This is a genomic window from Jannaschia sp. L-14R (assembly GCF_056857695.1).
The window spans coordinates 166552-277585 of record NZ_JBSXNP010000008.1; the positions used below are offsets into that span (position 1 = coordinate 166552).

The 111034-nt window shown below is 63.0% G+C and carries 111 protein-coding genes, 2 tRNA genes and 5 pseudogenes (2 of these 118 running past the window's edge); 67 read left to right on the forward strand and 51 right to left on the reverse strand.

Annotated elements, in window-relative coordinates:
* The 6 genes from AC13C2_RS03665 to AC13C2_RS03690 form a co-directional block, all read left to right on the forward strand.
* Positions 1–696 carry the 3' portion of an ArsJ-associated glyceraldehyde-3-phosphate dehydrogenase gene (locus AC13C2_RS03665; protein ID WP_482885964.1) on the forward strand. Its footprint begins 297 nt before the window's first position, so the window shows 696 of its 993 coding nt (coding positions 298–993); the start codon falls outside the window, past its left edge; its stop codon occupies positions 694–696.
* Complete coding sequence (gene arsJ, locus AC13C2_RS03670) at positions 693–1889, forward strand: organoarsenical effux MFS transporter ArsJ (protein ID WP_424338056.1); 1197 nt, start codon at positions 693–695, stop codon at positions 1887–1889. Before AC13C2_RS03665 ends, arsJ begins: the two co-directional genes overlap by 4 nt.
* A 92-nt stretch (positions 1890–1981) precedes the next feature.
* Positions 1982–2584, forward strand: a complete 603-nt coding sequence (locus AC13C2_RS03675; RefSeq protein ID WP_424338055.1) for a CDP-alcohol phosphatidyltransferase family protein — start codon at positions 1982–1984, stop codon at positions 2582–2584.
* Positions 2585–2593: 9 nt separating this feature from the next.
* A complete protein-coding gene (locus AC13C2_RS03680) occupies positions 2594–3805 on the forward strand; it encodes an ABC transporter substrate-binding protein (RefSeq protein WP_482885965.1) in 1212 nt (403 codons plus the stop codon).
* 9 nt (positions 3806–3814) lie between these two features.
* The gene (locus tag AC13C2_RS03685) at positions 3815–5470 is read left to right on the forward strand and encodes an ABC transporter permease (protein ID WP_092763290.1); all 1656 of its coding nucleotides are present in this window, start codon (positions 3815–3817) and stop codon (positions 5468–5470) included.
* The gene (locus AC13C2_RS03690; protein ID WP_092763288.1) at positions 5467–6096 is read left to right on the forward strand and encodes an ATP-binding cassette domain-containing protein; all 630 of its coding nucleotides are present in this window, start codon (positions 5467–5469) and stop codon (positions 6094–6096) included. The genes AC13C2_RS03685 and AC13C2_RS03690 overlap by 4 nt, the downstream gene beginning before the upstream one ends.
* 60 nt (positions 6097–6156) lie before the next feature.
* Here AC13C2_RS03690 and AC13C2_RS03695 read toward each other — a convergent pair whose 3' ends face one another.
* The 4 genes from AC13C2_RS03695 to AC13C2_RS03710 are packed head-to-tail and all read right to left on the reverse strand — an operon-like array spanning position 6157 to position 10340.
* Positions 6157–8133, reverse strand: coding sequence for an ASKHA domain-containing protein (locus AC13C2_RS03695; protein WP_482885966.1), 1977 nt, complete (start codon positions 8131–8133; stop codon positions 6157–6159).
* A 28-nt stretch (positions 8134–8161) separates the two neighbouring features.
* Positions 8162–9148, reverse strand: coding sequence for a methyltetrahydrofolate cobalamin methyltransferase (locus tag AC13C2_RS03700; RefSeq protein ID WP_482885967.1), 987 nt, complete (start codon positions 9146–9148; stop codon positions 8162–8164).
* A complete protein-coding gene (locus AC13C2_RS03705) occupies positions 9145–10044 on the reverse strand; it encodes a methylenetetrahydrofolate reductase (protein ID WP_482885968.1) in 900 nt (299 codons plus the stop codon). The genes AC13C2_RS03700 and AC13C2_RS03705 overlap by 4 nt, the downstream gene beginning before the upstream one ends.
* On the reverse strand, positions 10041–10340 hold the full coding sequence (locus AC13C2_RS03710) for a virulence factor (RefSeq protein WP_339640252.1): 300 nt from the start codon (positions 10338–10340) through the stop codon (positions 10041–10043). Before AC13C2_RS03710 ends, AC13C2_RS03705 begins: the two co-directional genes overlap by 4 nt.
* A 244-nt stretch (positions 10341–10584) precedes the next feature.
* Here AC13C2_RS03710 and AC13C2_RS03715 point away from each other — a divergent pair, with 244 nt between their 5' ends.
* Both AC13C2_RS03715 and AC13C2_RS03720 read left to right on the forward strand, forming a co-directional pair.
* Positions 10585–11751, forward strand: a complete 1167-nt coding sequence (locus AC13C2_RS03715) for a Ppx/GppA phosphatase family protein (RefSeq protein ID WP_474522208.1) — start codon at positions 10585–10587, stop codon at positions 11749–11751.
* Positions 11752–11852: 101 nt separating this feature from the next.
* Positions 11853–12614, forward strand: coding sequence for an RlmE family RNA methyltransferase (locus tag AC13C2_RS03720; protein ID WP_482885969.1), 762 nt, complete (start codon positions 11853–11855; stop codon positions 12612–12614).
* Here the strand turns inward: AC13C2_RS03720 and AC13C2_RS03725 are convergent.
* Entirely contained in the window at positions 12611–12814 is a 204-nt protein-coding gene (locus AC13C2_RS03725) for a hypothetical protein (RefSeq protein WP_092763276.1), read from the reverse strand. The two genes, AC13C2_RS03720 and AC13C2_RS03725, sit on opposite strands and share 4 nt — an antisense overlap.
* 173 nt (positions 12815–12987) lie before the next feature.
* The gene (locus tag AC13C2_RS03730) at positions 12988–13728 is read right to left on the reverse strand and encodes an ArsR/SmtB family transcription factor (RefSeq protein ID WP_092763274.1); all 741 of its coding nucleotides are present in this window, start codon (positions 13726–13728) and stop codon (positions 12988–12990) included.
* Between the two features lie 116 nt (positions 13729–13844).
* On the opposite strand from AC13C2_RS03730, the gene AC13C2_RS03735 reads away from it, so the two are divergent.
* The 3 genes from AC13C2_RS03735 (at position 13845) to AC13C2_RS03745 (ending at position 17171) form a co-directional block, all read left to right on the forward strand.
* Positions 13845–14588 (forward strand): alpha/beta hydrolase, encoded by a 744-nt coding sequence (locus tag AC13C2_RS03735; protein WP_482885970.1) that lies wholly within the window; start codon positions 13845–13847, stop codon positions 14586–14588.
* Between the two features lie 272 nt (positions 14589–14860).
* The gene (gene hisD / locus AC13C2_RS03740) at positions 14861–16186 is read left to right on the forward strand and encodes a histidinol dehydrogenase (RefSeq protein WP_482885971.1); all 1326 of its coding nucleotides are present in this window, start codon (positions 14861–14863) and stop codon (positions 16184–16186) included.
* Positions 16187–16226: 40 nt separating this feature from the next.
* Entirely contained in the window at positions 16227–17171 is a 945-nt protein-coding gene (locus AC13C2_RS03745) for an ester cyclase (RefSeq protein ID WP_482885972.1), read from the forward strand.
* Here AC13C2_RS03745 and AC13C2_RS03750 read toward each other — a convergent pair.
* Positions 17168–17740: an exopolysaccharide biosynthesis protein gene (locus tag AC13C2_RS03750; protein WP_245737590.1), complete on the reverse strand. Its 573-nt coding sequence runs from the start codon at positions 17738–17740 to the stop codon at positions 17168–17170. The genes AC13C2_RS03745 and AC13C2_RS03750 overlap by 4 nt on opposite strands.
* Positions 17741–17876: 136 nt before the next feature.
* On the opposite strand from AC13C2_RS03750, the gene AC13C2_RS03755 reads away from it, so the two are divergent.
* Genes AC13C2_RS03755 through AC13C2_RS03780 form a run of 6 tightly spaced genes read left to right on the forward strand, consistent with a single transcriptional unit; the run spans position 17877 to position 23021 of the window.
* The gene (locus AC13C2_RS03755; RefSeq protein ID WP_482885973.1) at positions 17877–18632 is read left to right on the forward strand and encodes an SDR family NAD(P)-dependent oxidoreductase; all 756 of its coding nucleotides are present in this window, start codon (positions 17877–17879) and stop codon (positions 18630–18632) included.
* Positions 18629–19651 carry a LacI family DNA-binding transcriptional regulator gene (locus AC13C2_RS03760; RefSeq protein ID WP_482885974.1) on the forward strand — a complete coding sequence of 341 codons (1023 nt, stop codon included), beginning with the start codon at positions 18629–18631 and terminating at the stop codon, positions 19649–19651. Before AC13C2_RS03755 ends, AC13C2_RS03760 begins: the two co-directional genes overlap by 4 nt.
* Positions 19648–20634 (forward strand): nuclear transport factor 2 family protein, encoded by a 987-nt coding sequence (locus AC13C2_RS03765; RefSeq protein WP_482885975.1) that lies wholly within the window; start codon positions 19648–19650, stop codon positions 20632–20634. The genes AC13C2_RS03760 and AC13C2_RS03765 overlap by 4 nt, the downstream gene beginning before the upstream one ends.
* The gene (locus tag AC13C2_RS03770; protein ID WP_474521527.1) at positions 20631–20834 is read left to right on the forward strand and encodes a hypothetical protein; all 204 of its coding nucleotides are present in this window, start codon (positions 20631–20633) and stop codon (positions 20832–20834) included. The genes AC13C2_RS03765 and AC13C2_RS03770 overlap by 4 nt, the downstream gene beginning before the upstream one ends.
* Positions 20835–20881: 47 nt before the next feature.
* Positions 20882–21847 carry a cupin domain-containing protein gene (locus tag AC13C2_RS03775; protein ID WP_482885976.1) on the forward strand — a complete coding sequence of 322 codons (966 nt, stop codon included), beginning with the start codon at positions 20882–20884 and terminating at the stop codon, positions 21845–21847.
* 31 nt (positions 21848–21878) lie between these two features.
* Positions 21879–23021: a cobalamin-independent methionine synthase II family protein gene (locus tag AC13C2_RS03780; RefSeq protein ID WP_482885977.1), complete on the forward strand. Its 1143-nt coding sequence runs from the start codon at positions 21879–21881 to the stop codon at positions 23019–23021.
* Here the strand turns inward: AC13C2_RS03780 and AC13C2_RS03785 are convergent.
* On the reverse strand, positions 23018–23467 hold the full coding sequence (locus AC13C2_RS03785) for a hypothetical protein (protein ID WP_482885978.1): 450 nt from the start codon (positions 23465–23467) through the stop codon (positions 23018–23020). The genes AC13C2_RS03780 and AC13C2_RS03785 overlap by 4 nt on opposite strands.
* Before the next feature lie 127 nt (positions 23468–23594).
* Here AC13C2_RS03785 and AC13C2_RS03790 point away from each other — a divergent pair, with 127 nt between their 5' ends.
* Positions 23595–24020: a SufE family protein gene (locus AC13C2_RS03790; RefSeq protein WP_482885979.1), complete on the forward strand. Its 426-nt coding sequence runs from the start codon at positions 23595–23597 to the stop codon at positions 24018–24020.
* Positions 24021–24190: 170 nt separating this feature from the next.
* Here AC13C2_RS03790 and AC13C2_RS03795 read toward each other — a convergent pair whose 3' ends face one another.
* Positions 24191–25096: a LysR family transcriptional regulator gene (locus AC13C2_RS03795; RefSeq protein WP_482885980.1), complete on the reverse strand. Its 906-nt coding sequence runs from the start codon at positions 25094–25096 to the stop codon at positions 24191–24193.
* A gap of 130 nt (positions 25097–25226) precedes the next feature.
* Here AC13C2_RS03795 and AC13C2_RS03800 point away from each other — a divergent pair, with 130 nt between their 5' ends.
* The gene (locus tag AC13C2_RS03800) at positions 25227–28631 is read left to right on the forward strand and encodes an indolepyruvate ferredoxin oxidoreductase family protein (protein WP_482885981.1); all 3405 of its coding nucleotides are present in this window, start codon (positions 25227–25229) and stop codon (positions 28629–28631) included.
* Between the two features lie 52 nt (positions 28632–28683).
* Here AC13C2_RS03800 and AC13C2_RS03805 read toward each other — a convergent pair whose 3' ends face one another.
* The gene (locus AC13C2_RS03805; protein ID WP_482885982.1) at positions 28684–28905 is read right to left on the reverse strand and encodes a sulfurtransferase TusA family protein; all 222 of its coding nucleotides are present in this window, start codon (positions 28903–28905) and stop codon (positions 28684–28686) included.
* A gap of 69 nt (positions 28906–28974) precedes the next feature.
* Here AC13C2_RS03805 and AC13C2_RS03810 point away from each other — a divergent pair, with 69 nt between their 5' ends.
* Together AC13C2_RS03810 and AC13C2_RS03815 are read left to right on the forward strand one after the other, a co-directional pair.
* A complete protein-coding gene (locus AC13C2_RS03810; RefSeq protein WP_482885983.1) occupies positions 28975–30237 on the forward strand; it encodes a hypothetical protein in 1263 nt (420 codons plus the stop codon).
* Positions 30234–31577, forward strand: coding sequence for a cytochrome P450 (locus AC13C2_RS03815; RefSeq protein ID WP_482885984.1), 1344 nt, complete (start codon positions 30234–30236; stop codon positions 31575–31577). The genes AC13C2_RS03810 and AC13C2_RS03815 overlap by 4 nt, the downstream gene beginning before the upstream one ends.
* Before the next feature lie 78 nt (positions 31578–31655).
* On the opposite strand, the gene gpt is transcribed toward AC13C2_RS03815, so the two are convergent.
* Genes gpt through fabI form a run of 3 tightly spaced genes read right to left on the reverse strand, consistent with a single transcriptional unit; the run spans position 31656 to position 33607 of the window.
* Complete coding sequence (gene gpt / locus AC13C2_RS03820; RefSeq protein WP_482885985.1) at positions 31656–32162, reverse strand: xanthine phosphoribosyltransferase; 507 nt, start codon at positions 32160–32162, stop codon at positions 31656–31658.
* Between the two features lie 16 nt (positions 32163–32178).
* Positions 32179–32787 carry a LysE family translocator gene (locus AC13C2_RS03825; protein ID WP_482885986.1) on the reverse strand — a complete coding sequence of 203 codons (609 nt, stop codon included), beginning with the start codon at positions 32785–32787 and terminating at the stop codon, positions 32179–32181.
* Between the two features lie 4 nt (positions 32788–32791).
* Complete coding sequence (gene fabI, locus AC13C2_RS03830; RefSeq protein ID WP_424337700.1) at positions 32792–33607, reverse strand: enoyl-ACP reductase FabI; 816 nt, start codon at positions 33605–33607, stop codon at positions 32792–32794.
* 79 nt (positions 33608–33686) lie between these two features.
* Here fabI and pdxH point away from each other — a divergent pair, with 79 nt between their 5' ends.
* The 7 genes from pdxH to AC13C2_RS03865 all read left to right on the forward strand — a co-directional run bounded on the left by pdxH (position 33687) and on the right by AC13C2_RS03865 (position 41419).
* On the forward strand, positions 33687–34301 hold the full coding sequence (pdxH, locus tag AC13C2_RS03835) for a pyridoxamine 5'-phosphate oxidase (protein WP_482885987.1): 615 nt from the start codon (positions 33687–33689) through the stop codon (positions 34299–34301).
* Between the two features lie 188 nt (positions 34302–34489).
* Complete coding sequence (locus AC13C2_RS03840; protein WP_482885988.1) at positions 34490–35014, forward strand: cold-shock protein; 525 nt, start codon at positions 34490–34492, stop codon at positions 35012–35014.
* Positions 34993–35511, forward strand: a complete 519-nt coding sequence (locus tag AC13C2_RS03845) for a DUF192 domain-containing protein (protein WP_482885989.1) — start codon at positions 34993–34995, stop codon at positions 35509–35511. The genes AC13C2_RS03840 and AC13C2_RS03845 overlap by 22 nt, the downstream gene beginning before the upstream one ends.
* 48 nt (positions 35512–35559) lie before the next feature.
* Positions 35560–35636, forward strand: a tRNA-Pro gene (locus tag AC13C2_RS03850).
* A gap of 563 nt (positions 35637–36199) precedes the next feature.
* Positions 36200–39886, forward strand: a complete 3687-nt coding sequence (locus AC13C2_RS03855; protein ID WP_482885990.1) for a vitamin B12-dependent ribonucleotide reductase — start codon at positions 36200–36202, stop codon at positions 39884–39886.
* 308 nt (positions 39887–40194) lie between these two features.
* Positions 40195–40941, forward strand: a complete 747-nt coding sequence (locus tag AC13C2_RS03860; RefSeq protein ID WP_482885991.1) for an SDR family NAD(P)-dependent oxidoreductase — start codon at positions 40195–40197, stop codon at positions 40939–40941.
* A gap of 25 nt (positions 40942–40966) precedes the next feature.
* Positions 40967–41419 carry a YtoQ family protein gene (locus tag AC13C2_RS03865; protein WP_339641262.1) on the forward strand — a complete coding sequence of 151 codons (453 nt, stop codon included), beginning with the start codon at positions 40967–40969 and terminating at the stop codon, positions 41417–41419.
* Here AC13C2_RS03865 and AC13C2_RS03870 read toward each other — a convergent pair.
* Positions 41416–42372 (reverse strand): glutaminase, encoded by a 957-nt coding sequence (locus AC13C2_RS03870; RefSeq protein ID WP_482885992.1) that lies wholly within the window; start codon positions 42370–42372, stop codon positions 41416–41418. The genes AC13C2_RS03865 and AC13C2_RS03870 overlap by 4 nt on opposite strands.
* Positions 42373–42509: 137 nt before the next feature.
* On the opposite strand from AC13C2_RS03870, the gene AC13C2_RS03875 reads away from it, so the two are divergent.
* Complete coding sequence (locus AC13C2_RS03875; RefSeq protein WP_482885993.1) at positions 42510–43421, forward strand: sugar kinase; 912 nt, start codon at positions 42510–42512, stop codon at positions 43419–43421.
* Here AC13C2_RS03875 and AC13C2_RS03880 read toward each other — a convergent pair.
* Together AC13C2_RS03880 and AC13C2_RS03885 are read right to left on the reverse strand one after the other, a co-directional pair.
* The gene (locus tag AC13C2_RS03880) at positions 43399–44055 is read right to left on the reverse strand and encodes an NAD(P)H-binding protein (protein WP_482885994.1); all 657 of its coding nucleotides are present in this window, start codon (positions 44053–44055) and stop codon (positions 43399–43401) included. The genes AC13C2_RS03875 and AC13C2_RS03880 overlap by 23 nt on opposite strands.
* Positions 44055–45737, reverse strand: a complete 1683-nt coding sequence (locus tag AC13C2_RS03885; protein ID WP_482885995.1) for a chloride channel protein — start codon at positions 45735–45737, stop codon at positions 44055–44057. The genes AC13C2_RS03880 and AC13C2_RS03885 overlap by 1 nt, the downstream gene beginning before the upstream one ends.
* Before the next feature lie 63 nt (positions 45738–45800).
* On the opposite strand from AC13C2_RS03885, the gene AC13C2_RS03890 reads away from it, so the two are divergent.
* A complete protein-coding gene (locus AC13C2_RS03890) occupies positions 45801–47174 on the forward strand; it encodes an FAD-binding oxidoreductase (protein ID WP_482885996.1) in 1374 nt (457 codons plus the stop codon).
* 295 nt (positions 47175–47469) lie between these two features.
* Positions 47470–48498: a lysylphosphatidylglycerol synthase transmembrane domain-containing protein gene (locus tag AC13C2_RS03895; RefSeq protein WP_092763213.1), complete on the forward strand. Its 1029-nt coding sequence runs from the start codon at positions 47470–47472 to the stop codon at positions 48496–48498.
* A 179-nt stretch (positions 48499–48677) separates the two neighbouring features.
* On the opposite strand, the gene AC13C2_RS03900 is transcribed toward AC13C2_RS03895, so the two are convergent.
* The 4 genes from AC13C2_RS03900 to cobS all read right to left on the reverse strand — a co-directional run bounded on the left by AC13C2_RS03900 (position 48678) and on the right by cobS (position 53969).
* Complete coding sequence (locus AC13C2_RS03900) at positions 48678–49019, reverse strand: DUF427 domain-containing protein (RefSeq protein WP_092763211.1); 342 nt, start codon at positions 49017–49019, stop codon at positions 48678–48680.
* 53 nt (positions 49020–49072) lie between these two features.
* On the reverse strand, positions 49073–50851 hold the full coding sequence (locus tag AC13C2_RS03905; protein ID WP_482885997.1) for an aminopeptidase P family protein: 1779 nt from the start codon (positions 50849–50851) through the stop codon (positions 49073–49075).
* Positions 50852–51004: 153 nt separating this feature from the next.
* Entirely contained in the window at positions 51005–52876 is a 1872-nt protein-coding gene (cobT, locus tag AC13C2_RS03910) for a cobaltochelatase subunit CobT (RefSeq protein ID WP_482885998.1), read from the reverse strand.
* Positions 52877–52982: 106 nt separating this feature from the next.
* The gene (gene cobS / locus AC13C2_RS03915) at positions 52983–53969 is read right to left on the reverse strand and encodes a cobaltochelatase subunit CobS (protein WP_092763202.1); all 987 of its coding nucleotides are present in this window, start codon (positions 53967–53969) and stop codon (positions 52983–52985) included.
* A 116-nt stretch (positions 53970–54085) separates the two neighbouring features.
* On the opposite strand from cobS, the gene AC13C2_RS03920 reads away from it, so the two are divergent.
* The 4 genes from AC13C2_RS03920 (at position 54086) to AC13C2_RS03935 (ending at position 57318) form a co-directional block, all read left to right on the forward strand.
* The gene (locus AC13C2_RS03920) at positions 54086–54634 is read left to right on the forward strand and encodes a sigma-70 family RNA polymerase sigma factor (protein ID WP_092763200.1); all 549 of its coding nucleotides are present in this window, start codon (positions 54086–54088) and stop codon (positions 54632–54634) included.
* Entirely contained in the window at positions 54631–55302 is a 672-nt protein-coding gene (locus AC13C2_RS03925) for an anti-sigma factor (protein WP_482885999.1), read from the forward strand. Before AC13C2_RS03920 ends, AC13C2_RS03925 begins: the two co-directional genes overlap by 4 nt.
* Before the next feature lie 102 nt (positions 55303–55404).
* A complete protein-coding gene (locus tag AC13C2_RS03930; protein ID WP_482886000.1) occupies positions 55405–55965 on the forward strand; it encodes a fasciclin domain-containing protein in 561 nt (186 codons plus the stop codon).
* A 183-nt stretch (positions 55966–56148) separates the two neighbouring features.
* Positions 56149–57318, forward strand: a complete 1170-nt coding sequence (locus AC13C2_RS03935; RefSeq protein ID WP_482886001.1) for a phospholipase effector Tle1 domain-containing protein — start codon at positions 56149–56151, stop codon at positions 57316–57318.
* 24 nt (positions 57319–57342) lie between these two features.
* On the opposite strand, the gene AC13C2_RS03940 is transcribed toward AC13C2_RS03935, so the two are convergent.
* A complete protein-coding gene (locus AC13C2_RS03940; RefSeq protein WP_482886002.1) occupies positions 57343–57957 on the reverse strand; it encodes a DnaJ domain-containing protein in 615 nt (204 codons plus the stop codon).
* A gap of 92 nt (positions 57958–58049) precedes the next feature.
* Here AC13C2_RS03940 and AC13C2_RS03945 point away from each other — a divergent pair, with 92 nt between their 5' ends.
* Positions 58050–58310: a BolA family protein gene (locus AC13C2_RS03945; protein WP_482886003.1), complete on the forward strand. Its 261-nt coding sequence runs from the start codon at positions 58050–58052 to the stop codon at positions 58308–58310.
* Between the two features lie 197 nt (positions 58311–58507).
* Here the strand turns inward: AC13C2_RS03945 and AC13C2_RS03950 are convergent, their stop codons facing one another.
* The 4 genes from AC13C2_RS03950 to gatB form a co-directional block, all read right to left on the reverse strand.
* Complete coding sequence (locus tag AC13C2_RS03950; RefSeq protein ID WP_482886004.1) at positions 58508–59491, reverse strand: DNA methyltransferase; 984 nt, start codon at positions 59489–59491, stop codon at positions 58508–58510.
* A gap of 20 nt (positions 59492–59511) precedes the next feature.
* Positions 59512–60132 (reverse strand): DNA methyltransferase, encoded by a 621-nt coding sequence (locus tag AC13C2_RS03955; protein WP_482886005.1) that lies wholly within the window; start codon positions 60130–60132, stop codon positions 59512–59514.
* A gap of 95 nt (positions 60133–60227) precedes the next feature.
* Entirely contained in the window at positions 60228–60551 is a 324-nt protein-coding gene (locus AC13C2_RS03960; RefSeq protein ID WP_092763186.1) for a DUF4177 domain-containing protein, read from the reverse strand.
* A gap of 175 nt (positions 60552–60726) precedes the next feature.
* Complete coding sequence (gene gatB / locus AC13C2_RS03965; protein WP_482886006.1) at positions 60727–62256, reverse strand: Asp-tRNA(Asn)/Glu-tRNA(Gln) amidotransferase subunit GatB; 1530 nt, start codon at positions 62254–62256, stop codon at positions 60727–60729.
* A gap of 355 nt (positions 62257–62611) precedes the next feature.
* Here gatB and AC13C2_RS03970 point away from each other — a divergent pair, with 355 nt between their 5' ends.
* Positions 62612–63433, forward strand: coding sequence for a transglycosylase SLT domain-containing protein (locus tag AC13C2_RS03970; RefSeq protein ID WP_482886007.1), 822 nt, complete (start codon positions 62612–62614; stop codon positions 63431–63433).
* A 124-nt stretch (positions 63434–63557) separates the two neighbouring features.
* Here the strand turns inward: AC13C2_RS03970 and AC13C2_RS03975 are convergent, their stop codons facing one another.
* From AC13C2_RS03975 to AC13C2_RS03990, 4 genes are all read right to left on the reverse strand, one after another.
* A complete protein-coding gene (locus AC13C2_RS03975; protein WP_424338241.1) occupies positions 63558–63983 on the reverse strand; it encodes a lipocalin-like domain-containing protein in 426 nt (141 codons plus the stop codon).
* 137 nt (positions 63984–64120) lie between these two features.
* Positions 64121–65047 (reverse strand): AEC family transporter, encoded by a 927-nt coding sequence (locus AC13C2_RS03980; RefSeq protein WP_092763180.1) that lies wholly within the window; start codon positions 65045–65047, stop codon positions 64121–64123.
* Between the two features lie 33 nt (positions 65048–65080).
* Positions 65081–65878, reverse strand: coding sequence for an MBL fold metallo-hydrolase (locus tag AC13C2_RS03985; protein WP_482886008.1), 798 nt, complete (start codon positions 65876–65878; stop codon positions 65081–65083).
* Between the two features lie 87 nt (positions 65879–65965).
* Positions 65966–67750 (reverse strand): SLC13 family permease, encoded by a 1785-nt coding sequence (locus AC13C2_RS03990; protein WP_482886009.1) that lies wholly within the window; start codon positions 67748–67750, stop codon positions 65966–65968.
* A 166-nt stretch (positions 67751–67916) separates the two neighbouring features.
* Between AC13C2_RS03990 and AC13C2_RS03995 the strand changes: the two genes are divergently transcribed.
* The 5 genes from AC13C2_RS03995 (at position 67917) to AC13C2_RS04015 (ending at position 71772) form a co-directional block, all read left to right on the forward strand.
* Complete coding sequence (locus AC13C2_RS03995) at positions 67917–68660, forward strand: YebC/PmpR family DNA-binding transcriptional regulator (RefSeq protein WP_092763173.1); 744 nt, start codon at positions 67917–67919, stop codon at positions 68658–68660.
* Between the two features lie 74 nt (positions 68661–68734).
* Positions 68735–69385: a DUF998 domain-containing protein gene (locus tag AC13C2_RS04000; protein WP_482886010.1), complete on the forward strand. Its 651-nt coding sequence runs from the start codon at positions 68735–68737 to the stop codon at positions 69383–69385.
* A 130-nt stretch (positions 69386–69515) separates the two neighbouring features.
* Entirely contained in the window at positions 69516–70109 is a 594-nt protein-coding gene (locus AC13C2_RS04005) for a LysE/ArgO family amino acid transporter (protein ID WP_482886011.1), read from the forward strand.
* 40 nt (positions 70110–70149) lie between these two features.
* Positions 70150–71046 carry a DMT family transporter gene (locus AC13C2_RS04010; protein WP_092763167.1) on the forward strand — a complete coding sequence of 299 codons (897 nt, stop codon included), beginning with the start codon at positions 70150–70152 and terminating at the stop codon, positions 71044–71046.
* Positions 71047–71115: 69 nt separating this feature from the next.
* Positions 71116–71772 (forward strand): thermonuclease family protein, encoded by a 657-nt coding sequence (locus tag AC13C2_RS04015; RefSeq protein WP_482886012.1) that lies wholly within the window; start codon positions 71116–71118, stop codon positions 71770–71772.
* 51 nt (positions 71773–71823) lie between these two features.
* Here the strand turns inward: AC13C2_RS04015 and AC13C2_RS04020 are convergent, their stop codons facing one another.
* A complete protein-coding gene (locus AC13C2_RS04020; RefSeq protein WP_092763163.1) occupies positions 71824–72282 on the reverse strand; it encodes an SRPBCC family protein in 459 nt (152 codons plus the stop codon).
* 403 nt (positions 72283–72685) lie between these two features.
* The gene (locus AC13C2_RS04025; protein ID WP_092763161.1) at positions 72686–73900 is read right to left on the reverse strand and encodes a multidrug effflux MFS transporter; all 1215 of its coding nucleotides are present in this window, start codon (positions 73898–73900) and stop codon (positions 72686–72688) included.
* Positions 73901–74132: 232 nt separating this feature from the next.
* Here AC13C2_RS04025 and AC13C2_RS04030 point away from each other — a divergent pair, with 232 nt between their 5' ends.
* The 11 genes from AC13C2_RS04030 (at position 74133) to AC13C2_RS04080 (ending at position 82374) form a co-directional block, all read left to right on the forward strand.
* Positions 74133–75665 (forward strand): acyl-CoA carboxylase subunit beta, encoded by a 1533-nt coding sequence (locus AC13C2_RS04030; RefSeq protein WP_482886013.1) that lies wholly within the window; start codon positions 74133–74135, stop codon positions 75663–75665.
* Positions 75662–76021, forward strand: coding sequence for a hypothetical protein (locus AC13C2_RS04035; RefSeq protein WP_245737587.1), 360 nt, complete (start codon positions 75662–75664; stop codon positions 76019–76021). The genes AC13C2_RS04030 and AC13C2_RS04035 overlap by 4 nt, the downstream gene beginning before the upstream one ends.
* 13 nt (positions 76022–76034) lie before the next feature.
* A complete protein-coding gene (locus AC13C2_RS04040; protein ID WP_092763159.1) occupies positions 76035–76805 on the forward strand; it encodes a hypothetical protein in 771 nt (256 codons plus the stop codon).
* 57 nt (positions 76806–76862) lie between these two features.
* Complete coding sequence (locus AC13C2_RS04045; RefSeq protein ID WP_092763157.1) at positions 76863–77126, forward strand: DUF7218 family protein; 264 nt, start codon at positions 76863–76865, stop codon at positions 77124–77126.
* 22 nt (positions 77127–77148) lie between these two features.
* On the forward strand, positions 77149–77535 hold the full coding sequence (locus tag AC13C2_RS04050) for a DUF6497 family protein (protein ID WP_092763155.1): 387 nt from the start codon (positions 77149–77151) through the stop codon (positions 77533–77535).
* Between the two features lie 118 nt (positions 77536–77653).
* Positions 77654–77785, forward strand: a complete 132-nt coding sequence (locus AC13C2_RS04055) for a hypothetical protein (protein WP_281243220.1) — start codon at positions 77654–77656, stop codon at positions 77783–77785.
* A gap of 363 nt (positions 77786–78148) precedes the next feature.
* Positions 78149–78286, forward strand: coding sequence for a hypothetical protein (locus AC13C2_RS04060; protein ID WP_175495866.1), 138 nt, complete (start codon positions 78149–78151; stop codon positions 78284–78286).
* An 81-nt stretch (positions 78287–78367) separates the two neighbouring features.
* Entirely contained in the window at positions 78368–78769 is a 402-nt protein-coding gene (locus tag AC13C2_RS04065; protein WP_482886014.1) for a hypothetical protein, read from the forward strand.
* A 499-nt stretch (positions 78770–79268) separates the two neighbouring features.
* Entirely contained in the window at positions 79269–79463 is a 195-nt protein-coding gene (locus AC13C2_RS04070) for a hypothetical protein (protein WP_092763151.1), read from the forward strand.
* Positions 79464–79571: 108 nt separating this feature from the next.
* Positions 79572–81569, forward strand: a complete 1998-nt coding sequence (locus AC13C2_RS04075) for an acetyl-CoA carboxylase biotin carboxylase subunit (protein WP_482886015.1) — start codon at positions 79572–79574, stop codon at positions 81567–81569.
* A 4-nt stretch (positions 81570–81573) separates the two neighbouring features.
* Entirely contained in the window at positions 81574–82374 is an 801-nt protein-coding gene (locus AC13C2_RS04080; RefSeq protein WP_175495865.1) for a hypothetical protein, read from the forward strand.
* 97 nt (positions 82375–82471) lie between these two features.
* Here AC13C2_RS04080 and AC13C2_RS04085 read toward each other — a convergent pair whose 3' ends face one another.
* Complete coding sequence (locus AC13C2_RS04085; protein ID WP_092763147.1) at positions 82472–82948, reverse strand: DUF4174 domain-containing protein; 477 nt, start codon at positions 82946–82948, stop codon at positions 82472–82474.
* Positions 82949–83113: 165 nt separating this feature from the next.
* Here AC13C2_RS04085 and AC13C2_RS04090 point away from each other — a divergent pair, with 165 nt between their 5' ends.
* From AC13C2_RS04090 to AC13C2_RS04100, 3 genes are all read left to right on the forward strand, one after another.
* On the forward strand, positions 83114–84064 hold the full coding sequence (locus AC13C2_RS04090; RefSeq protein WP_482886016.1) for a hypothetical protein: 951 nt from the start codon (positions 83114–83116) through the stop codon (positions 84062–84064).
* Positions 84009–86156 carry a methylmalonyl-CoA mutase gene (gene scpA / locus AC13C2_RS04095; protein ID WP_482886017.1) on the forward strand — a complete coding sequence of 716 codons (2148 nt, stop codon included), beginning with the start codon at positions 84009–84011 and terminating at the stop codon, positions 86154–86156. Before AC13C2_RS04090 ends, scpA begins: the two co-directional genes overlap by 56 nt.
* A 71-nt stretch (positions 86157–86227) precedes the next feature.
* Positions 86228–86302: transfer RNA gene (locus AC13C2_RS04100), tRNA-Gln, on the forward strand.
* Here the strand turns inward: AC13C2_RS04100 and AC13C2_RS04105 are convergent.
* Positions 86288–86950: a recombinase zinc ribbon domain-containing protein gene (locus AC13C2_RS04105; RefSeq protein ID WP_482886018.1), complete on the reverse strand. Its 663-nt coding sequence runs from the start codon at positions 86948–86950 to the stop codon at positions 86288–86290. The genes AC13C2_RS04100 and AC13C2_RS04105 overlap by 15 nt on opposite strands.
* Between AC13C2_RS04105 and AC13C2_RS04110 the strand changes: the two genes are divergently transcribed.
* The gene (locus tag AC13C2_RS04110; RefSeq protein WP_482886019.1) at positions 86919–87476 is read left to right on the forward strand and encodes a hypothetical protein; all 558 of its coding nucleotides are present in this window, start codon (positions 86919–86921) and stop codon (positions 87474–87476) included. The two genes, AC13C2_RS04105 and AC13C2_RS04110, sit on opposite strands and share 32 nt — an antisense overlap.
* Here AC13C2_RS04110 and AC13C2_RS04115 read toward each other — a convergent pair.
* The 7 genes from AC13C2_RS04115 to AC13C2_RS04145 are packed head-to-tail and all read right to left on the reverse strand — an operon-like array spanning position 87425 to position 95893.
* Complete coding sequence (locus AC13C2_RS04115) at positions 87425–88612, reverse strand: phospholipase D family protein (RefSeq protein ID WP_482886020.1); 1188 nt, start codon at positions 88610–88612, stop codon at positions 87425–87427. The genes AC13C2_RS04110 and AC13C2_RS04115 overlap by 52 nt on opposite strands.
* A gap of 28 nt (positions 88613–88640) precedes the next feature.
* Entirely contained in the window at positions 88641–89585 is a 945-nt protein-coding gene (locus AC13C2_RS04120) for a hypothetical protein (RefSeq protein ID WP_482886021.1), read from the reverse strand.
* A complete protein-coding gene (locus AC13C2_RS04125) occupies positions 89582–91285 on the reverse strand; it encodes a restriction endonuclease subunit S (protein WP_482886022.1) in 1704 nt (567 codons plus the stop codon). The genes AC13C2_RS04120 and AC13C2_RS04125 overlap by 4 nt, the downstream gene beginning before the upstream one ends.
* Complete coding sequence (locus tag AC13C2_RS04130) at positions 91282–92739, reverse strand: type I restriction-modification system subunit M (protein WP_482886023.1); 1458 nt, start codon at positions 92737–92739, stop codon at positions 91282–91284. The genes AC13C2_RS04125 and AC13C2_RS04130 overlap by 4 nt, the downstream gene beginning before the upstream one ends.
* Positions 92740–92742: 3 nt before the next feature.
* The gene (gene hsdR / locus AC13C2_RS04135) at positions 92743–95202 is read right to left on the reverse strand and encodes an EcoAI/FtnUII family type I restriction enzme subunit R (protein WP_482886046.1); all 2460 of its coding nucleotides are present in this window, start codon (positions 95200–95202) and stop codon (positions 92743–92745) included.
* A gap of 5 nt (positions 95203–95207) precedes the next feature.
* On the reverse strand, positions 95208–95639 hold the full coding sequence (locus AC13C2_RS04140) for a type II toxin-antitoxin system VapC family toxin (protein WP_289594961.1): 432 nt from the start codon (positions 95637–95639) through the stop codon (positions 95208–95210).
* A gap of 11 nt (positions 95640–95650) precedes the next feature.
* A complete protein-coding gene (locus AC13C2_RS04145) occupies positions 95651–95893 on the reverse strand; it encodes a FitA-like ribbon-helix-helix domain-containing protein (protein WP_090201419.1) in 243 nt (80 codons plus the stop codon).
* A gap of 270 nt (positions 95894–96163) precedes the next feature.
* Between AC13C2_RS04145 and AC13C2_RS04150 the strand changes: the two are divergent.
* Positions 96164–96916 (forward strand): annotated as a pseudogene (locus tag AC13C2_RS04150) (IS110 family RNA-guided transposase); the annotation flags it as partial.
* A 16-nt stretch (positions 96917–96932) separates the two neighbouring features.
* Here AC13C2_RS04150 and AC13C2_RS04155 read toward each other — a convergent pair.
* The 3 genes and pseudogenes from AC13C2_RS04155 to AC13C2_RS04165 all read right to left on the reverse strand — a co-directional run.
* A complete protein-coding gene (locus AC13C2_RS04155) occupies positions 96933–98894 on the reverse strand; it encodes a hypothetical protein (RefSeq protein WP_482886024.1) in 1962 nt (653 codons plus the stop codon).
* Complete coding sequence (locus AC13C2_RS04160) at positions 98891–99241, reverse strand: toprim domain-containing protein (protein ID WP_482886047.1); 351 nt, start codon at positions 99239–99241, stop codon at positions 98891–98893. Before AC13C2_RS04160 ends, AC13C2_RS04155 begins: the two co-directional genes overlap by 4 nt.
* Positions 99215–99361, reverse strand: a pseudogene (locus AC13C2_RS04165) (DUF7146 domain-containing protein); the annotation flags it as partial. The pseudogene AC13C2_RS04165 and the gene AC13C2_RS04160, both read right to left, overlap by 27 nt.
* A gap of 2 nt (positions 99362–99363) precedes the next feature.
* Between AC13C2_RS04165 and AC13C2_RS04170 the strand changes: the two are divergent.
* The 4 genes from AC13C2_RS04170 to AC13C2_RS04185 all read left to right on the forward strand — a co-directional run bounded on the left by AC13C2_RS04170 (position 99364) and on the right by AC13C2_RS04185 (position 101298).
* Complete coding sequence (locus AC13C2_RS04170; RefSeq protein WP_482886048.1) at positions 99364–100134, forward strand: transporter substrate-binding protein; 771 nt, start codon at positions 99364–99366, stop codon at positions 100132–100134.
* A complete protein-coding gene (locus AC13C2_RS04175) occupies positions 100131–100880 on the forward strand; it encodes an ANTAR domain-containing response regulator (protein ID WP_482886025.1) in 750 nt (249 codons plus the stop codon). Before AC13C2_RS04170 ends, AC13C2_RS04175 begins: the two co-directional genes overlap by 4 nt.
* Positions 100881–100993: 113 nt before the next feature.
* Complete coding sequence (locus tag AC13C2_RS04180; RefSeq protein WP_175495861.1) at positions 100994–101161, forward strand: DUF421 domain-containing protein; 168 nt, start codon at positions 100994–100996, stop codon at positions 101159–101161.
* Positions 101158–101298 carry a YetF domain-containing protein gene (locus tag AC13C2_RS04185; protein WP_175495860.1) on the forward strand — a complete coding sequence of 47 codons (141 nt, stop codon included), beginning with the start codon at positions 101158–101160 and terminating at the stop codon, positions 101296–101298. The genes AC13C2_RS04180 and AC13C2_RS04185 overlap by 4 nt, the downstream gene beginning before the upstream one ends.
* Before the next feature lie 239 nt (positions 101299–101537).
* On the opposite strand, the gene ligD is transcribed toward AC13C2_RS04185, so the two are convergent.
* Positions 101538–103616, reverse strand: coding sequence for a DNA ligase D (ligD, locus tag AC13C2_RS04190; protein WP_482886026.1), 2079 nt, complete (start codon positions 103614–103616; stop codon positions 101538–101540).
* Between the two features lie 307 nt (positions 103617–103923).
* Between ligD and AC13C2_RS04195 the strand changes: the two are divergent.
* From AC13C2_RS04195 to AC13C2_RS04205, 3 pseudogenes are all read left to right on the forward strand, one after another.
* A pseudogene (locus AC13C2_RS04195) lies at positions 103924–104117 on the forward strand (transposase); the annotation flags it as partial.
* Positions 104112–104318 (forward strand): annotated as a pseudogene (locus AC13C2_RS04200) (MYG1 family protein); the annotation flags it as partial. The pseudogenes AC13C2_RS04195 and AC13C2_RS04200, both read left to right, overlap by 6 nt.
* Positions 104319–104536: 218 nt before the next feature.
* Positions 104537–104857 (forward strand): annotated as a pseudogene (locus tag AC13C2_RS04205) (transporter substrate-binding protein); the annotation flags it as partial.
* Here AC13C2_RS04205 and AC13C2_RS04210 read toward each other — a convergent pair.
* The 7 genes from AC13C2_RS04210 to AC13C2_RS04240 all read right to left on the reverse strand — a co-directional run bounded on the left by AC13C2_RS04210 (position 104760) and on the right by AC13C2_RS04240 (position 109352).
* Entirely contained in the window at positions 104760–105320 is a 561-nt protein-coding gene (locus AC13C2_RS04210) for a DUF7146 domain-containing protein (RefSeq protein ID WP_482886027.1), read from the reverse strand. The pseudogene AC13C2_RS04205 and the gene AC13C2_RS04210 overlap by 98 nt on opposite strands.
* Positions 105265–105510 carry a hypothetical protein gene (locus AC13C2_RS04215; RefSeq protein ID WP_482886028.1) on the reverse strand — a complete coding sequence of 82 codons (246 nt, stop codon included), beginning with the start codon at positions 105508–105510 and terminating at the stop codon, positions 105265–105267. Before AC13C2_RS04215 ends, AC13C2_RS04210 begins: the two co-directional genes overlap by 56 nt.
* Positions 105511–105634: 124 nt before the next feature.
* Complete coding sequence (locus tag AC13C2_RS04220; protein ID WP_482886029.1) at positions 105635–105856, reverse strand: hypothetical protein; 222 nt, start codon at positions 105854–105856, stop codon at positions 105635–105637.
* Complete coding sequence (locus AC13C2_RS04225) at positions 105849–106115, reverse strand: DUF5659 domain-containing protein (RefSeq protein WP_482886030.1); 267 nt, start codon at positions 106113–106115, stop codon at positions 105849–105851. The genes AC13C2_RS04220 and AC13C2_RS04225 overlap by 8 nt, the downstream gene beginning before the upstream one ends.
* A 25-nt stretch (positions 106116–106140) precedes the next feature.
* Entirely contained in the window at positions 106141–106911 is a 771-nt protein-coding gene (locus tag AC13C2_RS04230; RefSeq protein ID WP_482886031.1) for an ImmA/IrrE family metallo-endopeptidase, read from the reverse strand.
* Positions 106912–106954: 43 nt separating this feature from the next.
* Positions 106955–107308, reverse strand: a complete 354-nt coding sequence (locus AC13C2_RS04235; protein WP_482886032.1) for a helix-turn-helix domain-containing protein — start codon at positions 107306–107308, stop codon at positions 106955–106957.
* A 493-nt stretch (positions 107309–107801) separates the two neighbouring features.
* Positions 107802–109352, reverse strand: a complete 1551-nt coding sequence (locus AC13C2_RS04240) for a winged helix-turn-helix domain-containing tetratricopeptide repeat protein (RefSeq protein ID WP_482886033.1) — start codon at positions 109350–109352, stop codon at positions 107802–107804.
* Between the two features lie 184 nt (positions 109353–109536).
* Here AC13C2_RS04240 and AC13C2_RS04245 point away from each other — a divergent pair, with 184 nt between their 5' ends.
* Entirely contained in the window at positions 109537–110622 is a 1086-nt protein-coding gene (locus AC13C2_RS04245; protein ID WP_482886034.1) for a PLP-dependent cysteine synthase family protein, read from the forward strand.
* 38 nt (positions 110623–110660) lie between these two features.
* On the forward strand, positions 110661–111034 hold the 5' portion of the coding sequence (locus tag AC13C2_RS04250) for a hypothetical protein (protein WP_482886035.1). It continues 187 nt past the right edge of the window; 374 of the gene's 561 nt are visible here — the first part of the coding sequence; its start codon is at positions 110661–110663; its stop codon lies off the right edge, out of view.

Consider the following 111034-nt stretch of genomic DNA (forward strand, 5'->3'; position numbering starts at 1 on the left):
ACCCAAGCCACGATCCAGCCCTATTGGGACGCCGGGATCGCAAGCGTCCTGGTATCTGCCCCGGTCAAGGGCGATGGCGCGCTGAACCTTGTTTACGGGGTAAATCACGACCGCTACGACGGGTCGCAGCGGCTCGTGACGGGGGCCAGTTGCACCACCAACTGCCTCGCGCCGATTGTGGCCGTCCTGCGCGATGCCTTTGGCATCAGACACGGCAGCTTTACGACCATCCACGACGTGACCAATACGCAGACGATGGTTGACCGTGTTCACAAGGATCCGCGCCGCGCCCGTTCGGCCTTGACCAATCTGGTGCCGACGACGACCGGATCGGCCAAGGCGATCATGGATATCTTCCCCGATCTGGAAGGCCGCCTGACGGGCCATGCGGTCCGCGTGCCGCTCCTGAACGCTTCGCTGACCGACTGTGCCTTCGAGATGGCACGGAATGTCACGGCGGAGGAGGTAAACGATGCCTTCCGCGCAGCCGAAGCCGGGTCCATGGCAGGTATTCTGGGGTTGGAGGACCGTCCCCTGGTCAGTTCCGATTACCTGAACGACCGACGCTCCGTGGTGATCGACGGGCCATCGACGGTGGTGGTGCAGGGCACGCATCTGAAAATTTATGCGTGGTATGACAACGAATTCGGTTATGCCGTCCGCCTGTGCGACATTGCACGGATGATGGCCGCGTGACATCCCTTCGCGGCTACGCGGCAGTCACGGCGGCCTATTGGGCGTTTATGCTGACCGATGGCGCCTTGCGGATGCTGGTGCTGCTGCACTTCCACCGTCTGGGGTTTTCGCCGCTGACGCTGGCATGGCTGTTCGTATTGTATGAAGTCGCGGGCATCGTCACCAATCTAACGGCGGGCTGGCTGGCGGCACGTTTCGGTCTGGCCTCGACTCTGCTTGCCGGACTGGCGTTGCAGATCGTGGCGCTGGCGGCTTTGACGCAACTTGATGCGGGCTGGGCCATGGCCACGTCGGTCGTTTTCGTGATGCTGGTGCAGGGCGCGTCGGGGGTGGCCAAGGATCTGACCAAGACGGCGTCGAAATCTGCGGTCAAGCTGCTCGCACCGCCGGGGCAGGGGCTCTATGCCTGGGTCGCGGCGCTGACCGGGTCGAAGAACGCGGTCAAGGGCTTGGGCTTCTTTCTGGGCGCGGCACTGCTGGGCGGAGTCGGGTTCGTCCCCGCACTCTGGACTCTGGCGGGCAGTCTGACAGTCGTGCTGGTGGCTATCGTGACCTTCCTTCCGGGCGGGCTGACGGTGCGCGACAAAGGTGCGAAATTCACCCATGTCTTCAGTACTGACAGCCGCATCAACTGGCTTTCGCTGGCGCGCCTGTTCCTGTTCGGTGCGCGCGACGTCTGGTTCGTCGTCGCCCTTCCGATCTGGCTGACCGTCGCGCTGGCGCAGGATCGCGGCCCCGAGGAGGCGTTCTTCCTGACCGGCGGCTTCATGGCTTTCTGGATCATATTCTACGGTGCGATGCAGGCTACGGCCCCGCGTCTGGGGGCAGGGTCGGCACGTCGCGCCCTGTTCTGGGTCGGTGCGCTGGCCGTCGCGACGGGTGCATTGGCCGCACTGGTGGTCGCGGCTCCGAACGCAGTCTGGCCGGTGCTGGCCGGACTTGTGCTGTTTGGCGCAGTCTTTGCCGTGAACTCTGCAATGCATTCTTTTCTGATCCTGGACTTCGCCGGAGACAAGCGGGTCACGATGGACGTGGGGTTCTATTACATGGCGAACGCGGGCGGACGGCTGATCGGCACGGTACTGTCGGGGCTGACGTATCAGGCGGGCGGACTGGCGCTGTCACTGGCCTGTGCGGCCGTTATGGCACTGCTGTCGGGCATGGCGCTGACGCGCCTGACCTTGCAATCCTGACGCAGAAGCGCTTTGATCCTCACGGTCTTTTGCCTTGTCCGCCCCAGTCGGCGATGCAAGTGAATGCATTGGATTTGTCTGCCAGAGGCCCGATGCTCGACCGATTTGCCAGACCCCTCATCAATCCGCCTCTGAACCGGCTGGGTCGGACACTTGCACGGGCGGGCTGGACGGCGGATGGCGTGACGCTGACCGGTCTATCCCTGGGCCTTGTCAGCGCCGCCGTGATTGCTGCGGGCGCGCCGGGCTGGGCCTTGCTGCCCTTGCTGGCGTCACGACTGCTGGATGGGCTGGACGGTGCGGTTGCTCGGGCCACACAAACGACGGACTTCGGCGGCTACCTCGATATCTGGTGCGATTTCGTTTTCTACGGCGCTGTGCCCTTTGCATTCGCAGTGCTCGATCCGGCGAATGCGCTATCCGCTGCATTCCTGCTTCTGACGTTTTATGTGAACGGAAGCAGCTTTCTCGGCTACGCTATAGTCGCGGAAAAGCGCGGGCTGTCGACGTCAGCCCAGGGCGTCAAATCGCTCTATTATTCTGCGGGACTGCTGGAAGGAACCGAGACGATCGCTTTCCTCGTTCTGCTATGCCTTCTGCCGCAGTACTTCATTCCTATGGCCTGGATCTTTGGTTCACTTTGCTTGCTCACCGCCGTCGCCCGCGTCATCAATGCACGAAACTTGCTGAAATGAGAGATTGCCATGCGTTTTCCGACTTTTCTGACGGCCCCGCTGATCGCTGCACTGGCCTTCGCCTCTCCGGCTGCCATGGCCAACCCAGACGTGTCGGACTGGGACGCGGTTTCGCAGGCTGCGCAGGGACAGACCGTCTATTGGTACGCCTGGGGCGGATCGACCGCGACGAACGATTTCATCGCCTGGATCGGCGACCGGGCGGAGCAACAGGGTGTCAGGCTTGAACATGTCAAACTGTCCGACACCGCCGATGCCGTCGGTGCCGTTCTGACCGAATTGCAGGCCGGGCGTGAAACCGGCGGGTCGGTCGATCTGATCTGGATCAACGGGGCGAATTTCGCCTCGATGAAATCCGTTGGTCTGCTGTTTGGCCCTTTCGCCGAGCAATTGCCGAATTGGCAATACGTCGATGTGGACGGCAAGACCGTCACCCGTGACTTCACCGTCCCGACCGAAGGTTACGAGAGCCCGTGGGCAATGGCCCAACTGGTGTTCGTCTACGACAGCGCCCGCGTGCCTGAGCCGCCAAAAAATGCCGCCCGGCTGCTGCAGTGGGCACAGGAAAATCCGGGCCGTTTCACCTATCCGCAGCCGCCCGATTTTCTGGGCACGACGTTCCTGAAACAGATGCTTATCGAACTGGTGCCGGACCCCGCCGTGCTGCAAAATCCGGTGGACGAGGACTACGAAGATGTGACCGCGATCCTTTGGGACTATCTGGACCAGCTGACGCCGTATCTGTGGCGTCAGGGGCGCGCCTATCCCGAAACGGGTCCGCGCCAGTTGCAGCTGATCAACGACGGCGAAACCGACATCGCCTTCAGCTTTTCGCCCGGTGAGGCAACGACCGCCATCGCCAACTTCGATCTGCCGGAAACGGTTCGAACCTATGTTCTGGACGGTGGCACGCTGGGTAATGCCAGTTTCGTGGCGATCCCTTTCAATTCCTCCTCCAAGGAAGGCGCGATGGTCGTGGCCAACATCCTGCTGTCGCCCGAGGCGCAACTGCGGGCGCAGACGCCAGGCATTCTGGGCTATGGTACGGTTCTGGACATGGACAGGATACCCGAGGCCGATCGGGCCGCTTTCGAAGCGCTCGACCTTGGCATCGCCACCCTTTCGCCTGCAGAACTCGGCCAGGCCCTGCCGGAACCGCACCCAAGCTGGGCCACTCGGCTGGCCGACGATTGGGTCGCCCGCTATGGTGTTGCGGAGTAGTCGTCCCAGGTGCTACGCCCGCTGCCCCTTCTGACGGCACTCGTGCTGGCGGGACCGGTGCTATTCGGCCTGATCGGGACAATCCTGCCCGCCTTCGGTTATCTGGTGCCAGGGGCGGATCGCCCGATGACAATGGCACTGACCTGGCCGGGCCTGCCGCGAGCTCTGACCGTCTCGGTAACATCAGGCATATTGTCCACGCTGGGCGCGCTGTCGGTGGCGGCGCTAATCACGGCAGGCTGGCATGGTACGCGGGTCTTCGTCTGGCTGGAGCGGATGTTGTCGCCGCTTCTCGCCGTGCCGCATGCGGCGGCGGCGCTCGGGCTGGCGTTTCTTGTGTCGCCCTCGGGCTGGATCCTGCGAATACCGGCAAACGTGATGGGCTGGGAAGCCGCGCCTGACCTGCTGATCCTGAACGACCCCTGGGGTCTGTCCCTGACCGCCGGGCTGATCGCGAAAGAGATGCCGTTTCTGCTGCTGATGATGCTCGCCGCCCTGACGCAGGTGTCCGCCGGCCCGCGCCTCGCCGTGGCGCGGTCGTTGGGGCAGGGGCGGGTATCGGCATGGATGAAAGCGGTCTTTCCCGACGTCTATGCCCAGATGCGCCTGCCGGTTCTGGTCGTGCTGGTTTTCGGCATGACCAACGTTGATGTGGCCGTGATCCTGGGGCCGACGACGCCGACGACATTATCGGTGCAGGTGACCCGCTGGATGATGGACCCCGACCTGTCGGCCCGCGCGGTCGCGGCGGCAGGTGGGCTGATCCTGTTCGCGGCGACGCTGGTCGTGCTGGCCGTATGGCTGGTCGCGGAACGTCTGATGGCACGGATCGGCCGCGCCTGGGTCTGGTCGGGGCGCGGTGCGCCGGAGCGGCTGGCGCGGGGGTGCGGGCTGACGCTGGCCACCGGGTCCGCCGCCATGGTGCTGGCCGGTCTCGCGGCGCTGGCGATGTGGTCTGTCGCGGCGCGATGGGCCTATCCCGACTTGCTGCCCGAGGCGCTGACGCTGCGCAGCTGGTCGCGGTTCGGACCGGACATGGCGCGCACGGCATTCGGTACGCTGGCGCTGGCCGGGGCCGCGACGATAATCTCCCTGACCCTCGTGGTCGGCTGTCTGGAGGCCGAACATCGCTTTGGTTTGACGCTGGGTCAACGTGCGCTCTGGCTACTGTATCTGCCGCTGCTGATCCCACAGGTTGCTTTCTTGCCCGGCTTGCAGCTTCTGCCGCTGACGCTGGGGTTCGGGCCCTCCGTCTGGCTGGTGCTGGCGGGGCATGTCGTCTTTGTGCTGCCCTATGTATTCCTGTCGCTGTCCGGGCCGTTCCGCGCGTGGGACGCCCGACTGGCCCGCATCGGAGCGGGGCTGGGGGCCAGTCCGAACCGCACACTCTGGCGTCTGCGGCTGCCGATGCTGACCGGTCCTGTGCTGACTGCCGTGGCAGTAGGCGTGGCAGTGTCCGTCGGACAGTATCTTGCCACGCTGCTTCTGGGCGGGGGCCGGGTAACGACATTGGTGACCGAGGCGGTGGCCCTGTCGTCGGGCGGCGACCGCCGCGCGATCGGCGTCTGGGGTCTGGGGCAGGCGTTGGCGGCCTTGCTGCCCTTCGCGATGGCACTGACCGTTCCTGCGATCGTTTTTCGACATCGCCGGGGACTGCACCGATGACCGACGGTCTGACGATCCAAAACATTGAGATCTGCCGGAACGGTCTGCCGCTTCTGGCGGTCGATGCGCATGTGCGGCCGGGCGATGTACTCACCCTGATGGGACCATCCGGGTCGGGCAAGTCCACGCTGCTCAGTGCCATAATGGGCGATCTTGCCCCCGCATTCCGAGCCACGGGGCATGTCCTGCTGGATGGTCGCGATCTGACTGACATGCCGCCCGAAGCCCGGCATATCGGCATCCTCTATCAGGACCCGCTGTTGTTTCCGCATCTCGATGTCGCCGCGAACCTTGCTTTCGGATTACCGCGTGGCGGCACGCGCAAGGCCCGGCGCGATACCGTCACTGCTGCCCTGGCGGAGATCGGGTTGCAGGGTTACGGCCCCCGCGATCCGGCCACCCTGTCGGGCGGACAGGCGGCGCGCGTGGCATTAATGCGGACATTGCTGTCGAAGCCCTGCGCCCTGTTGCTGGACGAGCCGTTTTCGAAACTGGACGACGGCCTGCGCGACCAGATACGCAAACTGGTATTTGACCGTATCCGCGCGGTCGGCATCCCCGCGCTGCTGGTGACCCACGACAAGGCGGATGCGACGGCGGCGGGTGGGCAGGTCATCCGACTTTAGAATGTCGGGTCCAGCCCATTCGCGAATTCGCCGCCGGAATGTTTCAGAGCAAGGACAGACCTAGCGGCGACGCCTGCGCCCCTCCGACGCGGTGTTCCAGCTGACATCCGGCAGGGTCAGTTCCGCCATCAGATGCGGGAACGGGGCCGTCGCATGGGGGATCGCGTTGGCGGCCACGAAGTGTTCCTGAAAACGCGGAGCCACGGCGGTCTCGATCTTTTCGATGCGCCGTACCAGACCCTCGATGTGCGCGCGGGCCGCGCGATTGCACAGCGCGATGCGCGCCCCGTGCCCGGCGGCGTTGCCGGCGCTGGTCACGGCGGTCAGATCGGCGTCGGGGATCATGCCCAGAACCATTGCGTGCTTGGGCGAGATATGCGCCCCGAAGGCCCCGGCCAGCGTGATCTTGTCGACCGTATTCACACCGGCTTCGTCCATCAGCAGGCGCGCCCCGGCATAGAGCGCCGATTTCGCCAGCTGGATTGCACGGATATCGTTCTGCGTGACCTGAATGCGGCGGTCGTCGCCTTCCCACAGCAGATAGGAATGCGTGCGTCCGTCCAGTTCCAGACGCGACGACCCGACCTGCGCGGGCGAGCCGATCAAGCCCTTGGCATCGACGATGCCCGCCATCCGCATTTCGGCCACTGCCTCGATGATGCCCGACCCGCAGATGCCCGTGATACCGCTGGCCTTGGTCGCCTCGGCAAAGCCATCCTCGTCGGACCACAACTCGCTGCCGATCACGCGAAAGCGCGGCTCCTTGGTGACCGGGTCGATCTGCACACGCTCGATGGCACCCGGCGCCGCGCGTTGCCCGGCGCTGATCTGTGCCCCTTCGAACGCAGGCCCGGTGGGCGAGGAACAGGCCAGCAGTCGCTCGCGGTTGCCCAGAATGATTTCGGCATTGGTGCCGACGTCGACGATAAGGGTCAGCGGGTCGGCCTGATCGGGCGCTTCGGCCAGGGCGACGGCGGCCGCATCCGCCCCGACATGGCCCGCTATGCAAGGCAAGACATAGACGCGCGCGCCATCGGCAATCGAGGTCAGACCTATGTCCGAAGCCGCCAGTCGCAACGCGTCAGACGTGGCCAGCGCGAAGGGCGACTGGCCCAATTCCACAGGGTCCACGCCCAGCAGAAGGTGGTGCATGACCGGGTTGCAGACGATCACAGCCTCGACGATATCGCCGGAGGGAATACCGGCTTCGGTCGCCAGTTCGACGGCCAACGCATCCAGCGCCTGACGGACTGCGGCGGTCATCTCGAGGTCACCACCGGGGTTCATCATGGAATAGCTGACCCGGCTCATCAGGTCTTCGCCGAACCGGATCTGCGGGTTCATCATGCCGCCCGACGCGCGCACCTCGCCGGTCGACAGATCGCACAGATGCGCGGCAATCGTTGTCGAACCGAGGTCGATGGCCAGCCCCAGCAGGGGTGCTTCCCGCAAGCCGGGAAACAGGGCGGTGATCCGGTTCTCGTCATGGTTGACGGCCACAGTAACCTGCCAGTTTCCAGATCTCAGAACCGGCTGCACCTGACGCAGAAGGGGCAGGGCGATATCCAACCCATTCAGCCCCCATTGAGATTTCAATGCATCGCGCAGCCGTTCCAGATCGCCCGACGGAGCGTCCATGTCTGGTTCTTCGACGGTAACGAAATGCAGCCGCGTGGCCGGGTCCATGACGATCGCTTTGTCGCTGGCGGCCTTGCGCACGATCTGTCGGTGGACCTGGCTTTCCGGCGGCACGTCGATCACCACGTCGCCCTGCACCGTCGCCTGGCAGCCCAGGCGACGACCGGGTTTCAGTCCGCGCTTCTCATCATATCGGCGCTCGACCGCGTTGAATTCCGATAATGCGCCCGGCGATACGGTGACGCCCAGCTTCGAAAACGATCCTTCGCCCGGCTGGACCTGACATTTCGAACATATGCCCCGCCCGCCGCATACCGAATCCAGATCGACGCCCAACTGGCGCGCCGCCGTCAGCACGGGGGTGCCGGTGGGAAAGCGGCCCCGCTTTCCCGATGGCATGAAGATGACGTGGTGGTCCGTCATAGCATCAGGCGCGCCGCCGACCGCCGCGCCGCCCCCCGGACCTGGCGCCGGAAGCGGCGGCGGCCTGAGCGGCTTCGGCAAAGGTGGCACCCTCCTTCACCGCATCCAGCACACGGCTGAAGCCGATCCATTTGCCACCGTTGGGGTCGTGGTTCATCAACAGGTTGGCTGCGTTGATCGCCTCCATCTCCTGATGACGGATGGGATTCATGATCGCGCTTGTCATACCCGCCGCCATCGCCATCGGCAGGAAGGCCGCATTGACGCCGTGACGGTTGGGCAGACCGAAGCTGATGTTCGATGCGCCACAGGTGGTGTTCACGCCCAGTTCGTCGCGCAAACGACGGACGAGGGTGAAAACCTGATGTCCGGCGGTCGCCATCGCGCCGATTGGCATGACCAGCGGGTCGACCACGATATCATGCGCCGGAATGCCGAAATCAGCGGCACGTTCGACGATCTTCTTGGCCACGGCGAAACGCACGTCTGGATCTTCGGAAATGCCGGTGTCGTCGTTCGAGATCGCGACCACGGGCACGTTGTATTTCTTGACCAGCGGCAGAACCAGTTCCAGCCGCTCCTCCTCACCGGTGACGGAATTCAGCAGGGGACGACCTTCGGCGGCCATCAGACCGTTTTCCAGCGCGCCGGGGACCGAACTGTCGATGCAAAGCGGTACGTCGACCAGAGCCTGCACCCGCTCGATCAGCGCTTTCATCAATGTCGGTTCGACGAAGTTGTTGTCGGCATAACGCGGATCTTCGGCCATCTTGTTGGTGAAAACGGCGCCAGAATTGACATCGAGAACCATCGCCCCGCAGGCCACTTGTTCCAGCGCATCGCGCTCGACCGTCGAGAAGTCGTCCATCTCCAATTCGGCCGCCAGCTTCTTTCGGCCCGTCGGATTGATGCGTTCGCCGATAACGCAGAACGGTTCATCAAAGCCGATGACAACGGTCTTTGTTTTTGATTCCAGTACGGTACGCGTCATTCTTCATCCTTCGCATGAACCTTGAGCCAATCGGCCGAGGTCTTGATCCCGCCCAATGGGAAAATGTGGACCGCTGCAATGTTGAAGTCGGGGTTCGCGGCCTTGTGGCGCGCAAGATCGGTTGCAATTTCGGTGGGCTCATAAGGCAGCAGCAGCTTGGTCACGTCCATCGCGCGCTTCTGCAACACACGCAAGCTGGGACCGACGCCGCAGGCAATGGCGAACTTGATCAGGGTCTGCAACTTGGCAGGCCCGGCAAGGCCGATATGGACAGGCAGATCGATGCCAGCCGCCCGGATGCCGTTCGCCCATTCGATCACCGGCGCGGCCTCGAAGCAGAATTGCGTGGCGATGGCCATCTTCGCATCTGTGCGTTCGGAAAACTTCTGTTTCCAGACAAGCGCATCCGAGACGTTCTTGTCCCCGCCGTCGATATCGATATCCCGGTTGCCTTCGGGGTGGCCGGCGACATGCAGACGCTCGAACCCGTCGAACGCACCCGATTCCATCATCTGCATGGAGTTTTCAAACGCCCCGGCCGGTTCCGCTACGCCCCCGGCCAGCAAAAGGGCCTGCCGGACATCGGCCTCGCCCCGGTATCGGGCGATCCAGTCGGTCAGCATCGCCCGGTCCTTGATGATACGCGCCGGAAAGTGCGGCATCGGGGTCATACCGTCAGCACGCAGCCGCGCGGCGGTCGTGACCATGTCCTCGACGGGAGTGCCGTCGATGTGGGCAATGTAGACACGGGTGCCCTGCGGCAGGATTGCGGCGAAATCCTCGACCTTTTCGGCGGTGCGCGGCATCACCTCAATGGAAAAACCGTCCAGAAAGTCTGCCAGAACGCCGTTCTTCGGGGTTGGTGCCGGGGCCTTGCGGAAACCAAGAATGCTCATGTTTCGATTCCTCCGGCCAAGGCCACTGTTTTGAGACGCTCCGGCGTCCAGGCGGCTTCCAACGTGGCGGCGTGTGCTTCGGCGGCGGCATGATGATCGCCATCTGCTTCCCCATGGGGCACTTTGCGCCAGTCTGCGAGATAGGCGTCGGTTTCCGATGCGCCCGATTTCATGGCGGCCCGGTCGATGGCCTGTTCGAAGCGTTCGGACAATTGCACCTTGGCCGCGCGCCTGCCGCTTCCGCAGATGACCTGCGCCGGGATGTCCCGCCAATACACGACCGTGATCTGCGTCATGAGTGCCACCCTTGGGTTTTCGTGATTTCCGCTGATTTCCGGCGTGTATAGGGCCCCGGCTCCCCGCCGCCCGTCCCGATTTCGACGTGGTGCCGCCCGATGGCGACACCGATCAGATATGCGAACTTGCCGCCGGGGACGAGGGGCGGTGACCCCCGAATACTTCAAGTTCAAGATGAAGAATGCTTGTGTCATGGGACATCGGGCGGCTACGGTGCTCGCAACCATATATGCGGAGGCGGCGATGCCACCGGAAAACCCGGCCAAGGGCGCGGGATCTGATGCCGGTGCCCAGCGCATCGCCAGGTCCGGACCCGTAGTGCGGCCGACACCAGACACGCGGACGCCCGGCGACCGCCCCGACCCGGCAGAGCTTTACGCCGCGCTGGATCTTGGCACGAATTCGTGCCGGATGCTGATTGCTCAGCCAAAAGGCAACCAACTGCATGTCGTCGACAGTTTCTCCAAGTCCGTTCAGTTGGGCAACGGTCTGGAACAGTCGGGCCGTCTGAGCCGCGCGTCCATGGCGCGCACGATCGGCGCACTGAAAATCTGTCGCCGGAAACTGGAAACCCACGACGTCAAGCGGATGCGGCTGGTCGCGACCGAGGCCTGTCGCCGTGCCACCAACGCCAGCGAATTCATCGATCTGGTGTGTCGCGAGACCGAACTGCCGCTTGAAATCATCGAGCCGGAGGAGGAGGCGCGACTGGCCGTCGTGTCCTGCGCCCCGCTGGTCAGTGCCAAGACCGAACAATTGCTTGTCGTGGATATCGGTGGCGGGTCCACCGAACTGGTCTGGATCGACCTGACTCGTGTCCCACGGCACGACCGCTCACGGGCGATCATGCGCCTGCATGCGGGCTTCAAGGGCAGCGCAGACGACCCGTTCCCCCGTGCCAAGGTCGTCGACTGGATCAGCATCCCTCTGGGCGTTGCAACGCTCAAGGATCAGTTCCGCGATGTCACCGACGACGCGGCACGCTTTGCGCTGATGTCCTGGCATTTCGAGGAATGTCTGGCTGAATTCTCGCCCTACGCGGATGCCGAGGGCGACGCCGATCCCGGCTTCCAGATCGTCGGCACCAGCGGCACGGTCACGACCGTGGCGGCCACGCATCTGAACCTGCGTCGATACGATCGCAACAAGGTCGACGGGTTGCGGATGACGACCGGTCAGATCGACCGGGTGATCCGGGGCTATCTGGCCCAGGGCCCCGACGGGCGGCGCAACGACCCGCGTATCGGACGAGACCGGCATTCGCTGATCATGTCGGGTGCGGCGATCCTTCAGGCGCTGCTACGGGTCTGGCCCACCGACCGGCTTTCCGTGGCAGACAGGGGCCTGCGCGAAGGGTTGCTCTATGCGCAGATGTCGGCCGACGGGGTGCTGGACGACGGGCCGCTTTAAGCCCTTCAGGAACGGACTTTCAGAGGTTTCATTGAAGACTTCTGCAAAAAGGCTTCCGCGAAGGCTTACGATCCAGCGTTTTGCGCATTACGGGGTATGGCATGGCAAAGAAACCCACCAAAGGCGTCTCATCGGGCAATGCCTCCGGACGCGGCTATCGCGACCTTACCGTCAAGGTGAAGACGGCGCGCGGGCGCAAGATGTCGTCCAAGCTGTGGCTGGAGCGGCAACTCAACGACCCTTATGTCGCTCGTGCGCGGGCCGAAGGGTATCGTGGTCGCGCGGCGTTCAAGATCATGGAGTTGGACGATAAATACGGATTCCTGATCCCCGGTGCGCGGGTCATTGATCTGGGCTGTGCGCCCGGTGGCTGGTTGCAGGTGGCGGTGCCGCGGATCAATTCATTGGGCGAAAACCCCAAGAAGAAAATCGGCCGCCTTATCGGCCTTGACCTGCAGGAAGTGGACGATGTGCCTGGTGCCGAGATCCATGTCCTGGATTTCCTTGCCGAAGGCGCGGACGATACCATCAAAAGCTGGCTGGACGGTAAGGCGGATGTCGTCTTGTCGGATATGGCCGCCAGCAGTTCGGGTCATAAACAGACCGATCACCTGCGGATCATCGCGCTCTGTGAAGCGGCGGCGGAGCTTGCGTTCGACGTGCTGGCTCCCGGCGGCACCTTTGTCGCCAAGGTTCTGGCAGGCGGGGCCGAGGGCGACATGCAGAAGCTGCTGAAACAACGCTTCACCAAGGTCTCGAACGTCAAACCGGGGGCAAGCCGGTCCGACAGTTCCGAGAAGTTCGTGGTGGCGCAGGGCTTCAAGGGACGCCCCGAGCATAACGCTGTCGCCGACACGGATTAATCTTTCGGCGACTCGTTTCCGCGAATTGGTTTGTCGCGCTCCTCGTCGATGACGAAATCGTCCGCGGGATCGGACGGCTTGTCGTATTTTCCCTTTTCCTCCAAGGGCTTCTTTTCGACTTTGACCGGGCCATAGCTGTCCGATTTGGCCGGGCCGGGCGCGTTGGGACGCTCGGGAATGGGTTGCTGGTTGCGGCTCATGCGATGACTCCTGCGATTGTCATCACACATAACGCACCGGGGCCGCGCCGGTTCATCGAGGCGGACAAATTGCCGTCCCGCGCGGGGTTCAAGCCGTGTTCATGTCGGCGATGCAGAGTATCGAGAGTGGCGCGCCAGGGGCCCCGTTCAGGTCATCCACCATTACACTTCGGTCATGCCTCCGCGGCCGCGAACTTGGTCGCCTTGCCGTTTTCGAGGAACGTTTTCAGGCCTGAGGCGATCCGTTCCCAACCATCGGCATAGCCTTCGCCACCGGGCGGGATGTCGTAATGCTCCAACGTCAGGCGGCACTGGCCGTCGCCCGGCTCGATAATCCAGACGAAATGCGATTTGGGAACGTCCGGCGCCCATCGCGGCTCGAAGATCGATTCGATCCGGGTCTTGGGCTTCAGCTTGGTCTCGCGGCAAATCAGCATTTCGTTGCCATCGGGCGCGACATAGGTCAGCGCGGCGCCGTCGCGGGTGACATGACTGGCGTGGAAGTGGTATTTCGCCATCTGGTCCGCATCGGTCAGCGCGTCCCAGAGCGCATCCTGGGTACAGCGGATATAGGTCCGCATGACGTAATCGGGTCTCCGTTCCATGGTGTCCTCCATTTGAGCTTTCAGGTTCAGCACCCCCTGGACGGCGGGTGCTACGCGATAGGGCTCGATCCAGCGTCCCAGTGCTTCGGCCAGGGGCACGGCGTTCAGATAGTGATGCGTGAAACGTCCGCGTTTCACCCGTGTCACCAGCCCGGCTGTTTCAAGAACACCCAGATGTTTGGCTACACCAAACCGTGACAGGGGCAGCGCCGCCTCCAGTTGCGACAGCGTCTGACCGTCGGTCTGCCGCAAGGCATCCAGCAAATCGCGGCGCGACGGGTCGGCGAGGGCTTTGAAGATCGAATCCATGGCGGATTAATACGAGACCAAACGGTCACACGTCAAGACACGTGACTAATTGGTCACCTGTTTGCGCTGGATCGGCGTTCCGGTTAGGCCGGGGGCGACCGACGGCGGAGGCGACCATGCAGACCATCGAACGAGCCGGCAACACGCTGGCCTTCCACGCGACCCAAGGGCAGGGGCCGGGCATCGTGTTCCTGGGCGGCTTCAAATCCGACATGGAAGGCACCAAGGCCATCGCGCTGGAAGTCTGGGCCAGACAGCAGGGCCGTGCCTTTCTTCGTCTGGATTATTCGGGCCACGGTCAGTCGGAGGGCGCGTTTGCCGACGGCAGTATCGGCGATTGGACGGAAGATGCGCTGGCCGTGATCCGCGCGGCCACCACCGGGCCGCAGGTTCTGGTCGGCTCCTCCATGGGCGGTTGGATCGCCCTTCTGATCGCGCGGGATCATCCCGATTTGGTTGCGGGCCTCGTCACCATCGCAGCCGCCCCGGATTTTACCGAAGACGGCTATTGGGCCGCGTTCAATGCGGATCAACGCATGCAATTGGCCGAGATCGGGCACATCGCTGTCCCGTCGGACTACGGCGATCCCTACATCATCACGCACCGCCTTATCGAAGAAGGCCGCAGCCGTCTGGTCCTGCGATCCCCGCTGAACCTGCCGTTTCCCGTACGGATGATGCAGGGAACGGCCGATACTGCCGTGTCGACCGAAACCGCACTGCGCCTGCTCGACCGTGCCGAGGGTCCGGACATCCGCCTGACCCTGGTGCGGGGTGCGGATCACAGGTTTTCGGGCGATGACGATCTGGAACTGATCCGACATAACGTTCAGGATGTGCTGAGCCGTCTGCCCTCTTGAGGCGTGCGCCCCCGGCGAACCTGACCGCGGCAGGGGTATGTCGGTGCGTATGTTTTTCAGATGGATGGCATGGACGGGTGGAACACTGGCGGGTTGTGTTTTCATGTCATTGCGGGCGATATCCTCGGCCAGTCGGGCATGCCGTATGCAATTACTGCGATGACCCGCTGGAACGAAGGCCTTTGAAACGCAGCATTGCAAGCGTATGCAAAAACCGCTTCACTCTTGCGCGAGGTGACATGTACACCTGACGTCCGCGATCGGAGGCTGCCATGGCACAACATTTCAAGACATCGAAATCCGCCACCGACCGCGCTGCAGACGACGCCAAGGTCCGCACCGAAGTCGAAGAGATTCTTGCGGATATCGAACGTCGGGGCGACGCTGCGGTACGCGATCTGTCCGCGATGTTCGATAGCTATTCGCCAGAGAGCTTTCGCCTGACGCTGGACCAGATCGAAAATCTCATGGGTGAATTGTCGCAGCGCCAACTCGCCGACATCCGATTTGCGCAGGAACAAGTTCGCAACTTCGCGCAGGCACAACGCGACTCGATGCAGGATATCGAGGTCGAGACGATGCCAGGCGTTATCCTCGGCCATCGCAACATCCCCGTTCAGTCCGTCGGATGCTATGTTCCCGGCGGTAAGTTTCCAATGGTTGCCAGCGCGCATATGTCGGTCGCCACCGCGTCCGTTGCGGGTGTGCCGCGCATCGTCGCCTGCACGCCACCGTTCCGCGGGCGTCCCAACGCCGCCGTCATTGCGGCGATGCATCTGGGTGGGGCGCACGAGATTTATGTTCTGGGCGGCATCCAGGCCGTCGGTGCCATGGCCATCGGCACCAAAACCATCACCCCGGTCGATATGCTGGTGGGGCCGGGCAATGCCTATGTGGCCGAAGCCAAGCGGCAGCTTTACGGTCGCGTCGGCATCGACCTGTTCGCCGGGCCGACCGAGACCATGGTCATCGCCGACGACACCGTGGACGGAGAACTGGTCGCAACCGATCTGCTGGGGCAGGCGGAACACGGATACAATTCGCCCGCTGTCCTGTTGACGACCTCGCGGAAGCTGGCCGACGACACCCTGTCCGAAATCGACCGGCTGCTGACGATCCTGCCCACCGCCGAAACGGCGCGGGTCAGTTGGCAGGACTATGGCGAAATCATTCTATGCGAAGACCATGACGAGATGCTGACCTGCGCAAACGACATCGCATCCGAGCATGTGCAGGTCATGACCGACCGCGACGACTGGTATCTGGAGAACATGCACAGCTATGGCGCGCTGTTCCTTGGCGCGCGCACCAACGTGGCCAATGGCGACAAGGTGATCGGCACGAACCATACCCTGCCGACAAAAAAGGCCGGACGCTATACCGGAGGGCTATGGGTTGGGAAATTTCTGAAGACACACAGCTATCAGAAGATCACCACCGATGCCGCAGCCACCCTGATCGGGGAATACGGATCGCGGTTGTGCATGTTGGAAGGCTTCGTCGGCCATGCCGAGCAATGCAACGTCCGGGTCCGTCGATATGGCGGCGTAAACGTGCCCTATGGCGAGGGTGCGCCGTATCGTGACGACGCCGACTGAGGCACGTGCGGCGCACATGAATATTCAAGGAGCATAGACAATGGACCTGACGGCCCTGTCCGATTGTGATGCGGCCCGCATGGCAGAGGTGATCGAAAGTGGCATCACGCCAGATGCCGTTGTTCATCTGTGCCATCCTTTCGGGGACGTGACCGGGGGCGCAGGATTCGTCGATATCGCGCTTGGTCCTCTCTGGGCGGCGATGCCGGATGTGGAACGCCGTGTCGATATCTCCATGACAGGGGTTGATGGTCACGGACAGGCGTGGCTGGGGCAGGCGGGGCATTATGCCGGTGGGTTTGCCGCACCTTTCCTGGGTATCCCGCCAACAGGACGCCTGGCCCACCTGCGGTTTCACGAATTTTACCGTATTGTTAATAAGTTGGCCGTCGAAGTTCAGGCGATCTGGGACCTGCCCGATCTGATGTTGCAGGCCGGTGTCTGGCCGATGGGACCGCCTCTGGGGCATAGCGGACGGGTGCCCGGCCCGATGACACAGGACGGGTTGCGGATCGGTGGCAATGGCAGCCATGCTCTGCGCGTTGTGGGCGATATGCTGGACCGGCTGCACCTGTCGCCACAGGGCGAGGCGGCGATGGACCTGCCCGCCGCATGGCACCCGCGGTGCACGTGGTACGGCCCCGGCGGCATTGGCACCGCGCGGGGCATCCGGGGGTTTCGCGACCACCACCAGATCCCGTTCCTGAATGCCATGCCCGACCGGCGCGGACTGATCGAGCGGGGACACTTCTTCGCCCAGGGCGATTACGTCGCTTTTACTGCGTGGCCGGGGATGGAGATGCACGTTACCGGAGACGGATGGCTGGGAATTGCCCCATCCGGTCAGAAAATCACCATGCGCAGCCTCGATTTCTGGCGCGTAGAGGGTGATCTGATCCGCGAAAACTGGGTCTGCGTCGACCTTCTGGACGTCTGGCACCAGCTGGGTGTCGACGTGCTGGCCCGGATGCGGCAGCTGACCTAGGGCCAGAGTTTCCACACGGCCCACAGCGCGATTGCCGACGCCGCCCAGGCCAGCGCCATGACCCGGCCATCCCGCGTCACCAGAGCCAGACCGAACAGCACGATCACTCCCATGGGAATCGACGATGCGAAAGGCACCAGTTCCAGGGGCGGCACCAACGCGCAAAGCACGAGAATCGCCACGGCAACGATGCGTGGAGCAGGCTCGTCGGTCAGCAGATGCAGGTGTTTTCCAAGATGCCTGTCGGACCATTCGGCGGCGGGGCGCAATTTATCGACGGCATTCGTCAGCTTTGCGGCTGAGATGTTCCGCCGCTCCAGAAACCCTGGCAGCCACATATCCTCGCGACCGAATGCAATTTGCACGGCAAAGATTGCAACGATGAATGCCAGCGTCGAGGGTACGAGAGGGATGCCGCCGATGGGGGTGATTTCCAATGCGGCCGGAATCGCCAGAAGGGCACCTGTGCCACGATGCCCGATTTGGTCATTGACATGGCCCAATGTCACTTCGGACTGACCCTCGGCGGCATCATTCAATGCGGACAGGATTTCTGTGGCTTTGGTCATGGCGTCCATTTCTAGGCTTTTAGCTGGATCAATGCGGCAAGAACCGAAAAGGTTCATCGCTAAGCTCTTGCCTCGTGTAGCCAAGATGTGTCTGCATACCTATGCAAATAACACTGCCCCGTGTCGGAGCCGCCAGATGTCACTTCCCTGCACCCCATCCTTTCGACTGGATGGCCGTCGCGCCTTCGTCCCCGGAGGGTCTCGCGGGATCGGCCTTGCGAGCGCGGCCGCTCTGGCCGAAGCCGGGGCCCATGTCGTGATCGTCGCGCGCGGCCAGGCGGGTGTGAACGACGCTGTGGCCCGGATCAACGAAGCCGGGTTTTCCGCCGAAGGCACTGCGCTCGATGTCGCGAACCTGTCGAAGGTAGACGATTTTCTGTCCGGGCAGGCCCCTTTCGACATCCTGTGCAACTCTGCCGGGGTCGCCCGTCACAGCCCGGCGCTGGACACCACTCCAGAAGATTTTGACCTGGTCACCGGCCTGAATTTGCGCGCTGCGTATTTTTTGGCCCAGAGTGTCGCGCGCGGCATGTCGAACGGTGGCTGCATCCTTCAGATCAGCAGTCAGATGGGCCATGTCGGCGGGGTCGACCGCGCAGTCTATTGCGCCACGAAACATGGGGTCGAGGGCATGACCAAGGCCATGGCCATCGAATGGGGACCACGAAACATACGCGTAAACACGATTTGTCCGACCTTCATCCGGACGCCCCTGACCGAAGCCACGTTCAGCGACCCTGTTCGCCGCGCCTGGATCGACGACAAGATCAAGTTGCCCCGCGTCGGCGAGGTCGAGGATATCATGGGCGCGGTCCTGTTCCTCGCCTCCGATGCTTCGGCGATGGTCACCGGGACGTCACTGCTGGTCGACGGTGGCTGGACGGCGGATTGATGGCGCGCAAAGTCACTTCTCAGGATGTGGCCCGGAAAGCCGGGGTCAGCCAATCCGCAGTCAGCCGCGTTTTCACCAGGGGCGCGTCGGTCAGCCCCGACATGGCCGCGCGCGTGCGGTCCGCCGCTGACGAACTGGGCTATCGCCCCAACGCGCTGGCCCGTGGCCTTATCACCGGACGGTCGCGTATCATCGGGCTGGTCGTCGCATATCTGGACAATCCGTTCTATCCGGACGCCATCGAAAAGCTGTCGACCGTGTTGCAGGCGCAGGGCTATCACCTGTTGATTTTCACGACCGGAAAACACGGTATCGACACCGATCGCGTGATTTCCGAACTGCTGGATTATCAGGTCGACGGTATCATCACGGCATCGATCAACCTGTCGGGCGAGTTGTCCGAACGGTGCGCTGCGGCGGGCATCCCTGTCGTGTTGTTCAACCGGGCCATCCCCGGATCGGGTCTGTCGGCGGTCACCTCGGACAATCTGGCCGGAGGGCGCAAGGCAGCGGAGTTCCTGCTGGCGGGCGGGCATGTCCGCATTGCCCATATTTCCGGTTTCATGGACGCCTCGACCAGTCGTGACCGGCTGGCCGGTTTTCGCTCCGCTCTGGACAGGGCAGGCGCGCAGTTGCACGCGCTGGTCGATGGCCGCTACGACCGTGCCACGGCAGCCGAGGCGGCTCGCGACCTGATGGCGCGCCCCGATCCACCCGACGCGATCTTCGTGGCCAACGACCACATGGCCTTGGCGGTGATGGATATGCTGCGCTTCGATCTTGGCCTGAAGGTCCCGCAGGACGTCAGCATTCTGGGTTATGACGATGTGCCGATGGCCGGGTGGCCTGCCTATGACCTCACCACACTGCGCCAGCCGACGCGGCGCATGGTCGATGCCACGGTGGACGAGTTGATGGCCAAGCTTGACACCCCCAATCGCGCCGCCCGACGGATCGAGATCGACGGACCGCTCGTGGTTCGCACCTCGGCTCGCATACCCGAAGGATACACGCCATGACCTTCAACGACCGCTGGAAAGACCTGCCCGACTACATCCTGTCGATCACGAAGGAGATCTGGGAGGACAGGGGCATCGCGACCCTGCACCAGTATTACGCACCCGATATTGTCGTCCGCTCGCCCGCGTCTGTGGTCGTCGGCAACCAGAACGTCATCGGTGCTACGATGGCGACGCTGGCAGAATTTCCCGACCGCACCCTGCTGGGTGAAGACGTCATCTGGTCAGGCGACGATCCCCGGACAGGCATGCTCTCGTCGCACCGCCTGCTGTCCACCGCGACGCATCTGGGCGACGGCATCTATGGCCGCGCCACAGGCAAGACGCTGATCTATCGCATCATGGCCGATTGCCACGTTCGGGGCATCGCCATCGACGACGAATGGCTGATCCGCGATCAGGGTGCGATCGTCCGGCAATTGGGGTGGGAGCCATCGGCCTATGCCGCCGACCTGATCGAACGCGAGGGCGGCAAGGACGCCGCGATCCGCCCGCTGACGCCCGATACGGACAGACCCGGCCCGTACCAGGGGCGCGGCAACGACAACATTTGGGGCGCGCGGCTGGCCGAAACGCTGACCCGCATCATGTCAGCCGACATGCGTGTCATTCCGGACGTGTATGACCGCGCGGCGCAACTGGAATACCCCGGTGGTGTCACCGGCCACAGCCACGGCGATGCCGACCGCTTCTGGATGTCGCTGCGCGCCGCCTTCCCGGACGCCGAATTCACCATCGAACATGTCATCGGTCGCGACGATCCGATGATGCCGCCGCGTGCCGCCGTGCGCTGGTCGCTCTGGGGCAAACACTCCGGCTGGGGCGCCTTCGGGACACCGACCGGCGCGCAGGTCTATGTCATGGGCATCACTCACGTGGAATTCGGCCCCTTCGGCCCGGACGGCTGGAGCATAAGACGCGAATGGACCGTTTTCGACGAAACGGCGGTCTGGAAACAGATCCATCTGGGAGGCACGTCATGACCCGTCATTTCACCGTCACCTGTTCCCGCGATTTCAAACATTCGGCATCGAAAGTCTTTGCCACATGGCTCGACCCCGATGCCCGCGCCCGGTTCGAGACGCCCGCAAGCTCCGGCATGTCGCACGTGACTTACGCCACTGCGGAGGGCGACAATGGCGAGATCCTGATCGAATGCCCGACCGGTTCGCTGCCGTATTGAACGCCGCCTGACCGCCCCCCGACCACGACATGACAGGAGCTTCCGCCATGACCGCCCCCACAACTGTCCGCTACGGCGAATTGATCCCCTGCAAGACCGCTTTCATCGACGCCCATACACCCGGCAGCGACCAGAAAGAGAATTTCACCATCATCGGCGGCGGCGTCAGCGAATCCGCCGATCAGCATGTCCACATCACCACGCCCCACGGCTTCAACATCGGCGCGGCCGGCCAACCGCCGAAATGCCGGAACTCCCTGCACAGTCACCGGACGGCCGAAGTGTTCTTCGTCCTGTCGGGCCGCTGGCGGTTCTTCTGGGGCCGACATGGAACGGCCGGAGAAGTGGTGCTGGAAGAAGGCGACATTATCGACATCCCGACCGGCATCTTTCGCGGGTTCGAAAATATCGGCACCGACTACGGGATGATCATGGCCATCTTGGGTGGTGACGATGCGGGCGGCGGCGTGATCTGGGCGCCGCAGGTGATCGAGGATGCGCGGGATCACGGGCTGATCCTGGGCGAGAACGGCAAACTCTATGACAGCAAGGCAGGCCAGACCCCGCCCGAGGGCGTCCACCCGATGCCGACCCTGACCGACGCCGAATTGGCCGATTTTCCCGAACTGTCCCCGATGCAGGTCGTCGGATGGGGCGTGCGGCGCTATAACGACATGACGGCGCTGGCCCGGCACAGGCCCTGCAAAGTGATCGGTGCCACCGGCATCATCCGTGACAAGCCGGGGTTCGAGGTCGACCTGATCACCCGCACTTCGGCCACCGACACACCACATGCGCACGACCGCCCATCGGTTCTGATGCCGATGCGCGGCCATTGGCGTGTCACCTGGGGGCAGGGGGCCGACGCGGGCGTAGAAGTCCTTGCACCCGGCGATACCATGTCCGTCCCCGCCGGTCTTCCGCATGGGGCGGTTCCGTCGATGACGGGCGAGGCGAGCCTGTTCCATATTGTCTCGACCGACGATCCCGCGGGTCCGTCATGGCTGCAATGAAAACCGCAGAATACCTGCAAAGGAGCCTTTCATGGCGATAAAATCCACTCACGTCGGCTCTCTGCCGCGGACGCAGGCGACCGTCGACATGATTTTTGCCCGCGAAAACGGCATGCCCTACGATGCGGATGCCTTCGCCGCCCAGATGACCGCCGCTTGCGACGAGGTGGTGCGCCGTCAGGTCGAAGCGGGCATCGACATCGTGTCCGACGGCGAGACGTCGAAGATCAGCTATGCCACCTATGTCAAGGATCGCTACACCGGATTTTCCGGCGATTCCCCGCGCAATGCGCCCGCGGACCTGAAGCTCTTTCCCAGTTTTCTCAAGCGTCTGGCGGCGGATGGGGGCACGCCGAAATATGCCCGCCCGATGTGCACCGGCCCGGTCAAATCCAAGGGTCAGGACGACCTGCTGACCGATATCGCCAACCTGAAATCTGCGATGGACACGCACGGCGCGCGCGAAGGCTTCATGAACGCCGCCAGTCCTGGCGTCATTTCGCTGTTCCTGCAAAACGACTACTACGCCAGCCGCGATGAATACCTTGCTGCCCTGTCCGACGCGATGCGCGAGGAATACCGCACCATCGTCGACGCAGGACTTTTCCTGCAACTCGATTGTCCCGACCTTGCCCTGTCGCGGCACATGCTGTTTGCCGATCTGACCGATGCAGATTTCCTAAAGATCGCGCAAAGCCATGTTGAAGCCCTGAACGGTGCCTTGCAAGGCATTGATCCATCACGGGTTCGCGTGCACATATGTTGGGGGAATTACGAGGGGCCGCATGTCTGCGACATCCCGATGGACGCGGTATTCTCGACCTTCCTCGGGGTGAACGCCAGTCAGCTTCTTTTTGAAACATCGAACCCGCGCCACGCCCATGAGTGGCAGGTGTTCCGCGACAGGAAATCGGAAATTCCCGACGACAAGATCCTCGTGCCGGGCGTGGTCGACACCACATCGAACTTCGTCGAACACCCCGAAGTCGTGGCCGAGCGGCTGGGCCGGTTCGCCGATATCGTCGGCCCCGATCGCGTCATCGCCGGAAGCGATTGCGGCTTTGGCACATTCGCCGGTTTCGGTGCGGTCGATCCTGACATTGCATTCGCCAAGCTCGGGGCCCTGTCGGACGGGGCGGCCCTTGCAAATGCGCGGCTTTCGGACCGGGTCTAGCGGCTGACCGACCGGCGGTTCATTTCGCCCTGCACCACGATCGTTCGGATGCCTGCAAGGTCCTGCGTACTATAGGTCGTGCCGGCCAGCACTTCGCGCGACGGCTGCGTGCCCACCGGCTCGGGCGTGATCGGCGGCAGAATGCGGAAATCCAGCAGCAACACCGACGGATCGTCGGTCGGGACGCGGACCAGATCGGCTTCCCAGAAGCCCTGCGTCGGAGGCAGGCCCACGGCCGAGATGATCGCGCCGCTGCGCGTCTGCGCCACCTCCAGCGACACGACCTGTTGCACGACCGGTCGCGCGGTTGCGACGCGGGCGACTTCGATCCGCTCCTCGCGGTCGTTGCCGAACCAGTTGAACGGGTTCAGGCGCGTCTGCCCCAGCCCGCATCCGGCCAATGCCGTAACTGCCAGAACCGCCCCGATGCGCGCCGTCATTCCCATGTGAACCCCCGTCAATCCCTAGCCTTCGGCTTTGCAATACGGGCTAGCCCATCGGCGGGCCTTTGGGAAGCGGGCTGGACCTTTGGAACGCCCGCACCTACCTCACGGGGGTAAAACGGGGGTGAAAATGGCACAGGAACGGTTCGAGGATCTGGTCGAAACATTCGAGTTTCTGGACGACTGGGAGGACCGCTATCGACATGTCATCGAACTGGGCAAGGCGTTTCCGCCGCTTGACGATGCGCTCAAGGTTTCTGCCACCAAGGTCGACGGCTGCGCCAGCCAGGTCTGGTTGCATCCGCGTATCGAAGGACAGGGGCCGGATGCGACCTTCGATTTCGCGGGCGAATCCGACGCCATGATCGTGCGCGGACTGATCGCTATTTTGCACGACCTCTATGGCGGCATTCCCGTGGCACAGGTCGGTGCCATCGACGCCCCCGCCGAACTCGCCCGTCTTGGTCTGAACGATCACCTGTCGTCGCAACGGTCCAACGGGTTGCGGGCGATGGTCGAACGCATCCGCGCGGTGGCAGCGTCGGCAGCGGCGTAATCGCCACGAGCAAAAAAAAGGCCGAGCTAAAAGCTCGGCCGAAGTCCAACAGGGAGGTGAAGGGGCGCAGAAGCACCGTCCTTCGATAGCCTAAATATTGCGCGACATGCCGGGTAACAAGGCGGAACGGAACCAATCGGTGCAATCCCGCTATGCGTTTCGTGCATGCCTTACCGCGCCGCCGCGCCCTGCCGCGCCTTTCGATAGGCCACGACCTCCTCGACCACGAAGTCGCGGAACGCCTGAACCCGCTTCGATCCGCGCAACTCCTCGGGGAAGGCCAGAAACACCGGCACCTCGTTCGACTCGGTGCCCGGTAGGACGCGCACAAGCTGCGGAAAATCCTGGCTCAGATAGTCGGGCAGGACACCGATGCCCAGATCGCTCAGTACACTTTGCAGCACGCCGAAATAATTGTTCACCGTCAGCGACCGCCCGATGTCATAGGTCATCAATTCGCGCACCAGCATTGCGCCCGCGCTGACCTGCGTCACGCCCAGCGATTGGCTGATCAGCCGGTGCTTTGACAGATCGTGCAGCGAATTGGGTACGCCGTTCGCCTCCAGATAGGCGGGTGACGCGAAAAGCTGCATCCGGATATCCATCAGGCGCTTGCGCACCAGGTCGGCCTGACTCGGTTCTTTCATGCGAATGGCCACATCGGCCTCGCGCATGGGCAGGTCCAGCACCCGCTCCTCCAGCATCAGGTCAATGCTCAGGTCGGGATATTTCGCATAGAGCTTCGACAGTCGCGGCGCCAGCCAGATCGACCCGAAGCCGATGGTGGTCGTGACCCGCAGGTTGCCGAACACCTCCTCCTCCGAATCGCGGATCCTGGCGCTGGCGGTCTCCAGCCGCTTGGTCATCGCCTGCGTCGCGTCGAACAGCAATTCGCCCTGTTCCGTCAGGATCAGGCCGCGTGCGTGCCGGTGGAACAACGTCGTGCCCAGCATCTCCTCCAGCGCGCGAATCTGGCGGCTGACGGCGGATTGCGACAGGTGCAGCACGTCGCCCGCATGGGTCAGAGACCCCGCATCCGCAACGGCGTGAAAAATTCTCAGTTTATCCCAGTCCATCACATGCTCGCTTTTGACGGTCTCCTCCCGTCGCCTCTCCCTATAGGGAAGTGCTATAAGAATGTCTGAAGAAGATTTCGCTTTATGGGTCAGTAAAGTTGACCTATAATCCCGTCAGGAGGAGATTTTCATGCGCCACGACGTGTCCTTGTCCGATCGGTTCGATCTTGAAAAACGTGACGTCCTGTTGAACGGGACCCAGGCGCTGGTGCGTCTGATGCTGATGCAGAAGGAACGCGACCGCCGTGCCGGTTTGAACACGGCAGGGTTTTGCACCGGCTACCGAGGCTCGCCGTTGGGGGGTGTCGATCTGAACATGGAGAAGGCCCGCAAGGTTCTGGACGCCAATGACATTACCTTTCGCCCCGGTCTGAACGAAGACCTTGCCGCCACCGCCGTCTGGGGCAGCCAGCAGGCCGAATTGCGCGGCGAAGGCACGCATGACGGCGTTTTCGGCCTGTGGTATGGCAAAGGACCGGGCGTCGACCGGTCGGGCGATGTGATGCGCCACGCCAATATGGCCGGCACGTCCGAACACGGCGGCGTCCTGATGGCGATGGGTGACGACCACACGGGCGAGTCCTCCACCACCTGCCACCAGTCCGACTGGGCGCTGGTCGACGTCCACATGCCCGTCCTGTCGCCCGCCGGCGTGCAGGAGATCCTTGATTTCGGCCTCTATGGCTGGGCGCTGTCGCGCTACGCAGGCGTCTGGGTCGGACTGAAGACGATGAAGGACACCGTCGAAGTCACCTCTGTCGTTGACGGGCGCCCCGATCGTATGTCCTTCGTCACACCGGACTTCGACATGCCGCCGGGCGGGCTGAACATCCGTCTGAACGACCACTGGATTCCGCAGGAAGACCGTCTTCTGGGCTATAAGCGCTGGGCCGCCGAGGCTTTCAGCCATGCCAACAGGATGGACAAGCGGATGCACGGCAAGGCCGGGGCCAAGATCGGCTTCGTCGCGGCGGGCAAGAACTGGCTCGATCTGGTCCACGCCCTGTCGCTGCTGGGTCTGGACGACGCGGAATGCGAACGCCTCGGCATCACCACCTACAAGGTAGGGCAGACCTGGCCGCTCGATATGAAAGGCTTCCACGACTGGGCCGAAGGTCTCGACCTGATCGTTTGCGTCGAGGAAAAGCGCAAGCTGATCGAGGTTCAGGTCAAGGAGGCCATCTTCGACGACCGCCACGGTCGACGTGTCTACGGCTACCGCAAGCAGGCTGACGGCCCGATCCTGTTCCAGCAGGCCTATGCCCTGTCGCCCACCGATATCGCCGAAAAGATCGGCGGCATCCTCAAGGAGGAGGGGCGAACGACCCCCCGAATCGAGGCAGGTCTGGCCCGCGTGGCCGAGGCCAGGCGGGCCGACAATGCCCCCGATATCGCCAGGCGCACACCATGGTTCTGTTCGGGATGTCCGCACAACACCTCGACCAAAGTGCCTGACGGGTCGCGCGCGGGTGCGGGCATCGGCTGTCACGTCATGGCGCTCTGGATGGATCGCAACACCGAAGGCTACACCCACATGGGGGCCGAGGGCGCGAACTGGATCGGTGAATCGCTGTTTTCGACCCGCAAACATGTGTTCCAGAACCTGGGCGAAGGGACGTACAACCATTCCGGCATTCTTGCCATCCGCGCCGCCTTGGCCGCGAATACCACCATCACCTATAAAATTCTCTATAACGATGCCGTTGCAATGACGGGCGGGCAACACAACGAGGGCGATCTGTCGCCCGAACGGATTGCGCGCGAACTTCAGGCGATGGGCGTCACGACCATCGCGGTCGTCTACGATGAAAAGGAAGGCGTTGATAAATCGCGCTTCCCGGCGGGCCTTGACTGGCACGAACGCGAAGAGATGGAAATCGTGCAGAAGCGCATGGCCGCGATCGAAGGCGTCTCGGTCATTCTGTTTATCCAGACCTGCGCTGCCGAAAAGCGCCGCCGCCGCAAGCGGGGCCTCTATCCCGACCCGGACCGTCGCATCTTCATCAATACCGACGTTTGCGAAGGCTGCGGCGATTGCGGTGTGCAATCGAACTGCGTCTCGCTCGTGCCCGTCGAAACGGCCTTCGGCACCAAGCGCGCCATCGACCAGTCGTCCTGCAACAAGGATTATAGCTGCATCAAGGGGTTTTGCCCCAGTTTCGTGTCGATCCAGGGTGCGGAGCTGAAGAAAAGGGCCACGACGGATGTCGATATCGGCGATCTGCCCGAACCGGAATTGCCCCCGATCGACGGCACCTGGAACACCGTCATCACCGGCGTTGGCGGCACCGGCGTCGTGACCATCGGGGCCGTCATGGCCATGGCCGCACATCTGGACGGCAAGGGCGCCGGCCTGATGGAAATGGCCGGACTGGCGCAGAAGGGCGGCGCGGTCGCGTTGCACTGCCGGTTGTCGAATGCGCCTGCCGACATCAGCGCCATCCGCGTGGCACTGGGCGAGGCCGATGCCCTGATCGGCGGCGATCTGGTCGTCAGTGCCGACAACAAGATCCTGTCCCTTACGATGGCGGGCCGTACGGGGGCGGTGGTGAACAGCCACGAGATCGTCACCGGCGACTTTACCGGCAACCCTGACTTCAAGCTGCCTGCCGACCGGCTTGCCCTGTCGTTGCAGGCCCGGCTGCGCGATCGCCTGACCCTGTTCGATGCCTCGAAACTGGCCGAGAAACTGTTGGGCGACACGATCTTTTCTAACATGATGATCATGGGTGCTGCGTGGCAAAGAGGTCTGATCCCCCTGACCCGAGAGGCGATCCTGAAAGCGGTCGAGATGAACGGGACTGCTGTTGACCGCAATCAGCGCGCGTTCGATCTGGGCCGCTGGGCTGTTGTCCACCCTGACAGGGCCGGAGAATTGCTGGCCGACACTGTCACCCGCCTGCCGGACACGCCCGAAACGCGCATCGCGGCGCGGGTCGATCATCTGACCGCGTATCAATCGGCGCGCTATGCCCGTCGCTATACCGCGATGCTGGACCGGATCGCCGATCCTGTCGTGCGGGAGGCGGTGGCGAAGGGGTATCACAAGCTGCTCTCCTACAAGGACGAATACGAAGTTGCGCGCCTGCTTCGAACGACCCGCGCCAAGGCGGCGGAGACCTTCGACGGCGACCTGAAACTGACCTACCATCTGGCCCCTCCGGTGATATCGAAACAGGGCCCTGACGGGCGGCCCGTCAAGCGGGCTTTCGGCGAATGGATCGAACGGTTCTATCCTCTCCTTTCAAGGGGCAAGGTCCTGCGCGGCACATTCCTCGATCCCTTCGGTCGGACTTCGGAGCGTCGGATGGAGCGTGCGCTGATCGAGCAATACGAGGCAGATATTGAGGAAGTGTTACCGCAGCTGTCCGAGGCCACCCGCGACGCCGTGGTCGCCTTGGCCGAACTGCCGCTTGCGATCCGCGGCTTCGGCCCGGTGAAGGACGCGAACGCGCGGGCCGCCGCCAAGCGGCGCGAGGAGTTATTGGCCAGTATCCGTGCCGGGGGGCCGGACATGGCGCAGGCGGCGGAATAGGGGGGTACGAACGTAATACCCTGGTATGCATCGTCGTAATACGCCGGTATTCCTATGCTTTTTCGATGGTGAAGGTGTGCCCATCGACACCGACGAACCGGTGACCGGTTTCGGCGCAGAAGTGAGGCACATCGATCAGCGCAGCCGGATCATCCGCCAGAAGCCTGACGCAAGCCCCTGATTTCAAAGGCTGCATACGTTTTTTCAGGCGCAGCACAGGCAGAGGGCACAATAGTCCGAGCGCGTCGATTTCCAGATCCGGCTTACTGTCCATCACTTGTCCTTATTTCCGCCCGATGGTTGTGTCATCCTGTCCCGACCCGACGCAAGGCACGATCGCCAGATGACCCAGACCGTAGCCACCCGCCGCGTCCTCTACATCCCCGGTTTCGATCCGTTTCATCCGCGACGGTATCGCGAATTATATCGCAAGGAAGGCGCGCAACAAGCTGAATTATCAGGATATTCAATCAGCCAACAAAAGGGCGAAAACGCCTTTTCCTGGCAGGTCGAGGCACAGATCGACGGGGCACGGGTCACCACGGATATCGAGGTTCTGGTCTGGTCCGACATCGTGTCGTCCAGCATGGCCGCCTCCATCCCGGCGACCTATTGGCATCTTGCCCGCACGGCCTGGATCTATATCGCATCGGGGGCGTTGTTCCGTCTGATGCGCCTGCGGCAGGGGCCGGTCATCGCCGCGCTGTATCCTGTTGTATTCCTTATGTTGCAGCTTGCCGCTGCGATCGCTGTGGGCGGTCTGGTCGCCTGGGCGATCATATGGGCATCGGATCTGATCATGATCACGCCCGGCGCACGACGGCCTCAGATCCTGTCTTATGAGGTGCCACGCTATTTCGCGGCGATCCTGTTTGGTACAGGGGCAGGCTGGTTGGTCCTGCGATGGTTCAAGGCCAAGGATTCCAAGGTCTTCGCATATTACCTTATGTATGATTATGCATTCTCGGCCCGCTGGAACGGGGCCAATCCGCCGGAGCTGGAGGCCAGGATGGCCAGCTATGCGGACCGCATTGCGGAGGCTCTCGCTTCCAATGTCGACGAGGTTCTGATCGTCGGCCACTCCTCGGGTGCGCATCTTGCCGTCTCGGTTCTCGCAGACATGATCCGGGAGTCACGTATTCCCCCCGGAAGGTGCAGTTTCCTGAGTCTTGGGCAGGTCGTTCCAATGGTAAGTTTTTTGCCAGATGCCAAAAGGTTACGTGCCGACCTTCATGTTATGGGCGGACAGGACCTGATCCCTTGGGTCGACGTTACCGCGCCCGGCGACGGATGTGCCTTCGCGTTGTGCGATCCGGTGTCTGTCACCGGCGTCGCGCCACATCGGCAGACCGGGCCACTGATCCTGTCGGCGGCCTTTACCAAAACCCTGACACCCGAAACATGGCGCAAGCTGAAGCGGCGATACTTTCGCCTGCATTTTCAGTATCTTTGCGCCTTCGATGCGCTTCCGGGAAGCTCATCGGACTATGACTATTTCCGCATAACGGCCGGTCCGCATCGCTTGGGCGAGCGGTTTGCCGGTCGGGCGCCCAGCCCATCGACCAAGCGCACACCTGTCAACCGATACACCGCAATGGCCCCATGATTCCGCCCAAACCAACCTCACGCGACGGTCGCGTCGGCCTGTTTGGGTACATGCGCCGCTTTCGGGCCGATATTCTGAGTGCCCAGCCTGCGCGCCTGTATCGCGCCTGGATGGCCGAGTTTCGAACCCCGTTCTTCAGAAGCTACATGATGAACGACCCTCAACTTATTGATCTTGTGCTGAAAGAGTGCCCGGACGACTTTCCCAAATCGGACCGGGTGCGCGAGGGTCTTGCGCCGCTGTTGGGTCGGTCTGTCTTTGTCACCAATGGCGCGGAATGGAAGCGGCAGCGGCGGATCATTGATCCGGCGTTTGCGGGTGGCAGATTGCGCGACGCCTTTCCGGGAATGCTGGACGCTGCCCAGGCGATGATCGAACGTGCCACCGAAGGCGAGCACGAGATCGAGGAACTGGCCAGCTATGCCGCCGCCGATGTCATCTTCCGCACGCTGTTTTCCGTCCCGATCGAGGATGCCCTCGCCGCGCAGGTGTTCCGCGAGTTCCGCAACTATCAACGCACGCAGCCGCTTCTGAACATCGCCGCGCTGATTCCGATGCCGCGCTGGATGCCGCGTATTCACAGGCGCAGGACGCTGGCGGCGGCTCGTTCGATCCGGTCCGCCATCACCGCGCTGGTCGACCGCCGTGCTGTCCAGATCGAAGATGGGTCCGCGCCCGACGACCTTGCAACCAAGATCATGACATTTGCCGACCCGGACACGGGCCACCGGTTCTCGGTGCCGGAAATGGTCGATCAGGTCGCGATTTTCTTTCTGGCGGGGCACGAAACCAGTGCGTCCGCATTGGCATGGGCGCTCTATCTTCTTGCCACGCACGAGGAGGCACAGGACCGTGTCGCGGCCGAAGCCACACGAGATTGGCAAACATTCACGTTCAGTGATCTCAGCCGGTTGCCCTATACCCGCGACGTTTTCCGCGAAACGCTGCGTCTTTATCCACCGGTCCCGATGATGGTCCGCGAGACGACCCGGCCCGAGACATTTCGCAACCGGCAGGCCCCGACGGGCGCGCAGATCGTGCTGTCACCATGGCATCTGCATCGGCACGAACGGATGTGGGATAATCCTGACGGCTTCGACCCCGACCGCTGGCAGACAGGGGCCACGAGGGAGAGTGCGCGTCAGGCCTATATGCCGTTCAGCGCCGGGCCACGGGTCTGCACAGGCGCGGGGTTCGCGATGGCCGAGGGTGTGCTGCTGCTGGCGCGGCTGATCGGTGCATATCGCGTCGCGCCAATCGGCGATCCGCCGGTCCCGGTGGCGCACCTGACAGTGCGGTCGCGGGACGGGATCAGACTGCGGCTGACATTGCGCCAGTGATGATTCTGCGGCCCTGTCCGGACATCGCAAGATCGGAGCATTCCCGATGCGACGGATTCGGCTGGCGGCACCGCACTGTCAGTCCTTGCCGCGATACGGCTCGACGTATTGCAGCGCCATGTCCCAAGGGAAAAATATCCAGGTATCCTGACTGACGCCGGTGATGAAGGTATCGACCATGGGTTCGCCCTTGGGCTTGGCATAGACGGTGCCAAAATGCGCATTGGGATAGAGGGCGCGTACAACTTCCAGTGTTTTCCCTGAATCGACCAGATCGTCGATCACCAGAACGCCCGTCCCGTCGCCCATCATTTCGGGGTCGGGGCGCGACAGGACCTGCGCGTCGCCCTGGGCCTGGTGGTCGTAGGACTTGATGCTGATCGTATCGACCAGGCGGATGCCCAGCTCGCGCGCGGCGATCATTGCCGGAGCCATGCCGCCCCGGGTGATCGCGACGATGGCCTTCCATGCGCCACCATCGCCGGGGCCGCGTCCGTCCAGCCGCCAGGCCAGCGCACGGCTGTCGCGGTGGATCTGGTCCCAGCTGATGTGGAAGCCTTTTTCATGGGGCAGTTGGTTGGACATTGCGCAGACCTCCGGGTCAGGACGTGATTAAAAGACGCAACCCCAGCCCGCCAAGTACCAGGGCCATCGCCCGCGTCAGCGATGGTTTGAACGCCATATACCGGGCGCGAACGGTGTCACGTGACATCAGGGTGGCCAGAACGGAATAGACCACCGTTTCCAGGACAATCTGGTTGGCCGTAATCAGTGACATCTCGGTCGCAGAAAGACCGGGGGGGAAGATGACCAGCAGGACACCCGCTGAAAACAGGATGCTTTTCGGATTGCCGAGGTTCAGGAGGAGGCCGCGCAGGACCGCCCGTCGTGACGAGGCCGGGGGCGCGGTCACGATGGCCTTCGCTGCCCCGCGCCATGTCTGCACCGCGATGAAAATGACCAAGAGCGCGCCGCTGATTTTCATAACCGTGTAGGCATAGGGGAACAGGGTAAAAATCGTATCCAGCCCCAGAAGCGCCGCCAGCGTCCACAGTCCGGCCATCACCGCCAGCCCGAGGCCGGTCAGGATGCCTTCCTGCCGTCCCCCCTGTAAACTGGCCCGGACGCAGACCAGAAACGCCGGTCCGGGGGACGCGACCGCCAGCAACAGTGCCAGGTTGAAGGCCAGCAGATGCGCAACGCTCAGCACCTGGTCAGGTGGCCTTCTTGTCTAGCGTCATGTCGGGTGCATCGACGTTCTTCATACCGACGACATGGTAACCCGCATCGACATGATGGATCGTGCCGGTGACCGCCGACGACAGGTCCGACAACAGATACATCGCCGATTTCCCGACTTCGTCCTGAGTGACGGTACGGCGCAGGGGGGAATTGTATTCGTTCCACTTGAGAATATAGCGAAAGTCGCCGATGCCCGACGCGGCGAGCGTCTTGATCGTACCCGCCGAAATGGCATTCACGCGGATGCCGTCGCGGCCCAGATCTTCCGCCAGATACTGAACCGAACATTCCAGTGCGGCCTTCGCCAACCCCATCACGTTGTAATGCGGCATGACCTTTTCCGCACCGTAATACGACAGCGTCAGGGCCGACCCGCCTTCGGTCATCATCTTCTCGGCGCGCTGCATGACGGCGGTGAAGGAGTAGACCGAAATATTCATAGTCATCAGGAAGTTGTCGAGCGACGTTTCCAGATAGCGCCCGCGCAATTCGTTCTTGTCCGAAAAGCCGATGGCATGGACCAGGAAGTCCAGCTTGTCCCAGCGTTCCCCAAGGGCGGCGAACATCGCGTCGATCGACGCGCCGTCACCCACGTCGCAGGGCAGCACGATGTCGCTGCCGGTCTGCGCGGCCAGCGGATCGACCCGCTTCTTCAAGGCCTCGCCCTGATAGCTGAAGGCCAGTTCTGCCCCCTGATCGGCGCAGGCCTTCGCGATGCCCCATGCGATGGACTTGTCATTCGCCAGACCCATGATGAGTCCGCGCTTGCCTGCCATTAAGCCTGCCATATTCCCCTCCGACTTGCCTTGACGCAGGCTTAGGCGAAAGGTGTATGTGCAGCAAGGTTTACGGGGCAGGGGCGGTACGATGGCGGAACGCGACGGCATATTCGCAGGCGACGACCCGGTCGCCATCGCCGCCCGCTGGCTGGAGGAGGCCACGGCGTCCGAACCGGAAGACCCCAATGCAATCGCCCTTGCCACGGTCGACCCGGACGGCCTGCCGAACGTCCGCATGGTCCTGCTGAAAGAGATCGAGATCGGACAAGGGGCCTTTGTTTTCTATACGAATTTCGAAAGCAAGAAGGGGCGGGAACTGGCCGCCAACCCGCAGGCCGCCTTCGTGATGCACTGGAAAAGCCTGCGCCGTCAGGTCCGCGTACGCGGTCCGGTAGAGCGGGTGTCGGACGAGCAGGCGGATGTCTATTACGCGTCCCGGTCGCTGCAATCGCGGCTGGGGGCCTGGGCCTCGGCGCAATCCCGCCCTCTGGAAAGTCGGGGTGCCTTGATGGCCGAAGTGGCGAAGGTCACGGCAAGCAAGGGCGTGTCTCCCAGGCGCCCGCCGTTCTGGGGTGGATTTCGGATCCGGCCCGTAGAGATGGAACTCTGGGCCGACGGTGCGTTTCGCCTGCACGACCGGTTTCGATTCACCCGCGATACCCCGCAGACGGGGAATTGGGCGGTTGCAAGGCTCAACCCCTGATTGCAGCCGACCTGGCTGCGGTCTGCCTGATTGTCAGATCGACAGGCGGAGTTTCGCGGCTGACCCGGCGTCATCGCGGGATTGTCAGGCTTTTCCGGACATGCACCCTTGAATGCCAGCCCGGCTGGCCAATATCGATCTTTTCCATCAACTGGATGGGGGCACGATCTAGTGGTGTTTTGATGGGTATGAGCGAGACGGATTTCACAGAGCTGACGATTTCGGGAATCGTGAAATGGTTCGATCCGGTCCGCGGTTTTGGCTTCGTCGTGTCCGATGAAGCGGAGCAGGATATCCTGTTGCACGTCAATGTCCTGCGCAACTTCGGGCAGAGTTCCGTCCTCGACGGCAGTTTGATCCGGCTCACCTATCAAGTCAGCGACCGGGGCCTTCAGGCAGTTCGGATTCTGTCGATCGACCCGGTCGGATCCGATACTCCGTCCGAGGCTCTGACCTCCCCCGAATACCTGATGCCGATCCCTGATGATCTTCCGTATCTGCCGGCGCGGGTGAAATGGTTCGACCGGAGCAAGGGCTTCGGCTTCGTGAATATCTTCGGCGATACTGCTGACATCTTCGTTCATACCGAAGTTGTGCGCCGTTTCGGCCTTGCGGAATTGCTTCCGGGCGAGGCAATCTGCGTCCGCGTCATGGATGGCGCGCGAGGACAACTAGCGGTAGAGGTGCGCCGATGGGAATATTTCACCGACTGAACGACCGGCTGATGGGTGGTTTGCGTCTGGCCCTGATCCTGGCGGTTCCGGTTTTTGCCGCGACCGATGTTGCAGCTCTTTCATCGGGCGAATGTCAGGATGGCATGGTCGATGTGCGCGGGGATTTCGGACAAGTCCGTTTTCGCGTCGAACTGGCCCTGACCCCGGCAGAGCAGGCAAAAGGCCTGATGAATCGCGAGTCGTTGCCCCGCCTTTCAGGGATGCTGTTCGTCTATCCGCGCGAATCCGATGTCGCATTCTGGATGCGGAACACGCTGATCCCGCTCGACATGATATTCGCCGATGACGAAGGCCGCATCGTGCGGGTCCACGAGAATGCCGTGCCATTGGACGAAACGCCGATTCCCGCCGGCGCGCCGACATTGGCTGTGCTGGAGATCAATGGCGGCATGGCTCGGACGCTGGGCATCGACGCGGGTGACGAACTGCGCTCCATCGCTCTTCCACAGGATACTGCCGCCTGGCCCTGCGATTGAAGCATCAAGGCTTTTCCCCGTCGCAAAGCCCTGCTAAGCGGCACGTGTCGGGGCGTGGCGCAGCCTGGTAGCGCACCTGTTTTGGGTACAGGGGGTCGGAAGTTCGAATCTTCTCGCCCCGACCATGCGATACATCTGGTATCGCAAGTGGCAACATAAGCCACACTGCAGATATCCTGGATATCTGTCCCGCCGGGGTGACGGTGATCAAACTTCATGAACGCGTGACATGCCGGGTGATTCCCGGATCTAACATCCTGTGGACAACTTTGTATGACAGCAGGCGTTGCAGCCGTGCCACGGTTTCCGTTTCGCCCCCCGACCGCACGGCGACCGCATCCGTTTTGCAGGTTTCCAAGGCACTTCGCATCGTTACCCGACCCAGGTGAATGTGAGTCGTGGCTGTCCTGAATTCGTTAACCTGCGGTCAAGAATTTTCTTTGCGAGTTATCCCCGTTATCCACATTGACCGCCCCCGAAAACCGCAGCTATTGGTGTCTTGGCAAAGAGAGGCCACCAAATGTAGTGGCTCAATGCGACAAGACCGGGCAGCAGCTCAGACATTCCATTTCCCCCGTGTCCGACCGGACGCGACGGTCGAGGTGCGTCGGAAAACTGCCGTGCGGGACAAGGGACGGGGCCGATAAGCACCGATTTGTAACAAGACGATTTTATAGGGGACACCACGATGCGGCTTGAGCGGAAATTCACGGAAAGCGGTAAAGATGCCTATTCGGCACTCACCTTCACCACCACCACTTCGGAGATCCGCAATCCCGACGGTACCGTGGTGTTCAAGCTGGAAGCAGTGGAAATCCCCGAAGGCTGGAGCCAGGTCGCATCCGATGTCATCGCGCAGAAGTATTTCCGCAAGGCAGGCGTTCCGGCCCGGCTGAAGGCAGTCAAGGAAAAGGACGTTCCCGAATTCCTGTGGCGCTCGGTTCCCGACGAAGACGCGCTGGCCAAATTGCCCGAGAACGAACGCTTCGCTGGCGAGACGTCGTCCAAACAGGTGTTCGACCGTTTGGCCGGGGCCTGGGCCTATTGGGGCTGGAAGGGCGGTTACTTCACCACCGAGGAAGATGCCCGCACCTATTTCGACGAAATGCGCGTCATGCTGGCCCGACAGATGGCCGCGCCGAATTCGCCGCAGTGGTTCAACACCGGTCTGCATTGGGCATATGGCATCGACGGCCCGGCGCAGGGGCACCATTATGTCGACCCGAAGACCGGCAAGCTGGTCCGCTCCAAATCATCCTACGAGCATCCGCAACCGCACGCCTGCTTCATCCAGTCGGTCAGCGACGATCTGGTGAACGACGGCGGCATCATGGACCTCTGGGTCCGCGAGGCGCGTCTGTTCAAATACGGCTCGGGCACCGGAACCAACTTCTCCTCGCTTCGCGGTGAGGGCGAGGCATTGTCGGGCGGCGGCAAGTCGAGCGGTCTTATGGGGTTCCTCAAGATCGGCGACCGGGCGGCCGGGGCCATCAAATCCGGCGGCACCACGCGGCGGGCAGCCAAGATGGTCATCGTCGACATGGATCATCCCGATATCGAAGCCTTCATCGACTGGAAGGTCATCGAGGAGCAGAAGGTCGCGGCCATCGTTGCCGGGTCCAAGGCGCACCAGGCCCAGCTGACCAAAGTCATGGAAGCGGTTCGCGCCTGGGACGGCACGCTGGACGATGCGACCGATCCGAACGTCAACGAGGCGCTGAAGGACGTGATCCGGGCCGCCAAGAAGCACATGATCCCCGAAGCCTACATCCTGCGCGTGCTGCAATACGCCAAGCAGGGTTATGACAGCATCGAATTCCCGACCTACGACACTGACTGGGATTCCGAAGCCTACAGCACCGTTTCCGGACAGAACTCCAACAACTCGGTCCGGGTGACGAACGCCTTCCTGCACGCCGTTGAAAAGGACGCTGACTGGGAACTGATCAACCGTCGTGACGGCAAGGTCGCCAAGACTGTGCCGGCCCGCGAATTATGGGACAAGATCGGCCATGCCGCCTGGGCCTGTGCCGATCCGGGCATCCAGTTCCATGACACCGTCAACGACTGGCACACCTGCCCGGAAGACGGTGCGATCCGCGGGTCGAATCCGTGCAGCGAATACATGTTCCTCGACGATACGGCCTGCAATCTGGCCTCGATGAACCTGCTGAAGTTTCTGAACGCCGACGGCTCCTTCGACCACGAAGGCTATATTCACGCGGCGCGCTTCTGGACCGTTACTCTGGAAATCTCGGTCGCCATGGCGCAGTTCCCGTCGAAGGAAATCGCCCAGCGGTCGTATGACTTCCGCACCCTGGGTCTGGGTTATGCCAACATTGGTGGCCTGCTGATGAACATGGGTCTGGGCTACGACTCGCGCGAAGGTCGCGCGCTGTGCGGTGCGCTGACCGCCGTCATGACGGGCGTGTCCTACGCCACGTCGGCCGAAATGGCCGGTGAGCTGGGGCCATTCCCCGGCTACGCCAGGAATGCCGACCACATGCAGCGCGTGATGCGGAATCACCGCAATGCCGCCAAGGGTCAGACGGATGGTTACGAGGAACTGGCGGTCAAGCCCGTCGCGCTGGACATCGACGGCTGCCCTGATGCGCGCCTGATCGCACTGGCCGCCGAAATCTGGGACGGGGTCGTCGAGGCGGGCGCGAAGAACGGCTTCCGCAATGCCCAATCCACTGTGATCGCGCCGACCGGCACCATCGGTCTGGTCATGGATTGCGACACCACCGGGATCGAGCCGGACTTCGCCCTGGTGAAGTTCAAGAAGCTGGCCGGCGGCGGTTACTTCAAGATCATCAACCAGTCGGTGCCCGCCGCCCTGCGCAAGCTGGGCTATGGCGAGGCGCAGATCGGCGAGATCATCGCCTATGCCGTCGGTCACGGATCACTGGGACAGGCGCCCGGCATCAACCACACGTCGCTGATCGGGCACGGCTTCGGCAAGGCGGAGATCGCCAAGATCGAAGCGGCGTTGCCCTCGGCCTTCGACATTCGTTTCGTGTTCAACCAGTGGACGCTGGGCGAGGAGTTCTGCACCAAGGCGCTGGGCATTCCGGCGGCCAGGCTGAACGATCCGACCTTCGACCTGCTCCGGCATCTGGGCTTCTCGAAGAAAGAGATCGAGGCGGCCAACGACCACGTTTGCGGCACGATGACGCTGGAAGGCGCGCCGGATCTGCGCGACGAGCACCTGAGCGTGTTCGATTGCGCCAACCCCTGCGGCAAGAAGGGCAAACGATTCCTGTCGGTCGACAGCCACATCCACATGATGGCGGCGGCGCAGAGCTTCATCTCGGGCGCGATCTCCAAGACGATCAACATGCCCAACAACGCCACCATCGAGGACTGCAAGGCCGCCTACGAACTTTCGTGGTCCTTGGGGGTCAAGGCCAACGCGCTCTACCGTGACGGATCGAAACTGTCGCAGCCCTTGGCCGCGGCCCTGGTCGAGGATGACGATGAGGCCGCCGAGATCCTGGAAAGCGGTACGCCACACGAAAAGGCCGGCGTTCTGGCCGAAAAGGTGATCGAGAAGATCATCGTCAAGGAGGTCGCCCGCGCCGCGCGCACCAAATTGCCCGAGCGGCGCAAGGGCTATACCCAGAAGGCGGTCGTCGGCGGTCACAAGGTCTATTTGCGGACCGGCGAATACAAGGACGGCAATCTGGGCGAAATCTTCATCGACATGCACAAGGAAGGCGCGGGCTTCCGGGCGATGATGAACAACTTCGCCATAGCCGTGTCGGTCGGCCTGCAATACGGCGTCCCGCTCGAGGAATTCGTGGACGCCTTCACCTTCACCAAGTTCGAACCTGCGGGCATGGTGCAGGGCAACGCGGCAATCAAGAACGCCACGTCGGTTCTGGACTACATCTTCCGCGAACTGGCCGTCAGCTATCTGGACCGGGAAGATCTGGCCCACGTCAAACCCGAAGGCGCGACCTTCGACTCGATCCACAACGGCGGCGAAGGCACCCCCGACGCGGATGGCAACGTCTCGGCCCTTGGTCAATCGGCGGCCACCAAGTCGCTGGAGGTCATCAAGTCGGTCACCTCGTCAGGGTATCTGCGCAATCGTATGCCGCAGGATCTGGTCGCGCTTCGTGGTGGCATGGACCGTGTCGCGGCGGAACTTGCCGGATCGACCGCGGCGTCAGGCTTCTCGGAGACCGCGCAGGCCACGTTCACCACCTCCACCACGACGGTCGCGGCCACGGGTCTGAACGCGCGGGCCAAGGCGAAGATGCAGGGCTACGAGGGCGAGGCCTGTGGCGAGTGTGGCAACTACACGCTGGTCCGCAACGGCACCTGCATGAAGTGCAACACCTGCGGCGGGACGTCCGGTTGTAGCTGAACGGATTGATGCCGGGGGCGCGGGGACGGCATCCCACGCCCCCGGCTTTTCTGCGGCTATCCGGCACGCCGAACGGTCTCGGAGGCCGGGCATGAACACCCGAGATATTGGGGTTCGGATCCCCCGAAGAAGACCGGGGCAGGTTTTCGGGGTCGGCGGGTAACGCCGAAGCGAAAGCGCGAAAGGTCCGTCATGGCCACCGGGCGCCCCGCCCGCCATTTGCCGACTTGCAGGTCAAACGCAGATGCTCGACCTTGGCCAGCGATCCGCTATCGTCGGCGCAACACCATCTTGAGAGGCAGAGACCCATGGATACTTCGGATTTCAGGAACCGCATCGCTGTCGTGACCGGCGGTGCGCAGGGGATCGGCGGGGCCGTCGCTACGGAGCTGGCCCATCACGGCGCGCGTGTCGCGATCTGGGACATGGACAAGGAACTGGCGAGAGAAGCTGCCGCGACACTGGGCAACGGGGCCATCGCCGTGCCCTGCGATCTGGGCGACTGGGCCTCGGTGCAGGCGGCGCACAAGCAGACCGTGGATGCGTTGGGCGAAGCAGACATCCTCGTGAATTCCGCCGGGATCGCCGGGTCAAACGCGCCCCTTGCCGATTATCCGGTCGAGGAATTTCAGCAGGTCGTCGCGATCAACCTGACCGGCACGTTCCTCGTGAACAAGGCGGTGGTGCCGGGGATGCGGGCCAAAGGATACGGTCGCATCGTCAATATCGCCTCGGTTGCAGGCAAGGAGGGGAATCCCAACGCCTCGGCCTATTCCGCGTCCAAGGCGGGTGTCATCGGCCTGACCAAATCGCTGGGAAAAGAGCTGGCGGATATGGATATCGCGGTGAACTGCGTGACCCCCGCCGCCGCCCGCACCCGCATCTTCGACCAGATGAAGCAGGAGCACATCGACTACATGCTGTCGAAAATTCCGCGCGGTCGCTTCCTTGAACTGGGCGAGGCGGCGGCGATGATCCTCTGGCTCTGCTCGAAGGAGAACAGCTTTACCACGGGCGCGGCCTTCGATCTGTCGGGCGGACGCGCCACCTATTGATCCAACCGATGCCACGGAGCTTTCGATGACCCTTTCCATCTATCTGTCCGGCGAAATCCACACCGATTGGCGCGACGAAATCATGCAGGGCTGCGCGGATGCGGGTCTGGATGTCACCTTCTCCGCCCCGGTGACCGACCACGCCGCCTCGGACGATTGCGGCGTGGCCATTCTGGGGGCCGAGCCGGACAAGTTCTGGCACGACAACAAGGGCGCCAGACTGAACGCCATCCGCACGCGCACGGCACTCGCCGCTGCCGACATCGTGGTCGTGCGGTTCGGTGACAAGTACAAGCAATGGAACGCGGCCTTCGATGCGGGGCAGGCGGCGGCCTTGGGCAAATCGCTGATCGTGCTGCATGGTCCCGATCATCAGCACGCGCTGAAAGAGGTCGATGCCGCCGCGCTCGCCGTGGCCGAAACCCCGGCGCAGGTCGTCCAGATCCTGACCTATGTGCAGACCGGCGCGCTGCCTTAGGAAAAAACCGACCAGCCGGTGAAATCCGTCAGCAACTCCGCGGCTTCGGTGCCGACCTTGGAATTGCCATAGCTGTTCAGCCCCGGCGACCAGATCGCGATGGATGCCCGGCCGGGCGCAACCATCAGGATACCGCCGCCGACCCCGCTCTTGCCCGGCAGACCGACGCGGAAGGCGAAATCGCCCGACCCGTCGTAATGGCCACAGGTCATCATCAGGGCCCCCAGCCGCCGTGCCCGCGCGGGTGCCATCAGGGGCGGAGCACCCGGCAGTTGCGCGATCATCCGACCGGCCATGGCCAGTTGATCGGTGGTCATCTCGACCGCGCATTGGTGGAAATACGTGCCCAGCGTCAGTTCGGGCGCGTTGTGCAGATTATCATATGATTTCAGATAATTCGCCAGCGCCACATTGCGGAACCCATAGCGCGCCTCGGACGCGGCGACGCTCGGGTCGATATGGATATCCTCGTCTCCGGCGGCGGCGCGCAGAAATCCCAGAAACTCGCTCAGCGCCTGTTTCGGCGCGCGGTTGGCCAGCATGGCATCCGTCGTCACCAGCGCGCCGGCGTTGATGAACGGATTGCGCGGGCGGCCCTTCTCCTGTTCCAGCAGAAGGATCGAATCGAAGCGATCGCCGGATGGCTCCCGATCGACGCGCCGCCAGATATTATCTCCTTCGCGCCCCAGGACGCAGGCCAGCATGAAGACTTTCGACACGCTCTGGATCGAGAATGGCACGCTGCGCGCGCCTGCCGACAGACGTGTCCCGTCTGCCAGAACGACCGAGATCGCAAACTGGTTAGGCGCCACATCGGCAAGCTCAGGAATGTAGGTGGCGACCTGTCCCCAGTCATCTGCCGCGTGAACCTCGGTCGACAGACGATCCAGAAATGCCTTCAGCTTGCCTGGGTCGACGGGGGGCATGGGGCCTGCGGGGCGGTCGTCGGTCATCGCGGTCTCCGGGGGCGTGGCTGGCCGGACCATAGTCCGCGCGGCGGGGCAGGGAAACGCCTGCCGACCTGTTTGCGCCCACCCCGACGCGCGCCTATCTTGCGCCGCCGAGCCATGAAGCCAAAGGGGATACCGCCATGACCGACCGCCCGCTTTCGATCGCCTGTCTGGGCGAAGCCATGGTGGAGCTGTCGCTGGACGGCGATATCGCGCATCTGGGCTTTGCGGGCGATACGCTGAACACCGCAATCTATCTGCGCCGGTCCCTGCCGGATGTGCATCGTGTGTCTTTCGTCTCTGCCGTCGGGCAGGACATGCTGTCGGACCGGATGGTGGCGCGCATCGCTGACGAAGACGTTTTGACCGATCACATCACCCGCCATGCCGACCGTATCGCCGGGGCCTATGCCATCGAAACCGATACGTCTGGCGAACGCAGCTTCGTCTACTGGCGCGACACATCTGCGGCGCGCACCATGATGACACCCGACAGCCCGATCCAACCCGAAACCCTGTCGCAGTTCGACGTGGTGCACCTGTCTGCCATCACGCTGGCGATACTGGCGCCGCAAGCCCGCGCGGCGCTGATGTCGTGGGTTCCGGGGTACCGCGCCTCGGGGGGGCGTATCGCCTTCGACAGCAACTATCGCCCCCGACTGTGGGAAGACGTGCCGACGGCACAGTCGGCGGTCGCCGCGATGTGGCGCGAAACCGACATCGGATTTCCCAGCGTCGACGACGAAATGGCGCTCTTCGGCGATGCGGACACCGCTGCCGTGATGGCGCGGATCGAAGGATACGGCGTTCCGACAGGTGCGCTCAAACGTGGCGAATCCGGCCCGTTGCCCATAGGCGCGCGCTTCAACGCGACCTATGCGCCCTGCGACAAGGTGGTGGACACGACGGCTGCGGGCGACAGCTTTACCGGCGGATACCTCGCAGCCTGGCTGTCCGGCGCGGATCAGGCCGCCGCATTGCAGACGGGCCACAATCTGGCATGCCGTGTCATCGGCTACCGTGGCGCGATCATTCCGCGCTCAGGTCCATGATCTCGGGCCACTCATAGGTGGCTTCGCCCGGACGGTCGCGCAGCGCATCCTGCGCGATTGCCCGACCCAGACGGGCCACGGGGATACCGCGCAGCTTCTTCATCGGCCCCTGGAACAGGGGGGTCAGCCTGGGCCAGATCGCCAGCGTCAGCGCCTGCGAGAGGCCATAGCGGTTCTTCGGCGTCAGGATCATCGACGGATGAAACAGGCTCAGCCGGTCGAAGGCCAGTGCCCGCAGCCCGTCCTCCAGTTCGCCCTTGCTGCGCGCGAAGAAAATCCGCGACCCGGCATCCGCCCCGACCGACGACAGCAGCGAAAATCCGGACACACCTGCGGCCCGGCAGGCCGTGGCGAACGCCAGCGGAATATCGTGGTCGACGCGCCTGAATTCCGCCCGCGACACGTTCGATGGCTCGCCCACGCCCAGACAGCAGATCGCGGCATCCTGCCCTTCAAGATGCGCGGCATAGCTGGCGGGGTCGGCCAGATCGACGACATGCTGATCCGCTGCCAATCCATCCTCGGTCCGTCGGCCAAGCGCCGTCACCCCGGCCCGCCCGGTCAGCGCCGCAGCGCAGGCCCCGCCCACGGCCCCGGTCGCCCCGATCATCACGACCCTTTTTTCAACCCGCATCACGAATGCTCCTCCGCCGCCGTCGCGGCCAGTGCCCGGTTATAGACCCGCAGTGCATCGACATGCAGCACAACGCCCAAGACATCCGGTGCACCTTCATCAGACAGCCGAACGACCGCCAGAAAGTCCGAATTCGACCTCTCGAACAGGGGCATCGCGGCCTCCAGCGTGTCGACGGGGGCCACGAACAGCCCCTCGTTCACGGCCCGGCGTACGCGGTCTTCGGGCGGGGCATTGGGGTGGTCGGACGATTTCATCACGCTCGAGACCTTGAACATCGCCAGCAGATAGGCCTGCGGCCCCGCCGCCAGATGGATGCCGCGCCGCTCCAGCTGCGTCAGGAAGAACGACCGGTCCACCATCCGTGACGCCAGCGCCGATGCGATCGACACCGCGACCATCACCGCCAGCCCGGTCTGCCAGTCGCCGGTCAGCTCGAACACGATCAGCGTCGTCGAGATCGGCGCGCCCAGCACCGCCCCCCCGACCGCGCCCATCCCTGCCAGCGCATAGAGTGATCCGGTCCCCGAGATGTCGGGAAAGACCGCCGTCGCGATCAACCCGAACGCCAGCCCGGTCAGGGCACCGACCATCAGGGCAGGCGAAAATATCCCCCCGCCCATCCGTCCGCCCATGGTGATACTGACGGCGGCGACCTTCAGGATGGCGAACACGATTGCCTCGCGCAGGATCAGGTTTCCCGACAGGGCCGCGCTCGTCGTCTCGTAGCCGACGCCGATGATATGCGGAAAGAAGATCGCCATCGCCCCCAGCATCAGCCCCGCCATGGCCGGGCGCAGCATCGGCGGCATCGACAGGCGCGCCTGGATGCGGTTTGCCACGTCCTCGGCGAAAAACACCGATTTCATCAAGGTCACCGCCACCAGCGCGCAGACCACGCCCAGCAGGATGAACGCCGGCAGTTCGACATAAAACGCCAGCGCCCCCGCCTGCGGCAGAACGAATTCGGTCACGTCGCCAAAGTGGATGCGGCTGATGACCGACCCTGACACGGCGGCGATGGCGATGGGCGCGAAGGCATGGACGGCGAAATGCCGCAGTACGACTTCCATCGCGAACAGCGCGCCCGCCAGCGGTGCGTTGAAACTGGCCGCGACGCCCGCCGCCACCGCGCATCCCAGAAGGTCGCGGCCCGTCACCCCATCGGCGTTCATCTTGTTGCTGACCCAGCCCGCGATCATGCCGGTCATGTGGACCACGGGCCCCTCGCGGCCCGACGAGCCGCCCGACGACAAAGTTATCAGCGAGGCGGCGATCGACGCCAATCCGGCGCGACGTTCGACCCGGCCTTCCTTCATGGCCGAGGCCTGGATGACCTCGGCGACAGCGCGGATACGCCCATCCGGGGTGAACCGCGTCAGGATCCATCCGACCAGAAGGCCGCCCATCACCGGCAGGATGAGCACCCAGAACCAGGGCATCGTCGCCGCGAAGGAATGCAATTTGCGTGGATCGTCCGTGCCATATAGCGCCGTCTGCAAGCTTTGAATGGCCATCATGAAGGCGACGGCGGCATAGCCCGAGGCGATGCCCACGATCAGCGCGATAAACCAGAACTGAACCTTGGACGGCCCGCGCCTGCGCACCACCTCCCAGGCGCGGCGGAACCTGCCGGTAATCGGATGCGATGCTCTGGCGGCTGACGGGGGGGCGTCGGTCACTGCCTCTTGTCCTTCCCGCGCCCCTCGCGCACCCTCGGGGGCGTTCCATTTGGGGAGGGGCCGATGATCCCGCAAGACGCACTGTCCGAATTGCAGGCGATGCTAGGCGAACGCCTGTCCACGGGAAAGAGCGATCTGTCCCTGCATGGCCGGTCCGAAACGTTCCATCCCGAAATGCCGCCCGACGCCGTGGCCTATCCCGTGACGACGGCGGAGGTGGCGGCCATCGTGCAGACCTGCGCCCGACATGACCTGCCGGTGATCGGCTGGGGCACCGGCACAGCGCTGGAAGGCCATGCCTCTGCCCCGCGCGGCGGCATTACGGTCGACTTCCGCCACATGGACGCGGTGCTGGAAATTGTGCCCGATGACATGCTGGTGCGCGTCCAGCCGGGCTGCACACGCGAAGCGCTGAACACCGAACTCCGCGCCACCGGCCTGATGTTTCCAGTCGATCCCGGCGCCAATGCCTCGCTCGGTGGGATGGCCGCAACGCGCGCCAGCGGGACTACGGCGGTGCGCTACGGCACGATGCGCGATCAGGTGCGCGGGCTGGAGGTCGTGCTGGCCGACGGGCGCGTCATCCACACTGGCACCCGTGCCCGGAAATCATCGGCGGGCTATGACCTGACCGCGCTGTTCGTCGGCTCCGAAGGGACGCTGGGCCTGATCACCGAACTGACCCTGAAACTCTGGGGCCAGCCCGAGGCGACCGCCGCCGCCGTCTGCGGTTTCGCGACGACCGAAGGCGCCATCGACGCCGTGATCCTCGCCATGCAGATGGGGCTGACCCCGGCGCGCATCGAATACGTCGATATCGCCACGACCCGGATACTGAATGCCGCCGACGGGGCCGACCTGCCCGAGACACCGCATCTGCTGCTGGAATTCCACGGCTCCGACGCCGCTGTCGCGGCCGAGGCGGAACATTTCGGCCAGATCGCCGCAGACCATGGCGGCAGCGCATATCGCTGGGCCACCAAACCCGAGGATCGCAGCAAACTCTGGTCGATGCGCCACCGTGCCTATCACACGATCCTGGCCACACGTCCCGGTGCCACCGCCGTCGTCACCGATGTCTGTGTCCCGATTTCCAAACTGGGGCAGGCCATCGCCCGCGCCGCCGCCGACATCGATGCCTCGCCCCTTGATGGTCCTATCCTGGGTCATGTCGGAGACGGGAATTATCACGCGATCCTGCTGGTCGACCGCAACGCGCCCACAGAGATCGCCGAGGCCAAGCGCCTGTCGGACGCAATGGTCGCGCATGCGCTGGACCTGGGCGGCACGGCGACGGGCGAACATGGCGTCGGCCTTGGCAAGCTGCACCTGATGGAGGCGGAACACGGGGCCGCCTGGGACGTGATGGGCGCGATCAAACGCAGCCTTGATCCCGAGGGCACGATGAACCCCGGCAAACTGGTCCGACAGAACTGAGGGTCGCGATGCGGTCGCTCATGCGCGCCTATGCAGGCCTTGCCCCGGTCGAATTCAGGGTCCGCTGTTCCGTGCCGTGACATCGCGCGCCGGCGCTTTCTTTACACGACCGACGTCTATTGAAACCGGTGCTTGCAGGTGGCCCTTTGCCAGAAGTATCGCGTCGAAGCCTGAACCCGATACCGCAATGGTGATATGACGTATGTACTGAAAATCGTTAGGCCGTTCCCACATCCGACGGACAGGAGGACGGCTTTGGCGGCTTCGCTGAACCGGTCGCCGATCAGGAGCAGTCATGAAAAGAATATTGCTGCGCTGGGCGGCTCCATTGATCGGTGGTGTCGTGGCGCTTCTTTTGATTTTCCTGCTGTATGGAAGCCTGGACTTCTGGAAATTCCTGGAAGTGTTGCGGTCGGCCAATCCCGTCTGGATCGTGGTTCTTGCCGTGACCATCCTGCTGGAACAGTTCCTGAACGGCTGGAAATGGCGTCAGATTTTGCATGATGTCAAATCTGTTGGCACCTTGAGGTTAACCGGCGCTTTGCTGGCCGGATACGGGGCCAATGTGCTGGTGCCGCTTGGCATCAGCCCGTTGGTACGGGCATGGATCATCGCACGGCTTGAACAGTTGAAGATGGCAACCGTACTGACAACCACAATCATTTCGCGCTTTGTCGACGGCGTGGTTTTTGCGCTTTTTGCCGGTGTCCTGGCTATGTCCGGGCGGGTTCCGCAGGTCGAGGGCAATCTGGAACTGGGCCTGAGCGTCGCGGGGGCACTCAATATTGCAGTATTCGGGGGATTGCTTTGGGCGATGTTCCGGTTCCGCGCGCTTTTCGCCACCGACGGACCAGCGGTTTGCCGTCTGTTTGACTGGCTGGCCAAGCGAATGCGCGGCGATGGCAGGGAACTGCGCAGGGCTCTCTGCAATGGTGTGGTCTGGCCGCGCGATGCGATGCGGCGGGCGGCGGTGTTCCTGGGTGCGGTCGCGGCCAAGCTGACAGCAGCCACCCACTTCGTCTGGGCAGGTCTTGCGGTTGGCGTCGTTCTGACCCCTTGGGACTATATTTTCCTGATGGTGTTTGCCGGGTTCATCATGGTGCTGGGTCGTTTCGTGCGGATCCCCGGCAGCTTCATTTTTGGCGCAGGATTTGCGTTGCAAATGCTGGACGTTCCGCCCGAAACGGCGCTTCTGATGATCCTGTTCAATTATATCATGTCAATCATTCTTGTGGTGGGCTTCGGCTTGATCGTCCTGTGGCAAAACGGCATAGACATCCACCGCGCCCGACTTGCATCGCAAGCCGTCGACGCCGGCATATGAAGCCAATGTCGTGGCGGAAAAATCGGACCTGTCCGACATCTCGACACGGCCGGACATTCCGGGTCGGGTCCAAAGGCCCCGGCAAAGCGCAGGTGCAGAATGATGCGTCTGGACGGAATACCGGGGTAATACCCCGGTATGCACCCCCGTAATATCCGGATTTGCAGACGGCGGCGACGTCAGATCTGTTCGATCGTGACCTTGGTGTCATAGAATGCCAGATGCCCTTCGACCGCCTTGGCGTCCGGATTCGTGACATCCTCGTAGGTCCAGGCGACATCCATGATCTGTGCCGACTGACCGATGTACGAATAATAGTTCGCCGTGCCCTTGTATGGAGATTCCGTCGTCGTTTCAGTGCGTTCCAGCAAGGCCATCGCAACGTCCGCGCGCGGGAAGTAAATCACGAAGCCCATATCGTCCTCGACCAGGGACAGGGCATTCCTGCTTTCGACCAGAACGCCATCGTCTGAACGCACGGACCAGGTTCCCTCGGCGGGCGATACGGTGATCTTCGTCATGAGCTTCTCCCTCTTTCGGCGAACCCTATCCGTTGCGAACCCCCGACGAAAGGTCAGAGAGGCGCGCACATCGCGGTCAGCCATTCCCTCTCCGCACCGTCGACGCGCGGGCCTATTTTCGACATGACATCAGCATGATACCTATCGACCCACGCCCGCTCGTCGGGTGACAGAAGCGCGCGATCAATCAGCCGCCGGTCGATCGGAACCCAGGTCAGCGTCTCGAACCGCAGCATCTTGCGGTCGTCGCCGCCGTCGGGTCGGACCGCCTCGACCACATGGATCAGGTTTTCGATCCGGATGCCGTATTCGCCCTCGCGGTAATATCCCGGCTCGTTCGACAGGATCATGCCCGCTTCCAGTGGCACCTGACTGACACGGCTGATCCGCGCAGGCCCGTCATGCACACCCAGATAGACGCCGACACCATGCCCCGTCCCATGATCGTAATCGCGGTGATCCATCCAAAGGGGCGCGCGCGCCAGAGCGTCCAGATGCGCGCCCGCGACACCGACCGGAAACCGCGCCCGGCTGATCGCGATCAGTCCCTGCAACACGCGGGTAAACGCCCGCACTGCACCGTCCGGAGGCGTTCCCAGCGGCATGGTCCGCGTGATATCCGTGGTTCCATCCAGATATTGCGCGCCGGAATCGACCAGCAGGATGGTGTCCGTTCCCAACTTCCGGTTCGTGTCCTCGTTCACCCGGTAATGCACGATGGCACCGTTGGAACCGACGCCTGCGATGGTCTCGAAGCTGATATCCTTCAACTGGTTGGTGTCACGCCGGAAGCCTTCCAGCGCCCGAACCACGTCGATCTCGGTCGCATCCGCCGGGCGGTCGTGGTCCAGCCAGCGCAGGAAACGGACCATGGCGGCCCCATCGCGCAGATGCGCCTCGGTCGTGGCGGCGATCTCGGCCCCGGTCTTGCGTGCGCGGGGCAGGGCGAAGGGGTCGGGGATCGCCTTGGCATCCGTCAGCATTTCGGCCAGCGCGACGGGGCAACTTGCTGGGTCATGGCCGACAGGGCCGGTCAGCCCACCCAGCAAAGCGGCCATGTCGGCGGGCGCCGTGACCCGCACGTCAGGTCCCAGATGATCCGTGATCGGGGCGGCTTTTTCCGGCGCGCAGATCAGATCGACCCCGGCATCGGCATGGATCACCGCAAAGCACTGCGGCAGGGGCGTTCGCGCAATGTCAGCACCGCGAATGTTCAGCAGCCAGGCCACCGCCTCGGGTTGGTTCGTGACATAGCTGGCGACACCGGCGGCTTGCAGCGCGGTGGCGATTTCGGCGCGTTTTTCGGCGGCAGATCTGCCGGCCAGCGCCTGCGGATAGACGGTCATCGGCGCGTTGGGCGGGGCCGGACGGTCGGGCCATGTGGCATCGACACCGTTGGACACCGCCACGACGTCCAGCCCGGACAGTTTGCGCAGCCCCTCGATCTGAGTAACGCTGTGCAGCATCGGATCGAATCCTAGACGTCCGCCGTCAGGCAGGGCACCGGGCAACCAGTCGGCCAGTCCCGTCGCGGGCCAGTTCACCGTCTCGAAAATCGCGGGGTCGGTCTGCGCACGGACCTGCACGGTATACCGCCCATCGGTGAAGATCGCCGCCCGGTCGTGCAACACGACGACGAACCCCGCGGACCCGGTGAAGCCGGAAATATAGGCCATGCGCTCGTCGCGGGGGGCGACGTATTCGCCCTGATGCGCGTCGGCGCGGGGCACGAGGAAAGCGTCGAGATCCTGCGTGGCCATCCACGCGCGCAGGCGGGCCACGCGGGGCGCGGCGGCCTCGGGTCGGGCGGTGACGTCGAAGGTCTGGAACATGCGGGTCTCCGGTTTGGTCGCAATGTCGGAAGGCAGGGCGCGCACCGCCGGACCCCTGCGAAATATTTTCAAATAGGGGAGGGCTTTTCAATCCCGCTTCCCCTTGTCCAAATATCCCCGCCGGAGGCTTCGACCGGGCAGGGCGCACCAGGGTCAGGAGGCGCGGCGCATTCCCATCACCCGCGCCCTTGCGCGCGGATCGCTGTCGAACAAGGCGGCCAGCTGTTCTGTCATCGCGCCCGCCAGTTGCTCGACGTCCGTGATCGTCACGGCCCGGTCGTAATACCGCGTCACGTCATGCCCGATGCCGATGGCCAGCAGTTCGACCGCGCGGCGTTTCTCGACCATGGCGATCACGTCGCGCAGGTGTTTTTCCAGAAAGTTGGCCGGGTTCACCGACAGGGTGCTGTCGTCGACGGGCGCACCATCGGAAATCACCATCAGGATCTTGCGCGCCTCGGGCCGGGCGATGGCGCGGCGGTGCGCCCATTCCAGCGCCTCGCCGTCGATGTTTTCCTTCAGCAGGCCTTCCTTCATCATCAGCCCAAGGTTCGGGCGCACCCGGCGCCACGGCGCGTCGGCGGATTTGTAGATGATGTGGCGCAGGTCGTTCAGGCGACCGGGCGAGGCGGGGCGTTCGGCCTTGAGCCAGGCCTCGCGGGATTGTCCGCCCTTCCACGCCTTGGTGGTAAAGCCCAGTATCTCGACCTTCACACCGCAGCGTTCCAGCGTCCGCGCCAGAACGTCGGCGCAGATCGCGGCGATCGAAATCGGACGTCCGCGCATCGAGCCGGAATTATCCAGAAGAAGCGTCACGCAGGTATCGCGGAACTCGGTATCCCGCTCCATCTTGAACGACAGGGGGGTGGTGGGGTTGGCGACGACGCGGGCCAGACGTCCGGCGTCAAGGATGCCTTCCTCAAGGTCGAACTCCCACGAGCGGTTTTGCTGAGCCTGCAAGCGGCGCTGCAACTTGTTCGCAAGTCGCGACACCGCGCCCTTCAGTGGCTCCAACTGCTGATCCAGATAGGCGCGCAAACGCTCCAGCTCCGCCGGTTCGGCAAGGTCGGCGGCCCCGACGATCTCGTCAAAAGCTTCGGTGAAGACAGTGTAATTCGGGTCGGCGTCCGATACCGGCTGCGGGGCGGGCGGGTCCTTCGCCTCGTCCGAGTCGGGCATCTCCGCCTCTTCACCGGCTTCCTGATCGGCCATGTCGTCCATGCTGACCTGGGCCTGGCTGGGGTCGTCCTGCTGCTCCTGCGACTGATCCGGCGAAGCGTCGGCATCGGCGTCCTCCTGATCGTCGTCGCCGGTGCTGTCGGGCTCCTCCTCTTCCTCGGACTGGCCCTCGTCCTCCTGATCCTCGTCTTCGATATCGGGGTCGTCGCCCAGCTGGTCGCCGTAGCCCAGGTCCTCGATCATCTGGCGGGCAAGGCGGGCGAAGGCGGACTGGTCGGCCAGCAGGTCCTGCACGTTGTCCAGTCGGTCACCCACCGATTCCTCGATGAAGCCGCGCCACAGGTCCAGGGCATTGTCCGCGCCCTTGGGCATGTCGCGGCCCGTGGCCATCTGGCGGACCCAATATCCGACGGCGGAAGCCAGCGGAATCTGCGCCTTGTCGGTCACTTCGCCATAGCCCTTGCGCGTCGCCTCGACACTCATCTTGGCGTCGATGTTGCCCGCGGTGCCGGGCATGTCGCGGGCGCCGACCGCCTCGCACCGGGCGGTTTCCATCGCCTCGTACAACTCGCGCGCCATGTTGCCCTGTGGCATGTATTTGTTGGCGACAGCGATATCGTGGTGACGGTGGCGCAGGGCGAAAGCATCCGCCGTGCCGCGCGCCAGCAGCACTTCGTCGCGGGTCATGCGGCGGCTGACCTGCGGCAGGCGGATGCTGTCGTCGGTCTTGCCCGGCGGATCGACGGAGAACGAGACGTTCAGCTCCGGATCGTCGGCCATGGTCTTGGTGGCCTCGGCGAGGGCCTTCTTGAACGGATCGGCGGGGTTGTCGGTGGGTTTATTCATCTCGCCCCCAAATCTTCCAAGCTGTGTGGACGGCCTCGATCTCCGGGAACTTGGCCAGACCTCCCGCTTCCAGTGCAGGCGAGGCTTCGAAAAGCAAACCCGCCCATCACCCCAGGCTCAGACTCGCCGCACTCTCCGGCAGTTCCTCGTCGAAACACCGCTGGTAGAACTCGGCCACGGTCTGCCGCTCCAGCTCGTCGCATTTGTTCAGGAACGTCAGGCGGAACGCATATCCCACGTCGCGGAAGATCTCGGCGTTCTGGGCCCAGGCCAGCACGGTGCGGGGCGACATGACGGTGGACAGGTCGCCGTTCATGAATGCGGTCCGGGTCATGTCGGCGACGGTGACCATGCGGCTGACGGTCTTGCGCCCGGCCTCGGTATTGTAATGCGCGTTCTTGGCCAGAACGATCATCGTCTCGGCATCGTGAGACAGATAGTTCAGCGTCGCCACCAGCGACCAGCGGTCCATCTGCGCCTGGTTGATCTGTTGCGTGCCATGATACAGGCCCGTCGTGTCGCCCAGGCCGACCGTGTTGGCAGTGGCGAACAGGCGGAAGGACGGGTGCGGTTCGATGATGGTGTTCTGGTCCATCAGGGTCAGCTTGCCGTCATGTTCCAGCACGCGCTGGATCACGAACATCACATCGGCACGGCCCGCGTCGTATTCGTCGAACACGATGGCGACAGGGTTCCGTAGCGCCCAGGGCAGGATGCCTTCGTGGAATTCGGTGACCTGCACGCCGTCGCGCAGCTTGATCGCATCCTTGCCGATCAGGTCGATCCGGCTGATGTGGCTGTCGAGGTTCACGCGGACGCAGGGCCAGTTCAGGCGCGCGGCGACCTGTTCGATGTGCGTCGATTTTCCGGTGCCGTGATAGCCCTGGATCATCACCCGGCGGTTCCAGCCGAAGCCCGCCAGAATCGCCAGCGTGGTATCGGGATCGAACTTGTAGGTCGGGTCCATGACCGGCACGCGGTCGCCGCCTTTGGGAAACCCCTTGATGATCATGTTGCTGTCGATGCCGAACACCTCGCGGACGGAAAAGTCCTTGGTCGGTTCCGCCATCATGTCCATCGCACCATCTGCCATCGTCCGGTCTCCTTGCAGTTGCTCGCCCGGATGCAACATAAGGGGGTTATCTGCAAGGGGAAGGCCGGGCGTGAAATCGACGCGTGCGTGCCTGAGGCATACATCGGGAGGGTCGATTGGCGACACGTGACGATCTGGAGCGCTGGCTTGCCGGGGCGGCCCTGGGAGACCGTGCGGCGTTCGGACAGCTTTACGATGCGACATCGGGGAAACTCTTCGGTTTGTCGCTGCGTGTCTTGGGAAACCGAGCGGAAGCAGAGGACGCCTTGCAGGACATCTATGTCAAAATATGGCGAAACGCCGACCGATACCGCGTGAACGGGCTGTCCCCGATTACCTGGATGGCAACGGTCGCGCGCAACCATTGCATCGACCGGCTGCGCAAGCGACGGGCCGAGGCGGGGCGGCGCGAGATGCCCGCCGACGATCTTCTGCGTGACATCGCCCCCGGACCCGAGGCGAACGCCGTCGCCCGCGGTGAGGCGCGCGCCATCGTCGACTGCCTGGCCGAACTGGAGGATCAGAAGTCCGAAGCCGTGCGCCGCGCCTATCTGGAAGGCGAGACATATGCCGATCTGGCGGCGCGCTTCGACATTCCGCTTAACACGATGCGGACATGGCTGCGGCGCAGTCTGATCGCCCTGCGGGAGTGTCTGAGCCGATGACCGACGTGACCGACACATTCGAAGACGATGATCGCGCACTGATAGGCGAGTATCTTCTGGGCCTTCTGTCCCCCGAGGAAGAAGCGGCCGTTGAACGGCGTCTGCCGCAGGACCGGACGCTGGCGCAACTGCACTCAGACTGGGCCGAGGCGCTGTCGCCGATGCTGGCCGGTCGCGATGTGCCCGCGCCCGCCCGTCTGCGCGCCGAAATCGAGGCCAGGTTGTTCCGACCCGAGCCGAAACGCAGCCGCTGGTGGGGCTGGGCGGGCATCGTCGCGGGGCCGGTCGCGGCCTTTGCGCTGGCCGTTTTCCTGTTGCAGCCACCGACCGGATTCGTCCCGACGCTGAACGCCGAAATGCCGGGCATCGAAGGCTCCGGCGCGGGCGATCTGTACCTGGCCGCTGGCACTGACGGCACCGATCTGCTGATCATTCGCCGGTCGGGCGAGCCATTGCCGGGCCGTGTCCTGCAACTCTGGCTGATCGCCGGCGATACCGCGCCGGTATCGCTGGGTGTGCTGCCCGATCAGGACCGTGTGGTCATTCCGGCCCCGGCGGGTCTGACAGAGGGCATGGTTCTGGCCGTCTCGGACGAACCGCCGGGCGGGTCGCCCACCGGGCAGCCGACGGGTGCGGTTCTGGCCGCCGGACCTCTTTCCGATCTGTAAAGGCATTTTCGCGCCATCTGGCTGAAACTCCGCCGCGCTCTTTGCGTGTCTGGGTGCGACGGGGGGCAGACGCTCTCCGCGCATTCATTCTGGAGAGACATCATGAAAACAATCGTTCTTGGCGCTGTAGCCGCCCTGTCGCTGACCACCGCTGCCGCACTGGCCGACGCGAATGCCGCGAACCCGATGGTCGGCGGGGCGGAGATGTTCGCCCAAAAGAACATCATCGAGAATGCCGTGAACTCGCCGATCCACACCACTCTGGTCGCCGCCGTGACTGCCGCCGATCTGGTCGAGACGCTGCAGGGCCCTGGCCCGTTCACCGTATTCGCCCCGACGGACAAGGCTTTCGGCATGATCAGCGAGGAGTCTCTGAATGCCCTGCTGCTGCCCGAGAACAAGGCCCAGCTTCAGCAGGTCCTGACCTGTCATGTCGTCGCCGGAGACGTGATGTCGGACGCGCTGAAGGGCATGATCGACGCCGATGGCGGTTCCTACCCGATCACGACCGTGGGCGGTTGCGTTCTGCAGGGCACATATTCGGGCGACACCTTCACCCTCACCGACGAAAATGGCCGCGAAGCGACCGTGACCACCGCCGACGTCAAACAATCGAACGGCGTCATTCACGTCATCGACCGTGTTCTGCTGCCCAAGCAGTAAGTGATGACGGCGCGTCCTCCCGCGCCCGTTCAACCCGTCGCGCAACACCCAGGATGCGGCGGGCGATGGGGCGGAGCGGTCCCCCCGGACCGATTCCGTCCCATGACGACTGACGCTCCCGTGTCGTTCCGGCCGGGGGCGTCTTTTTTATGGCTGGTCCGCCGCATCGTGTAGACTGCCGGGATGAAACGCATCGTTCTTCTGTGTGACGGGACCTGGAATGCTGCCGAGGCACCCGATCCCACCAATGTCGTCCGGCTGGGCCAGGCTCTCGCTCCGGTCGGGGTGGACGATCTTGTGCAGATCCCGATCTACATCGAGGGGGTGGGCACAGGGCGGCGTGGTGTGACCGCCCTGTCACGCGCCACGGACCGCGTGTTGGGCGGTGTGCTGGGGCTGGGCCTGATGGAAAACGTGACCGAAGCCTACCGTCACCTCGTCTTTCTCTACGAGCCGGGGGACGAGGTGTTCGTCTTCGGGTTTTCCCGCGGCGCCTTCACCGCGCGATCCCTTGTCGGGTTGATCCGGTTCACGGGCCTTCTGGCACGTGCCGATCTGCACCTTTTGCCGGAGGCGGTCGCGCGCTATTCCGAGCGTCGGATCGAAACGGCGGACCGACGTCAGCGGCGCAACGCGGAATGGCGGGCGCTCAATTCGCCCCACATCATGACCGATCCCGACGATGCCGATATCTATGCCGAATTCGGCGCGGACGAGGCCGTGCAGTTCGACGTGGCCTATCTGGGTGTCTGGGATACGGTGGGCGCGCTGGGCGTGCCAGGGTATTTCACGGCGGCGCCGATGTTGAACAGGAAATACGCATTCCACGATACAACACTGGCACCGATGGTCCGGTCCGCGCGCCACGCCGTTGCCATCGACGAGCGGCGCAGGGCGTTTCGCCCGACCCTATGGTCCAATCTGGACGAACTGAACCTGGGCCATGCCACCCTGCCTTATCGGCAGCAGCATTTCGCAGGCGACCATGGATCAGTCGGCGGTGGCGGCGATATCACCGCGCTCAGCGCGATCGCGCTGGACTGGATGATGGAAGGCGCGGGCGTCATGGGGCTGGAGTTCGACCCGCTCGTCTCCGCCGCGATCAAGGCAGAACGCGATCCGCTTGGTCCGCTGGAAAATTCCAGCGTGCCGAAAGGCGGGCCAGTCGCCGCGCTGATGCGGCGGTTCGGTGCGCCGCGCGACGCGATCTTGCGGTTGGACGATCTGCATGCCGCCGTCCGTGAGCGCTGGACCTACGAGGCGACGGACCCGGATTTCAGGCCCTATCGCCCCGATCCACTGTCGCGACTGGCGGATGAGTTACAGCAATGGAAAGACGACCGGCCAAGCTAATCGCGGGCGATCTTTGCGCCACATCTATTTGAAATTGCGGCTGTCCTTCAGCTGGTCCCAGGCCCAGACGACTTCGCTCAGCTGTTCTTCCTGACTGCGGTCGCCGCCGTTGATATCGGGGTGCAGCACCTTGATCAGGCTCTTGTAAGCCTTGCGGATCATCGCCTTGTCCCAATCGTCCTTGCCTTCAAGGATGGTCAGCGCCTTGCGTTCGGTCGGCGGCAGCTTGCGCCCCACGACCCCCCGTCCGGGATTGCGGGTGGCATTGCCGCCCAGCACCTGATGGGCGTCCTCGATCCCCAGGCGCGCCCATGCGCGTTCCTCGACTGACTTGCGAAATGGCGCGGTGGGGCGTTCATCGGATTCGGTCTGTCGGGCCAGCTCGGCCTCGGTCGCGCCGTCGAAGAAGCTCCACTTGGCGTTGTATTCGCGGACGTGGTCCTTGCAGAACCAGAAATAATCTTCGCTGGTGTCGCGCATCTTGGGTGCGCGGTACTTGCCGCCTTCTTCGCATCCATCGTGATCGCAGACGCGCGTCGATGTTTCGACCGCGCCGGACATGCCACGTTTACCCCTGGGATTACGCTTCTTGGCCGTCGACACACGCATGTCGAAATTGAATGGGTCTTTGCTGGTCATCTTCGAACCCCCTTCCGGCCTGAGGCGTTGGACTCTAGGCATTGTCGGGCCGGAGGTGAAGGCCTCGAGGACGCAATTTGAAAGGAAATTCGATGACAATGGAAGCGGCGATCCGCGCACGGCTGACCGAGACGCTGTCGCCCAGCCGTCTGGAGGTGGTCAACGAGAGCCACAAACACGCGGGCCATTCGGGCGACGACGGCACGGGCGAGAGTCATTGGCACGTCGTGATCGCGGCGGATGCCTTTACCGGACAGTCGCGCTTGGCTCGGCACCGGATGGTTCATGCGGCGCTGGGCGATATCATGCAGCAGATCCATGCCCTGTCGATGGACCTGTCGGACGGGGAGTGATGCGGCACCCGCGACCGGTTCAAGGCCCGCTGGCGCAGGGCAGGGGTGACGGATGCGGACGTGCGGCAGCCGCCTGTCGGCGTGGCCGAAACGGGATGCACCCCCGATGCACCCCCCGTACACCCCCCGTGCAGACGCGCAGGCATCCCCGGTGTGCGGTGGGGCGGTCCGGGGGTATGGCGGCAGGGGGGTCGCGACTAGAGAAGTTTGCCCTGATCCGCGTCGTTCTTTTGTTTCGGCGCGACCTTCTGGACGGACCCGAGGCGGGCGGGAATTTGCGCGGCGCGGTCGCGTAACTCCATCGCGGTCTCGATGGTGACGATCTGGATGCGGGGGACGGGGGCGAAGCCCGGTTCCTCGTGCTGGCCCGCCGCCGCCGCCTCGGCGGCCATGCCGCCCTTGGGAGGCGTGAGGGTCAGGAAGATGCCGATCTCGGCCCCCGTCCGTTCCATCGCGCCGCGCAGGTCGCGGATCATGGCGACGCCGACATTCTCGCCCGCCTTGACCGAGACGACGGCCATGGACTTCTTGCCGAAGGGGATGATGCCGTCGATGCCGCCGTCGCCGGTGTTCTTCGTCTGCTCCCCGGCCAGAAGGGAGACGGCCCATTTCTCGAATTCGAAGTAATGACGGCCCTCCGTGCGGCCCCGGCGGGCGAGGTTGCGCGCGCCCTCGATGTCCTGCGGGACGCCGTAGGTCTTGAAATTGAGGTCGTCGGGTCGCTCGCGGTAGGCATCGCGCAAACGCTTTTCGATCAGGCCGATGGCGAGGTGGGTGACGTCGATGCCGATCCACTTGCGGTCCAGCGCCTGCGCGGCGTGGACCGTGGTGCCGCAGCCGCAGAAGGGGTCGAGGATTATGTCGCCTTCGTTCGAGGACGCGGAGATGATGCGTTCGAGGAGGGCCTGGGGTTTTTGGGTGGGGTAGCCGAGGCGTTCTTGGGCTTGGGAGTTGAGGGGGCGGATGTCATCCCAACTGTCGGAACAAGGAACGCCCGGCATTTCGTCTAGGTAACGTTTGTAACGTGGAACGCCTCCTGGCTTCGGCTGGATTATGCGCCCTTCTTTTATGAGGCGATCCATATTTTCGCGGCTGTAGCGCCAGTGACGTGATACACCCATGACTTCGTAGTAAGCGTTGCCCTTCGCTGCGCCTCCGGGACCGGTAAGGTTGTCCAACATGAATCGACGTCCGTCGTCATCTAATCCCGTGTATTTCTTGCGGACATACTCTTCATCGTAGGCGGCAAATGGCTGATTGAAGATGATTTCTCCTCTGCCCGGCCTTTTGTATCGAAGTATGATATCTCGGACGCGCGGAAAGTGCTTTGCACCCTGTTTGTAGTCGGCTTTGGCTGTTGTGCGGTGCCAACTGATTCATTCACAAAATTCGTCGCCCCAAACACCGCATCCAGCAATATCTTAAGATAATGCGATGCCGTCGGATCGCAGTGCAGATAGAGCGACCCCGTCGGCTTCAACACCCGGTGCAGTTCCAGCATCCGCACAGCCATCATCGACAGATAGGCCATCATGTCGTTCTCGCCCAGAAACGACCGCATCGCCTGCAACATGGTCAGGGCGGCGACGTTGCCGGAGCGGCGGACGTCCTGAAAGGCCTGCTCGGCACTCTCGTTCCACGACCATGTGTCGTCGAACGCCTCGATCTGCGCGAGGCTGTCTTTGCCGTCCGGGGCCTTGAACAGCTTGTTATAGCTGGCATTCGAGTTGAACGGCGGGTCCAGATAGATCAGGTCGACACTCTCGGTCGCGATACTCTCCCGCAGGACGGCGAGGTTGTCGCCATAATACAGCTCGTTCATGCCCGGTGCCCCCTTCGCGTCCCGTATGCCGGGATCGTCGCCGCCAAGGGTTAAGGAAGGGTTCGGAGCGGATCAAGGGGCGACCGGCCGCCGCGTCACCCCATCAGCGGATCGGTCAGGACCAGCGGGTCGGGGCGGCGGCGGGCGCGCGGTCGCTCGGACGGCAGGGGGCGGCGGAAGACCAGCAGGATCATGGTTTTCGGCGCGGTGCCGGTCAGGTCGGTGCTGGTGTCGTTCGGAAGCTGGTCGGCGCGAACGTAATCCCAGCCATCCGTCGCCATCTGGTTGAGGACGTCGGTCAGGGTGTTCGCCATCCGCGCCTCGTCAGTTTTGAGGCCGGGCACGCGTTCGCCTTTGCGGGGGGCTGGAACAACCCTGAATTCAAAGGCTTCGGGGGCAGGGAAGGATTCGTGGCGCATATCTGGTATCCTCTGTGAAGGGGCAGAGGACACCGGGATCTGGACGATCCGATGACGGGGGCGGGACGGAAAGGCGGCAGTTGCGTCGGAGTTCAGGGATCTGGCGCGCGACAGGCCTACCGCCGGGTCCGGTTGCGTCCGCCGTCGCGACCGCAGCCTTGCCCGCGATGCCGCCTTACTGGCCGAGCTTCTGGCCCACCAGCCGATTGACTTCCGCAGGATTGGCCTTGCCGCCCATCGCCTTCATCGTCTGGCCGACGAACCAGCCCGCCAGCTTGGGATTGACGCGGGCCTTTTCGACCTGATCGGGGTTGGCGGCGATGATTTCGTCCACGGCCCGTTCGATCGCGCCGGTGTCGGTGACCTGTTTCATGCCGCGTGCGGCGACGATTTCCGCCGGGTCGCCGCCTTCGGTATAGACGATTTCGAACAGGTCCTTGGCGATCTTGCCGGAAATGTCGCCCGCCTCGATCAGTTTGAGGATGCCGCCCAGTTGCGCCGGGCTGACCGGGCTTTCGGCGATGTCGCGGTCGTCTTTCTTCAGGCGTCCGAACAGATCGTTGATGACCCAGTTGGCCGAGGCCTTGCCGTTGCCCGACGCGGCGACGACCGCTTCGAAGAACGTGGCGGAGGTGGTGTCGGCGGTCAGGACCGAGGCGTCGTAGTCCGACAGGCCGAAATCGCCGATGAAGCGGGCCTTCTTGGCATCGGGCAGTTCGGGCAGATGCGCGGCGAGGTCGTCGACCCAGGCCTGTTCGATGTCCAGCGGCAGAAGGTCGGGGTCGGGGAAATAGCGATAGTCATGCGCCTCCTCCTTGGACCGCATCGACCGGGTTTCGCCCTTTTCGACGTCGTAGAGCCGGGTTTCCTGCGTGACCGAGCCGCCGGATTCAAGGATGGCGATCTGGCGGCGGGCCTCGACCTCGATGGCGGCCTGGATGAACCGCAGGGAGTTCATGTTCTTGATTTCGCAGCGCGTGCCGAGATGACCGAAGTCCTGCGTCTCCTGGTATTTCTCGTACTGGCCGGGCCGGCAGACCGAGACGTTTACGTCGGCGCGCAGGTTGCCGTTCTGCATGTTGCCGTCGCAGGTGCCCAGATAGCGCATGATCTGGCGCAGCTTGGTGACATAGGCGGCGGCTTCCTCGGGGCCGCGAATGTCGGGGCGAGAGACGATCTCCATCAGGGCGACGCCGGTGCGGTTCAGGTCGACGAAGGACAGGGCCGGGTCCATGTCGTGGATGGATTTGCCGGCATCCTGTTCCAGATGGATGCGTTCGATGCGGACGGTGCGCGCGGTGGGCGTACCCTGATCGTTCGGGCCCAGTTCGACCAGCACTTCGCCCTCGCCGACGATGGGGTGGTAAAGCTGGCTGATCTGATAGCCCTGCGGCAGGTCGGGATAGAAATAGTTCTTGCGGTCGAAGGCGGAGGTCAGATGGATTTCGGCCTTCAGCCCCAATCCCGTACGCACGGCCTGCGCGACGCATTCTTCGTTGATGACGGGCAACATGCCCGGCATGCCCGCGTCGACGAAGGCCACGTTGGAATTGGGTTCGGCCCCGAAGGTGGTCGATGCGCCGGAAAACAGCTTGGCCTTCGTGGCGACCTGCGCGTGGACTTCCAGCCCGATGACAAGTTCCCAGTCGTGCGACTCTCCTGCGATGACGCGGGGTTTCGGGGTGGGCATCTGGGTGTCGAGCATGGGGGCCTCCGGCGGGATCGCGGCCCGGTTTAGGACGGGGGGCAGGCCGGGGCAAGCGCGTCACGCCGCTTGCGGCATCACACAGCGCATAAGCCGGGTTCCGCCGGGAGACGGGACGCTGGTGCGCATGGGTTTGCACAAAAAGGCAAAACTGCTAATTGCCCGCAGGTCGAAGTCCGGGCTGCTACCCGGATCGTAAGCTTCGGCCTACCGGATGTCGCAGTCCGGGGCGGTGAAAGCACCATCCCTTGCGTCAATTCGACAAGAATACATGTCGCCTTGGGGGTGCCACTTGATAACGAATCTATCTGCATGCGGTCTCAGACTGACCGCCTTCGCCGTTTTGACGGCGCTTGTGTCTGCTGTTGCCGCCTCGACAGGCTGGGCCGGAACCGATGCGACCGCGCCGACGGCGCCGCTGCTGACGACGCCCAGCACGATGTCTCTGCGCGTGCCTCAGGCCTCGGCCCTGGCGCCGGAAACTTCTGTCGTGCCGAAAAGCCGTCCGCGGAACATCGTCCAGAAGATGCCGGATCTGCGCTGGGATAGCGTCAACGGTTCCGCACGATGGACGCGGGCCGCGATGCGCGCACTCGAAACGCACGGACAGCGGTTGGTAAATACCGTGCCGCGCGACATCGCCGAATGGTGCCCGTCCTATCCGGACGCCAGCAAGTGGGAGCGCAAGGCGTTCTGGGCCGGTCTGTTGTCGACCCTGTCCAAGCACGAAAGCACCTATCGCCCGACTGCCGTCGGGGGCGGCGGTCGCTGGTTCGGGCTGGTCCAGATTCTGCCCGCCACGGCACGGGGCTATGGCTGCGAGGCGCGGACGGGCGAGGCCTTGAAGAACGGCGCCCTGAACATGTCCTGCGCGGTGCGTATCATGAACACCACCGTGCCCCGTGACGGCGTCGTGTCGCGCGGGATGCGCGGCGTGGCCGCCGACTGGGGGCCGTTCTATTCGTCGCGCAAACGCGAGGACATGCGCCGCTGGCTGGTGCGTCAGCCGTTCTGCAACGGTCTGAGCATTTCGGCACGTCCGGTCGAGCGTCCCGAATGGCTGGGCGATCCGGCAGGCGACGCCGACGAGGTTCCGTTGTTCGTATCATGGGAACTGGACAAGACGTTCCTGTCGACGCGATCGGCACCGGACGTGGCAGTGCTGAAAGACATGTGATTGACGTTTCCTGACCTGTCGATCCGGAAAGCGGGACCTTCGTGTCCCGCTTTTTCTTTTGCGGCATCCGTCTTTCACAGGTCGGACAGGACATGACGACCGCAAGCGGGAAGCCGTTGCAGCGTCATAATTTGATGAATTCCATTCGGTAGATCACCTCTTCCCCGGTCGATGGGTCTATACCCGGTGCCCCGCTGATCGTCAGGGTTTCACCCCGAAGCGAGAACGGGCGGGACAGGTCGATCTGCCAGTTGGGGTTCCAGGCCCGTTCGACGTGATGGATCACCTGATTGTCCTCGATGCTGTAGCGCGCCACGTAGGCCAGCATGGTGTCGAAGAGTTGCGCCTTTTGGTCGCTCGTCCACACCCCGTCGCGCGCGGATAGCCGGTCGTTGCGGAACACGGTCGCCATCATGCGTCCGTCGGCGTGATAGGCGATGTATCCTATGGGGTTCGGCCCCATTGCGTCGGACACCTGACCTGTCTTCAGGGCCTGCCGTGTCCAGGATATCATCCGCCAGGTGCCGATCAGGTCGTTTGCCTGTGTCATGTCTGCCTCGTTGCGAACGGTCCGCCGGAGGTGAATGTGCCGTGCTGTCGATGCAGTCCGGCCCTTCCGGGATTATATCGAAAAGTTCAGCACAGAGATATCCGACAGAGATATCTGACAGATCAGGTTTGCATCGGTCAGAGTAACAGCAGCCAGCCCGATACCGTCAGCACCGATACGGCTGTCCCGATCAGGACCGATGAGGCGCTGATGCGGACGGCGCGTCCGTGCATCGCCGCGAACAGATAGGAATTGACGCCCGGTGCCATCGCCGCCGTCAGGACCGCCGCACGGAATGCGGCTTGATCCAAACCCAGCATGCGCCCAATGCCCCAGGTCCATGCTGGATGCAGGATCAGCGCGATACCAGAGCATAGAATGATGCCGCGCGCGTCGCCTTCGGGGCGGTATTGCACCAGCACACCCCCCAGACCGAACAGCGCGGCGGGCAGGGCGGCGCTGGCGATCAACGTCAGGGCTTCGGATATCGGGCCGGGCAGGGGCAGGCCGGTCAGGTTCACCAGCAAACCGGCTGCGACGCCGATCATCAGCGAATTGGTCGACATCCGGCGCGCGACAGTCTTCATCCCGCCGAGAAAGCCGGTCCCGCCCGCGCGCACAGCTTCCATCGCGGAGATGCCGATGAAGTAGCAAAAGGCCGCGTTGAACGCGATGATGGTATAGTTCGGCGCAAGGCTGTCTTCGCCGTAGGCGCGGGCGGCGATCGGCAGGCCAAGCAGAACGGTGTTGGCAAACATGGCCGCGAAACCAACGGCGACCGCATCTTCGATCCCGCGTTTGAGCCAGAGCAAGGTGCCGATGACGCCTGCGCCAAAGCTGACGAGCGAGCCGGAGTAATACGCCGTCAGCATGCGCCAGTCGAAACCCTCGCTCAGGTCCAGCCGCGCCATGGCAAGGAACAGCAGGCAGGGAATCGCGAAGCGTTGGGTGAACATCATCAGCCCATCGACCTGGCCCTGAGAGAAGACTTTGCGCCAGACAGCCACATAGCCCGCGCCGATGATCAGGAAGACCGGAAGCGTGACGGTAAGGACGTCGAGCATCAGTGCGGCTTTCGGGCGCAGGGGACCCGAGCGTCAGTCATCCGGCAGTTCGATCGTCATGCCGTCATGGGCGGGGACGACGGTTTCGGGGGTTTCCGCCATGACGGTCGCGTAGTCGAGGTCGAGATGCATGTTGGTCAGAATGCCGCGCCGGGGCTTCATGCGGTTGATCCAGGCAAGCGATTCCGACAGCGACAGATGCGACGGGTGCGGCGTTCGGCGCAGGGCATCCAGAACCCAGACGTCGAGATCGGATAGCAGCGCCTGCGCTTCGGGCGGAATGACATTGACGTCAGGCATATAGGCCAGCCCGCCGATGCGCAGCCCAAGGGCCTCGATCTCTCCGTGGCCGACCCTGATCGGGTGCAGGGTGATCGGCCCGCCCGCGCCCTCGACCTTGACCGGCCCCGACAGGGAATGGCGCGACAGGATCGGCGGATAGCTGGACCCGGGCGGCGTCTGGAAGGCATAGGCAAAGCGTGTCGACAGGTCGGCCCAGGTCGCGTCGTCGGCCCAGATGTCCAGCATCCGGCGCTGGTTGATGACGATCATCCGCAGGTCATCTATCCCGTGGACATGATCGGCATGGGCATGGGTCCAGACCACGCCGTCCAACTGACCGACGCCCGCATCCAGAAGCTGCTGGCGCATGTCCGGAGAGGTGTCGACCAACACCCGCGTCCTGCCGTCCGGCGTGATCCTCTCGACCAGCATGGAGCAGCGGCGTCGGCGGTTGCGCGGATTGGACGGGTCGCAATTGCCCCAGTGGCCCCCCAGCCGCGGAACCCCGCCGGAGGAGCCGCAACCGAGGATCGTGAAGCGCAGCGTCATGCCTGCTTCATGCGCCCGGCGCGGGGCGGGGGCAAGCCGGTCGCGGTCGCGGTGTCACAAATTTCCGACTGCGCCATCGCCCCAACCTCAAAGCGGCCAGAAATAAAGCGTCGCGGGCAAGGATACGGCAAGGATCACGACTGTCAGCGGCAGACCCATCTGCCAGTAGTCGCCGAAGCGATAGCCGCCGGGCCCAAGGATGAGCGTGTTGTTCTTGTGGCCGATGGGCGTCAGAAACGCGCAGGACGCCGCGATCGCCACGGCGATCAGGAAGGCATCCGGGTTCACGTCCATCGCCCGCGCCATCGAGATGCCGACGGGGGCGGCCACGATCGCGGTCGCCGTATTGTTCAGCACCGCCGACAGCACCATCGTCACCACCATCAGAAGCAGCATCGCCATCCAGGCCGGTTGTCCCTTCGTCAACACCAGCAGCCATTCGGCAATCAGCTTGGTGCCGCCCGCCGAGTCGAGCGCCGCGCCCAGCGGGATCATCGACCCCAGCAGGACGACGACCGGCCATTCGACATGGTTATAAAGTTCCTGCAAGGGCACGATGCGGGTCAGGACATAGGCGACGACGACAACGCCGAGCGCGACTGTCAGGTCGACAAGACCGAAACTGGCGGCAGCCACGGCCACCGCGAAGAACCCGACCGACGGCCAGATCTTCTTGTTATCGGTCACGGCAAGACCACGGTCGGCCAGTGGCAGCGCGCCCAGCCAGGTCACCATTTCCTCGGCCGAGTCGGTGGGAACCAGCAACAGCAGAATATCGCCCGCCTTGATCGTTTCGCGGCGCAAACGGTCGGTGATGCGCCGCCCCCGACGCGAGATTCCCATCAGAATCGTGCGCTGACGCCATGCCAGGCCGATGGCCTGCGCCGACTTGCCGTTGATGCGGCTGTCATCGCGGACCACGACTTCGATCAGGCTCAGACCCTGATCCGCCGCTTCCAGCATCGTCATGCGGCGATCATCGGTGAATTCGAAGGATTCCGCCACGCGAAACTCGTCCAGTTGCTCGGGCATCGCTTCGAGGATCAGGGCATCGCCCGCCTCCAGCACGACATCGCGGGACGTTCCGAACATCCGTCGCCCATTGCGCAGCAGGCCGATGATATGCACCCCGATCTCGTCGCCCGTATCATAAAGATCGCCGACGTGCGCGCCGACGCGGGCGTTGCCCTCGGGCACGGTCAGTTCGGCGACGTAATGGGCCTTTTCGTTCTCGTTCAGCCCGCCCTGCGCGTCGCTGTCCCCCATTCCGGGGATCAGCCGCCAGCCGACAAGTGCCACGAAGATCAGCCCCGCCAGCGTGGTCACCAGGCCGACCGGTGCGAAGTCGAACATCGCAAAGCTCTCACCCAGCTGGTCCCTGCGGATGCCCGCGATAACGATGTTGGGCGGCGTGCCGATCAGGGTGATCGTGCCGCCCAGTATGGTCGCGAATGACAGCGGCATCAGCGTCCGACCGGGCAGGCGGCCTGCCTTGCGCGCGGTGGCGATGTCCACCGGCATCAACAGCGCAAGCGCCGCCACGTTGTTCATGAACGCCGACAGGATCGCGCCGATTCCGCCCATGATGGTGATATGCGTCCCGGTGCCGCGTTTCGCATCGACCAGTGTGCGCGTGATCAGCAGCACCGCGCCAGACCGCACAAGGCCCGCCGACACGATCAGCACCAGCGCCACAACCAGCGTGGCAGGGTGGCCGAAGCCCAGGAATGCGTCCTCCTTGGGAACGACGCCCAGAATCACGCCCAGCAGCAGCGCGGAAAACGCCACGATGTCATACCGGAACCGGCCCCAGAGCAGCATGGCAAAGACGCCCCCGAACAGGGCAAACAGGATAATCTGGTCGGTTGTCATGCAGGTGTCCGTTCCGATCTGGGTATCCCCGTCTAGGACGGACCGAAGGGAACGCGCAAATGCCTTGTCGGGTTGCGCCGACCTGAAATTCCGTCCCGGCTTGCCGCCACCCTTGCCGGGGCGGTATAGCGGGCCGCAAACAAACCTCAAATTCCGGAGAGACCCCATGGCAGGCCATTCCAAATGGGCGAATATCCAGCATCGCAAAGGGCGTCAGGACAAGATCCGCGCCAAGCTGTTTTCCAAGTTGTCGAAGGAAATCACCGTTGCTGCCAAGATGGGCGACCCCGATCCCGACAAGAACCCCCGCCTGCGCCTCGCAGTGAAAGAGGCCAAGCAGCAGTCGGTGCCCAAAGACGTCATCGCGCGCGCCATTGCCAAGGCGTCGGGCGGCGACGCGGAAAGCTATGACGAGATCCGCTACGAAGGCTACGGCCCCAATGGCGTTGCTGTCATCGTCGAGGCGATGACCGACAACCGCAACCGGACCGCCTCGTCCGTGCGCTCCACGTTTTCCAAGAATGGCGGCAACCTGGGCGAAACGGGCTCCGTCGGGTTCATGTTCGACCGCAAAGGACAGGTCGTCTATCCCGCCAGCGTGGGCGATGGCGAAACCGTTCTGATGGCCGCGATCGAGGCCGGGGCAGAAGATGTGGAGAGCGACGAGGAAAGCCACGTCGTCTGGTGCGCCGATACCGATCTGAATGCCGTGTCGACCGCGCTGGAAGAGCATCTGGGCGAAAGCGAATCCACGAAACTGGTGTGGCGCCCCACCACCACGACCGAGTTGGACCTGGACGGCATGCAATCGCTGATGAAACTGCTCGATGCGTTGGAAGACGACGACGACGTGCAGAATGTCACCGCCAATTTCGAGGCCAGCGACGAGGTCATGGCGCAACTGGAGTAAAGGCCGGGGAACCAGTCCCTTTTCTGGTCGTTGTTCCGGCACCTGCGGTATGTCCGCGACCGGAGGAGACGACCATGCAGGCCAGAGATTTTTCCGATCAGCCCTATGTCCCCCTGCCGGAGCATTCGCACATTCTGCGCGGTATGGCCGTGATCGCGATTGCGGGCATGGTGTTGTTCTCGCTGTCCATGCTGATCGCCGATTTCGCGGTGCCGGACCATAACTGGGTTTCCGACACGATCAGCGATCTGGGCGCGGGGCGGTACGAATTCATCGTCGACGCGGGTATTTATTCCTATTCGGCCGCGCTGATTGCCTGCGCGGTTGGTGCGGCCCATGCGCATCTGGGCGGACGCGGCTGGACCACGGGCATCTATGGACTGATCCTGGCTGGGCTGATCGTTTTCCTTGTCGGTGCACGGGACGAATATGGTGACAGCGATTCCGAGGGCGTGGTGATCCACACCTATCTGGTCTGGGGTCTGTGGGTTCTGTTTTCGGTCGTGCCCTGGGCGATGTCGGCGGGTGCGGGTGTGGTTTCGCGCCGTCTGGAACTGACCTGCAAGGCAGTCACGGTTCTCTGGCTGCCGTTGGCCCCGGTGTTCTTTTTCATGCCCGACAACATCGACGGACTGTATGAACGCGGTCTCGGTGCCCTGACGTTTGTCTTCGTCGCAGCCATCGCTCTGACGTTTCTGGGGCGGGCCAAGGCAATCGACGCATGAGAGGGCATACCGGCTGATGCAGTGCCCAAACGCGGACGGCGGCGGTCCGGGCACTTGTGGCAGAGCGTTTCCTGACTTCGCATAACTTCCCAGTTGCGCAAGTCCAGTCCGTGTGGTCCTTCCGCCCGCTATGACTTCGTTCCTCTCCGGCTTCGGCCTTGGCCTTTCGCTGATTCTCGCCATCGGGGCACAGAACGCTTTCGTGCTGCGCCAGGGGCTACGCGGCGAACATGTTCTGGCTGTCGTTCTGACCTGCGCGCTCTCGGATACCCTTCTGGTGGCGGCGGGGGTCGCGGGCTTCGGCATACTTGTCGAGACGGTGCCCTGGATCGTGCCGCTGTTCCGCTGGGGCGGGGCGGCGTTCCTGATCGTCTATGGCGGACGGGCGGCGCTGGCGGCATGGCGAGGCGGCAACTCCTTGCAGGCGGCGGCGGCGGCGGGCGGGTTGCGCCGGGCCGTGACGATCTGCCTGGCACTGACCTGGCTCAATCCGCACGTCTATCTTGATACGCTGATCCTGCTGGGCTCGATCTCGACGCAGGCGGCATCGCCGGTAATGTTCGGGGTCGGGGCCGTCGCATCGTCCTTCGCGTTCTTCTTCGCGCTGGGGTATGGCGCGACGCTGTTGCGCCCGGTGTTCACACGTCCCGTCGCCTGGCGCGTTCTGGACGGGCTGATCGCCATCGTCATGTGGTCCATCGCCATCAGCCTGCTGCGCGGATGACGCGCTTGCGGACGGCCCGCGCCCGGCCCATGGATTGCGGATGAAAATGCCATCGCATCCGATCCAGGGTATTCTGTGGATGATTTCCACGGGCCTGTGCTTCATCGCAGTAACCGCCATCGTCAAATATGCTGCGCAGGATTTGCCTGCGGCCGAGGCGGCATTCCTGCGCTATCTTCTGGGGCTGGTCTTTCTTCTGCCTATCGCGCGCACTTTGCTGGCAACGCGCATATCATCGCGCGATCTGAAATTCTTCGCGGCGCGCGGTCTTGTGCATACGCTCGCCGTGATCCTGTGGTTCTATGCAATGACACAGATCCCGATCGCCGAAGTCACCGCGATGAACTACCTGAACCCGGTCTATGTCACTCTGGGTGCAGCGATCTTTCTGGGTGAAACGCTTGCGTTGCGTCGCATTCTGGCGGTGGTCGCGGCGCTTTTGGGGGTGGTGGTCATCTTGCGCCCCGGCTTCCGCGAGATCGAGACGGGGCATCTGGCGATGCTGGCCACCGCAGCGTTGTTCGGCGCGTCCTACCTGTTCGCCAAGCCGCTGTCGGGGCGGTATTCGGCGACGATGGTGGTGGCGATGTTGTCGGTGACGGTTACGGTCGGACTGGCCCCTTTCGCATTCGCCGTCTGGAGGACGCCCACGGTCGCCGACCTGGGCTGGATGTTCCTGGTCGCGGCCTTCGCGACGGCGGGACATTATACCATGACCCGGGCTTTCGCGGCGGCCCCGATTTCGGTGACCCAGCCGGTGACGTTCCTGCAGATGGTCTGGGCCGTCCTGCTGGGCTGGGCCTTTTTCGCGGAGCCCCCGGACGGGTTCGTCATCCTGGGCGCGTTGATCATCATCGCGTCGGTCAGCTTCATCGCATGGCGCGAAGCGCGGCTGAAGCGAGGGGTGACGCCGCCGCACGTGGCGACGAAACACTAGTCCGCGATATTAACCATATATTAACTTTTCCGCTTGGCACGGCGTCGTTTTGGCGGCATCTGAGCGACTATGTTCAGACTTTGTTCACTTCTCGTCCTGCTCGCCGCACCCGCCCTGTCCGCTGAATTCACCGGACCGATCCGTGTCGTCGATGCGGATACCTTCGATATCGGTTGGCGCGAAAACATCCGCCTGATCGGGATCGACGCCGCCGAGGACGCGCAGACCTGCACCAACGCCGATGGCGCGGTTTTGGCCTGCGGTCAATTTGCGACCGAAGCGGCAAGGGCGCTCTATCAGGGACGGCAGGCAACATGCCGATGGGATCAGACCGACCGTTACGGTCGCCCTTTGGCCGTCTGCGAGGTTGGTGGAACGGACGCCAACGCCGAGTTGGTGCGTCTTGGGATCGCGCGCGTTTACCGGCAGGATCGGACCTATTTCGAGGAACAGAAAGAGGCGGTGCTGCTGTCACGCGGCCTCTGGGCCTATGACATGATCGATCCAGCGGCATACCGGGCGGAACAACGTGCCATGCGGGCCAGGGCGAACGCGCCGGATGGCGCTTGCACGATCAAGGGCAACATCAGCGGCAACGGGCGCATCTATCACCTGCCGGGAAGCCCGGCATACGGTCCCACGCGCATCGACGAACGTCGGGGCGAACGTTGGTTCTGCACCGAAGACGAGGCGCGTGCCGCGGGCTGGCGCCCAGCCAGATTTTAGCCTTTTCAGAGAGTTGAGGGATAAACCTCATGTAAGGTGTGCATATCGCGGTCAGGCTTTATCGGCAGATCCGCCTTCGACCTCATTCTTGAAATTCTCGAAGAACGCGTCTGCCATCTTGGCCGAAAAACTGTCGATCAGGCGCGAGCCGAGTTGCGCGATCTTGCCGCCAACCTTGGCATCGACTGCGTAAGACAGTTCGGTTCCTTCCGGCACTTCGGTCAGCCGCACGTCCGCCCCGCCCTTGGCGAACCCCGCGACGCCGCCCTTGCCTTCGCCCGCGATGCGGTAACTTTCGGGCGGTTTCACGTCCGACAGTGTGACAAAGCCTTTGAAGGTCGCCTTCACGGGGCCGACCTTCTGTTTCACCACGGCTTCGAATCCCTCTTCGGGTGATCCGGTCAATTCCTCGCAGCCGGGAATGCAGGCTTTCAGGGTCGCGGCGTCGTTCAGTCTGGTCCAGACGACCTCGCGCGGGGCGGCGATCAGGCGGGTTCCGGTCAGTTCCATGATATCCTCCGATTTAGAATTCAGCGTTGCCGTAAAGGCGTCGTGCTCACAAGTCGTAAGGCAGGATTCCGCGATCGTCCGGGTCGATTTCCAGTGACAGTTCCAGCGATGCAACGGCGCGCTGGTGATACGTTATACATTTGCAGATCGGGCACCTGTTCCAGCGATGCAGCGAAGTGTTTGGCCTGACGCATCGCCTGTCGACAAATTATCGTTATAATGAAATAAAATAGGAAATTTTTCCTATTAACAAGGTAATATTATCGCAATAATGCAAGCCTTGCATCCGGCCTATCTGGTCCAGGCCGCTCCGTACGCGCATCTCGCGCAGATTTGTCCAGCGTAGAATTTCCTGACGGCAGGCTTCTATGCCAAGCGCTTCAGCAGGCGTTGCAACCGGATGTCAGGCGGACAACATGCGGGTTCGGCGGATCGTCAGCAAGATGGCGACAACGCTGCCCGATCCGGACGCGACCATCAGCGCAATCAGCGGCAGCGCGCCGCCACCGAAGCCCAGAACCCAGCCTGCCACCGCTGAAAGGGCGGCACCGCCACCGATCATGATGGCCCCGCCAAGGCCTGACGCAGTTCCGGCAAGATGCGGTTTGACCGACAGCATGCCGGCGGTCGCGTTGGGAATGACCAGACCGTTGCCGAGGCCGACAAAGGTCATGAAGCCGAAGAAGACATAATGCGACGTGAACCCCGACAGCGTGATGATAGCCAGCATGGTCAGGCCGCTGACTTGTCCGATCGCTCCCCACAGGATCATGCGATCAATGCCTATTCGTTGCGAAAACCGTCCGGAAATGCCGTTGCCGACAAGATAACCCAGTGCGGGCGCTCCGAAGTACAGGCCCAGCGTTTCGGGCGACATGCCGAACACGCTGGTTCCGACGAAAGGTGCGCCGCCCAGATAGGCGAAGAATGCACCGCTGGCGAAGGCGGATGCGGCGCAATAGCCCCAGAACCGGCGCGATGTCAGAAGATCGGGGTATTGGCGGACCTGATCGGCGAAAGTGCCGCTGGACGGGGGGGCGGTCTCGCCCAGATCGAAATAGGTCAGCAACCAGAGCGCAACGCCCACGATCAGCAGCAGCCAGAAGTTCGATTGCCATCCGAACGACGCCTCCAGCACACCACCGACGGCGGGACCGATCATCGGGACGATGGACATGCCCATGGTCACATAGCCCAGCATCGAGGCGGCCTTGTCCTGCGGATATAGATCGCGAACGATGGCGCGTGACAGAACCATGGCGACGACGATGGCGGCCTGCGCCATGCGGAAGGCCAGAAAGACCTCGACCGTGGTGGCCATCAGCGCCCCGAGTGTGGCCAGCATGAACAGCACGATGCCCGACAGGATCACGGGGCGGCGACCATAGCGGTCCGACAGCGGCCCGACGAACAATTGCAGAACTGCGTTGATGCCGAGGTAAAGGCCGACCGACAACTGCATGACGCCATAGTCGGTGGCGAAATATTCGGACATCGCGGGCAGGGACGGCAGGAAGACGTTCATCGCCAGAGTCGACACGCCGACCAGCGCCACGAGCGTCAGGATATGCGGCGGCGTGCGCGTCGCACCGCGGGATGTTTCGGTCAGTATGGCCATTGGGTGTCGCTACGCCTTCATGCCGATCTTGTCTGCACCTGCAAATGCACAGGCGGGTGTGCAGGGCCGCCGTGATGCAGGATATGGGGCAGTTGATGGCAGAGACCCGTCGTGTCGCATAATATTTGCAGATCGTGCAATCGAGCCTTTTCGGGCTATGCAAATGTGCCAGATCGGCCTTTCCGAGCCGCTTGGCAGCGTCTATGCCGGGAGCGACAGGGAGGGCGACCCAATGAAGGACATTCTCGAAGAGCTGGAGAACCGCCGCGAACAGGCGCGGATGGGCGGCGGCGAACGGCGGATCGCGGCACAGCACGGCAAGGGCAAGCTGACCGCGCGCGAGCGGGTGGAGTTGCTGCTGGATGACGGGTCGTTCGAGGAGTTCGATACTTTCGTCGCACACCGCGCCACCGACTTCGGAATGCAGGACGACCGGCCTGCGGGCGACGGCGTCGTCACCGGCTGGGGCACTGTCAACGGGCGGCTGGTATATGTGTTCAGTCAGGATTTCACCGTCTTCGGCGGCAGCCTTTCGGAAACCCACGCACAAAAGATCTGCAAGATCCAGGACATGGCGGTCCAGAACGGCGCGCCGGTGATCGGGCTGAACGATTCCGGTGGCGCGCGCATTCAGGAAGGTGTCGCATCGCTGGCCGGATACGCCGAAGTGTTTCAGCGCAACATCGATGCCAGCGGCGTGATACCGCAGATCAGCGTCATCATGGGGCCCTGTGCGGGCGGGGCGGTTTATTCACCGGCGATGACGGACTTCATCTTCATGGTCCGCGACAGCAGCTATATGTTCGTGACCGGGCCGGACGTGGTGAAAACCGTCACCAACGAGGTGGTGACGGCCGAGGAGTTGGGCGGCGCAACCACCCATACCCGCAAGTCTGGCGTGGCCGATTGCGCCTTTGAAAATGACGTGGAGGCGCTGGCCGAGACGCGGCGTCTGATCGACTTCCTGCCCCTGTCGAACCGCGAAAAACCCCCTGTGCGTCCGTTCTTCGACGATCCGGACCGGGTGGAAACCAGCCTCGAGACGCTGATCCCCGACAATCCGAACGCGCCCTATGACATGGCCGAACTGATTACCAAACTGGCGGACGAAGGCGATTTCTTCGAGATCCAGCCCGATTTCGCCAGGAATATCCTGACCGGGTTCATCCGTATCGAAGGCCGCACTGTCGGCGTCGTGGCGAACCAGCCGATGGTGCTGGCCGGATGTCTGGATATCGACAGCTCTCGCAAGGCGGCCAAGTTCGTGCGGTTTTGCGATGCCTTCGAAATTCCGATCCTGACGCTGGTGGACGTGCCCGGCTTCCTGCCCGGCACGGCGCAGGAATACGGCGGCGTCATCAAGCACGGCGCGAAACTGTTGTTCGCCTATGGCGAGGCGACGGTGCCGAAAGTCACGCTGATCACGCGCAAGGCCTATGGCGGGGCCTATGACGTGATGGCGTCGAAACATCTGAAGGGTGATTTCAACTATGCCTGGCCGACAGCGGAAATCGCCGTGATGGGGGCGAAAGGCGCGGTCGAGATCCTGTATCGGAGCGAGTTGGGCGATGCCGACAAGATCGCGGCACGGACCAAGGATTACGAAGACCGGTTCGCCAATCCGTTCGTGGCCGCCGAAAAGGGGTTCATCGACGAGGTTATCGTGCCGCGCAATTCCCGCAAGCGGATCGCACGGGCCTTTGCATCGCTGCGGACCAAGCGGCAGGAGCGGCCCTGGCGCAAGCATGATACGATTCCCCTTTGAATAACGGGACGTGGCAATGGGACAAGCGCGGCTGGCACATATCGGACGACGGGGCGACCTATGTCGTGACACGGTGTTTGCCGGCAAAATGGGATATTTTCGCCGAGACGCGTCTGCCCGACATGGGGCGGCGCAGGCTGGCCCATGCGGTGCGGCAGGATCTGTGGCGCATGTTGCAGCGTCTGCGTGGCTATGCGCCCATCGTATCGGTAACGCGGGCCGGGCAGGGGGTGCATCTGCGGGCGGGCGGGTCGGTCGCTGGGTCGGTGCCGCCGGGTGTGCAAGCGGAGATTGCCGCGATGCTGGTGGACCCGGCCATGCGCGCAGCCTGGCAGCGCGCGGCGGGTCACCGCTGATGGAAACTGGCGCATGACCTCCGACGCAGCAAGCCCCGCGCGGATCGAAGCCGCCTGCGACTCGGCCGAGATTTCCGGTCTCGACGTGTCGATGTTCGACACGCGCGACCATGTGAACCTGATCCTGCAACGCTCCGAAGTCCTGTGGGACGAGACGCGACCGGGCCGGGCGGTGCGCGCCTGGGTAAACGGCGATGCCGCCCCCCTGATCGCCATCGCAGAACGGCGGGGCGACGACATTGCCCGGCGCACGGCGGCAGTGGCCTGGCTGGAGTGGCGCGACATGCTGTATGCGCTGGTGCGCCGGAAACCGGGTTCGATTGCCGATATCGGTTGCGGTTACGCGATGGCCGACCTGTTCGCGCACCGTGATCTGGGCGCACGGCTTGTTCTGATCGACATCGAGGAGGCGGAGGAGCGCCATTTCGGATTTGCCGAGACCGGCGCGGCCTATACGTCGCTTGACCGGGCCCGGGCGTTTCTTGAGGCGAACGGTGTGCCCGCGCAGGCGATCGAAACGGTCAATCCACAGTCGCAGGACCTGTCGAAGACCGCATCGGTCGATCTGGCCATGTCGATGCTGTCCTGCGGCTTTCACTACCCGGCGGCAACGTATTCCGCGTTCTATGCGGATGGTGTGGCACCGGGGGGGGCTGTCGTGCTGGACGTCCGCACCCGGAAGGCGGCCCAGGAGCGTGCGGTGCTGGAAGCCGTCGGCCCGGTCGAGGAAATTGGACGCGGGGCGGCGCATCTGCGACTTCTCGCCAGGAAGGATGCCGCATGATCGAACGCATCGGAACCCGTGCCTCTGTGGCTGTGTTTCCTTGGAAAGGAGGGCGTCATGGCAAAAAACCACGGACCCAGCATCAAGGACGATGCCACCTACGAGGCGCTGCGCGAGGATGGCGCGTCGAAGGAAAAAGCCGCGCGCATCGCGAATGCGCAGGCCAATTCGGACATGCAGCCGTCGAAGAAGGGCGGACAGGCGCCGCCTTACGAGACATGGACGAAGGACGACCTTTATGCCCGCGCGCAGGAACTGGAGATCGACGGTCGGTCGAGCATGTCCAAGGACGAACTGATCGACGCGTTGCGCAATCACTGACCCGAGCGACAGGGGCCGGGTCATGATCCGCGTTGCGGCCCTGTTGTTGGCTGTTGCAACGCCCGTCGTGGCGCAGGAGACGATCCCTTCGGGTCAGGCGCTGGTGTTGTGGGAGGTGATGTGGGAACGGATCGAGGGCGGCGGCACGCAGGCCGTTCTGCGCTTCATCGCGCCCGGTGTGGCCCGCGAGGGCGGCACCGTGGGTCCCGAGGCAGCGCTGACCGATCTGGACTGGCTGTGTGCGACGCACGCAGTACCTCTGTCCCGGCTTCCGGCTGCGCGGGCAGATTCGGTCGTGATCACGATGATGGACCGACCGGTGCCGCGCGGGGTGACTGACCCCGACGCAACGCAATATTTTGGCCTTTATACCATCGAAAACGGCGAATGTTCGCCGGAAGACTACTGATGCGGGTATTTTTTGTTATTGGCATCTTGCGGGAACCGATTTCCGTTGCCATGGGTTTAGCGATAGGGACCGCGCAACAATTGTGTCACAAGTTCCCTCGTTTCGACAGGAGAGACCAATGCAGAAGATCATTAAACTCGTCGCCGTCATGGGCATCACCGCAACCCTGGGCGCCTGCGCCTCGCCTGCACAGGAAGAAGAAGTGGTCTTCGTTCCGGTTCAGCCCGAGCCTGTCACCGGCAAATTCTGATTCAACGCCTGCCGCAGCCCGGACATCGTCCCGCCTGATCGAGCTGGTGTTAAAACGGTCGGACCCGCGCCATGTCGCAGGTCTGGCCGTTTTTTTGTTTGGGTCGAAAGGCTGGGCGCCGATAGTCCGGGTGGCGCCGCCGACACGGACTTCTGTTTCCGATCCGACCGCAAGCCCGTCCTGCCGCCTTATTGATGCCACTACGCCACAAGCCTTTGGCGCAACTGGGGCATTTCTGGGGCACCCGTATCTAGCTGTGCATCAATCTGATAGGTTTTCCACAGGCTGCACCAACGCGGCCAGCATCACGGGCGGCGCAGGGATCGTACTCCTTGCACCGCCCGTCAACGTCAGGAGACCTGAATGTCGAGAATTGTCAAAGTTGTCGTTTCTTTCACAGCGCTGTCGACCCTGTGGGCCTGCAGCGCCCCCCAGTCCGAAGAGATCGTTATCATCGAACCCGCGCCCGTCGTGGTCGAGCCGGTCAGCGGCAAATTCTGATATCGGTACGGGGCGGAAGCAGACTTCCGCCCCGGCGTTCCGAACCGTCCGTCCGTTCCTCAACTTTTCAGGAGAGCGGACATGCTGAAGCATCGCGGCTTTCCCGGTCGTCTGACCGGCACCGATTTCCAGTTCACGATAAGACGCGCCAATCCGCGCGGCGTCACGCCGATCACCCGGAGGGAACGGTTTCGAGACCGCAAATCCGTCGACCGCGCTGCCGATCGTGCGTTTCTCAAGGCCCTTATCGACCACTTCGGGGATGCACCGTTCGAACGGGGCAATCTGGATGCCGGGCGCTTGTCCTGGCTGTTCGGGCGCGAGGTGATGGCCGCTGAAGACCCGTTCGACCCGGCGGATTACGATGCCTTGCTGCGCGTCGACCTGGCGCGCGCCGAAGCTGCATTTCCCGATATCTTCACGACCGAGGCTCCGACCGACTGGGATGCCGAGGACGAGGACTGGTCCGAGGATCACGGGTGAGCATCTTCCCGCCGAAACCCGTTGCCGTTGGGCAATCTCGTGCCGAACGGCAGTCGTCGTTGAATTGGCACTATGCGGATGGTCGTTCAACGGGCAGCGTGGCTGTGTGTTCAGGCTTACCACTTCGACATACCGAAGATTTGCCGGAACGCGAGTGGAACCGTACCCCTTCCCCTCCCGGACGGTGCGTTCGCCTTTGTGGCGGGGCATCGTCCGGACCTTCTTTTCCCCCCTTACGATCGGCGAGGACGGGTTTCGGAGACCAGAGGCGGCGTGCACCCATACAGGTAAAAACAGACTGCGCAGGAGTTTTCAGCCGTCATTTTCCATCCATCGGGTCACCGGCCATCGTGCCGGACCGACTCCTGTGGTTTGCAGGGCTCCCAGAGCCCGGCATGACGGAAATCCCACACCGAATTTTTCAAATTTTCGAATGTTATCGCTATTCCAAATGGAATATCGTTCCTTTCGCATACCGTAACCTAACCGGAGTTAATCTATGCAACGTGTCATCATCCTTCCCGCCCTGGCGCTCGTCGTCGGACTGTCTGCCTGCCAGCAAGGCAGCGATTTCGAGCGTGCCGCCATCGGCGGTGTCGTCGGCTGTGCCGTCGGCGAGATCATCAAGGACGGCAACTGCATCGCGGGCGGTGCCATCGGTGCCGCTGGCGGCGCGTTGGCCAACGACTTCTGATCTGCGGCCCCTCGCGGGGCACTATCACATGACATTGGGCTGTCCGGTCATTCGACCGGGCAGCCCTTTGTGTTTTCAATCCGGCATCAGACCGGAGGGGGAGGGACCATGTTCAAGAAAATCCTGATCGCGAACCGGGGCGAGATCGCCTGTCGCGTCATCAAGACGGCACAGAGGATGGGCATCAAGACGGTGGCCGTCTATTCCGATGCCGACCGCAACGCCCTGCATGTGCGAATGGCGGACGAAGCGGTGCATATCGGACCGCCGCAGGCCAACCAGTCCTACATTGTGATCGACAAGATCATGGATGCGATCCGGCAGACCGGGGCCGAAGCGGTCCATCCGGGCTATGGCTTCCTGTCAGAGAACCCCAAGTTCGCGCAGGCATTGGAAGCCGAGGGCGTTGCTTTCATCGGCCCGCCGGTCGGTGCCATCGAAGCGATGGGCGACAAGATAACGTCGAAGAAGATCGCCCAGGAGGCGGGCGTCAGCACAGTGCCGGGCCATATGGGTCTGATCGAGGATGCGGACGAGGCAATCCGGATTTCCGGCGAGATCGGCTATCCGGTGATGCTCAAGGCCAGCGCAGGGGGCGGTGGCAAGGGCATGCGGATCGCATGGGACGAATCCGAGGTCCGCGAAGGCTTTCAGGCATCGAAGAACGAGGCGGCGGCATCGTTCGGCGACGACCGGATGTTCATCGAGAAGTTCGTGACGCAGCCGCGGCACATCGAAATTCAGGTGCTCTGCGACACTCATGGAAACGGTGTCTATCTGGGCGAGCGGGAATGTTCGATCCAGCGCCGCAACCAGAAGGTCATCGAGGAGGCGCCGTCACCCTTCCTTGATCCCGACACCCGCAAGGCCATGGGTGAGCAGTCGCTGAAGCTGGCGCAGGCGGTGGGCTATGCCAGTGCCGGCACGGTCGAGTTCATCGTGGACGGCGACCGCAACTTCTACTTCCTGGAGATGAACACGCGCTTGCAGGTAGAACACCCCGTGACGGAGCTGATTACCGGCGTCGATCTGGTCGAGCAGATGATCCGCGTGGCCTATGGCGAAAAGCTGAGCCTGACGCAGAACGACATCAAGCTGACCGGCTGGGCAATGGAGAGCCGTCTGTATGCCGAAGATCCGTATCGCGGGTTCCTGCCGTCCATCGGACGACTGACGCGGTATCGCCCGCCCGAAGAGCTCGTGACCGATCTGCACGTCGTCCGCAACGATACCGGCGTCTATGAGGGCGGCGAAATCAGCATGTATTACGACCCGATGATTGCCAAGCTGTGCACATGGGGGCCGGACCGGGCCGCGGCCATTCAGGCGATGCGCGACGCGCTGGACGGCTTCGAGGTCGAGGGGATTGGCCACAACCTGCCGTTCCTGAGCGCTGTCATGGATCATCCGAAGTTCATCGCGGGCGAAATGACCACCGCTTTCATCGCCGAGGAATTTCCCGATGGGTTCGACGGTGTCGCCCTGCCGGGGGATCACCTGAAACGTATCGCCGCCGCCTGTGCCGCGATGCACCGCGTGGCCGAAATCCGGCGGACGCGGGTCTCGGGGCGGATGGACAACCATGAACGCAAGGTTGGGGCTGACTGGGTCGTATCCTTGGGCGGTCAGACGTTCCATACGCATATTCAGGCTGACAGGAACGGAGCGGACGTCACCATCGGCGACACCACCCTGCGCTGCGAGAGCCTGTGGACGCCGGGCGACTCGCTTGCGCGCGTGTCGGTCGGGGGCGAGGTGATCGTGCTGAAGGTGGGGAAGATCACCCAGGGCTTCCGTATCCGCACACGGGGGGCAGACCTGAAGGTCCATGTTCGCACGCCGCGGCAGGCCGAACTGGCCGCGCTGATGCCCGAAAAGTCATCGCCCGATACCTCGAAGCTGCTGCTGTGCCCGATGCCGGGGCTGATCGTGCGCGTCGATGTCTCCGAGGGCGACGAGGTGCAGGAGGGTCAGGCGCTGGCCGTGGTCGAGGCGATGAAGATGGAGAACATCCTGCGCGCCGAGAAGAAGGGCCGGGTATCCAAGGTCAACGCGTCGGCTGGCGACAGCCTTGCCGTGGACGATGTGATCCTGGAGTTCGAGTGACGCCTTGGATGGTCTGCTGCGCATAGGTTTCGGTCCGCTTCTGGTCCTGATCGCGGTTCTGGCAGGCGTGCTTTACGCGGCTTTGTATCTGGGTCGCGGCGCGGGCCCGTCGCGCCGGGTGATCCTGTCGTTCCTGATCCGCGTCTTTCTGCCCATCGCGATCCTTCTTGGTCTGCCGCTGGTTCTGCTGGGGCAGGTCGTCGTCTTGGAAGAACGGCTTTGGCAGGCGCTGATCGCGGGACTGGTGATCGCAACCGGTTGGCTGGCCACGGCCATCTTTGCCGAGATAGAGCGCGCGGCGCGCAAGGCGGAACGCACGCGCGATTTTCACAAGGCGCTTTATGCGGAAGTGCTGAACACGCGGGAGGCACTCTGGGGCAAGGGGCAGGCCGAAGATCAGGGCCAGGCCCTGCTGGAGCGGATGGAGCATGACCCGACCTTCACGCCGTTCATCCCGCGCGAACAGCATGATCGTGTCTTTACCGCGCAGTTGGAGCATATCGACGTTCTGCCCCGGCAGACGATCGACGTCGTGGTCGCGTTCTACAGTCAGGTTGCAGCGATCGCCGCCCTGGTCGAGGACATGCGAGGCGAAAGGTTCCAGCAACTGGATCAGCCGCGCCGGATTGCGATGGTCGAGGATTATCTGGAATTACGGCACCGCACGTTCGTTATGGGGCGAAACCTGCTGTTGACGATAAATGCCTACGCCGAGGGTGGCGCGGCCAAGGCCGAAGCGCTTTCGAAACAGATCAATAACCCGGTCGTGGACCGGACCGGCCCGGCAGGCCGGGGTAGGGATTGAACGGGATGTCGTTGTCGTCGCGTTCCATGACACGCCCTCCGGTTGCGATTGACCTTAATATGGGGCCGATCCGTCGAATCCGCAACTCCGGTGGCCTTTATCGACTGCGGCCGATTTCTTGTAGGCGGATCGGCATCTTGTCGATGGAGCGAGACAACTCGCGCACCGTCCAGGGCAGGGGTTTGCGCAATTTGATCTGTCCGTCCTTGCCAATCAGCACAAGCATGAAGCCGCGCGGGCGCAGTTTGGTCCGAATCTCGGACGCGGCGGACGGGTCGGTGTCGGTGATCAGAATGACGTCCCGCTCGATCAACCGGGGCAATTCGGCGAGCAGTTCGTCCATCTGGTCCTCGAATGACGGGTCGCGGGGGGAATTGGCAAAGACGACGACGGGTCGCGCGATCCATTGCAATTCGGCAAGATCGACGTCGGCAGCGTCGAAGACCTGGCCCGGATCTTCGGCCCATCGTTCCAGCAGGGACTGCGCCTCGGCTGCAGTCGCCGGAATGCCCGCCATCAGCAGGGAAAATGCCGTCATTGCGGTCAGGATCGGGCGGGGAAGTCTGGGGCGCATGCGTCTCGTCCGTTATGATTTCATAGATATAGGCATGACAGGGCGCATGGCGAAGGATTTGCGTGATAGATCATTCCAATTAGCTGCAAATGCAACGCTTAACCGGATAGCAGGACACCCTGCGGCAGAAGAGGGGCCATGATGAAAGGAACTGTCATGCCCCGAATGACGCGCACCCCCCCGATTACGCTGCATCCCGGCGCGCATCGAACGGGCACGTCGACCCTACAGCGCCTGCTGTCGCGTAACGCGGAACAACTTGCCTCTCGCGGTGTCGCGGTCTGGGGGCCACGGCGAACGCGCGATGGCGGCCTGTTGTCGGGTGTGATGGGCGATCCGGGACGCGCCAGCGCCTATCGCGACCTGCAGGCCCATCGCGCAGCCGGGCGGGTCGCAATGCATCGGACGACGATGGCCGGTGACGGCATTTCCCGGCTTGTCGTGTCAGACTGCAACATGCTGGGCAGTTTGCGCGAAAATCTTCTTCTGGGCCGACTGTACCCGACAGTCTCGGCGCGGATGGAGCGTCTGGGCGCGGTATTGCCGGGCGTCGATCACGTCTCGCTGTCGATCCGCAGCCCCGATGCCTGGTGGACCAGCCTGTTCGCGCACCTGATGACGCGCGGGTTCGCCCCCCCGGATCGTGCCACCATCGATGCCGTGCTGAAGGCGCGGCGCGGCTGGCGGCAGGTCGTCTGCGACGTTGCCGACGCGTTGCCCGATGCGCGTCTGACGGTCTGGACGCATGAAGATATGGCTGCCCGTCCCGCCGATGCCTTTGCGCAACTGACGGGAACGATGCCGGAAACGCGCACTGCGCCGGTTCTGAACGCCGCGCCCTCCTGCGCCGATCTGCAGGTGCGCCTGCGCGACGAGGGCTGCCTGACCGTCCTGCCGCATGTCGCTGGGCACTATGCACCCTTCACCGCCGACGAACGTGCCGAATTGCGCGGTCGGTACGATGATGATCTGATCTGGCTGCGCGATGGTGCGGGCGGGCGGATCGTCACGCCTTCCCAAGCCCTCGCAGAAGTGCTTTTCCGTGACAGGAGATCGAGACATGGCCCCTTCCGAAAAACAGACCGACGACAGGACCAGATGGGCGCAGCAGGCTGAGAACGAACTGCGGAACAGGTCGCTCGACGACCTGACGTGGAAAACCCTCGAAGGTCTGGACGTGTCGCCGGTCTATACCGCCGACGATCTGGCGGAAGTCGATCATCTGGGCAGCGTTCCTGGCGAGGCACCCTACACCCGCGGCGTCAAGGCCACGATGTATGCAGGTCGTCCTTGGACCATACGGCAATACGCGGGCTTTTCGACGGCCGAGAAATCCAACGCCTTCTATCGCCGGGCGCTGGCCGCCGGGCAGCAGGGCGTGTCGGTCGCCTTCGATCTGGCGACACACCGCGGATACGACAGCGATCACCCCCGCGTCCTGGGTGATGTAGGCAAGGCGGGCGTGGCTATCGACAGCGTCGAGGACATGAAGATCCTGTTCGATGGCATCCCGCTGGAACAGGTATCGGTCAGCATGACGATGAACGGCGCGGTGATCCCGGTTTTGGCCAGTTTCATTGTCGCAGGCGAAGAACAGGGCGTGCCCCGGTCGGCCCTGTCGGGCACGATCCAGAACGATATCCTCAAGGAGTTCATGGTGCGGAACACCTATGTGTACCCCCCGGAGCCTTCGATGCGGATCATCGCGGATATCATCGAATATACGTCAGACGAGATGCCGAGGTTCAACTCGATCAGCATCTCCGGTTATCACATGCAGGAAGCGGGCGCGAACCTCGTGCAGGAGCTGGCGTTCACCTTGGCCGACGGGCGCGAATACGTCCGTGCCGCCATCGCGCGCGGCATGGACGTGGACCGCTTCGCCGGGCGGTTATCGTTCTTTTTCGCGATCGGCATGAACATTTTCATGGAGGCGGCAAAGCTGCGCGCCGCACGTCTTCTGTGGCACCGTATCATGTCGGAATTCGAACCGAAGAATCCCAAGTCATCGATGCTTCGGACGCATTGCCAGACCAGCGGTGTCAGCCTGCAGGAGCAGGACCCCTATAACAACGTCGTACGCACCGCCTACGAAGCGCTGGCCGCCGTACTGGGTGGCACCCAGTCGCTGCACACCAATTCCTTTGACGAGGCGATTGCCCTGCCAACCGAGAATTCCAGCCGGATCGCGCGGAATACGCAGTTGATTCTGCAAGAAGAAACTGGCGTAACCCATGTCGTCGATCCGTTGGGCGGAAGCTACTATGTCGAAAAGCTGACGCACGACATGGCCGAGGCAGCATGGAAGCTGATCGAGGAAGTCGAGGCAATGGGTGGCATGACCAAGGCGGTCGCCAGCGGTATGCCCAAGTTGCGGATCGAGGAGTCGGCTGCCACCCGGCAGGCCCTGATCGACAAGGGCGACGAGGTGATCGTCGGCGTCAACAAGTACCGGCGCGACACGGAAGATCCGATCGACATCATGGATATCGACAACGATGCCGTGCGGGCAAGCCAGGTCGCCCGACTGGATCGCATCCGCGGCAGTCGCGACCAACCCGCATGCGATACAGCGCTGGCCGAAGTCGAGCGGCGCGCGCGCGAAGGCGGTAACCTGTTGGAAGCGGCGGTCGAGGCCGCGCGCCATCGTGCCAGCGTAGGAGAGATAAGCATGGCGATGGAAAACACGTTCGGCCGACACCGCGCCGAGGTAAAGACGCTGGCCGGGGTTTATGGCGCGGCCTATGAGGGCGACGCCGGTTTTGCCGCGATCCAGAAGGATGTCGAGGATTTCGCCGAAGAAGAAGGCCGCCGCCCCCGGATGCTGGTCGTCAAGATGGGGCAGGACGGGCACGACCGCGGGGCCAAGGTCATTGCCACCGCCTTTGCCGACATCGGATTTGACGTCGACGTCGGCCCCCTGTTCCAGACCCCCGAGGAGGCCGCGCAGGATGCCATCGATAACGATGTGCATGTCGTGGGTATCAGTTCGCAAGCTGCAGGGCACAAGACCCTTGCCCCCAAACTGATCGCCGCTTTGCGCGAAGCCGGGGCAGGGGAAATTATCGTCATCTGCGGCGGTGTGATCCCGCAGCAGGACTATGATTTCCTCAAGGCTGCGGGCGTGGCTGCGATCTTCGGACCGGGCACCAACATCCCCGCAGCAGCGGCGGATATCCTGTCGCTGATCCGTACGATGCGGACCTGACGGAAAGAGGACGCACAGCGGGATTTTCCGCTTGCGGCCCAAGGGTCACTCAACTATTTCACGCCGCACGTTGGGGCGTGGCCAAGCGGTAAGGCAACAGTTTTTGGTACTGAAGATCGTAGGTTCGAATCCTACCGCCCCAGCCAAATCTCGTTTTTTGAGGAATTGAGGCCGCTTCCCGCACTTGAGCGGGCGGCAATGGCCGTGGTTTCCGCCAAGAGATCAAAGGGTTGGCGGAAGGTGGCGACCACCTCCCCATCCTCCCAAGAGCAGTTCGAAAGTACGAAGTTGAGCAGGCGGCGCTTTTCGCGGGCGGGCTGGCGTTCGAACAGCGCCTGAGCATTGCGGGCAAGTTCGAGAATCCGGATGCCCTCGTCCATGTAGGACTGCTCGGCCTCCTCGTGGCGATCGATGTCGCGCTGCAAGCGCCGCTGTTCCTCTCGCCATTCGCCCGCCATCTTGTCGAAGAAATCGCCCCCGATCTTGCCGTCAAGCTTGTCGACATACATGGCGCTGATCCGCTCGCCGAGCCGCCTGTGCTCGGCCTGGAGCCGCTTGATCGCTTCCTCGTGCTCGTGGCGTTCGTCCGCATGGCTGGCGTGCAGCGCCTCGCGCACCCAGTCCAGAACCTCGTCGTCGAACCGAAGCCGGCCAAGCATGGCCGTGAACTGCTGCTCCAGAACCTCCTCGCGCACATACTTGCGGCGACAGGAGGCGGGCTCGCCCCGGCATTTGTCCGCGTAGCCGGTGCAGTGGTAGTAGATGTATTTCTGCTTCTTGATCTCGCCGACCACCGAGCAGCCGCAGCGCGCGCAAGCGATCCGCATCTCCGGTATTGTAGGTCTTGAAAGACACAATATTCGGCGCCCAACTTTGCGGGACGGGAATCCAGTCGGCCTCGGCGAAGAAGAACGGCTGCGTCAGGATACGGCAGCCAATCTCGAAATCGCTCCGATCGCCCGGATCGGCCCGTCGGTATCGCGCGATCCGGGCGCGCATCTCTTGCGCCGATCGAGCCCCGTTCGCCTGGCCAAAGGCTTCCCAGGCCAGCGAACACGGGAGCGCATTGGCGTAGGCGAAGATGCCGCCGCCGACGATCACGTTGCGCGGCGCATGCAGTTTGAACAGGAACAGCTCGCCCGGCTGGAGTGCGCGGAAGTTGGCAGCCGACGGCGCCCAGAAATTAACCTCGCCGAGGTCCGGCTGCCGCCGCAGCATCTCGAACCAGTCCCCGTCGGTGACGGCGATGACGAGGTTGATGCCCATGGTCAGCCACCGTCTTCTGGCGCGACATCCGGCAGCAGCGGCCAGTCCAGCTGATCGAGCGTGTCCTGGGGCACCATGCCATGTTCGTCGAACGCCGCCTGAAGCCGTTCCCCGAGCCAGGAAAATCCCTCCGCTGAAAGCTCGACGGCCGCCTGTTGCCGGTATGCCTTTCGCGGGTCGGTGTTGCCTTCGCCGCGCAGCGTATTGCGCTGTGTCGGGGCGAACGATTCTGCGCCCAGCGTGTCCATCAATTCGTTCAGGGAAACGCCGTTCTCCATCCTCCCGGCGACAAACTCAGCATGATGGACGCGGATGTATCGCGGCCATTTTTCCTTCCACGGCCTAAGCGCGATGTCGGCCGCCGTTGCATCGTCCCGTCCCGGCTGATGCCTCATACCGACGGATCGTCCGAAAATGCGAATATCGTTCGGGTCACGGGTCAGCCTTGCGATAAAAATGATGGCGTCTTCCTCAACGCCGCTTGGCCGCTTCGAGGCGGGATAGGCGACAGCCCAGTGGCAGCCCGCCCGTTCGATTTCCTCGATAGTGGTGAACGACAGCGGCACGCGATTGTCGCCTTCCCCCAGAAACTTTACGAAGGCCTGTCGCGCATCGGCCATTACTGTTGGCATCCGAACCGGCGGCGGACCGGCACCACCGGCATCGGCACCAAAATCTCCGAGACCGGTCTGGCTGCTCGGCCGTCCGCCCAAGGCGCGGTGGCGAGTGACTACTTCCTCCCATGCATTGAGCTGACCGCGAGAAAGGTTGCTTGCCCCGCGCTGCCAAAGATCGTCGAAGTAGGCCCGGCATGTCGCGATGATAGGCGCATCATCGGTCACCAGGCCGAACTCGTGATTGCTGTCCAACGCCGCCTTCGTGAGATTGGCCGAGGTGACAATCGCCCGGTTCCCGAACAGGTAGAGCTTGGAGTGGAGCTTCCGGACGCCCCGCACCTGCGCACCGGCATCTAGCAGCATCCGCAGAGCCGCGATGTCGCTTACGCCATCAGCAAAGTCGACAAGGTTGAAACGGGTGATGACCTGAATGCTGGCGGGGTCAAGGGAAAGAAGGCGGTCAAGCGCGCCCGCCTTGATGAACGGGCAGATAAACCGAAATTCGCTGGTGTCCGCGCGCAAAGCTGCGGTCAATTCCGCGCCCCACCCCGCATCGACCAGCCGAACCGTCATCTCAAAGTCTTCCTTCTAAGCGCCCACATCAGCCTTCCGTCCCCTTGAAGCTACGCCGCCAAGAGTCACCGGCGACAACGCTTAGACCGTCCGGCTGAAAACCTTCGGCTTCGAGCGTTTGCCGTAGTTCCGCAATAAGAGCGCGCGCCGCTGCCCACCGACCTTCAAGAAGCAGAGGATAAACCTTTGGATGAATCTTGACCTTCAGGTCGATTTGTTCAGCTTGGGCCGAAGAAAGTTCGCTTTCCGCCTCAGCTGCCAACGCTAGTGCGGGCGCGTAGTAGTATGTCCAATCTTCATCAGCGACGCTAATCTCAATCGGTTCCAGCTTCTCAGGTTCTTCCGGCTCAGGATCGCGCCAGTAGAACTCCAACTCATCCCCACGAAAGAAGGCAAATGATCCGATGTGCAGTGTGCAGGCAGAACCATTGACGGAAACGAGCCGCTCCGCTTGATCCTTGGCTTTCTGCTTGTCTTTTGCACTCGGCAAGCTTGAACGGCCCTTTGTCTCAAACGCGTGCCACGCGCCACTCGCATCTTGCCCAATGAGATCTGGGCGGGATCGTCCGAGGTTCTGGGCGTTGTATTGGTCGCGGAAGGCATCGAGATGCAAAAGCCAGGGCGTGTTCAGCAATCTGCTGGCAAACAGCTTGCAAACCGCCATCCCGAGGAAATAGCTGACCGCCCCTTTCTCCGTGGGGTCTAGCGCCCGGAACGCATCGGTCCGTCGGAAGCGGTGGCTGTAAGGTCCTTGTTCCAGTGCCATTCTGACGAGCGAGAGCCGGAAGAGCGCCTCGTGGAGCGAAGCCTCTTCATGCTGGAAGACATACGCCGTGTTTGGCCGTCCTATCGTAATGGCGGCCCAGAGCAATTCATCCCACGTCGTAGTGAGGTTTCCGTATCTTTTGACCAAGCCTTTTGGAAAATCGCGGCTCGAATAGTGGATTTCGGGATCGTAGGTGAGCCGACTCATTCCGCCGCCTCCATCGCTGCGACGGCGGGGTCCAGCGCCTCGTGGAGGAGGGCTTCGAGGAGGTGGGCGCGGGTGGTGTCGGTGGTGGTGAGGGCGGCCTCCAGCCGGTCGCAGAGGGCCATGAGGGCATCGACCTTGGCCACGATGCGGTGTTGTTCGGCGAGGGGTGGGAGAGCAATGGGGATCGCTGCGAGGGTTCCCTGTTGCAGCGCCGGCACCGCTGTGCCGGCCTGGTAGCGCGTGAAGTCCAGCGTGGTCATGAGAAGGTAGGCCCATTCGACAACAATGTCGGTGGCAAACGTGATCCCCAAGCAGTTGTTGTCGATTGCCGAGCCACGCGTGAGGATGCGCCTCTTGTTGGTCGCGATGGCTCCGCCGATCTTGGGGAAAATGATTGTGCCGGGTGGATGAATTGCCGCGCGCATCCGCTTGGCCGCTTCATCGTCAATGGTGTTGTTGGCCGTTGTGATGAACTTCTCGTTTTCCGGAAGGTTCATGTCGCTTACCTTCAGGAAGAAGTAAGGCCCATCCGTCTCACCCTGCTCATTCTTTGGGAAGCCCGAGCCGATCGCCCACTCACCGAGCGCGATCAAGGGCACCGCTGACCAGTTTGGTGGAAGTTCGCCCAACTCTTCGGCGTCGATTTCAGGCAGCTCCTTCTGCCGCTTCCCGCTGGCCGCCTTCTCTGACTCAATCCGTTTCAACAACTCCGACGCCGGTTCGTCGGTCGGGTCCTGGTCCACCAGTTTGCCGCGGACGGCGAGGTTGAGGATGGTCTGGCGGAGGGGTTTGATCTGGTCGGGGCGGGTGGTGAGGGCGGGGAGCGTGGCGAGGGCGAAGCGGGCGTTGGCCGGGAAGTCGGCCGCGTCGGTGTCGGGCCCCGTATCAGAGGAAGTCAGCCGGGCGAGGCTGGCGGCGGTCAGCCGGTCGCGGGTGGCCTCGCGCGCGGTGCGGGCCGCCTCCAGCCGGTCCAGCAGCGCCATCAGCTCCTCCACCTTCGCCACGATCCGCCGCTGCTCGGCGAGGGGTGGGAGTGGGACAGGAATATCGACGGCTCGGGCTTGGTTCAGCTTCGAGCGCGTCGCACCGACAACCCTCCCAGTGTAATCAAAGACGTTCAAATACTGCGCGAGGAACTGATGCGAGATCAGGATCCCCTTGAAGACGTGGGCATGGTTGTTCACCCAGGTCTTGCCGCTTATGATGTAAGCCTTTGATCGGAATGGGTCGAAAAACGGCACGCCATCTTCGCCCAGAAGAACCAGTTCCTCGTCGAAGAGGTAGTCGTCGATCCAGCCTTGTTGCTGGGTCGCGCCGTAGTAGGGAAAAAGCTCGTCTTCTGACTTTCCCTCGATCCGCATATCTCGTTCGGTGCCGTTGATCGGTTTGCGCATGTAGTCGAGGCAAACGGCGATGTCTGCGAGGCGGGTCCAAGTCCATCCCGGTGGAGTTGGGAACGCCATTTCGCCTGCGGCCACTGGGTCAACGGGTTTCGGTCGCTTGATCTCCCCCGCCTTCACCAGCCGCGCCTTTTCCGCCGCGATCCGCTTCAGCAATTCCGACGCCGGTTCGTCGCCCGCCTCCTGCGGCACCAGCTTCCCCCGCACAGCGAGGACCAGCACGAAGCGGCGCAGGCGGGGCACGGCGTCGGGCGCCTCGGCCACCTTCTCGTAGAGGGCAAGCAGCCGTTCCGCGTTCATCTTGCGAGCGCCTCGGACAGGATTGCCTTCAGCTGGTCGCGGATCGCCGCTACCTCGGCCTCGGCATTCGTCAGATCCTCCAGCAGCGTCTCGGGGTCGCCGTGATCCTCGGCCACGGTGTGCGGGTTCTTGATGTCGAGGTTGTAGCCGCGGGCCTTCACGTCCTCCGCGCTGACCTTCCAGGCGCGCTCGGACTCCTGTCGCCCCTCGCGGCGCGGCCCGCCCCACCAGGCGGCGCAGTCGGCCAGATGCTCCAGCCGGATGGGCCGGGTCATGGAATAGGCCTTCTGCCCCTCGGGCACCCGGTGCTCCCAGAACCAGATGTCCTGCGTGGGCGCGCCCTTTTCGAAGAACAGCAGGTTCGTGCCGATCGAGGCGTAGGGGCGGAAGACCGAGTTCGGCAGGCGCACGATGGTGTGGAGGTTGCATTCCTCCATCAGATGCTCCTTGAGCCGGGTCTTGACGCCCTCGCCGAAGAGCGAGCCGTCGGGCAGGACCACCGCCGCGCGGCCGCCGGGTTTCAGCAGGCGGATGATCAGGGCGAGGAAGAGGTCGGCGGTCTCGCGGGTGCGGAAGTGCTGCGGGAAGTTGGACTCGATCCCGTCCTCCTCGCGCCCGCCGAAGGGCGGGTTGGTCAGCACGATGTCCACCCGGTCGGATGCGGTGTAGCTGATGTAGGGGCGGGCCAGCGTGTTGTCGTGGCGCACGAAGGACGGGTCCTCGATGCCGTGCAGCAGCATGTTGGTGACGCAGAGCATGTGGGGAAGCTGCTTTTTCTCGACAGCGTGCAACCCTGCCTGCATCGTCTCGCGCTGCGCAGGCGTGCGGACGTAATTCTCCTCCATGTGGCGTATGGCGCAGGTCAGGAAGCCGCCTGTGCCGCAAGCTGGGTCGAACAACGTCTCGCCCGGATGCGGGTCGATCATCTGGACCATGAAGGAGGTGATGGCGCGGGGCGTGTAGTATTCGCCCGCATTGCCTGCCGACTGCAGGTCGTTGAGCAACTGCTCGTAGAACTCGCCGAAGTGGCGACGTTCGTCGAGGTTGTTGAAATCAACCTGATTGATCTTGTTTACGACCTGCCGAAGCAGCTGGCCGGATTTCATGTAGTTGTAGGCATCTTCAAACACGTCGCGCACGACGCGGCGGCGGTCACCCGGTTTGGCCGAGACCTGGAGGCCCTTTAGGGCCGGAAACAGCTCGTCGTTGACGAAATCGAGCATGGCCTGTCCAGTGATCCCTTCGGGATCTGCCGCCCAGTTGCGCCACTGGAAACGCTCGGGGATGGGCGAGCGGTAGTCGTCGCGCGTGATTTCGAGTTCCTGATCCTGATCGTCGATGATCTTGAGAAAGAACAGCCAGGTGAGCTGGCTGATGCGCTGGGCATCGCCATCGACGCCGACGTCCTGGCGCATGATGTCCTGAATGGATTTGACGGTGGTGCGGACGATCATGGTTCAGGCGGTCTCCTGGTAAAGCGCGTCCTGCAACTCGTGGACGGCCTTCTCGAAGCCCGCCTTGCCGCCGAACGCGTTGATGAGTTGAACGACGCTGCCCATGTCGGTGAAGGGGGTCACCTTCAGCACATTAGCGTCGTCGAGATTGAGCACGCCCTCGTCGCGGTACTTCTCCAGCAGGGCATCGAGGACCGCGCGAGCTTGCGGCCCGTACTTGGTGAACACGTCACGCTTCTTCACGTTCTCGGCCCGTTCGCGGCGCGTGAGGGGCTTGGCGTCGAAGGCGACATGGCAGATCAGGTCGAACGGATCGAGATTCTTGCCAAGCTCGTCAGCGATGGCATCGAGGGCTAAACCTTCGGCCTCCAGTTCCTCGACGATGGCCTGCTTGCGCTCGGCGGCGTTCCAGCGTTTCAGAAACTCGTCGAGGCTGGCGAAACGTTTCCTCAGGGCGTTCTTGGTGAAATCGCGCAGAGATTCGGTGACAAGCTTGCCGTTCTCGTCGAGGTATTCCACCCGCTCGGCGATGATGCGGGCGCCGACGCCATCGACGTAGATCTTGCGCACGGGATCGCCCGTCGGCAGCGGCAGGCCGGGCTGATCGACGATGGTCTCGTCCTCACCCGGCGTCGGCGGGATCGCGTCCTCGCCCTCGGGCGTTGCTGGTTCCTCGTCGGGCGGCGTCATCGGGTCATCCGCGCCTGGCGAGTAGATCTGCACGGGATCGCCGTCGAAGTCCGGGTCAGCGAAATGCGCTGTCGCGCCACGGAAATCGATCAGCGTGAAATAGAACTTCCTGGTGTCCTCGTGCACGCGGGTGCCGCGCCCGACGATCTGCTTGAACTCGGTCATCGAGCCGATTTCACGGTCGAGCACGATCAGGCGGCAGGTCTGCGCATCAACGCCGGTGGACAGCAGGCGTGAGGTCGTGACCAAGACGGGCCACTTCGATTCCGGGTCGATGAAGTTGCCAAGCTGGTCCTGGCCCTCCTTGTCGCTGCCGGTGATGCGCATGACGTAGCGCGCGTTCTCGGTCACCAGATCGGAGTTCTCGTTGATCAGCGCCTGACGCATGCGGGCTGCGTGTTCCTGATCGACGCAGAACACGATGGTCTTCTGGTAGCGGTCGCCGCTTTCCTTGAGGAAGGCCGTGATCTTCTTCGCCGTCAGAAGGGTGCGGTCGTCCAGAACCAGCGTGCGGTCGAAATCCTTGGCGTTGTAGATGCGGTCCTCGACCTCGTTGCCGTCGCGGTCCAGCTGGCCTTTCTCGGGCCGGTAGCCTTCTACGTCACGGTCGATGTGAACTTTGATGACCTTGTAGGGAGCCAGAAATCCGTCGCTGATCCCCTGCTTCAGCGAATAGGTGAATACAGGCTCGCCGAAATATTCCGTGTTGGAGACATATTCCGTCTCCTTCGGCGTGGCGGTCAGGCCGATCTGCGTCGCACCGGAAAAATGGGTCAGGATTTCACGCCAGGCGGAATCCTCGGCGGCGCTGCCGCGATGGCATTCGTCGATCACGATCAGATCGAAGAAGTCCTTCGAGAACTCCTTGAACAGCTTCTGGCGCTCTTCCGGCCCGGTGATCGCCTGATAGAGGCCGAGATAGACCTCGAAGGCGGTGTCGATGCGCCGTTTCCTGTCGAGCGCCAGCGTCAGGTCGACCGAGGTGCCGTCCTGCCGTTCGATGGTCTTGGCATTGGTTGAAAGCTTTGCCATTGCCGCGCCAAAGGGGCGGAAGTCGTTCACCATCGTCTGGTCGATCAGCACATTACGGTCGGCGAGGAACAGGACGCGCTTGTTGCCTTCGGGGTTCCAGCGCCGCGATTTCCACAGCCGCCAGATGATCTGGAATGCCGTGTAGGTCTTGCCCGTGCCGGTCGCCATGACCAGCAGAACCCGGTCCTGTCCCTTGGCGATGGCCTCGATCGCCGCGTTGACCGCGTTGACCTGATAGTAACGCGGCTCCTTTCCGCTGCCGTCATCGTGGTAGTCCTGAAGAACGATCTCCTCGGATGCGCCGTCCAGTCCCTTCCAGCAGCGAAAGCGCGCCCACAGATCGGCGGGTGAAGGGAAGGCGTCGAGGCCGAGGTTCGACTCGCGCGGCGTGCTGGCGCCGGTGCGGTCATGGAATACGAAACCGTCACCGTTCGAGCTGAAGACGAAAGGGATCTTCAGCGTTTCTGCATAGTCGAGCGCCTGCTGCATGCCGTCACCGACACTGTGAGAGTTGTCTTTCGCCTCAATCAGCGCGATCGGAATGTTCGGCTTGTAGTAGAGAACGAAGTCGGCCTTCTTCGCCTTGCCGCGTGTCACCAGCTTGCCGCGCACGATGATGCGGCCCTTGGTGAAATAGACCTCCTCCCGAACTTGCACCATCTCGTCCCAGCCGGCGCGTTTGACGGCCGGCAGGATGAACTTGGTGCAGATGTCGCGTTCGGTGAGGCTTCGCTTGTCCATGCCGGTCAGCCGCCCTCCGAATGCTGCCATGGATCGATCACCTCGACACCGCAGCCCGCGAAATCGCCGACGTTCCGGGTTGCCATGGCAGCACCGCAGGCGCGGGCTATGGCCGCAATCTGGCAGTCAGGAAAGCTGATCGGCCGACCCGCGGCGCGGCGGTCGGCGAAGATGTCGGCGAAGGCTTTTGCCGCGGCGCTGTCGAACGGCAGCACCCGTCCCGCGAAGTCTTCGCCGACCATGGCGTCGATCTCTGCAATCAGGCGCTCGCGGCGCTTGCCCTCCGGCAGGATCACCGCACCACGCCGCAACTCGGCCTCCCCCACCGCGCTGAGATGAAGGGCGGCGGCGTCTTGATGGCCGAACCAGTCCAGCACGGCCGGGGCGGGTTTCGACCGCATAAGCTCGGAGATGACATTGGTGTCGATCAGGATCATGGCTGCCTGCATCAATCGAAGCGCGGGGGCTCGGGCATCGGCTCGCGGGGCGGCAGATCGAGGTCCACTCCGCCCAGGGCTGCAAAGCGGCGATGAATGGCTTCACCAAGGTTTTCGGGCGGCGCCCGTCTGCCGACTGCCTGGCGCAGGATTTCCCGCGCCTCCTCTTCCATCGAGCGGCCGTGCTCGGCCGCGCGGATGCGCAGACTGCGCTTCAACGTGTCGTCGAGATTTCGAATCGTGATGCTGGCCATGATGCCCTCCATCGGCTTCGTGTGAGATTAGGCGCTGATTGCAGTGCAATCAACCGAGATCGTCCAGCGTGGACAGGCTGGATTCCGGATTCTGGTGGATTCCCAAAAAAGGAAGCCAGTCGCTGGCGATGTTCCGCGCTTCGCCCGCCAGCATAGGAATGTCGCCAGGAAGGACCCAATGTTCGTTTCGGGGTGGCCCGTCTCCGTCGTGTTATGCCGGGGATTTCCCGTATGGCACGGAGCAGAGCCCCATACACGAGGAGACGAACCATGGGAGAGGATACAGCATTCGTCGGTCTGGACGTGCACAAAGAGACGATCGCCGTGGCGGTCGCCGAGGACCGCCGCGGCGGCGAGGTGCGCTATCTCGGCGAGATCGAGAACACGCGCGAGTCGATCCGCAAGCTGGTGAAGAGGCTGAGCAAGGCGCACTGCGCACTGCATTTCTGTTACGAGGCCGGCCCCTGCGGCTACGGCATCCACCGCCAGCTGACCGAGATGGGCCACGACTGCGAGCTGGTCGCGCCGTCGAAGACGCCCTCGCGCCCCGGCGACCGGGTCAAGACCGACCGGCGCGACGCCGTGCTGCTGGCGCGGCTGCACCGTGCGGGCGAGTTGACGCCGGTCTGGGTGCCGGACGAGGGCCACGAGGCGATGCGCGATCTGGTCCGCGCCCGCACCGCCGCGATGGAGAGCCTGCGCCGGGCGCGCCAGCAGCTCTCGGGCTTCCTCTTGCGCCACGACCGGGTGTTCCGCGCCGGGTGCAACTGGACGAAGAAGCACCGCGTCTGGCTGTCGGGCCTGCGTTTCCAGCACCCCGCCCATCAGATCGTGCTGCAGGAATACATTCACGCGGTCGACGACGCCGCGACCCGGCTCGCGCGCATCGAGGATCAGATCCGCACGCTCGTTCCCACCTGGTCGCTGGCGCCCGTCGTCGAGGCCATCCAGGCGATGCGCGGTGTCAGCTTCATCTCGGCCGTCACCGTGATGGCCGAGACCGGGGATCTCGGCCGCTTCGACAAGGCGTTTGCGGCGCTCATAGCCGTGCCCTCCAGCTGGTGGCTGCTATTTTGTCCGGCCCGGAATGAGCAGCGCGGTTTGCGTCCGCACCGTCTGCATCGTCCCGGCCATTGGATTTCAGAGGGTTACCGCGGACGCTATCGACCTTTCCGTGCGCGCAACCGTCCGCGTCGTTGGCGATCGTCCGCAGGTCGGGCGCCCCGAAGCCGTTGTCAGGAACGGATTTCGGCCTTGGCGCGGACGGTGCGGACGGCGCGGACGGTTGCGCCCCGCCGCGTTCCGGCACCGATTCCGCGCCTGCGGCGGTGATGCGGATGACACGGGTGCGCGCCCGGCCTTCGCGCTCGAATGACACCTCGATGCCGATCTTGCGCAGGAAGGTGGCAGCACGGCGTAGCCGTCCCGAAAGCGCGCGGGGACTGTCTGGCCACGTCTTGGATTTGGCGATGCGCTCGCCCGCCGCTTCTCCAAGGGCGCCCAGAAGGTCCGAGGCGGTTCCCGTCCACTCCGTCCGCTCCAGCATGACGGCGCGCGCGGCAGCGGCGACCGGATCGGCGTCTATGACACCCTCGACGGCCTCGTCCCGGTTCCCGCAATAGGCTGACCAGAATGTGCCCGCAGGCCAGATCGCGGTCTCGCAGGCTGAAGCCCACAATGCGAAGTCGGCCATGCGCGGCAACCTTGGCAGATGGGTGTGGGGAAGGCGCTTCAAGCCCTCCACCACGGCATCAAGCAGGACGCCGAGGAGACGCGCGCGTTCCGCCTCGAAGGCCGCCCACAATTCCGCCTCCGGTCGACGGCGTTCTTCGGGGATTGGCTCAAGCGTGAGGAACACCACGCGGTCGGCAAGGTCAGGCCGGGTCACGATGTCCTCGATGCCGTTGAGGATCACCGGGCGTGCGGCGTCGAACAGCACCTCATCCTGGTCGGTGTATAGTTGGCGCACGGCGAAGCCGCCGCCGGTGGCCAATCGGCAGAGCGTGTCCGAAATCCACGCAGGCAGGCCCGACACGTTGTCGAAGGCCAGCACATGGCCGTTGCTGGCTGCGATGAATAGGTCGCGATCCTCGCGCGGCAGGGCGCGCAATGGTGCGGTGTTGGGATCGAGTAGAGCCCGCAGGATTGCCGAGAAAGTTGATTTCGCCGAACCCTGCTCGCCCGACAGAACGAGCGCCGGATAGGGTCCTTTATTGCGCAGGACGGCGAGCGCCCAGGCTACCACCAAGACAAAATCTTGATCGGACTGGACGTTCAGAAAGGCGCGCAATGCCTCGATCGATCCGCCGGGCGCCGGGAAGACCAAAGGCTGCATGCCAGCCGCGCGCCGGAATCGCACTGGCGGTTCGTCGATCACCCGCCAGCCTGTGGCGTCTATTTCCACCGCCCGCCAAGCCTCGTCGCCGAGATCGAGGTAGAGCCGCCCATCCAGGCCGCCGACGCGGATGAACACCGGCCGTTCCGGTCCGTCAAAATGCGCCTTCGCCTCGATCACGTTGAGCGCCGATTGCAGCGCCTCTGAGCTTGGCGCGCCGCCGGTTTGCTCGTAGAACTGCCGCGCCAGCCAGCGGCGAAAGCCCTTCGTGCGCACCGGCCAGGTTTCGCGATGATCGTTGATCGTGAGGTCGGCAAAGGCCGTTCCGTCCGCCGAATGGAACAGTTCGGCCGCGCCCGCAAGGTCGATCAGGATGTCGGCCTGCGTCGGACCGCGCCCGCCATCCCCGCTTTCCTCAGCCATGGCCTCGTCGAGCGCGGTCACCCGGCAACCAGCTTTCTTGAGCTTCGCGCGCAGGGCTTCGAATGAAGCGCGATCCTCCGCCTTGAGGGCTGCGAGCCGCTCCAGAACCTCAGGTGTGAATGCCGCGCCGGGATCTTCAGTGGATTTCTCGACCAGACCGTCAAGCGGATCGGGAATTTCCTCGGCCGCGTGTATCGCGTCGAGGATGGGGTTCAGGTCCTCGCCTTCAACATCTTCACTCATTGCGCGCCCTCCTCGATGCCAGGTGCGCGGCCGAGCAAAATATCGTTGAAATCCAGACCACGTGGAGGCCGGGCGATGCGCACCCGCCGCCCCTGCCGCATCCAGCGCATAGCGCAGTCACGCGCTGCCGCTTCGCCGGGATCGTCGCCATCGGCCAGAACGATCACGTCGCGCACCCAATCTGGCAGATCGAGCGCCCGCAGCCCGGAGGTTGAAAGCGCAGCCCAGGCCGGATGTCCGGTCGTCTGCATAGCCGCGAGACAGGTCTCGATGCCTTCACCGATCATCAGGACTTCGTTGGGATCGCCCAAGCGAACCGCACCGCCTCGGCACGGTCCGAGCATCATCTTTTCAGGTTCGACCGGCGCCTTGCCCTTACCGTCTCGGGCGAGGAATGTGCGGTGGATGGCCAGCGGCGTGTCGTCAACGCCCCGCTTCACCAACGCCACCATGCAGGGCCAGATTCCGCCTGAGGGATGCCCGCGTCGTCTATTCCCACGCCTGCACCAATCAAAACATCCTGCCGATCCTCAGCTGGGCCATGCGGGAATATGGCACGGCCGCGTTTCTGATCGGGTCAAACTACATCTGGGGTTGGGAAACGTGCCGCTTTGCCCGACACCAGGTCGAGGCGGCCGGGGGCAAAGTCTTTGGCGAGCGGTTCCTGCCACTGGGGGACGAGGACGTGGCGGGCCTGATCAAGGAGATCGAGGTGACGCGGCCACGGTTCATCCTGAATTCGCTAGTCGGAGCATCGTCTTACGCGTTTCTTAGGGCGTACCGGGCGCTGGGCGCACGCGACGCCTACTTCCTGCCCGAGACCTGCCCGGTGCTGTCGTGCAACCTGACGGAAGCGGAACTGCCCCTTCTGGGCGCGGCGGCAGAAGGGCTGATTGCCGTTGGCCCCTCGTTCAGCGACCAAGTGCAGCTGGCGGGTCGCGGATCGTCGCTGGAACTGACAGCCTATCGATCCGTCCTGACGCTTGCGGCGGTCCTGTCCGACATGTCGGTCGAGGAGCAGGCCGGCCCCTTCGATGACTTCATCGCCGAGCACGGCGCGAACTACGGGATCGATCCGGCAACGCACCATTGCACGCTGGATGTGAAAATCGCGCAGGTGCGCAACGGCACCTTCGACGTACTGGCCGATTGGCGCGATATTCGGCCCGATCCCTACATGACTCGGCCCATGCGGCATCCGCAACTGGACGGGCCGCGCCTGTCGGTGGTGCGCGCATGATGCCCGGGATTGATATCACTGGTCTGGACGGTGCGCAGGCCATTGTTCTGCATCCCGATCATGAGCGGTTGCAGCTTCTATTGCGGCAGTTGCGGGCCATCGGCCTGAGTGTTGAGACGGCCTGGCCCGACCTGCCGTCTGCCGCCATTCAGGCGAATGTGGTTCTCTATGATGTGGACCTTGGCCACGACGAGCAGTTCCCCTGGGCCCCTGGCGAGGCGCCGATGCCGATGATTGCGCTGGTCGGCTCGGAGGCACCGGGTCGCCTGGAATGGGCCTCGCGGATAGGGGCGGATGCGCTGTTGATGAAGCCATTGGGCGCGGAAGGCGTGTTCGCAGCACTTCTTGTGGCGCGGCAGGCGTTCGAGCTGCGCCGCAGTCTCGCCGCCGAAATCGCCTCGCTTCAGCCCGCGCCCTATCTCTCCGCGACCTTACAGCCTTCGCGCAAGGCAGGCGTGAAAGCGGCTTCATGCAGCCTCCCGCAAGCCGTTATGATGCGCAGACCCTCGCTGAACTTGCCGGATACTTTGCCCGACAGCCCGGCCCCGTGCCGGAACCCGGCCCCGACGCGGGTGCCGACAGGGACGCAGAGGCATCGCCACCTGCCCGCTGGTCCTCCGCTCGACACTCCACAGGACGCGGCCGAGATTCTCGAGGGCGACACCGATCTTGGCTATGCCACGGTACCGATGGCCGCTCCCGGCGGGACGCCCTCCACGCCCGAGGCGCTGCTGGCCCTTGGCTAACGCATTGCCCTCGACGGCATCGCAGAGGCCGGGATCCCGTCCTGCCAAAGTTGCCATGGCCAGGGATCGCAACCGCAAAGCCCCGACTTTCCGGCGTTTGCCGGGCAGCCGACATGGTATCTCGCCGAGAGCCTTATGTGATTTATGCGTATTCATTGCTGCTGATCCGGTGGGTCGGCGGGCGGGGCATCGCGCAGATGTCGACCGTCGAGTTCCTGCTCGTTATCGCCCTGGGTTCTGCCGTCGGCGATGCAATGTTCTACCCCGAGGTGCCGGGGTGACGGCCGAGATCGTCCGCGAAGGCGTGATTAACATGCAGGCCTTGCGTGATAGTAAAATCGGCAAGAGTGAGTTGTTCGAAAGCTTGCGGGAGCAAGGCTATGTCAACCTGGATGAAGTGAGGCATGCCTATCTCTAGTCATCCGGGCGTTTCAGCTTCTTTTGGGCCAGACCACCCCGACCCGGATTGCGATCGAAACTGCATGGGATGTATTTGCCCCCGCGATGTGCGGACCTGGCTCAGAGGTAGGGAAGATACATCGATGGCCTGCTGCGGATGCAGACACTCATCGAGGTCGCTGTCAAAACACCTGTCGCCTGCCGACATTGTGACGGCACAGCCTGGACAGTCGCGGTATTGCCGGAAAGCGAGGCGGATTAACTGTCGATCCAGTCCTGAAGCCGCGTCGCCGTGTCGGCATCGAGAGTGTGGAGACTGTTTGCCTGCTTGAGATAGGGACAGGGCGCAGCGAGCCGAGTGTCGATGTTGGCCAAAGTAAACGTGGCCGCGCCCTTCAAATTCGCCAGCTCGTCCCATCCGACCGGCACCGCCACCGGCGCCCCAGCACGGGCGCGCAGGGACCAGGGTGCTACGGCCGTCGCACCGCGCTCGTTGCGCAGCCAGTCGATGAAAATCCGGCCCTTGCGCCGCGCTTTCGACATCGAGGCGGTAAAGCGCTTCGGCTCCTTCTCCTCCAAAACATGTGCCAGTGTCTTGGCGAACCCGCGCACCGCGTCCCAACCTTGGGTGCGGCGCAGCGGCACCCAGACGTGGACGCCCTTCCCGCCGGTCACCATCGCCCCGCTTTCCAGCGCGAGATCGGACAGCCAGCCGCGCAGGTCCAATGCAGTTTGCCGCACATCGTCCCACCCGAGTCCTTCGTCTGGGTCGAGATCGAAGACGAGCCGGTCTGGCCGGTCGAGCCGATCGGTGCGCGCCCCCTGAATGTGAAACTCGACTGTGCCCATCTGCGCCGCGGCGACGAAGGATTCGGCGCGCGTTGCGTAAAGATAATCGGCAGTCTCGCCGTTACTTTCCTCGATGGCGATGCGTTGGAGTGCGGCAGGCATCGCACCGTGGCCGTGCTTTTGAAAGAAACACGCTTCTTCCAGGCCACCGGGACAGCGTAAAAGAGAAAGAGGTCGGTGGCCTGCTATTTCAGTCAAACGTTCGCCTGCCCGCTCATAATACCGCGCGACATCCAGTTTGGTGAAACCGGCATCGCCGAACACCCGTCGGTCAGGGTTGCTGATCTTCACGCCAGCCACGACGGGTGAATCCGTTTCCGGTTGCTCAATTGTCACGGTGGCGGCCTCCTTATCCTCACGCAGCCCCAGATAGGTGCCGTGGCGAATGTGGCCGTCGGCGGTGAATTCGGCAAAGTCTATCTCGACAACGGCTTTGGGCGTTACCCATGTCGCCGCACGGGCAATATTGGCAGGCACGTCGATGAATGGACTCGTCTTGCGGGCTTTCAGCGTCTTCTCCAGCCGGTCGAAATCGGCATCGGTGAACCCGGTGCCGACCCGACCTCGATAACGCAGCCCGTCAGGACCAAACTCGCCCAGCAAAAGCGACGCGAACGGCCGTCCCCGCTTCTCTGACGGCGACAGGCCCCCCACCACAAACTCCTGCCGTTTGGTGCATTTCTGCTTGCGCCACGCCTTGGTGCGCGCACCACGATAAGGCGCGTCGCAACGTTTACTGATAATGCCCTCGGCCCCCGCCTCGCAGGCTGCGGCAAAGACTTCGGGTCCATGGCCCTGCACATGCTGGCTCATCCGCAAGGTGCCACCCTCCGGCATTCCAGCCATCAGTTTCGTAAGTGCTTCACGCCGAGCGGTCTGAGGAAGTTTCGCCAGATCGGCGCCGTCGAGGGACAGGAGGTCGAATGCGTAAAATACCAACGGATCGCCGATGTTCAGGGCGTCCTGTAGGGATGAGAATGCCGTGCCACTGATCCGGGCGGCCATCACCTCGCCGTCGATCAATGCCGACGCGCAGGGCAGCGTGTCGAAGGCCCCGTCCAGCGCCGCGAACTTATTGGTCCAGTCGTTTCCACTGCGCGTGAACAGGCGCGTCCCACCCTTGCCAAGGGAGGCAAGGCAGCGATATCCGTCGAATTTTGTTTCATGGATCCAGTCGTCGCCTTCGGGCGCAGTCTCGGCGAGCGTGGCCAGCTGGACCTTGCGAAATGGTGGGCGCTTTCCGTCTCGTTTTTTCGTTGCCGCGGGCTTAAACTTCGCTCCGCGTGCGATTTCGTTCATCGTGCGTCCAGTGCGCACCGACACCTTCTGTGTCGCCGTCAGGCCGTCAGGCTCATCCGAGGCGAGGGCATCCCGCTCCTTGATCAGCAACCAGTTCTCGCGCTTCTCGCCTTTGCGCGGCTTCATCCGCACAAGCGCCCAGGCCCCCCGCATCCGGTGCCCTTGCAGCACGACCTTGAGATTGCCCACCGTGAGGAATCGTGGGCGGCGTAGAGTTCGACCGGGATTGAGACGAGCGACAGCCGAAGCTGACCTTTCCAGAGTGCGCGCTGTGCCATTGTATCTCCAATCATCGAGAATGCTCGGAACACAACGCTTAAAGGGCATCATTCGATCCATCTTCTGAGGAGCGGCATTTTCCCATGAACCCTTCGGGACGCGCCCTATACGGCTTTTCGATTCATTGTCGGTAGAACAATTATGTGTCGTTAAACCTTAGGTTTTTGATCACACGGTTTGATGGTGTGATCCATTCTCAGGAATGGAAGGAAGCACTATGGGACAGGTTCGTCACGGCAGCGCTACGACCACGCACGCCGTCAGAGCTGAATACAGCGATCGCAAGCTTCGCTCTCGGAACTGAGCCGGGAGTTAGGGATCAATCCCAAGACGGTTGCGAAGTGGCGGAAGCGGGCGACGGTCGAGGATCTGAAAACCGGCCCGAAGGAACCGCGGTCAAAGGTTCTGACCACGATCCGAACCGGCGACGACACCTTCGACACGCGGGCCGACCTGCCGGAAGCCTGGGCGGGTCTGACGGACGCGGCGCTGGAGGGGGCATCGGGCGTTCCCGGTGCGAAATTCTGTCACAACGGCCGATTCATTGCCGTGGCCAGCAAGCGCGACGCAATCATTCAGATGGCCGATCTGGCGATTGCAGAGGTCGCCTGATCAGGGCTTTTCCACTTACTTCGCGAAATTTGCCTAAAAATTGGGCGAAAACCCCAATTTGGCGACTCCGAAGAGATTAAGTTGTGCAGAATCGTGGACAGTCACGCGCGGCTTCGCCTTAGCTTGAGACACAAGCGGCAAGACCGCTGGGCAATCAGGCCCCGTTTCGACTTTTCCTGCCGGAGGGTCGTGCGGGGCTTTTTCGTTTTTGGGGACCTATGAAAACCGATATCGATCTTGGCATCCTCTATTCCCGCAGCGGCACCTATTCCGCCCTGTCGGAAGCACTGTGGTTGGGCGCTATGGAAGCCATCGAGGTGGTCAATATGGCACCCGAGATCGGCGTCGCCTTTCGCCCAGTCGAGCGTGACCCCGGCGGAGATGTCCAACGCTACGCCCCCCTGTGCGCGGACATCCTAGCGTCGACCAGGGCGCGTCACATCATCGGCTGCGTGACCTCCTCGTCGCGCAAGGAGGTGATCCCGGCATTGGACAAGGCGGGCGCGACGCTGTGGTACAACGTCCCTTACGAGGGGTTCGAGACCTCTGCTTCAGGCCGCGATGAAAGCGAAGCGACAGCGGCAGCGAACAAGTCAGGCCACGCGAAGCGAGATAGGCTTCGACCGGCGTGCCGTCGGCAGGAATCGTGGAATGCCATATCGAAAGCGCGACAGCACTCCGTTCAACCTGGTCCGGATCAGGTCGTGGCGGTGAAACTTGACTGCGACGCGAACGCCCAAGGGTCGAACGATCCTTGCCGTCCCACAATCCGCGTGATTTCAGGGCCGCGATCACGTCGCGCTGGTCGCACCCGGCATGACAGCGCACCAGCACCTTGCCGTCAGCGTCGCGAATTGAGAGGCTCGGCTCGCGGTCGTCATGGGCTGGGCAGCGCGCCATCCAGCCTTGTCCGACCTTGCGGCCGCCAAGCGTCCTCGCGATGGTTTCAGCGGTCATCGCGCACCCCCTCATCGCCAGAGATCGCCGTGTCACTGTTGTCATTCGCCGGGGGCGGCATATCGGCCCGCGACCACTCGGCTAGGACGGCAAAGAAGCCGGTCAGACTCGCGGCGATCTGCTTCGCCTCGTCGCGGCTCAGATCGCGCCCGAGGCGCGGTTGCCAGACCTTTCGGGTCCGTCCGATCAGTTCGTCATTGAGATTGTCGTTTGCAGCTTTCACCGAAGATCTCACGGTCGGCTCCTCGCCGTTCCGTGCCCCTGATCTCCGGCCTCGGATTCCCACCGATGACGCTAGATCGTATCGTCATTTGCATGTTCAGCGTCCCAGTCGCAGGGATCGCCCGTTTGCGCCCCCTTCAGCGCGGCAGTTCGTCCTCGGGGATCGTGAATTTGTGGGACTTGCCTGCCTCAATCACGAGTTCGCGCCGGTTACCCTTACCGACTGCGCTCGACACGGTGGCGCGGAAGTGACCGTGGCTCAGGCCGTCGAGAACGATCTGGCCAATCTGATCGAGCGCCTCGCGCAGCTGAGGACCGCAGGTGGCAAGGGCGGAGGTGTGGCTGGATTTCTCAAGCATTGTGCAGCAGCGCCTTCATGTCCTTGATGGTGGTGGAAAACGCGAGGGGCGGCACCGTCGCACCGTCGCCGTAGAACGAAAGCACGTCCTCGCGTCGGGACGGGCGGTCGCGGAAGACGAACACCTTACGGCGTCCCTCGGCGCGCAGGTCGAGGAGTTCATATCCGGTGCACCGCAGGAAACAGGCGAGGTAGAAGTCGCGGGTCTCAAACCCGTCGCCCCGCGCCACTACGCTGCATTTCGCCTGTTCACTTGACACTTCACAATCTCCTCAAAAAAGGGGGTCAGTCGCCCGCGAGAAGCCGCTGCAGCGGCACGGTGCGATGGAGAAGCCCCAGCTTCTCCAGTCGGATGCGCATCGCGATGGGTGACACCAAGAACCGTTCGGCGAGCGGCTTGCAGAAGCGTTCTAGAGCCTCGTCGTCCGTCTCGCATTCCAGCATCTGCCCGCTCAGTTGGAAGCCGTATTTCGGGATCTCGACGAAGGAATGTTCGATCGGGGTCTTCGGCTGGAGCACGCGCTGCTTGCGATCGGGGAAGAACTCGTCCCACACTGCGAACACCATCTTGCGCGGCATCAGCAGGCAGGAAGCGTAGAAGTCGGCCTGCCACTCCACTCGCTCCTTTGCCTGGCTCGAACGGCAGATGAATTTTGGGGCGCTGTCGCCGTCGAAGAGCGATGCCTGCGCCGTATCCCCCACGATCAGATGCTGATGCAGACGCCAGTGCCCGCCGCCCTCATGCGCCACAGTGAAGCGATAGCGGCCTTCGCGCGCCGGGTTCTCGTCGGGGTCGAGGGTTTCGTCGATGACGATGCTCCCGTCACCGTAGATGGCGCCGAGGATGTCGGTCTGCCCGTTTTCCGGCCGAGGCACGTTGAGGCTGGCGTGAAGGTCGTCGAACTCGATCCGCAACTTGAGGTGTTTCTCGACGATGTCCTCGATCGGGATCGGCGGCTCGATCGTCACGCCCCGTGCATGCTCAAATTCCTCGATCAGGGATACCGAGTCGCGCTCGATGGCCTCGTCGGCAAGATAGGGAACAAATCGGCTCATCAGTCATCCTTCATTTGCATCGTGGGGGCCATGCCCCTTAGTTTCAGTCGCCTCTGGCCTTTTTGGCGCCCTCTGCCAGCCGGGCGATTTCGTCGCGGGTCATGCCACTGGTGGTCCGCAGGAGCGCCGATACTTCGACGGGGTTGCGCTTGATGATGTCGGCCAGGTCGGACGGCATCCGCCCCGCCATGGCCAGCAACTCATCGGTGTCGCACTCGATTATCTGCGCAATGGCCCGGACCTTGTCCTCAGTCGGCGGAGCGAACTCGTCACGCTCAACCTTCGAAAGGTAGGTTGGGCTCACCCCAATTTTCTTGGCCATCTCCCGCAATCCGATCTCCCTTGCTTCACGTTCGCGGCGGACAAATGCGCCAAATTGCAGACCATCATTGGTCATTTGAGTCCCTCCTCTGTTTAGTGGATAGGTAACACTTGATTCGGCCGCAGTCAAGATGCTGCGCCTTACAGCACTCAGTTGACTACATGTCGTTGCCATACCTGTCGGCACGCGGAGTCACTAAGGTTTTCGCGGCGATCAGTTTCACTGTCGGTGCCGACAGTACACGGGGGCGTTTTTCCCCTACCGCTTAGACCGCCCGCGAAGGGATAGCTGCCGTTCGCTGCAGCTCGGCAGAACGTCTCAGTTGCGGACATAGCGCCCATTCGCCAAAAGTGTACACAGGGCAGCTTTGCTCCCCTTTGCAGACCTTCACTAAGGATTGCACATGAATTGGACAATACGGGAAGTAACAGCCTTGACTCTGCGTGGTGAACTAACGACCGCGATGGCGGTCAGAAACGGACTTGGGAAGGCGTGCCTTTGGCTGAGGACAGCAATATTTTTCAGTAAGCTCAGTTTCTTGGGAGTAGTCGCAGGATGATGGCGGCATTCAGAAACCTTGTCGGCTCAATTCGGCTGCGACACGCGTACGTGATGCTGTATCGCGCGTCGGGAAGGCCGAAAAATAGTCTTCGGCAGTCGCGTCGGGTTTCAGTTGGCGGACCTTCTGTCGCCATCGGGCCGCCTGGTCATGACGGCCAGCCAAGCTGTTCGCAGAAAGTGCGATCATGGCGATCAGGTAGTGTGCACCGGGTGTAGTGGCCGCGCGGTCGGCCCAACGAGCCGCGGCCTGATGGTCTTCCTTCTGGATCAGCATTTGCGCGCGGACGCCGTGGATGCCGTAGAGCAGTGGATCAAGCGGACTTAGTTCCAACGAGGTGTCCAGAGCCGCGAACGTCACTGGCGCATTGCCCGTCAGCATCGCTGTAAACGCCGAGGCGTAGAAGCCTTGTGCATAGTTGGGATTGAGCGTCGTTGCCCGCGACAGCCAGTCTGCAGCGACTTCTGGCTCGTCCGTCAGCCAGAAGGAGCGGCCCATCGTGAAGTTCGCGAATGGGTCAAGGGCGTCCAGTTCCAGACTACGCTCCGCGTGGAGCCGCGCGTTGCGGGCCGCCGACGACGTATCAGGGGTCAGGCGCAAGAAAGCGTCAAGAAAGCTGGTGAAGGACAGGCCTGCGTGCGCGCGGGCGAATTGCGGATCCGCTTTGACTGCCCGTTCGAAACAGGACTGCGCAAGCGCCGTATCGGCGGCTGTGAAGCGGTAGAGATGACCGAGGCCAACATGATAGCTAGCCCAGGCGTCCAGGGTTTCGAGATCACTAAGCCGCGCGCTGCGCGCCTCGTTTAAGGGAATACAAGCCTCGAGGGCAGCAACAAGATGGGCCACAATACGCGCCCTCAGGTCGCCGATTTCGTCAACGGGCGCCACCAGCCGGTCGGCCCAGAGGATCTCGCGGGAACTAGTGTCGGTCAGTTCCAGAGCCACCGCAATGGTCTGGTTCGCATTTTCGATGATGCCTGACAGGACATAGCGTGCCGTAAGCGCGGTTGACACCAGATCCATATCCGCGTTTTCCTGCCGGAAGCGGAAGGACGACCCGCGAGCAATAACCGCCAGCCAACGCATCCGCGACAGCGCCTCGATAATCTCGTGCGGGATCGCATCGCCCAAGATAACAAGTTCCGGTAACATGCCGAGCGGCTTGAATGGCAGCACCGCGATCGAGGGACGCCCGCCCGGATGAACCGGCGTATGGGAGGCCGGGACATCGGATGCCACAGTTGCGGGCCGCGTGACGGTGACATCGGCGACGAAGCGGAACCCACGACCATGCACGGTGCGGATCACAGCCTGGTTTTCACCGCTGTCACCTAGGGCCTGACGAGCCGAGCGGATACGGCTGGAAATACTTGCGTCCGAGACCGCCCGGCCTTGCCAAATAGCGGCAACAATCTCGTCCTTTGTCACCAGCCGATCGCGGTGCCGGACAAGGTGGATCACCAACGACAGCACCTGCGGTTCAAGCGCTACCGGCTGTCCTGACAAGCTGAGCTCAAATCGCTCAGGGTCAAGTTTGAATGCTCCAAATGTCCAAGTCATGGCTAGTCATACCGCAAAATTGGCGCTTTCTACAGGAATTCTTCAGATCTCCGTCAAGCTTGGCCAAAACGATTGCCACAGGATCAAACGAATTGCGCGGGTCGACAGAAGTCGCAGCGCAAAATGATCATATTTACGCCGACAGGCATCATCGCAATCAAAGGAAGCAGGACGGGAAAAGCCAATGGACACAATGACCAATCGGACAACACAAGGGCGCGGCAGGCTTTACGCTTCCGTCCTTGAAACCATCGGCGACACACCCGCGATCCGCGTCAATGCGCTCGCACCGGCCGGGGTGGACATCTACGTGAAGGCAGAAGCCTTCAACCCGGCAGGGTCAATCAAGGATCGCCTGGCGCTCAGCATCATAGAAGAGGCCGAGAAGGACGGAAGGCTGAAGCCGGGCCAGACGGTGGTCGAGGCGACGTCGGGCAATACCGGCATCGGGCTGGCTATGGTCTGCGCGGCAAAGGGCTATCCGCTGGTGGTGACGATGGCCGACAGCTTTTCTATCGAGCGCCGCAAGCTGATGCGCATGATGGGAGCGAAGGTCGTGCTGACCCCACGCGCCGAAAAGGGCTTCGGCATGTATCGCAAGGCGGTGGAACTGGCCGAGGCAAACGGTTGGTTCCTTGCCCGCCAGTTCGAGACCGAGGCCAACGCCCGTATCCACGAAAACACGACCGCTCGCGAGATCATTGCCGATTTTGACGGCCAGCGGTTGGACTATTGGGTCAGCGGATATGGTACAGGCGGCACGGTGACGGGTGTGGCTCGTGTGCTGCGCCGCGAGCGGCCAGAGACAAAAGTCGTCCTTTCTGAACCCGCCAATGCGCAGCTTCTGGGTAGTGGCCATGCGCAGGCGCGAAATTCCGATCACTCACCCGCCGCAAGTCACCCGGCTTTCGAGCCGCACCCGATTCAAGGATGGACACCAGATTTCATTCCGCATGTCTTGCAGGAAGCAGTGGATAACAAGCTTTATGACGAATTGATCCCTGTAGCCGGTCCCGACGGCATCGCATGGTCGCAGAAACTTGCGCAGCGCGAAGGTATCCTGACCGGCATCTCAGGCGGATCGACCTTCGCCGTCGCCATGCAAATCGCCGAACGGGCGGCGCCGGGCACCGTGATTCTGTGCATGCTGCCCGACACGGGTGAACGCTACATCACGACACCGCTGTTCGACGCGATCCCCGAGGACATGACCGATGAAGAGAATGCGCTATCGCGTTCGACGCCCGGTTATCAGTTGGCAGCGCAATGAAAACTTCAACAATCACATCGCGAAAAGGAGTGCTTACCATGTTTCGAATGAACCAATTTACTCTGAAAGGCGTGCTGTTGGCCGCAGTCGCCTCCCCCTTGGCATCCGCCGCACAGGCAGAAACGACCGCAGACAAAATTGCGCGGGCCATGACGGCAGCGCCGACCAACATTTCCGAACAAGCCACTTTCCGAGACCTCGACGGGACACTGTTACAGGAAGGCACAAACAGCTGGGTCTGTTTTCCTGGCGTCCCACTGATCCCTGATGACACCCACCCGATGTGCAACGACGCCGTCTGGATGGCCTGGATGGATGCCGTATCGACCGGTGGAGATTTCTCCACTGACGTTGTCGGGGTGTCTTACATGCTGGCTGGAGATGCGATGGTCAACAACGATAATCCCATGGC

What these genes read in the sequence shown, in the direction of transcription:
- AC13C2_RS03935 (WP_482886001.1), top strand. Translation starts at nt 56,149, where the DNA reads ATGAAACGCATCGTTCTTCTGTGTGACGGGACCTGGAATGCTGCCGAG.
- AC13C2_RS03780 (WP_482885977.1), top strand. Translation starts at nt 21,879, where the DNA reads ATGGCGATAAAATCCACTCACGTCGGCTCTCTGCCGCGGACGCAGGCG.
- AC13C2_RS04125 (WP_482886022.1), bottom strand. Translation starts at nt 91,285, where the DNA reads ATGAACGCGGAACGGCTGCTTGCCCTCTACGAGAAGGTGGCCGAGGCG.
- AC13C2_RS04025 (WP_092763161.1), bottom strand. Translation starts at nt 73,900, where the DNA reads ATGGCCATACTGACCGAAACATCCCGCGGTGCGACGCGCACGCCGCCG.
- AC13C2_RS04000 (WP_482886010.1), top strand. Translation starts at nt 68,735, where the DNA reads ATGCAGGCCAGAGATTTTTCCGATCAGCCCTATGTCCCCCTGCCGGAG.
- AC13C2_RS04120 (WP_482886021.1), bottom strand. Translation starts at nt 89,585, where the DNA reads ATGAGTCGGCTCACCTACGATCCCGAAATCCACTATTCGAGCCGCGAT.
- AC13C2_RS04085 (WP_092763147.1), bottom strand. Translation starts at nt 82,948, where the DNA reads ATGCGCCCCAGACTTCCCCGCCCGATCCTGACCGCAATGACGGCATTT.
- AC13C2_RS04140 (WP_289594961.1), bottom strand. Translation starts at nt 95,639, where the DNA reads ATGATCCTGATCGACACCAATGTCATCTCCGAGCTTATGCGGTCGAAA.
- AC13C2_RS03795 (WP_482885980.1), bottom strand. Translation starts at nt 25,096, where the DNA reads ATGGACTGGGATAAACTGAGAATTTTTCACGCCGTTGCGGATGCGGGG.
- AC13C2_RS03690 (WP_092763288.1), top strand. Translation starts at nt 5,467, where the DNA reads ATGACCGACGGTCTGACGATCCAAAACATTGAGATCTGCCGGAACGGT.
- AC13C2_RS04060 (WP_175495866.1), top strand. Translation starts at nt 78,149, where the DNA reads ATGTCGAGAATTGTCAAAGTTGTCGTTTCTTTCACAGCGCTGTCGACC.
- AC13C2_RS04240 (WP_482886033.1), bottom strand. Translation starts at nt 109,352, where the DNA reads ATGACTTGGACATTTGGAGCATTCAAACTTGACCCTGAGCGATTTGAG.
- AC13C2_RS04015 (WP_482886012.1), top strand. Translation starts at nt 71,116, where the DNA reads ATGTTCAGACTTTGTTCACTTCTCGTCCTGCTCGCCGCACCCGCCCTG.
- AC13C2_RS04245 (WP_482886034.1), top strand. Translation starts at nt 109,537, where the DNA reads ATGGACACAATGACCAATCGGACAACACAAGGGCGCGGCAGGCTTTAC.
- AC13C2_RS04210 (WP_482886027.1), bottom strand. Translation starts at nt 105,320, where the DNA reads ATGACAACAGTGACACGGCGATCTCTGGCGATGAGGGGGTGCGCGATG.
- AC13C2_RS04075 (WP_482886015.1), top strand. Translation starts at nt 79,572, where the DNA reads ATGTTCAAGAAAATCCTGATCGCGAACCGGGGCGAGATCGCCTGTCGC.
- AC13C2_RS03695 (WP_482885966.1), bottom strand. Translation starts at nt 8,133, where the DNA reads ATGCCATCGGGAAAGCGGGGCCGCTTTCCCACCGGCACCCCCGTGCTG.
- AC13C2_RS03680 (WP_482885965.1), top strand. Translation starts at nt 2,594, where the DNA reads ATGCGTTTTCCGACTTTTCTGACGGCCCCGCTGATCGCTGCACTGGCC.
- AC13C2_RS03930 (WP_482886000.1), top strand. Translation starts at nt 55,405, where the DNA reads ATGAAAACAATCGTTCTTGGCGCTGTAGCCGCCCTGTCGCTGACCACC.
- AC13C2_RS03755 (WP_482885973.1), top strand. Translation starts at nt 17,877, where the DNA reads ATGTCACTTCCCTGCACCCCATCCTTTCGACTGGATGGCCGTCGCGCC.
- AC13C2_RS03855 (WP_482885990.1), top strand. Translation starts at nt 36,200, where the DNA reads ATGCGGCTTGAGCGGAAATTCACGGAAAGCGGTAAAGATGCCTATTCG.
- AC13C2_RS03950 (WP_482886004.1), bottom strand. Translation starts at nt 59,491, where the DNA reads ATGTTGGACAACCTTACCGGTCCCGGAGGCGCAGCGAAGGGCAACGCT.
- AC13C2_RS03770 (WP_474521527.1), top strand. Translation starts at nt 20,631, where the DNA reads ATGACCCGTCATTTCACCGTCACCTGTTCCCGCGATTTCAAACATTCG.
- AC13C2_RS03790 (WP_482885979.1), top strand. Translation starts at nt 23,595, where the DNA reads ATGGCACAGGAACGGTTCGAGGATCTGGTCGAAACATTCGAGTTTCTG.
- AC13C2_RS03900 (WP_092763211.1), bottom strand. Translation starts at nt 49,019, where the DNA reads ATGACGAAGATCACCGTATCGCCCGCCGAGGGAACCTGGTCCGTGCGT.
- AC13C2_RS04040 (WP_092763159.1), top strand. Translation starts at nt 76,035, where the DNA reads ATGACCTCCGACGCAGCAAGCCCCGCGCGGATCGAAGCCGCCTGCGAC.
- AC13C2_RS03945 (WP_482886003.1), top strand. Translation starts at nt 58,050, where the DNA reads ATGACAATGGAAGCGGCGATCCGCGCACGGCTGACCGAGACGCTGTCG.
- AC13C2_RS03700 (WP_482885967.1), bottom strand. Translation starts at nt 9,148, where the DNA reads ATGACGCGTACCGTACTGGAATCAAAAACAAAGACCGTTGTCATCGGC.
- AC13C2_RS03815 (WP_482885984.1), top strand. Translation starts at nt 30,234, where the DNA reads ATGATTCCGCCCAAACCAACCTCACGCGACGGTCGCGTCGGCCTGTTT.
- hisD (WP_482885971.1), top strand. Translation starts at nt 14,861, where the DNA reads ATGGCACAACATTTCAAGACATCGAAATCCGCCACCGACCGCGCTGCA.
- AC13C2_RS03765 (WP_482885975.1), top strand. Translation starts at nt 19,648, where the DNA reads ATGACCTTCAACGACCGCTGGAAAGACCTGCCCGACTACATCCTGTCG.
- AC13C2_RS03875 (WP_482885993.1), top strand. Translation starts at nt 42,510, where the DNA reads ATGACCGACCGCCCGCTTTCGATCGCCTGTCTGGGCGAAGCCATGGTG.
- AC13C2_RS04005 (WP_482886011.1), top strand. Translation starts at nt 69,516, where the DNA reads ATGACTTCGTTCCTCTCCGGCTTCGGCCTTGGCCTTTCGCTGATTCTC.
- AC13C2_RS03720 (WP_482885969.1), top strand. Translation starts at nt 11,853, where the DNA reads ATGGCAAAGAAACCCACCAAAGGCGTCTCATCGGGCAATGCCTCCGGA.
- AC13C2_RS03800 (WP_482885981.1), top strand. Translation starts at nt 25,227, where the DNA reads ATGCGCCACGACGTGTCCTTGTCCGATCGGTTCGATCTTGAAAAACGT.
- AC13C2_RS03810 (WP_482885983.1), top strand. Translation starts at nt 28,975, where the DNA reads ATGACCCAGACCGTAGCCACCCGCCGCGTCCTCTACATCCCCGGTTTC.
- AC13C2_RS03730 (WP_092763274.1), bottom strand. Translation starts at nt 13,728, where the DNA reads ATGGATTCGATCTTCAAAGCCCTCGCCGACCCGTCGCGCCGCGATTTG.
- AC13C2_RS03880 (WP_482885994.1), bottom strand. Translation starts at nt 44,055, where the DNA reads ATGCGGGTTGAAAAAAGGGTCGTGATGATCGGGGCGACCGGGGCCGTG.
- AC13C2_RS04115 (WP_482886020.1), bottom strand. Translation starts at nt 88,612, where the DNA reads ATGACGGTTCGGCTGGTCGATGCGGGGTGGGGCGCGGAATTGACCGCA.
- AC13C2_RS04180 (WP_175495861.1), top strand. Translation starts at nt 100,994, where the DNA reads ATGGTATCTCGCCGAGAGCCTTATGTGATTTATGCGTATTCATTGCTG.
- AC13C2_RS04220 (WP_482886029.1), bottom strand. Translation starts at nt 105,856, where the DNA reads ATGCTTGAGAAATCCAGCCACACCTCCGCCCTTGCCACCTGCGGTCCT.
- AC13C2_RS04130 (WP_482886023.1), bottom strand. Translation starts at nt 92,739, where the DNA reads ATGATCGTCCGCACCACCGTCAAATCCATTCAGGACATCATGCGCCAG.
- AC13C2_RS04070 (WP_092763151.1), top strand. Translation starts at nt 79,269, where the DNA reads ATGCAACGTGTCATCATCCTTCCCGCCCTGGCGCTCGTCGTCGGACTG.
- AC13C2_RS03990 (WP_482886009.1), bottom strand. Translation starts at nt 67,750, where the DNA reads ATGACAACCGACCAGATTATCCTGTTTGCCCTGTTCGGGGGCGTCTTT.
- cobT (WP_482885998.1), bottom strand. Translation starts at nt 52,876, where the DNA reads ATGAATAAACCCACCGACAACCCCGCCGATCCGTTCAAGAAGGCCCTC.
- AC13C2_RS04055 (WP_281243220.1), top strand. Translation starts at nt 77,654, where the DNA reads ATGCAGAAGATCATTAAACTCGTCGCCGTCATGGGCATCACCGCAACC.
- AC13C2_RS03870 (WP_482885992.1), bottom strand. Translation starts at nt 42,372, where the DNA reads ATGACCGACGACCGCCCCGCAGGCCCCATGCCCCCCGTCGACCCAGGC.
- AC13C2_RS03745 (WP_482885972.1), top strand. Translation starts at nt 16,227, where the DNA reads ATGGACCTGACGGCCCTGTCCGATTGTGATGCGGCCCGCATGGCAGAG.
- AC13C2_RS04155 (WP_482886024.1), bottom strand. Translation starts at nt 98,894, where the DNA reads ATGAGTGAAGATGTTGAAGGCGAGGACCTGAACCCCATCCTCGACGCG.
- pdxH (WP_482885987.1), top strand. Translation starts at nt 33,687, where the DNA reads ATGGCGGAACGCGACGGCATATTCGCAGGCGACGACCCGGTCGCCATC.
- fabI (WP_424337700.1), bottom strand. Translation starts at nt 33,607, where the DNA reads ATGGCAGGCTTAATGGCAGGCAAGCGCGGACTCATCATGGGTCTGGCG.
- AC13C2_RS03925 (WP_482885999.1), top strand. Translation starts at nt 54,631, where the DNA reads ATGACCGACGTGACCGACACATTCGAAGACGATGATCGCGCACTGATA.
- AC13C2_RS03905 (WP_482885997.1), bottom strand. Translation starts at nt 50,851, where the DNA reads ATGTTCCAGACCTTCGACGTCACCGCCCGACCCGAGGCCGCCGCGCCC.
- AC13C2_RS04160 (WP_482886047.1), bottom strand. Translation starts at nt 99,241, where the DNA reads ATGATGCTCGGACCGTGCCGAGGCGGTGCGGTTCGCTTGGGCGATCCC.
- AC13C2_RS03805 (WP_482885982.1), bottom strand. Translation starts at nt 28,905, where the DNA reads ATGGACAGTAAGCCGGATCTGGAAATCGACGCGCTCGGACTATTGTGC.
- AC13C2_RS03895 (WP_092763213.1), top strand. Translation starts at nt 47,470, where the DNA reads ATGAAAAGAATATTGCTGCGCTGGGCGGCTCCATTGATCGGTGGTGTC.
- scpA (WP_482886017.1), top strand. Translation starts at nt 84,009, where the DNA reads ATGGCCCCTTCCGAAAAACAGACCGACGACAGGACCAGATGGGCGCAG.
- AC13C2_RS03705 (WP_482885968.1), bottom strand. Translation starts at nt 10,044, where the DNA reads ATGAGCATTCTTGGTTTCCGCAAGGCCCCGGCACCAACCCCGAAGAAC.
- AC13C2_RS04050 (WP_092763155.1), top strand. Translation starts at nt 77,149, where the DNA reads ATGATCCGCGTTGCGGCCCTGTTGTTGGCTGTTGCAACGCCCGTCGTG.
- AC13C2_RS04020 (WP_092763163.1), bottom strand. Translation starts at nt 72,282, where the DNA reads ATGGAACTGACCGGAACCCGCCTGATCGCCGCCCCGCGCGAGGTCGTC.
- AC13C2_RS03860 (WP_482885991.1), top strand. Translation starts at nt 40,195, where the DNA reads ATGGATACTTCGGATTTCAGGAACCGCATCGCTGTCGTGACCGGCGGT.
- AC13C2_RS04030 (WP_482886013.1), top strand. Translation starts at nt 74,133, where the DNA reads ATGAAGGACATTCTCGAAGAGCTGGAGAACCGCCGCGAACAGGCGCGG.
- AC13C2_RS03980 (WP_092763180.1), bottom strand. Translation starts at nt 65,047, where the DNA reads ATGCTCGACGTCCTTACCGTCACGCTTCCGGTCTTCCTGATCATCGGC.
- AC13C2_RS04110 (WP_482886019.1), top strand. Translation starts at nt 86,919, where the DNA reads ATGTATTTCTGCTTCTTGATCTCGCCGACCACCGAGCAGCCGCAGCGC.
- AC13C2_RS04145 (WP_090201419.1), bottom strand. Translation starts at nt 95,893, where the DNA reads ATGGCCAGCATCACGATTCGAAATCTCGACGACACGTTGAAGCGCAGT.
- AC13C2_RS04235 (WP_482886032.1), bottom strand. Translation starts at nt 107,308, where the DNA reads ATGACCAATGATGGTCTGCAATTTGGCGCATTTGTCCGCCGCGAACGT.
- AC13C2_RS03995 (WP_092763173.1), top strand. Translation starts at nt 67,917, where the DNA reads ATGGCAGGCCATTCCAAATGGGCGAATATCCAGCATCGCAAAGGGCGT.
- AC13C2_RS03735 (WP_482885970.1), top strand. Translation starts at nt 13,845, where the DNA reads ATGCAGACCATCGAACGAGCCGGCAACACGCTGGCCTTCCACGCGACC.
- AC13C2_RS03840 (WP_482885988.1), top strand. Translation starts at nt 34,490, where the DNA reads ATGAGCGAGACGGATTTCACAGAGCTGACGATTTCGGGAATCGTGAAA.
- cobS (WP_092763202.1), bottom strand. Translation starts at nt 53,969, where the DNA reads ATGGCAGATGGTGCGATGGACATGATGGCGGAACCGACCAAGGACTTT.
- gpt (WP_482885985.1), bottom strand. Translation starts at nt 32,162, where the DNA reads ATGTCCAACCAACTGCCCCATGAAAAAGGCTTCCACATCAGCTGGGAC.
- AC13C2_RS04230 (WP_482886031.1), bottom strand. Translation starts at nt 106,911, where the DNA reads ATGAGCCGATTTGTTCCCTATCTTGCCGACGAGGCCATCGAGCGCGAC.
- AC13C2_RS03675 (WP_424338055.1), top strand. Translation starts at nt 1,982, where the DNA reads ATGCTCGACCGATTTGCCAGACCCCTCATCAATCCGCCTCTGAACCGG.
- AC13C2_RS03715 (WP_474522208.1), top strand. Translation starts at nt 10,585, where the DNA reads ATGCCACCGGAAAACCCGGCCAAGGGCGCGGGATCTGATGCCGGTGCC.
- AC13C2_RS04010 (WP_092763167.1), top strand. Translation starts at nt 70,150, where the DNA reads ATGAAAATGCCATCGCATCCGATCCAGGGTATTCTGTGGATGATTTCC.
- AC13C2_RS04045 (WP_092763157.1), top strand. Translation starts at nt 76,863, where the DNA reads ATGGCAAAAAACCACGGACCCAGCATCAAGGACGATGCCACCTACGAG.
- AC13C2_RS03865 (WP_339641262.1), top strand. Translation starts at nt 40,967, where the DNA reads ATGACCCTTTCCATCTATCTGTCCGGCGAAATCCACACCGATTGGCGC.
- AC13C2_RS03775 (WP_482885976.1), top strand. Translation starts at nt 20,882, where the DNA reads ATGACCGCCCCCACAACTGTCCGCTACGGCGAATTGATCCCCTGCAAG.
- AC13C2_RS03710 (WP_339640252.1), bottom strand. Translation starts at nt 10,340, where the DNA reads ATGACGCAGATCACGGTCGTGTATTGGCGGGACATCCCGGCGCAGGTC.
- AC13C2_RS03890 (WP_482885996.1), top strand. Translation starts at nt 45,801, where the DNA reads ATGATCCCGCAAGACGCACTGTCCGAATTGCAGGCGATGCTAGGCGAA.
- AC13C2_RS04175 (WP_482886025.1), top strand. Translation starts at nt 100,131, where the DNA reads ATGATGCCCGGGATTGATATCACTGGTCTGGACGGTGCGCAGGCCATT.
- AC13C2_RS03725 (WP_092763276.1), bottom strand. Translation starts at nt 12,814, where the DNA reads ATGAGCCGCAACCAGCAACCCATTCCCGAGCGTCCCAACGCGCCCGGC.
- AC13C2_RS03985 (WP_482886008.1), bottom strand. Translation starts at nt 65,878, where the DNA reads ATGACGCTGCGCTTCACGATCCTCGGTTGCGGCTCCTCCGGCGGGGTT.
- AC13C2_RS03940 (WP_482886002.1), bottom strand. Translation starts at nt 57,957, where the DNA reads ATGACCAGCAAAGACCCATTCAATTTCGACATGCGTGTGTCGACGGCC.
- AC13C2_RS03975 (WP_424338241.1), bottom strand. Translation starts at nt 63,983, where the DNA reads ATGACACAGGCAAACGACCTGATCGGCACCTGGCGGATGATATCCTGG.
- AC13C2_RS03955 (WP_482886005.1), bottom strand. Translation starts at nt 60,132, where the DNA reads ATGAACGAGCTGTATTATGGCGACAACCTCGCCGTCCTGCGGGAGAGT.
- AC13C2_RS03785 (WP_482885978.1), bottom strand. Translation starts at nt 23,467, where the DNA reads ATGGGAATGACGGCGCGCATCGGGGCGGTTCTGGCAGTTACGGCATTG.
- hsdR (WP_482886046.1), bottom strand. Translation starts at nt 95,202, where the DNA reads ATGGACAAGCGAAGCCTCACCGAACGCGACATCTGCACCAAGTTCATC.
- AC13C2_RS03845 (WP_482885989.1), top strand. Translation starts at nt 34,993, where the DNA reads ATGGGAATATTTCACCGACTGAACGACCGGCTGATGGGTGGTTTGCGT.
- AC13C2_RS04065 (WP_482886014.1), top strand. Translation starts at nt 78,368, where the DNA reads ATGCTGAAGCATCGCGGCTTTCCCGGTCGTCTGACCGGCACCGATTTC.
- AC13C2_RS03750 (WP_245737590.1), bottom strand. Translation starts at nt 17,740, where the DNA reads ATGACCAAAGCCACAGAAATCCTGTCCGCATTGAATGATGCCGCCGAG.
- AC13C2_RS04090 (WP_482886016.1), top strand. Translation starts at nt 83,114, where the DNA reads ATGACGCGCACCCCCCCGATTACGCTGCATCCCGGCGCGCATCGAACG.
- gatB (WP_482886006.1), bottom strand. Translation starts at nt 62,256, where the DNA reads ATGCTCGACACCCAGATGCCCACCCCGAAACCCCGCGTCATCGCAGGA.
- AC13C2_RS03960 (WP_092763186.1), bottom strand. Translation starts at nt 60,551, where the DNA reads ATGCGCCACGAATCCTTCCCTGCCCCCGAAGCCTTTGAATTCAGGGTT.